This is a genomic window from Streptomyces abyssomicinicus, assembly GCF_008974245.1.
Lineage (GTDB): Bacteria > Actinomycetota > Actinomycetes > Streptomycetales > Streptomycetaceae > Streptomyces > Streptomyces abyssomicinicus.
On record NZ_BBZI01000008.1, the window covers coordinates 307,475 to 420,740 of the forward strand.

Here is a 113,266-nt window from a genome sequence, read left to right on the forward strand (position 1 = left end):
GGTTCGTAGGCGTAACCAGCGTACGCCGCCTGAATTCGCTGTCCGTCCCGAGGCCGGGGTTTCGGACGTGGGGTGGCTCTCACTCACCCCGCCCTCCTACAAGGTTCGGGCGGTGGCCGCGAATTCCCTCTCCAGCCCCCGCAGGAGGGCGGTGTTGCACGCGAAGGCGCGGCGGCACTCCTCCACCACCCGCCGCCTTCCGGGGCCGTCCACGGGGACGGCGTCGAGCCGGGCGCGGTAGTCGCGCTTGAAGGCCGCGGGGTTCGGTATCGCGTCGAAGACGTAGAAGCGGACGCCGTCGCCCTTGGGTGCGAAGCCCCAGTTCTTCTCGGCGGCGCCGCGGATGACCTGGCCGCCGGAGAGGTCGCCGAGGTAGCGGGTGTAGTGGTGGGCGACGTAGCCGGCCGGCCACTCCCGCGCGCACGCGGTGACACGGGCGGCGTACTCCTCGGCGGCGGGCAGCGGCGTCAGGCCCGCCCGCCAGCCGGGGCCGCGCAGCCGGGCCAGGTCGCGCTCCAGGGCCGGCAGGCGCATCAGCTCGGGGCGGACGAACGGCCCGGCGACCGGATCGTCCCGCAGCGCGTGGGCCGGCTCCTCCAGCGCCGTGTACACGAACCAGAGCTGCTCGGTGTAGCGGGCGTAGGCCTCGACGCCGAGACCACCGCCCAGCATCGATGTCAGGAAGCCGCTGTTCTCCGCCTCCGTGTGCTGCGCGCGGGTGGCGGTGCGCAGGAGTTCCGAGAACGGCCGGTCGGTGGTCGTGTCCATGATCCCCAGTGTGCGGGATCGGACCGCGGCGTGCAGGACGGCACCGCGGCGTGCGGGGTCAGACCGCGGCGGCCGTCTCCGTCTCGCGGGGGCGCGGCTCGGCGCCCTCCAGCACCTCGCGCAGGTGCTTCTCGATCACCGGGAGCACGTCGGCGATGGTGATGTCGCGGCCCAGCTCCGCGGCGAGCGAGGTGACGCCGGCGTCGCGGATGCCGCAGGGGATGATCCGGTCGAACCAGGTGGTGTCCGGGTCGATGTTCATCGCGAACCCGTGCATGGTGACGCCCTTGGAGACGCGGACACCGATCTGGGCGAGCTTGCGGTCCTCCCGGCGCTGGCCGGCGTTGGACGGCGCGTACTCCGGACCGTTGAGCCGCGGGTCGAACTCCTCGTCCGTCATCCGCGGGTCCAGGTCGAGCGAGAGACCACCCAGGGACGGCCGCTGCTCCACCGGGTCGCCCAGCACCCAGACGCCGCTGCGCCCCTCGATCCGGGTGGTCTCCAGCCCGAACTCCGCGCAGGTGCGGATCATGGCCTCCTCCAGGCGCCGGACGTGGGCCACCACGTCGACCGGGCGCGGGAGCTTCTGGATGGGGTAGCCGACGAGCTGGCCCGGGCCGTGCCAGGTGATCTTGCCGCCGCGGTCGACATCGACGACCGGGGTGCCGTCCAGCGGGCGCTCGCTGTCCGCGGTGCGCCGGCCGGCCGTGTAGACCGGGGGGTGCTCCAGGAGCAGCACGGTGTCCGGGATCTCGTCGGCGAACCGGGCCGCGTGCACCCGGCGCTGTTCCTCCCACGCCTGGAGGTACTCGACGGCCTCCACGCCGAACCCCATGCGTACGAACCGCACCTCACCCACGGAAACCTCCAGGTGTACTCCGGACGGGGCCGCGGCGGACGGCCCCCGGCCACTGTAAGCGGTCCGGCCGGACGGGTCGGCGGGCGTCCTGCCGGACGGGGGCCGCGGGCCGGGCCGCGTCCGGCCACGGGCCGGGAATGCCCGGTATGTGCGCAGTCGGCACGAGGGGCGCCGAAGCGTCACTTCCGGATAGGAAACTCACCCGTTCGGATGAACGAAAAGTGAAGTGTGCGATGAGCTGCCTACTCTCCGCTACATTCACGCCGTTCACTGGCCATAACGGCTGCTCATAGGCAATCCGGGCGCCCTCGGGGTTCGCCACGGAAGGCAGGAGACCCCACCGCAGATGACGGAACGACCCGCGCAGCGCACTCCCAACCGCCAGCTCGCCGCGCTCATCGCAGAGGCGGGATTCTCCAACGCGGGACTGGCCCGGCGCGTGGACCAGCTGGGACTCGAGCACGGACTCGACCTGCGGTACGACAAAACGTCCGTCACCCGCTGGCTCCGCGGCCAGCAGCCCCGGGGGACCACGCCGGCCCTCATCGCCGAGGTGTTCACCCGCCGCCTGGGGCGTCGGCTGACCGCCCAGGACCTCGGTCTGGACGCCTGCGCCCCGGTGTACGCGGGGCTGGAGTTCGCGGCCTCCCCCGAGGAGGCCGTGGACATCGTCAGCGGCCTGTGGCGCAAGGACTCCGGCAGCCATGCCGAGCTGCGCAAGATCGCCTTCACCCCGGCCGGGCTGGTGGTGCCCAGCCGCGACTGGCTGATCGGCCGCCCCGACGAGCGGGTGGGACGGGGCGAGCCGCCCACGGGCGGGGTGCGGGTGCCGGCGCAGGGGCGGCCAGGACGCGAGCCCGCGCAGGCGCTCGCCGCGGTGCCGCGCCAGCGGGGCGGGCGGGGCGCGGAACGGGCGGCCGAGCGGAGCCCCGGCCAGCGGGTCACCGGCGGCGACGTCGCGGCGCTGCGGTCGGTGGGCGAGCTGTTCCGCTCCCTGGACCACGCCTACGGCGGCGGGCACGCCCGGCAGGCGCTGGTGCGCTACCTGGAGCACGAGGCGGAGCCGATGCTGCGGGGCGCCTACGGGGAGAAGCTGGGGCGGCGGCTGTTCGGCGCGGTGGCCGACCTGACGCGGCTGGCCGGGTGGACCTCGTACGACATCGGGGCGCACGGGCTGGCCCAGCGGTACTTCGTGCAGGCGCTGCGGCTCAGCCAGGCGGCGGGCGACCGGCTGTACGGGGCGTACGTGCTGGTCTCGATGAGCCGGCAGGCCGTGTACCTGGGCCACGGGCGCGAGGCGGTGCAGCTCGCGCGGGTGGCGCAGCAGGGTGTCGGGGGCTCGGCGCCGCAGGCCGTGCAGGCGCTGCTGCACGCGGTGGAGGCCCGGGCGCACGGCGTGCTGGGCGAGGTGCGGGCCTGCACGGCCGCGCTGGTGCGGGCGGAGCGGGCACTGGAGGCGGCGCGGCCGGGGGACGAGGCGCCGCCGTGGGCGCGGTTCTTCGACGAGGCCCAGCTGGCCGACGAGTTCGGCCACTGCCACCGCGACCTCCAGCAGTACCGCGCGGCCGCGCAGTACGCGGAGCGGTCCCTCCAGCTGCGGTCCCCGGGGTACGCGCGCAGCCGGCTGTTCTGCCGCCTGGTGCTGGCCTCCGCCCGGCTGGGCCTGGGCGAACTGGACCAGGCGTGCCAGCTGGGCGCGGAGGCGGCGGGGCAGGCGGCGGAGATGCGCTCGCTGCGGGCCCTGGAGTACGTGCGCGACTTCGAGCGGCGCCTCGAGCCGTACAAGGACGCGGCGCCGGTGCGCACCTACCGGGACCGGGTGGCCGCGCTGCTCTGACCACGGCGGCACACGTCACGCCGAGCGCGGCGGCGCGGACGGTGCGGAGCCGGGCCCCGCCGGACGGCGGACGGCGGGGCCCGGACGGCGGACGGCGGACGGCGCCGAACGCAGCCACGCGGGACGGCGGCGGCGCGGAACCGGCCCCACCGAACGGCGGACGGCACCGAACCCGGCCGTGCGGGACGGCGGGCGGCGCCGTGCACCGTTGTGCGGCGGGCGGCGCCCGCGCGGTGGCCCGTGCGTCCGGTCCCGTCGTGGGCGCCGCCCCCGGCGCAGGCCCGGCCGGCCCCCGCGCCTCCGCGCGCCGCGCGCCCGGCGCGCGCCCCGCATCGCGGCATCGCGCGTGACCTCGCGGCGGACCGTGCCCGCCCGTGCCTTACGCTGCCCCGACCAGATGGTTGGCCTATGAACACAAGAGGGCGGGGGCAACGCATGGCCCGGACGGACAGCACCGCGGCGTTCTTCACGGCGGACGGGGACACGCTGCTCCCCGAGCCGCACGCCAAGAGCTGGTGGTCCCCCGACGCCCTGCACGGCCGCCTCCTCGGCGGACTCCTCGCCCGCGCCCTGGAGCGCGAGCACCACGCGGAGGGCCTGCACTTCGCCCGCCTCACCGTCGACCTGTTCCGCACCTGCCCCTTCGCCCCCGTCCACGTGACCACCGAGCGGATCCGCGACGGCCGCCGCATCCGCGTGGCCGACGCCGTCGTCCACGGCGCGAACGGCGTCGTCGCCCGCGCGAGCGCCGTGCTGCTGCGCCGCGGTGAGCAGCCCGCGGGCGAGGTCCCGGCGACCGCGGACTGGGACGCCCCGCCGCCCGAGGAGATCGCGCCCGTGCGGCACGGCATGCCGTGGAACTTCTGGCAGTTCGACGGCGGCAACCGCCCCGTGACGAGCTGGCGCGACGTCGCCGTCCGCCGGGCGTGGCTGCGCGACGAGGCCGACCTGGTCGCCGGCGAGGCGCTCTCCCCGTTCGTCCGGGTGGCCCTGGCCGCCGACACCTCCAGCCCGATGTCGCACCGGTCGGACGACGACCTGGAGTTCATCAACGCCGACTACACGCTGACGCTGGCTCGTCTCCCGCTCAGCGACGCCATAGGGTTCCAGGCCACGGCGCACAGCAGCGAGGACGGCGTCGCGGTCGGCCACTGCACCCTGTACGACACGGCCGGCCCGATCGGTTACTCCATGACCACCGCTCTCGCCAACAGCCGCCGGAGCTGACGTCCCACCCTCGTCGTCCAAGGAGATCCCCGTGCCCAACCACGGTGACTGGCAACTCGGCGTCTACCTCGACGGTCTGACCGGCAAGGTGCCCGACCTCCCCATGTCCTACGCCGAGCTCGAGCGCCGCGCGGAGCGGCTGATGCCTCCGGAGCTGTGGTCGTACGTGGCGGGCGGGGCGGGCGACGAGCGGACCCAGGACGCCAACGTGTCGGCCTTCGACCGGTGGGGGCTGATGCCCCGCATGCTCGCCGGGGCCGCCGAACGCGACCTGTCCACCGAGCTGTTCGGCCGCCGGCTGCCGACGCCGCTGATGTTCGCCCCGGTCGGCGTGGTCGGCCTGTGCGACCTGGCGGAGGGCCGGGGCGACCTGGTCACCGCCCGCGCGGCCGCCGCGACCGGCGTGCCGATGATCGCCTCCACGCTCTCCCAGGACCCGATGGAGGACGTGGCGCGCGAACTCGGCGACACCCCGGGCTGGTTCCAGCTGTATCCGCCGAACGACCGCGAGCTGACGGAGAGTCTGGTCCGCCGGGCGGAGGCGGCCGGCTACTCGGCCATCGTCGTCACCCTGGACACCCTCACCCTGGGCTGGCGTCCCCGCGACCTGTCCATCGCCAGCTTCCCCCAGCTCAAGGGCCAGTGCCTGGCGAACTACTTCAGCGACCCGGTGTTCCGCTCCCGGCTGGCCGCCCCGCCGGAGGAGGACCCGGAGGCCGCCACCGGACACTGGGCGATGATCTTCGGCAACCAGCGTCTGACCTGGGACGACCTGGACTGGCTGCGTTCTCTCACCTCCCTCCCGGTGCTCCTCAAGGGCATCTGCTCCCCCGAGGACACCCGCCGCGCCGTGGACAGCGGCGTCGACGGCGTCTACTGCTCCAACCACGGCGGCCGCCAGGCCAACGGCGGCCTCCCCGCCCTGGACTGCCTGCCGGAGGTGGTCGACGCGGCCGGCGACGTCCCGGTCGTCTTCGACTCGGGCGTCCGCGGCGGCCCCGACGTGATCAAGGCCCTGGCCCTCGGCGCCCGCGCGGTGGCGATCGGCCGCCCGTACACCTACGGCCTCGCCGTCGGCGGCCGGGCCGGCGTCGAGCACGTCGTCCGCTGCCTCCTCGCCGAACTCGACCTCACCCTCGCCATCGACGGCTACGCCTCCACCGCCGCCCTCACCCGCGGCGACCTGCGCCCGGTGCGGTGAGACCGTGACCTGGGAGGACTACGGCGGCGCCCTGCGGCTCGCGGTGCACGAACCCCTCGAGCGGGTGGTGGGCCCGGACGCCGACCCCGAGGCATGGCTCGCCCTGGACGCCGGGGTCCGTGAGGCCTTCCGGGACGCCTCGTGGAACCCCGGCCACGCCCGGTGGCGGGCTCTGCGCGGTATGGAACTGCGGGACGGGCCGTACACCGCGTCGTCGCTGGCCGTGGCCCTGTGCCACGGGGACGGCAGGATCCGTGAGAGGGCGCTGCGGGAGGCCGAGGCGTTCCCCGAGGCCCTGCCGCTGGTGGTCGTCCGGTGCTCCGACTGGGTGGGACAGGTCCGGCTGCGGGCCCGCACCCTGCTGGGGCGCATGCTGACCGTCCGGAGGGCCGTGGCGCTCGCGCCGCTGACGCTGCGCCTGGGCCGCCGGTCCAGGGGCGGGTGCGCGGTCGGCCTCGTGCGCGACACGCTGCGGCCGGCGACGACCGGGGAGCTCGGTCCGCTGCTGCGGCACCGGAACCCGCGGGTGCGCCGGTTCGCCGTGGAACTGGCCGTGTCCGAGGGCCGGTTCACGCCGGTCGAGCTGGCCCGGGCGGCCGCCGGCGACGCCGACGTGGTCGTCCAGGACCTGTTCGCGGACGCGGCGCTCGCCGCCCTCCCCGAGGACGAGCCGGCCCGCACCGCCGCCCTGGAGCCGCTGCTGTCCGCGCGCAACTCCCGTGCCCGGTCCACTGGGGTCACCGCGCTCCGCAGGGCGGGCCGCCCCGACCTCGCCGAGGCCTACCTCTGCGACCGCTCCGCCGTGGTCCGCGCCTGCGCCCGCTGGGTGCTGCGGGAACACGGCGTCGACCCGCTCCCCCGTTACCGGGTGCTGTGCGCGGACCCCGCGGACCCGGCGCTCCGGCCCGGCGCCGTGCAGGGCCTCGCCGAGTGCGGCGGACGGGAGGACGCCCGGCTGCTGCGCCCGCTGCTGCGCCACCCGGCGGCCGCCGTCCGGGCCCGGGCGGTCGCCGGACTGCGCGTGCTGGACTCCGTCGACCGGGCGGAACTGCTGCCGCTGCTGGAGGACCCGGCGGCCGGCGTGGCACGGGAGGCCACGACGGCCCTCCTGCCGGACGCGGGGAGCCTGGACCCGGCCCCGCTGGTCCGGATGCTCGGCCCCGGCCGCCCCGCGCACCAGCGGCGGGCCGCCTTCCGGCTGCTCACCGCGCACGGCGGTCCGCCCGGGCTCCGGGCGGCGGTGGAACTGCTGGACGACCCCGACGAGCAGCTCTCGGCACGAGCACCGCAGGCCCTGTGCCTCTGGCGGCCCGACGGCACGCCCAAGGGTGATCCGGAGGTGACGGCCCTGCTCGAACGCGCCCGGGACCGGATACCCGGCTCCCGGCTGCGCTTCCTCACCTGGGCCACCGGCGCCGTCCTCGCCCCGCGCTGAGACGCCTCACGCCCCGGCCGCGACGGCGGCCGGGGCGTGACGTGCGTGCGGCGGGCACCGGTGCCTCCGCGTCGGTGCACCCGCCTCAGTGCGCCCGCACCTCAGCGCGTCTGGAGCAGGGCGCGGACCATCCGGCAGGTCGCCGGGGACGGCGGGTGGACGCCGATCAGCTGCGCGGCCATGTGGACGACCTCGTCCGGGGCCTGGCGCGCGGTGTGGAACCCCAGGTCGAGGAGGGCGATCGCCAGCCGCATCGCCTTCAGGCGGCGGTTGTGGTCGATGTACCACTCACGCGGTCGGCCCGCGGGCAGCGGACGCTTCTGGACGGGAACGTAGGGACGGTCGAGCGGGACGGGACGCTTGGCGGTGGACTGGGTGGAACGGGCCTTGGGCCGGGTGGAAGCGGCGGCGGGCACAGGCATCCTCCTGTCGCGGTCGGGTCGCCCGACGGGCCGGCGGACATCCCGCCGAACTCCCTCGAACATGCATCCCATTCTACCGTCTGGCACTGACAAAGTCCCTGGCCAACAAGGGTGTTGGGGCCTGTGGGGCGGATGCGGGAAACGAGTTCCGAACCCTGTCGGCGGCGTATCGTGACGCCATGGAGATCTGGATCAACCCGGCCTGTTCGAAGTGCCGCGGCGCGCTCTCTCTGCTCGACGCGGAGGGCGCGGACTACACCGTGCGCCGCTACCTGGAGGACGTCCCGTCGGAGGACGAGATCCGGGCCGTGCTGGACCGGCTCGGCCTGGAGCCGTGGGAGATCACCCGTACCCAGGAGGCCGCCGCCAAGGAGCTGGGGCTGAAGGAGTGGCCCAGGGACGCCGCTTCCCGCGACCGGTGGATCGCCGCGCTGGCCGCCCACCCCGAGCTGATCCAGCGCCCGATCATCACCGCCGACGACGGCACTGCCGTGGTCGGCCGGTCCGAGGAGGCGGTGCGCGAGGCGCTGGCGCGCGACGGGAAGTCCTGACGCCCCCGCCCGGGGCACGTCGAGGCGGCGGTCGGGGCCTCCGAGGGCCCCGGCGTGCGCCCCTGTCCCGCGCGGGCCCTACCCCTCGCCGGGCCGGTCAAGCCCATCGCATACGAGCCCGCCGCCCTTCAGCGGTGTCCCGGCTGACGGCTCTCCGCATCGTCCCGTGCGGAGTGGCCGGGTGGCCTCACACGCCCGTACGGAGGACCCGGAGGGCCGGTAACACGGGGTTCACACGAGGGCAACGGTCGGGAAATCGCCCCTTGACAGTCTGCGGGACATACCGGCGCACCGATGCCGCAGCGCCTCGCCCCGCGACGACCGTCCCGTACGGTCGAGACCATCCGAAGGATGTGGCCCCGTGACCTTCAAGGCTGAGTACATCTGGATCGACGGCACCGAGCCGACGGCCAAGCTCCGTTCCAAGACCAAGATCCTCTCCGACGACGCCAAGGGTGCCGAGCTGCCGATCTGGGGCTTCGACGGCTCCAGCACCAACCAGGCCGAGGGCCACGCCTCCGACTGCGTGCTGCAGCCGGTCTTCTCCTGCCCGGACCCGGTCCGCGGCGGCGACGACATCCTGGTCCTCTGCGAGGTCCTGAACATCGACCTCACCCCGCACGCCAGCAACACGCGGGCCGCGCTGGTCGAGGTCGCCGGGCGGTACGGGGCCCAGGAGCCGATCTTCGGCATCGAGCAGGAGTACACGTTCTTCAAGGACAACTACCCGCTGGGCTTCCCCCGCGGCGGCTTCCCGGCCCCGCAGGGCGGCTACTACTGCGGCGTCGGCGCGGACGAGATCTTCGGCCGGGACATCGTCGAGGCGCACCTGGAGAACTGCCTCAAGGCGGGCCTGGGCATCTCCGGCATCAACGCCGAGGTCATGCCGGGCCAGTGGGAGTTCCAGGTCGGCCCGCTCTCCCCGCTCGAGGTCTCGGACCAGCTGTGGATCGCCCGCTGGCTGCTCTACCGCACCGCCGAGGACTTCGGCGTGGCCGCCACCCTCGACCCCAAGCCGGTCAAGGGCGACTGGAACGGCGCCGGCGCGCACACCAACTTCTCCACCAAGGCGATGCGCGAGGGCTACGACGCCATCATCACCGCCTGCGAGTCGCTCGGTGAGGGCTCCAAGCCGCTCGACCACGTCAAGAACTACGGCGCGGGCATCGACGACCGCCTGACCGGTCTCCACGAGACCGCCCCGTGGGACAAGTACTCCTACGGCGTCTCCAACCGCGGCGCCTCGGTCCGCATCCCGTGGCAGGTCGAGAAGGACGGCAAGGGCTACATCGAGGACCGCCGCCCGAACGCCAACGTCGACCCGTACGTGGTGACCCGTCTGATCGTGGACACCTGCTGCGAGGCGCTGGAGAAGGCCGGCCAGGTCTGACCCGGCCGCGGGCCCTTGCCCGCCCCGCCGGCCCGACGTGAAGGGGGCGCCCGCCAACTGGTGGACGCCCCCTTCACGTTGGCCGCTTCTCTGCTTCAATGGAGCCATCAACGGCATTCGGAGGTGTGGCATGGCAGGTCGCTTCGACCTCGAGCCCTTCTGGCCGTCCCGTCAGCACCACGACTTCGACCGTGTGTGTCGCCGCGCGACCTGCGCGCCGGCCCGCTGACGTACCGCTTCCTCCGAGGCTCCCGAGCCTCGTCAGCCTTGCCGCCGCGCGTGATCCACGTCCCGTCCGACGTCCTTCCGCGCGAAAGAAGCTGATTGCCATGGCGACCACGCACGCCTCCGACCTGCACGTTCCCGCCCCGCGCCCCTACGAGCCCGCCGGGCACCGCCGGCTGAGGGCCGTGGGCTCCCCCGAGACGGCCCCCTCCCCCGTCGACCAGCTGCTGCCGCCGGGCGCCACCTGGCTGCCCGCTCCTCCGCAGGCGGTCCCCTCGCTGCCCGGTCAGCCGCCGATGGTGGGCTACCTCGTCCTGGTGCCCGCCGACCGGCAGCCGCCGTTCCTGCGCGAGGCGACCACCCGCCTCCAGCCGTCCGGTCCCGGCGCCGCGAGCGGCGAGGAGGCCGGGGACGACGGGCTGATCCGTGTGGACACCACGCGGCGGACCGCCGAGGTGGCCGGGGAACCGCTGGAGCTCACCTACCTGGAGTTCGAGCTGCTCGCCCACCTCGTCGCCCACCCGCACCGGGTGCACACCCGCGACCAGCTGGTGGCCACCGTCTGGGGCTACGGCCACGTCGGCGACGGCCGCACCGTCGACGTCCACGTCGCCCGGCTGCGCCGCAAGCTCGGCGATTACCGGCGGACCATCCAGACCGTCCGCCGGGTCGGCTACCGGTTCACGCCGCCCGTGAATTGAGGTCGACCGCGCCCGGGCCCCGTGACAGGCTGCCCCTCATGGACCAGCACTGGGAAGACCGGGTCACGGCCGCGTGGGCGACGCTGGGCGACCATCCGGAGACCGAGGAGGGCGCCGAGCGGTTCCGGGCGCGGATCGCCGCCCTCGCGGACGAACTCCCGGACGATCACCCGTTCGCACTGTTCGAGCGAGCGTGTGCCTGGGACTCGACCGGGCGTTCCGATCTCGCGGTGCCGCTCTACGAGCGGGCGCTGGAGGGCGGGCTCGACGGCTACAAGGGCCGCCGGGCCCGCATCCAGCTCGCCAGCTCGCTGCGCAACATCGGCCGGGCGGACCGCGGCCTGGAACTGCTGGAACCCGAACTCCACGCGCTCTCCGACGAGTTGGACGACGCCGTGCGGGCGACCACGGCACTCTGCCTGTCCTCGCTGGGGCGGGACCGCGAAGGGCTCTCCCTGGTGCTGGAGGCGCTGGCCGCCCATCTCCCGCGCTACCAAAGGTCGATGGGCAACTACGCCCGTTCGCTGCGCGACTCGTGAGGGGCAACTCTCCCACCAACGGGTGACCATCGCTCGATTCGCTCGTTCTGCTGAACGTGCAGCCACAGCATGTCGCCTCCCGTCCGCCCGCCCGCAAGGCCCGCCCGCACCGCCCCGGCGGGGGCCTCGACGTCGAGCAGGCCGAGGCCGCGCTCGTCGAGCACTATCCGCGGCTGGTCCGGCTCGCGTACCTGCTGCTGCCGGCCACCCTGGACCGCGGCCGGCGGGTGCTCACCGCGCACGCCGTCACCCAGCGCGCGCTGCCCAAGGGGAGGACGCCGTCCTCGGTGATCCCCGCCCAGGCGCGTGGCCAGGAGAGCGATCCGGGGTACACGGTGGTCCGCATGCGGATCGTGCGCGCCGCGATGGAGGCGGGCGCGAAGCGGCGGCTGCTGCCCCGCGCCGCGCAACTGCCGCCGCTGCTCCCCCAGGTGTGGGGGCTGCGGCTGTTCCCCCGCTCCGGCGGGGCGGGCGAACTGGCACTGGAGCAGCGGCTGTCGGCGCTCTCGCCGGCCGGCCGGGCGTCGTACGTGCTGCGCGGGCTGGAGCGGCTGCCGGACGACGAGGTCCGCGAGGTCCTGGAGTCGGCCGGCGTGGAGAACCCGTACACGGCGATGCGTGAGGCGGACAAGGTGCCGGTCCAGTACGCGCTGCTGGACTCCCCCGAGTTCGACCCGTGCGCGCTCCAGGCCCGGCCGACCGACCTGATGCGCCGCCGCCAGCACACCAAGGCGGCGCTGGCGGCGGCGGCCGCGGCCGCGGTCTGCGCGGCGCTGGTGATGACGCCGGGCAAGGGCTGGGGGCCGAACGGTCCCGCGGCCCCGCCGTACGCCAGCAATCCGGCCGCGCGGGCCGCCCTGGACCCGGGCGAGCTGACCCGGGCGGCCCCCACCGCCTGGGAGACCTCCGCCCGCCTGGACTTCTCGGTCTGGCCCGCCCGGGGCGCGCTGGCCGACGACGAGCGGCTGCTGCGCCGGGCGCTGGCGGTCTGGGCCCGCCCGGGGCGCACCGTACAGGTCTCCGCGACCACCGGCACACCCTCCGGCGGCCCGGCGGGCCCACCGCGGCTGCTCTACGCGGGAGAGGTCGACGGCGCCCGGGTGGTGCTCCTCCACGACGGCCTGCGGATCGTCCGGTACGCGGAGCCGGCCACCGGCAGCGGCACCGGCGCGGCCCTGGACCTCGCGCGGGTCGACGGCGCGCAGGACGTCATGGCGAGTGCGGTGGTGGTGGGCCGCTCCGACGGCAACGTCCGCTACCTGCTGGCCCCCTGGGTGACGGAGGCGGCCGGCCGGAACCTGCTGGGCGGCACGGGCGGGACCCGCCGGATGCTGCTGGACATCGGCCCCGACGGGGTCACCTCCCCGCTGGCCGGGCCGGTGCTTCAGCAGCCCGGCGCGTGCGACACGTGGAACGCACTGGAGCTCACCGGGCCGGGCGGGCGGCGGATGGTGACCGACCTGGGGGAGCTGGCCCCGGCGGCCCTGACGGTGGGGGCGCCGGGCGCCGCCCCGGCCGACTTCGGGCCGCGGTCGCGGCAGGCGTGGCGTCCGCTGGCCTGCTCGCTGGCGACGATGCGCGGTCAGGGCGTGCGGTCGGTGAACGCCTGGCGGTTCGCCGAGCAGCCGCTGCCGGACGGCACGGGGTCGGCGGCGTGGGTGTGCACGCGTTCCGAGACGTGGCGGGGCGAGGGCACCCAGGTGCTCGCCCAGTTCCGTCCGCCGGGCGTGGAGGCGGCCGCGGTGACCGCCAAGGGCGCGGACGTGACGGCCTGCGGGGCGCGTGACCCGCAGGTGGTGGCGGGCGTGCTGTGGAAGGCGGGCAGCGGGGCCTGGCACCTGCTGGCGGCGGGCGGTCCGCGGACGGCGTCGGTCACGGCGTCCGGCGGGGTGCGTGCGGAGGCCGAGGGCCGGTTCCTCAGCGCCCCCGCCGAGCAGGGGGCGCGGGCCGACCTCAGGGCGACGCTCTCCGACGGCCGGACGGTCACGGGGCTGGGCTGAGGCAGGGGCTGGGCTGCTGCCGGGCCCGGGCCGAGGCCGGGGCAGCTCTTCTGCCTCCCGTTCCACGCCGCCGCTAAGGTGTTCGTATGACTACCGGGGTACGCCGCAGAATGGGGGTCGAGGAGCGGCGGCAGCAGTTGATCGACGTCGCACTCGAACTGTTCAGTCATCGCTCGCCCGACGAGGTCTCCATCGACGAGATCGCCGCCGCCGCGGGTATTTCGCGCCCCCTGGTGTACCACTACTTCCCGGGCAAGCTGAGCCTCTACGAGGCGGCGCTGAAGCTGGCCTCGCAGGATCTGGCCGGCCGGTTCTCGGAGCCCCGGGAGGGCCCGCTGGGTTCCCGGCTGCTGCGGGTGATGCGCCGTTTCTTCGACTTCGTCGACGAGCACGGCCCGGGTTTCTCGGCGTTGATGCGCGGCGGCCCGGCGGTGGGGTCGTCGACCACCAACGCGCTGGTCGACGGGGTGCGGCAGGTGGCCTTCGAGCAGATGCTGAAGCATCTCGGGATGGAGCCGCCCATCTCGCCCCGGCTGGAGCTGCTGCTGCGTTCCTGGATCTCGCTCGCCGAGTCGACGGCGCTGCTGTGGCTGGCGGGCCGGGGGATCCCCCGGGCGGAGCTGGAGGTGCAGCTGGTGCACGACTTCGCCGCTCTCGCCGCGGTCGCCGCGACCACGGATCCCGCGCTGGCGGACCTGCTGCGCCGGGTGCTGGCCGAGGAGCCGGAGGACGGCCCGTTCATGGAGCTGATCGGCAGGCTCGTCGTACTGGCCCCCTGACGGCCCGGCCCCTCACCTGGCGGCCCGCCCTTCGAGGCGGTGAGGAATCCGTCAACGCTCCTGGGGAAGACGGCAGTTCGTACCCTGTCGGACCCTCCCAGAGATGAGTGTGACGCCATGTCCTCCTTCGACCGGCCGCAGCCGAAGAACGGTCTCGCCATCCCCGCCCTGGTCCTCGGCATCCTGGCGGTCGTCTTCTTCTGGACCGTGCTCGGCGGCATCCTGCTCGGGGTGCTCGCGCTGGTCTTCGGCATCCTGGGCATGCGCAGGGCCCGCCGCGACGGCGCCCCGCACGGGAAGTTGGCGATCGCCGGCGCGGTGCTGGGCGGCATCGGGCTGATCGCCTCCCTGGTGCTGGTGGCGGTCGGGGCGTCGGTCCTCAACTCGGACGAGTTCAAGAACCTCCAGGAGTGCGTCGAGCAGGCCGAGACGCAGGCGGAGATGGACCAGTGCGAGCGGGACTACGGCAGCGAGGTCAACGACTGACCCGCTCCCCCCGCGGCCACGAACGGCGACGCCCCCCGCGGTGTGCGGGGGGCGTCGCCGTCGCCGTGCGGGCGCCGCTCGTCAGGAGGCGGTGAACACCGCCACCGTGCGGCCGGGGACGCTGAACGTGCCGTCCGAGAAGGACGCGGACTTCACGACCGGGTCGAGGCCCGAGGCCTGCTCCGGGTGGAGCCGGTACGCGGCGTCGCCGAGGCCGCCGACGTGCTGCTCCTGCGCCTCGGGGGTGGCGTTGAAGACCACCACGAGGTCGCCGAGGCGCATGGTGATGACGCCGGGTGTCTCCTTCTCGCCGGAGAGCGGGAAGGACAGCTCCTGCTGCACCTTCTCCCCGCTGTCCAGGGAGAACGCCTTCTCCGTGGTGCGGATGCGCAGGAGGTCGCGGTAGGCGGCGGAAGCGCCCCGGATCTCCTCGCAGCCGACCGAGACCGTGGTCAGCAGGGGCTTGGCGTAGCCCCACTTGGGCTCGTTGTCGGCCGCCGGGGGCAGGCCGACGCCGAAGCCGTTGCCTGCCGCGCAGTTCCAGTGGATGGCGTTGAACCAGTCGCCGCTGTCGTAGGAGTTGCGGTCCAGCGACTTGGAGCGCAGCAGGTCGGTGCCCGCCTGGGAGAGCGCCGGTCCCTGGGAGAGGGCGGCGGTCGCCATGGCGAGGACCTGCATCCGGGCTCGGTCGCCGGCCAGGGTGCCGGCCGGCAGCTTGAAGGTGAGGGCGTCGAACAGGGACTCGTTGTCGTGCGCGTCGGCGTAGGCGAGGGCGTCGCCGGGGGCCTCGGCGTATCCGGCGGGCGAGCCGTTGTAGTCGACCTGGGCGCCGGTGACCTCCTTGCCGGAGGTGTCGGTGAAGCGGTACCCGGCGAGGTTGCCGGTGAGGCCGACCTTGATCAGGTCCTGGTAGTGGAGCAGCCGGGCCTTCTGCTCGGCCTCGCTGCCGTTGGCGGCGGAGGTGTTGGGGTCGGTGTAGAGGCCGGAGGCGAAGCCCTGGACGCCCGGGTCCTCGTCGAAGGGGCCGCCGCCGCGCACGGCGTCGCGGGCGCGGTCGGAGAAGGTGGCGATGCCGGTGCCGGCCATGTGCTTCTGGGTGGCCTGGACGAACCGGGCGTCGTCGGCGATCTCGCCGAAGTTCCAGCCCTCCCCGTACAGCAGGATGCTCTTGCCGTCGACGCCGTCCTTCCGCACGGTGAGGGAGTCGAGCGCCTCGCGGACGGCGACCATGTTGGCCTTGGGGTGGTGGCCCATCAGGTCGAAGCGGAAGCCGTCGACCTTGTACTCCTTGGCCCAGGTGACCACGGAGTCGACGACCAGCTTGCCCATCATGGCGTTCTCGGGCGCGGTGTTGGCGCAGCAGGTGGAGGTGGCGACGCTGCCGTCCTCGAGGAGCCGGTGGTAGTAGCCGGGCACGATCCGGTCGAGGACCGAGGTCTTCGCCTGGCCGGACGCGGCGGTGTGGTTGTACACGACGTCCATCACGACGCGCAGGCCGTTGTCGTTGAGCGACTTGACCATCTGCCGGAACTCGGCGGTGCGCTTCGTGCCGTCCGGGTCGGAGGCGTAGGAGCCCTCGGGGACGGTGTAGTGGTACGGGTCGTAGCCCCAGTTGTAGGCGTCCTTGGCCGCGGTGGCGGCGACGCATTCCTGCTGGCGGGGCGAGTCGGCGGGCAGCGACGCGAGGTCGCAGTCCGGGCTCGCCTGGTCCGCCTTGCGCTCGGGGATGGTGGCGATGTCGAAGGCGGGCAGCAGGTGCACGTAGGAGTTGCCGGCGTCGGCCAGCTCCTTCAGGTGCTTCGAGCCGTCGCTGCCGGTGTCGGCGAACGCCCGGTAGGTGCCGCGGTCGGCGGCCGGCACGGTGTCGTCGGCGACGGAGAAGTCGCGGATGTGCAGTTCCTGGATCTGCGCGTCGCGCAGCGGGACGGCCCGGGGCTTGTCGAGGCCGGTCCAGCCGGCGGGGGCGAGGGCGCGGTCGCCGAGGTCGACGGCCAGGCTGTGGGTGGAGTCGGCGGTCAGCGCGAGCGAGTAGGGGTCGGTGACCTTGTTGACGACGACCTTCTGCTCGGTGGGGGCGAAGACCTTCACCACGTACCGGTAGGGCTTGTTCTTCCAGGAGGCGGGCCCGGTGACCGACCAGACGCCGGTCGCGGAGTCGCGCCGCATGGGCACGGTGGCCGAGCCGATCTCCAGGTCGACGTCCTGCGCGGTGGGCGCCCACACGGAGAGGGTGGGGCGGTTGCGGTCGAAGACCGGCCCGAGGTCGGCCTGGGTGGCCTTCGGGTACAGGTCGTCGAGGACGCCCGCGGTCTGCACGCCGGTGGCGGCGAGGACCGCGCCGTTGGCGGCGTGCTGGGTGGCGACGACCTGGCCGCGCAGCGCCTCGCGGACGCGGTCGGCGTCGCGCGGGTCGACGGTCCAGGCGGTGCCCTTGGCGAGGTGCGGGAAGCGGGCCTTCTGCTCGTCGGTGAGCTTGCCCGGGTTCAGCCGCAGCCAGGTGGCGTCGCCGGTGAGCGCGCCGTCCTTCACCGTGAGGGAGCCGTCGCGGGAGGCGAGCAGCTGGGTGGAGGCGGCGGCCGGGGAGCCGTCCCAGACGACGGTGGTGCGGTCGGTCCAGACGGCCTTGGAGGTCGTCAGGTCGAGGGCGCCGGAGCTGCCCGCGGGCTGCGGGAGCAGGTACTTCTCCTGTCCGGCCAGCAGCCAGACCTCGTTGCCGTTGGCCTTGAGGTCGAGGGCCTGGTCGGTGGGGAGGTCCTTCTGGTCACCCTTGTGGAGGATGTAGCTGAGGCTGGTCGCGCCCTCGGCGAGGGGCACCTCGTAGACGGCGCCGAAGGAGTCGACCTCGCTGGGCTGCACGGGGCGGGCCCAGTCGGTCGGGTTGGCGGCGCCGGACCAGACGTGCAGGCCCCAGCCCTCGTAGTCGCCGTCGGCGCGGTGGTAGTGCAGGACCGCCTTTGCGGGATCGGGCTCGGGGTACTCGGCGGCGGGCTTCTCGGTGCGGACGTCCTCCTTGCCCTGCTCGATCCAGACCTCACCGGTGCGGGTGACGTCGACGCTGCGGTCGGCGGCGACGTCCTTGTCGCCGTCCTTGTCGATCACCAGGAAGCCGACGTCGGAGGCGCCGGGCTTGAGCTTGACCCAGGCGAAGGCGCCGTAGGCGTCGCGGCCGGAGAACGGGTGGCTCTTGGGCCACTCGGTGGCCTCGCCCTCGGCGATGTCGCCCCAGGCGTACAGGCCCCAGTCGTCGTAGTCGCCGTCGGCGCGCTTGTAGTGGACCAGCACGTGGTCGCGGGAGACGGCGACGGGGACCTCGGGGGCGGGCGGGGTGCCCGTGGTGGAGGCGGCGGTGTCGCTCGCGGTGCGGCCGGCGCGGTCGACGACGACGGCCTTGTAGCGCAGGGCGGTGCCGGCGGGGACGTCCTCACCGATGGTGTGGGTGACCCGGTAGGGGGCGTGGTCGGCGGAGCCGAGCACCTTCCAGGGGCCGTTGCCGACCTGGGCGGCGAACACGACGCGGTTGAGCTGTCCCCCGTCGACGTCGGCATTCACCGTGACGGTGCCGGTGGCTCCGGCCTCCGGGGCGGTGAGGGTGACGGAGGGCGCGGCGGCGGGCTTGGGCAGCGGGGCCTTGGCCTGGAACACGACGGCGGAGCCGGCCGGGACGGTGACCGTCACCTTGCGGTCGGCGTCGCTCCTCAGGGTGGCGTCGGTGCCGTGGATGCCGCGGAAGGAGGCGTCGGCGGACCCGGTGGCGAACGTCGCGGAGGTGGCCTCGTCGGCGTTGTTGAAGGCGACCAGGTACTCGACACCGGACTTCGCGTCGGTGCGGGAGAAGGCGTAGACGCCGGCCCCGTCGGCCGCGTGGCGCTCGGTCTGCACGCCGTCGGCGAGGGCCGGGTGGGCCTTGCGCAGCTTGGCGAGAGCACTGATCTGCCGGTAGAGCGGTGCTCCGGTGTCGAAGGCGTCCTCGGCGTGGGTGCGGTCGGTGCCGATCTGGTCGTCGTCGAGGTAGTCGGCGGTCTTCGAGGCGAACATGGTCTGGCGGGCGTCCTTGTCGCCGCCGGCGCCGGTGAAGCCCTGCTCGTCGCCGTAGTAGATCACCGGGTTGCCTCGGCCGAGGAACATCAGCTCGTTGGCGAGCTTCGCCCTGCTCAGCAGTTCGGCGTCGGAGGCACCGGAGTCGTCGGCCGCGAGGAAGTGGCCGATGCGCCCCATGTCGTGGTTGCCGAGGAAGGTGACCTGCTCGTAGGCGTTCGCCTTGTCGGTGGCGTACTTGTAGTCGTCGCCGTAGACCGAGGCGAGCTTCTTCGCGCTGCCGCCCTGCGAGGCGTACTGGCGCGCGGCCTCCTGGAAGGGGAAGTCGAGCGTGGCGTCGAGGCGGCCCTCGGTGACGTACGGGGCGGTCACGGAGGTGTCGCTGGAGTACACCTCGCCGAACATGAAGAAGTCGTCCCGGCCCCGCTTGGCGGCGTAGGCGTCGAGGGCGGTGGCCCACTGGGTCCAGAACTCCATGTTCACGTGCTTCACGGTGTCGATCCGGAAGCCGTCGATGCCGAAGTCCTTGACCCAGCGCTGGTAGATCTTCTCCATGCCGGAGACGACCTCGGGGCGCTCGGTCCACAGGTCGTCGAGGCCGGAGAAGTCGCCGTAGGTGGTGGACTCGCCGGCGTAGGTGGAGTCGCCGCGGTTGTGGTACATCGCCGGGTCGTTGAGCCAGGCGGGGACCTTGACGTTCTTCTTCGCCTCCGGCACCACGGGGGTGCGGGGGAAGGAGCCGGAGCCGACGGCGGGGAAGCGGTCGCCGCCCTCGGCGTGGTCGGCGTCGTCGAAGGGCTCGCCGTCCTTCGTCAGGTAGGGGAAGGCGCCCTTGGAGAGGTAGGAGTAGGACTTCTCCTGGTAGTCGACGACGTCGGCGGTGTGGTTGGTGATGACGTCGAAGAAGACCTTCATGCCCTTGGCGTGGGCGGCGTCGATCAGCTTCTCCAGGTCGGCGTTGGTGCCGAAGTGCGGGTCGACCTGGGTGAAGTCGGTGATCCAGTAGCCGTGGTAGCCGGCCGATGCCTGGTCGCCGGTGCCCTGGACGGGCTGGTTCTTGAAGATGGGCGCCATCCAGATGGCGGTGGTGCCCATGCCCTTGATGTAGTCGAGCTTCTTCGTGAGGCCCTTGAGGTCGCCGCCCTGGTAGAAGCCCTTGTCGGCGGGGTCGAAGCCGGTGGCCGTGCGGGAGCCGGTGAGGCCGCCGCGGTCGTTGGAGGTGTCACCGTTGGCGAAACGATCCGGCAGGACGAAGTAGAACTGCTCGCGGGTCAGGTCGTGGCGGGCCGGCTGGGCGGCGAGCTTCGCGTCCGACGGGGGCGCCGGGGGCTCGGCGGCCTGGGCGGCCAGCGGCGGCAGCAGGGTCGCGGCGAGCGCGGCGGCGGTGACCGCGGCGATCCGCGCCCCGCCTGCCGGGCCTCGGCCCGGCTTCCCTGCGCCGGTGAGCGGCGATGCCGCCCGGGTTCTCCTTGTACTCACCACGAAGGTCCTCCTTGACGTCCGGTGAGCTGCGATGCGGCGGCCGGCGGAGCGTGGGGGTGGCCGCGCGGGGGCTGGGTTCGCCCGTGGCCTGCCGCGAAGGGGCGGCAGGCCACGGGGAGACGTGCGGTTGTGCGGGGGGGTGGTGAAACCGGTGGGCCGCAGGGCGACGAGCGGGCGGTACGTCGACCTGCGGCCCACCGGTCGGTCGGGTCGGCCGGGCCAGCCGGTTCGGCCGAATCCGCCGGGCCAGCCGGGCCAGCCGGATCAGCCGGTTCGGCTGGATCGGCCGGACCAGCTGGTTTAACCGGACCAGCCGGTTTAGCCGGGTCGGCCTGTTCGGCCGGGCCAGCCGGTTTGGCCGAACCAGCCGGATCGGCCCGATCAGCCGGGCCAGCCGAATCAGCCGGATCAGCCGGATCAGCCGGTTTAACCGGACCAGCCGGTTTAGCCGGGTCGGCCTGTTCGGCCGGGCCAGCCGGTTTGGCCGAACCAGCCGGATCGGCCCGATCAGCCGGGCCAGCCGAATCAGCCGGACCAGCCGAATCAGCCGGGCCAGCCGAATCAGCCGGACCAGCCGGTTTGGCCGGATCGGCCGGATCGGCCGGATCGGCCGGATCAGCCGGATCAGCCGGATCAGCCGGGCCAGCCGGTTTGGCCGGACCGGCCGGATCAGCCGGATCAGCCGGGCCAGCCGGGTCGGCCGGGTCGGCCGGGGGTCAGGCGGTGGTCCACCAAGCGGTGGTGTCGGCCGGGATGCGGGCCTCGCCGTCGGTGACGGTGACCTCGCCGCTGGCCAGCAGCAGGCGGCCGGGCGCCGAGAACGGCACCGGCTCACCGGTGGTGTTGGCGACGCAGACGAACGCGCCGCGGCGGAACGCCAGCACGCCCTCGGGGGCGCGCAGCCACTGCACGTCCTCCCCCGCGCCGAGGTCCGGCGTCGCACGGCGCGCGGCGAGGGCGGAGCGGTACAGCTCCAGGGTGGAGCCGGCGACCCCGGTCTGCGCCTCGACGCTCAGCTCGCCCCAGCCCTCGGGCTGCGGGAGCCAGCTGCCGCCGTCGCCGAAGCCGTGGCTGGAGCCCTCGCGGGTCCACGGGATCGGCACCCGGCAGCCGTCGCGGAAGCCGTCCTGGCCCGCGCCGCGGAAGTAGGCGGGGTCCTGGCGCGCCTCGTCGGGCAGGTCGACGACGTCCGGCAGGCCGAGCTCCTCGCCCTGGTACAGGTAGGCGGAGCCGGGCAGCGCCAGCATCAGCAGGGTGGCGGCGCGGGCGCGGCGCAGGCCGAGCTCGCGGTCGCCGGCCTCGCGGATCTGGGTGCCCAGGCCGGCCGGGTTGCCGAAGCGGGTGGCGTGCCGGGTGACGTCGTGGTTGGAGAGCACCCAGGTGGCGGGCGCGCCCACCGGCTTCATCGCCTCCAGCGTGCGGTCGATGACCTCACGCAGCTCGGCCGCGTCCCAGTGGCTGCTCAGGTACTGGAAGTTGAACGCCTGGTGCAGCTCGTCGGGGCGCACGTAGTGGGCGGTGCGCTCGACGGTCGGGGTCCACGCCTCGGCGACGAACACCCGGTCCCGGCTGTACTCGTCGAGGATGAGCCGCCACTGGCGGTAGATGTCGTGGACGCCGTCCTGGTCGAAGAACGGGACCACGCCGTCGCCGAGCAGCTTGACCTGCTCGTTGCCGCCGATGTCGGGCAGGCCTGCGGCCTTGACCATGCCGTGCGCGACGTCGATCCGGAAGCCGTCGACGCCCATGTCCAGCCAGAAGCGCAGGATGGAGCGGAACTCGTCGTTGACCGCCGGGTGTTCCCAGTTGAAGTCGGGCTGCTCCGGGGCGAACAGGTGCAGGTACCACTCGCCGGCCGTGCCGTCGGGCTCGGTGACGCGGGTCCAGGCGGGGCCGCCGAAGATGGACTCCCAGTCGTTGGGCGGGAGTTCACCGTTCGCGCCCTTGCCGGGGCGGAAGTGGTAGCGGTCGCGCAGCGGCGAGCCGGGGCCCTCGGCGAGGGCCCGCTTGAACCACTCGTGCTGGTCGGAGGAGTGGTTGGGCACCAGGTCGACGATGATCCGCAGGCCCAGCTCGTGGGCGTCGCGGATGAGACCGTCGGCGTCCAGCAGGTTGCCGAACATCGGGTCGACGGCACGGTAGTCGGCCACGTCGTAGCCGGCGTCGGCCTGCGGGGAGGCGTAGAAGGGGCTCAGCCACACCGCGTCCACGCCCAGGTCGCGCAGGTAGGGCAGCCGGGCGCGGATGCCGGGCAGGTCGCCCATGCCGTCGCCGTCGCTGTCGGCGAAGCTGCGCGGGTAGACCTGGTAGATCACCGCGTCGCGCCACCAGTCGTGGCGGTCCGCGACGGCGGAGCGGACGGAGCTGTCGGAACGGGAGGCGGGGTCGGCGGTCTGGTGACTCATGACGTCCTTGCTGTGAGCCGAGTGGTCGCTGTCGTGGGGGGGTGGTGCCGGTGGCGCCGCGGGTCAGCCCTTGGTGCCGCCGGCGGTGAGGCCGGCGACCAGGTTCTTCTGGACCAGGTAGAAGAAGGCCGAGACCGGGATCGCCACCAGGACCGCGGTGGCGGCCATCAGGTGCCGCTGGGCGTCGTGCTCGCTGACGAAGCTCTGCAGGCCCACCGCGAAGGTGTACTTGGTGTCGTCGAGCATGAACGTCGAGGCGAAGGCGACCTCGCCGAACGCGGTGATGAAGTTGTAGAAGGCGGCGACCGCCAGGCCCGGCCGGGCCAGCGGCAGGATCAGCCGCACGAAGGTGCCGAACGGGCTCAGGCCGTCGACGCGGCCGGCCTCGTCGATCTCGAACGGGATCGTGTCGAAGTAGCCCTTGAGCAGCCACGCCGAGTAGGGGACGGCGGTGGAGCAGTAGACCAGGATCAGGCCGCCGTAGCTGTCGAGCAGCCCCAGGCTGGTGAGGATCTGGTACATCGGCACGATCAGCACGGCGATCGGGAACATCTGGGTGCACAGCAGCACCCACATCAGCTTCTTCTGCCCGGGGAAGCGCATCCGGGAGACGGCGTAGCCGGTGGTGGCCGCGATCAGCACGCCGAACACGGTGGTGCCCAGCGAGACGATCAGCGAGCTCTGCATCCAGTGGAAGAAGTTGGTCTCGGTGAGGACCTGGACGTAGTTGTCCAGGGTGGCCTTGCCGAAGATGCCGCCGGGACGCAGGTAGTCGTCCTTGTCCGGGCCGAGCGACAGCAGGAAGATCCAGGCGACCGGGGCGACCGCGACCAGGCTCGCGACGATCAGGACGGCGTGCGTGAAGACCCGGAACAGCGGGCGGGGCTCGCCGCGGCGGCGCACCGCCTTGGGCGCGGTCCGGGCGGGGGCCGCCTCGACGGGGGTCTCGAGGGTGTGGGTAGTCATGGCTCCTGCCTCAGGACTGCTGCTCGCCGCGGGCCAGCCAGCGGCGGTAGAAGGACGTGAAGACGACCAGGATCGCCAGCAGCAACATGCCGTAGGACGCCGACTGCGCGAAGTCCCGCGGCTGCTGGCCGAAGCCCAGGAAGTAGGCCCAGGTGACCAGGATCTGCGCGTCCGGCGCCTTGGTGCCGAACAGCAGGAAGATGACCGCGAACTGGTTGAACGTCCAGATGATGCCCAGCAGCACCACGGTGGAGCTCACCGAGCGCAGGCCGGGCAGGGTGACGTAGCGGAACCGCTGCCAGGGGGACGCGCCGTCGAGTTCGGCAGCCTCGTAGAGGTTGGCGTCGATCGACTGCAGGCCGCCGAGCAGCGAGACCATCATGAACGGCACACCGCACCAGGTGTTGACCATGATCGCCGCGAACCGCTGCCAGAAGCTGTCCTCCAGCCAGGCCGGCGTCGGCAGGTTCAGCAGTTCGAGGCCGGCGTTGATGACGCCCTCGTCGGCGAGCATGAAGCGCCAGCCGAAGACGGTGACGAAGGTCGGCACCGCCCACGGCAGGATCAGCATCAGCCGGTAGAAGGTGCGCCCGCGTATCTTCTGGTTGAGCAGCATCGCCAGGCCGAGGCCCAGCGTGTAGTGGAGCGTCACGCAGGCGGCGGTCCACACGATGGTCCAGATGAAGTGGGACCAGAACCGGTCGTACGCGGTCTCTCCGAAGAGGATGTCCGCGTAGTTGTCCAGCCCGACGAACTGGTAGGTGGCCTCGATCTCGTTGACGCCGATGGTGCGGGCGGAGTTCAGCGAGTTCGCGTCGGTCAGGGTGAGCCAGAAGCCGTAGGCCAGCGGGTACAGGACGAGCACGCCCAGCACCAGGACCACCGGCGCGATCATCGCGTAGGCGTACCAGTGCCGGCGCCATCCGTGGCGGATACGAGCGATCATGGATACGACACCTTCGAGGCCGGGATCCGGCCGTTCGTCGGGATGGAAGAGGGACGACAGGAGCGGGGGCGGCCGGCCGACCCGTGTCAGGTCGGGCCGACCGGCCGCCCCGGTCCGTGCTGCCGGACTACTTGCTGAACTCCGGCAGGAGCTTCGCCATTTCGGTCTCGATCGCGCTCAGACCCTCGTCCAGCGACTTCTTGCCGGTGGCGACGGCCGGCAGTTCGGCGTCGAGCTTGCCGAACAGCGAGCTGTACTCGGGCAGTTCGGGGCGCGGCTGGGCGGCCGGCAGGACGCCCTGGTAGCCGGCGATGCCCGGGTCGGCCTTGACCTCGTCGGTGTAGGCGTCGTCACGCGTGGGCAGCGTGGAGTTCTTCAGCGCCACGGTCTCCTGCGACTTCGCGGAGGTCATGAAGTTGACGAACTTCAGCGCGGCCTCCTGGTGCGCCTTGTCCGAACCGGCGTAGACCGACAGGTTGTGACCGCCGGTGGGGGCGCCGGCGGTGCCGCCGGAGCCGGCCGGAACCGTGGCGATGCCCAGGTTCTGCTTGTCCTGGAAGGCCGAACCCTTGTAGAAGTTCGTGATCTCCCACGGGCCCTGGATGATCGAGGCGACCTCACCGTTGACGAACGCGTCCTGGATGTGGGCGTACGCGTCGGCGGTGCCGTCGGCCTTGTGCAGGCCCTTGCCCTCGAACAGGCCCTGCCAGGCCTCGAAGCCCTTCTTGGCCTCGGCGGAGTTGACCGTGACCTTCTTGCCCGCCACGTCGACCGTGTCGGTGCCCTCGCCGAAGAGGAACGGCATGGCGTAGTAACCGGCGGTGGAGCCCCAGTAGCCGTCCTTGCCCGTCTTCTCCTTGACGGCCGCGGCGGCGTCCTTCAGCTCTTCCCAGGTGGCCGGGGCCTTGTCGATGCCCGCGTCCGCGAAGAGCTTCTTGTTGTAGACCAGCGCCAGGGTGTCCGTGACGATCGGGACACCGTAGGTCTTGCCCTCGAACTGCGCCTGCTTGATCAGGTTCGGCTGGAACTTGTCCTGGTCCGCGAGGGCCTCGGTGCCGTCCAGCGGCAGCAGGTAGCCCTTCTGCGCGAAGGCGGGGGTCCAGCCGACCTCGGCGCGCAGCACGTCCGGGGCACCGGAGGCACCGGCGGCCGTGTCGAACTTGTTCTGCGCCTGGTCGAAGGGCACGTTGACGTACTTGACCTTGATGCCCTTGTTGGCGGCCTCGAACTCCTTGACCAGGGCCTTGTAGGTCGGCGCCTCGTTGGTCGCGTTGGTGGTGTCCCACCACGTGATGGTGACGGTGCCGCCGTCAGCCTTCGAGTCGCCGTCCCCGCCGCAGGCCGTCGCCGTCAGAGCGAGGGACGCCGCCAGCGCGGTGGCCGCTATGCCACGCCGCATGAGTTCTCCTTGGAGGGTGAGTGCCCGGTGCACTGGCCGGCTGCGTCCTTGCAACCGGCGGGCGACCGGAAACGTAACAGCGCTGCAACCCGAGCGAAAGACCTTGCAGAAAAAAAGCTGCCGAACTGTGTCCTCACCGCCGCCAAGCCGACTCCGGGGCCGCCGATCTGGCCGAACACCACCCACCCGAACGCGCAGGAAAAGGGACAAACAGCACGCCGTGTGGCGTGAGTCGCACTTCCCGGACAGGACCTCGTACGCGTGTGCAAGACTTTGCAAGTTCTTGCGGGCTTGTATGTGACGGCCCATCATCGAGAGGCCACGAGGAGACGGGGAGCGGATGAGGCAGCAGCCCGCGTACAGGCCGCGCGCGCGGAGGCCGGTACAGTCGCCTCCCGTGACCGCACGGCTTGCCGACATCGCCGCGCAGGCGGGAGTGAGTGAAGCGACTGTCAGCCGGGTTCTCAACGGGAAGCCGGGAGTCGCCGCCGCCACCCGCCAGGCCGTGCTGGCCGCGCTCGACGTCCTCGGATACGAACGCCCCGTCCGGCTGCGCCAGCGCAGCGAGGGCCTGGTCGGGCTGATCACGCCCGAGCTGGAGAACCCGATCTTCCCGGCCCTGGCCCAGGTCATCGGCCAGGCGCTGACCCGGCAGGGCTACACCCCGGTGCTCGCCACCCAGACGCCGGGCGGCTCCACCGAGGACGAGCTCACGGAGATGCTCGTCGACCGCGGCGTCGACGGCATCATCTTCGTCTCCGGCCTGCACGCCGACACCTCCGCCGACATGGGCCGCTACGAGCGGCTGCGTGCGCAGGGCGTGCCGTTCGTGCTGGTCGACGGCTTCTCCCCGCGGGTCCGCGCGCCGTTCATCTCCCCCGACGACCGGGCGGCGATGTCCCTGGCGGTCACGCACCTCGCCTCGCTGGGCCACACCCGGATCGGGCTGGCCCTCGGCCCGCACCGGTTCGTGCCGGTGCTGCGCAAGGCCGAGGGCTTCGTGGCGGCGATGCGGGAACGGCTGGGCCTGTCCGAGGAGGAGGCCTCCTCGATGATCGAGCACTCGCTGTACACCCTGGAGGGCGGCCAGGCCGCCGCCACCGCCCTGATCGACCGCGGCTGCACGGCGGTGGTCTGCGCCAGCGACATGATGGCGCTGGGCGCGATACGCGCGGCCCGCGGGCTCGGGCTCCAGGTACCGGAGGACGTCTCCGTGGTCGGGTTCGACGACTCCACGCTGATCGCCTTCACCGATCCGCCGCTCACCACCGTGCGCAAGCCGGTGCCGGCCATGGGGCAGGCGGCGGTGCGCACGCTGCTGGAGGAGATCGCGGGCACGCCCGCGCCGCACAGCGAGTTCGTCTTCATGCCGGAGCTGGTGGTCCGCGGCTCCACCGCCTCCGCCCCACCGGCCGGCCCCACCACGTCGCCCTGACCACCGCCCGCCCCGTCTCCCCTTGCCGCCGCCTCCCACCGGGCGACCACGGGCCGATCCGGGCCCCACTGAACGCCCACGGGCCGATCAGGGCCGCCACCGGGCGACCAGACCCGATCAGGGCCGCCACCGGGTGACCGCGGGCGGCCGGCTCCCCGCCCACCTCCTGGGCTTCCTGGCCTTCGGCCCCCCTCCGAGCCGCTCCCGGTCACCGGCGCCGGCGGATCTCCCCACCCCGCGCCGTCCGGGCCTCAACCTGCATCGAGGGCCCGCGCGCACTTCTCAGGACCTCCCCGGGCCTTGCGGGCCCCGCCAACCGTCATGGCCACTCCGGACTCCCCGCCCGCCCGGGCCCAAGGCATCTCCGAGCCTTCCGGCGCCCGGGGTCCGGGCCGGCCGGAGCCTCCCCGCACCCCTCCCGCCCCCTCCCGCCCCCGGCCGCTCCCGGGCGGTTCCGGGCCGCTTCGGCTTCACCGGGCGTCTCCGGGCTCCAGGGGCGGTCCGGTCCTCTCCGGGCTCTCGGGCCCCCTCCGGGCGTCTCCAGGGCTCCCGGGTGCCTTGAAGGCTCCGGGGGCCTCCCGGGGCTTTCCGGGCCGCTGGGGGCCTCTCCGGGGGTTCCGCGGGCCTGCTCGAGGCTTCCTCAGGGTTTCCCTCAGGTGTCTCCCCGAGTTCCCCCGGGGTTTTCCCCGAACGAAATGCGACAGGGATCCATCCGGAGGATGATCGGTCGGGTAAGACGTTTCTGGCAGACTGACGTGCCATGGGTGAGGGACCGTGACCGCTTTGGAAGGCCGCCCGCGGCAGGCCGACTCCGGCACCGTCGCGGGCGCCGACGTACGACCGGGCAGGCTGCGCCGGCTGCGCACTCCGCGCCGGCCCCGGATCTGGTTCGAGATCCTGCTGATCGGCGCGAGTTACTGGACGTACTCCCTGATCCGCAACGCGGTTCCGGAGCAGCGGGCGGTGGCCCTGCGCAACGCCGACTGGCTGTGGGACGTGGAGAACCGGCTCGGCCTCGCCGTCGAAAAAACGGTCAACCACGCCGTGAACTCGGTCGAGTGGCTGATCGTCGGCATGAACTACTACTACGCGACCCTGCACTTCGTGGTCACGCTGGGCGTGCTGGTGTGGCTGTTCCGCAGCCGCCCCGCGCTCTACTCCGGTGCGCGCACGGTGCTGTTCGCGACGACGGCGGTCGCGCTGGTCGGCTACTACCTGTTCCCGCTGGCGCCACCACGGCTGATGAACGGCTCTGCCTTCATCGACACGGTGCTGGTGCACGGGACATGGGGGTCGATGGCCTCCGGCGACCTGAAGCACATGTCGAACCAGTACGCGGCGATGCCGTCGATGCACATCGGCTGGTCGGTCTGGTCCGGCCTCACGATCTACGCGCTGGCGCGGGTGCCGTGGGTGCGGGTGCTGGCGTTGCTGTATCCGGTGGCGACGCTGGTGGTCATCGTCGCGACCGCGAACCACTTCTGGCTCGACGCGGTGGGTGGCCTGATCTGCCTCGCCTTCGGCTGGACCGTCGCCCGCCTCTGGTACGGCCCCGCGGCCGTCCCCGGCCCCTTCCGGCGCGCCGCCGCGGCTCCACCCGCCCTGCCGCGGCCCTCGGGCGGCGGGCCGGTGCCCTCCGCCCCGCACGGCCCGGCCATGCCCGCGCCCGCCCGGTCCGAGGAGGCACCCGCGCCCGCCCGGTCCGAGGACGCGCCGGAGCCATCCGTCCCCCGAGAGCCGGCCCTCCCCCGCAACCCCCACCCTTGAAGGAGCCGCGCCCGACGGATCGCGCGGGCGCGGCCCTCCCGCCGCCGTTCCACCAGGACGGCAGGCCGTTCCACGACGACGGGCCGGGACGTCACGACCCGTCGTCGTAGAACAGCCGCTCCACGACCGCCCGCGCCCGCCGCGTCGTACGCCGGTACGCGTCGATCATGTCGCCCGCCCGCCCGGGGCCGAACCCGAGGTAGCGGCCGACGGCCGCCAGCTCCCGCACGTCCGTGGGGAACGTGTCCCCCGCCCGGCCCCGCACCAGCATCACCGCGTTGCGGACCCGGGTCGCCAGGATCCACGCCTCGTCCAGCACCTGGGCGTCGTCCGCGGACATCAGCCCCGCGTCGCGTGCCGCCCGCAGTGCCTCCCGGGTCCGCGTGGTCCGCAGGGAGGGGACGTCCGCACCGTGCCGCAGCTGCGTCAGCTGGACCGTCCACTCGACGTCCGTGAGGCCGCCGCGCCCCAGCTTGGTGTGGAGCGTCGGGTCCGCGCCGCGCGGCAGCCGCTCCGACTCCATCCGGGCCTTGAGCCGCCGCACCTCCCGCACCGCGTCGTCGCCGAGCCCGCCCGCCGGATACCGCAAGGGGTCGATCAGCTCGAGGAACCGCCGCCCCAGCTCCGCGTCCCCGGCGACCGGGTCCGCCCGCAGCAACGCGTGCGACTCCCAGGCCAGCGACCACCGCCGGTAGTACGCCTCGTACGAGGCGAGCGTGCGCACCAGCGGCCCGGTGCGCCCCTCCGGCCGCAGGTCCGCGTCGACGATCAGCGGCGGGTCGGTGCTCGGCAGCTGCAGCAGCCGCCGCATCTCGGCGACCACCGCGTTGGCCGCCTTCGCCGCCTCCGCCTCGTCGACGCCCTCCCGCGGTTCGTGGACGAAGAGCACGTCCGCGTCGGAGCCGTAGCCCAGCTCGTGCCCGCCGAAGCGGCCCATGCCGATGACCGCGAACCGGGTGGGCAGCTCGTCGCCCCACCGCTCGCGCACCACCGCCCGCAGCGTGCCGGCCAGGGTCGCGGCGGTGAGATCGGAGACGGCCGTCCCGACCCGGTCGACCAGCGCGCCCCGGTCGGCCTCGGCCGGCTGGGCCTCGGTGCCGTAGGAGCGCACGATGTCCGCCGCCGCGGTCCGGAACAGTTCGCGCCGCCGCACCCCGCGGGCCACGTACACGCCCTGCTCGGCGGTGCCCGCGCGGCTCACCGCGGCCAGGATCTCCTGCTCCAGCCGCTCCCGGGACCGCGGCTCCAGGCCCCCGCCGACGCCGCGTCCGCCCTCCCCCTCGCCGTCGCCGAGCAGTGCGACCGCCTCGGGCGCGCGCAGCAGCAGGTCGGGGGCGAAGCGTCCGGCGGACAGCACCCGGGCCAGGTTCTCCGCCGCCGCGCCCTCGTCGCGCAGCAGCCGCAGGTACCAGGGGGTGGTGCCGAGCGCGTCGGACACCTTGCGGAAGTTGAGCAGTCCGGCGTCCGGGTCGGCGGAGTCGGCGAACCAGCCGAGCAGCACCGGCAGCAGGGTGCGCTGGATGGACGCCTTGCGGGAGACGCCGGCCGACAGCGCCTCCAGGTGGCGCAGCGCGGCGGCCGGGTCGGCGTAGCCGAGCGCGACCATCCGCTCGCGCGCCGCCTCCGGCCGCAGCCGGGCCTCGCCGGGGGCGAGCTGGGCCACGGCGTTGAGCAGCGGGCGGTAGAAGAGCTTCTCGTGCAGCCGCCGCACCACCGAGGAGTGCTTGCGCCACTCCTTGCGCAGCTCGGTGACGGGTTCGGCGCGCAGTCCCAGTGAGCGGCCGAGGCGGCGCAGGTCGTCCTCGCCCTCGGGCATCAGGTGGGTGCGGCGCAGCCGGTACAGCTGGATGCGGTGCTCGGTCTCGCGCAGGAAGCGGTAGGCGGCGTCCAGGCCGGCGGCGTCCTCGCGGCCGACGTAGCCGCCGGTGGCGAGCGCCTTGAGCGCGTCGAGGGTGGTGCCGCTGCGCAGCGAGGTGTCGGCGCGGCCGTGCACGAGCTGGAGGAGCTGCACCGCGAACTCGACGTCCCGCAGCCCGCCCGGCCCCAGCTTCAGTTCCCGTTCCAGCTCGGCCGCCGGGATGCCGGCGACCACCCGCCGCCGCATCTGCTGCACGTCGGCGACGAAGTTCTCCCGCTCGGCGGCCTGCCACACCATCGGCTGGAGCGCCGCCAGGTAGTCCGCGCCCAGTTCCTCGTCGCCGGCGACCGGGCGGGCCTTGAGCAGCGCCTGGAACTCCCAGGTCTTGGCCCACCGCTGGTAGTAGGCGATGTGGCTGTTGAGGGTCCGTACCAGGGGGCCGTTGCGTCCCTCGGGCCGCAGGTTGGCGTCGACGGGCCAGATCGACCCCTCCACGGTCGTCTCGGAGCAGATCCGCATCAGGTGCGAGGCGAGCCGGGTGGCCGCCTGAAGGGCCTCCCGCTCGTCGGCGTCCCGGGCGGGCTCCGCCACGAAGATCACGTCGACGTCGGAGACGTAGTTCAGCTCGTGGCCTCCGCACTTGCCCATCGCGATCACGGCGAGGCGGCACAGTGCGGCGTCCTCGGGCGCGGCCGCCCCGGCCAGGGAGAGCGCGGCGCGCAGCGTGGCGGTGGCCAGGTCGGCGAGCTCTCCCGCGGTCTCGGCGACGTCGATCGTGCCGCACACGTCGCGGGCCGCGATCGACATCAGGCAGCGCCGGTAGGCCACCCGCAGCGTCACCGGGTCGTGGGCCCCGGCCAGTTGCTCCTCGAACTCCGGCACGCCCTGGTGCAGGTCGCGCGGCTCGTAGCTGACGAGCGCCTGCCAGTCGTGCGGGTGCCGTGCCAGGTGGTCGCCGAGCGCCTCGGACGCGCCGAGCACGCCCAGCAGCCGGTCCCGCAGCGGCTTGGCGGCGAGCAGGGTGTCCAGCAGCCGGGCCCGGCCGGTGCGGTCCGGCTGCGCCTCCAGCAGGCGGGTCAGGCCGCGCAGCGCGAGGTCCGGGTCGGCGGTGGCGCCGAGGGCCTCCAGCAGCAGCGGGTCGCCGCGGACCTCGCTCAGTGCGGGGCTCTCCAGCAGTTTCCCGGCGGCCGAGGGGTCCGTGAACCCGTGCCGCAGCAGCAGGGTGAAGGTGCTGCTCCGCCGCCCCGGAGTCGCCATCCGCGCCGCCCTCTCCTCCGTCGTGACCGTCCGTGGCCGAGCCTAGCCCCCGCCCACCCGCCCGGAGCCGTCCGCTGGCGCGGTCGGCGCGGGTGGGCTTCGGTGAAGCCATGACGAACATGGAGATGACGCTCGAGGTGATCCCGGTGCCCGTCTCGGACGTGGACCGGGCCAAGCAGTTCTACGCGGAGAAGGTCGGCTTCCACGTCGACTTCGACGGCGAGGTGGCCCCCGGCCTGCGCATCGTGCAGCTCACGCCGCCCGGTTCCGGCTGCTCCATCGCCCTGGCCGAGGGCATGGAGATCCCCACCGGCGTCCTGCGTCCCGGCACCTACCACGGCCTCCAGCTCTGCGTCCCGGACATCGGCCGCGCGTACGAGGAGCTGACCGCCCGCGGCCTCGACGTCAGCGAACCGGTCGCCTACGTCGAGGGGCAGGACGGCGCGACGTTCATGTACTTCAGCGACCCGGACGGCAACGGCTGGGCGGTCCAGGAGTACCGCCGCCGCGCCACGGAACCGCTGCACCGGGTGCTGGCCGAGCAGGCGGCGAAGCGGCAGGGGTAGCGCGGGGCGCGGAGCGGGGTCGCGGAGCGGGCGCGGGGGCCGCCGCGCGGGGGCGCGGCTCGGTCGGGGGCTCGGTCGCGGGGCTCGGTCGCGGGGCCGTCGCGGGCCTCGGCCTCAGTACCTGCCGGCGACCACGGTCACACGGTGCCCGCCCAGCACCCGCGCGAACTCCTCGACGAAGCCGCCGTCCAGCGGGGGCCAGTCCCGGAACGTGAAGCCCAGGCAGGCGAAGGCGAAGTAGTCGCCGTCCCAGGCCCAGGCGGTCAGGTCGGCGTCCCGGCCGCAGTGCGGGCAGGCGAGGGCGGCCCGGCCGGTGTCGTGCCACGTGTCGATGGCCTCCTCGACGAGCTCCCACGCCACCTGCTCCGTGTACCGGCCGATCCCGTCCAGCACCAGGTGACCGGCGCAGTGCGGACAGACGGCGTACGACGGGTCGCGCCGGGGGCCGCCGTCGAAGACGGCCCGCAGGGGCATGATCTCCAGCGTGCCCCCGGGCTCCAGGTCCGCCGGGCCGACCGCCAGGTACCAGCGCTCCCCCGGCGGGTGGCCCGGGCCGTCCCGGACGATTCCCTCCGCGACCAGCCACTTCAGGCCCCGGTCCGCGAGTTCGGCGGCGTCCTCCAGCGTGGCGTCATGGTCGGCGACTGTCTCGTAGCGGTACCCCATGACGGCCGACAGTAGAGGCCCGCACCGACTCCGGGTGCCGGCACTGACTCCGGGTGCCCGCCCCCTTGCGGTGACCTATCGTTTTTCGATAAGTTCCCATCGTTCCTCGATTGACTGAAAGGGAGGGGCGATGGGAAAGCTGGCCGTGCTCGCCCTGCGGGCCGTCATCGCCGCACTGCTCGCGGGATCGCTGTTCATCCAGGCCGTGATGCTGCCGTTGATCTTCATGGACATGCAGCGCGAGGCCGACGAGGTCGCGCAGCTGCGGGTGCCGTTCGTCGTGATCGTGTTCCTGGGGGTCGTCGCCGCCCAGGTGGTGCTGGTGTCCGTCTGGCGACTGGTGACGATGGCGCGACGCGGGACGGTGTTCTCGCACGCCGCGTTCCGCTACGTCGACCTGATCACCGGCGGTTTCGCCACGGCGGCCGTGCTGATCTGGATCCTCGGCGTGTTCCTGGCCTCGCTGAACTCCGGAGGGCCGGAGGAGGACCAGGTCGCGCCGGGCATCGTGCTGCTGGTGGGCGGGGCCGGGCTGGCCGTGTTCGGCGTCGCGCTGGTCGTCCTGGTCCTGCGGACGCTGCTCACCCAGGCCGTGGACCGTGACGTCGAGGCGTCGCGGATGCGGGCCGAGCTGGACGAGGTGATCTGATGCCGATCGTCGTCGACGTCGACGTGATGCTGGCCCGCCGGAAGATGTCCGTGGGCGAGCTCGCGGACCGCGTCGGGATCACGCCCGCCAACCTGGCGGTCTTGAAGAACGGCCGCGCCAAGGCGGTGCGCTTCACCACGCTCGCCGCGCTCTGCGAGGTGCTGCGGTGCCAGCCGGGCGACCTGCTGCGCTGGGAGCCCGAGGACCCCGCCGGGCCGGCGGAGCCCGCGGAGCCCGACACCGCCGGCACGCCCCGCGACGGCGCGGACCGGGCCCGCGCGGACCGGGCCTAGCGGGGAGGGGGTTCCCGCGCGGCCCTGGCGGAGCGGCCCCTGCGGCATCCCGGCGGAGTCCGGGACGGAAGGGTGGCCGGCCGGGCTGGTTCGGCGCGAAACGGGGAACACGGTGGAGCACGCCGGGTCACCGCTCCCCGTTTCCCCGTTCGGGCCCCTCACCTGGAGGACCGCCATGGCCGCCGAACCCGTCCAACCCGTCGAGTCCCACCTCGACGCCCGCTACAGCGATCCGGACGCCATCCCTCCCGAGTGGCCCGAGGCGCAGCGCCTGCTGGCCGCGGCCGAGCTCTTCTGGATCTCCACCGTCCGCCCCGACGGCCGTCCGCACGTCACCCCGCTGCCGGCCGTCTGGGCCGAGGACGCCCTCCACTTCTGCACCGGCCCCGACGAGCGCAAGGCCCGCAACCTCGCCGCCAACCCGCACGTCACCCTCACCACCGGCACCAACCTGTGGGACACCGGGTACGACCTGGTCGTCGAGGGCGAGGCGGTACGGGTCGAGGACGACGCCCGGCTGCGCGACCTCGCCGCAGCGTGGGAACGCAAGTACGGCGACTTCTGGCGCTTCGAGGTCCGCGACGGCCACTTCCACCACGGGCCCGGCTCCGCCGTCGTCTTCGCCGTCGCGCCCCGCACCGTCTTCGGCTTCGGCAAGGGCCGCCCGTTCAGCCAGACCCGCTGGCGGTTCGCCTGAGTCCCCGACGGGTGGACCACGCACCGAGGGGCCGCTCGACGACCACGCCGCCGACGCCACGGGAGCCGCTCAAGGCACACCGGCGGCCGCCCCTCCCCGCCGAACCGGCTGGAGGCGCCGGGCAGGCGGTTCGAGGTGTGGGGCGCCGGTCCGGGTAACGCTTCGCCGCCCGGGCCGCGGGGCCGCGTTCCGAGGCGATGTGCCGCGAGTACGTGCTCGGGCCGGGCAACGTCCCTACCCGCGGCTCGCTCGATGAGGTCGGCAGCGATGTCGTCACCGATCCGGCTGCCCGGCGGCAGACCGAGGTCGACGTGGCCGTCGTCGCGGGCGGCCACGGCGGCGCGCGGCAGGCGGCCGCCCTGCGGGGAGAGGCCAAGTGGGGCACGGTCATGGTCGTGCCCCACCTCGACAGGCCGCGCCGGGCGAGAGAGGTGCTGGGCTCCCGTGGCATGGACCCCACCGGGTGCGCCCTCGCCTGCTTCAGCGGCACCGGCCGCAGCGACGCACTCCGGGCGGAGGCGGCCGGCCGGCCAGGTGCTCCTGCTCGGGCTCGACGACCCGTCCGAGCGAGGTCGTCCGGCCCGACGAGTCGTGCGGCTGAAGCGGGCACCTGACGGCGTCGGGAACCGTCCCCGCCCGGTTCCCGACGCCCGGGTCACCGTCCGGCTCCGTGCTGCGGGGGCCCTCCGCATTCGTGCCGCGCCGTGCCGTGCCGTGCCGTGCCGTGCCCCGGGGGCGTACCACGTCCGTGTCGGATTCCCGCCGGACGGCGCCCGCGCCCGCTGATTGTCTGAGCGGCATGACCACTGCGACCAAGTCCGCGCACTTCCGCTCCCTCCACACCCCCGCCCGCCCCCTCGCCCTCGCGAACGCCTGGGACGTCGCCACCGCCCGCGTGGTCGAAGCCGCGGGGGCTCCCGCGGTAGCCACCACCAGCGCGGGGACGGCTTGGTCGCTCGGCGCCCCGGACGGGGACCGCGTCTCCCGGGACCTGGTCCTGGGCGTCCTCGCCCGCGTCGCCGCCGCGGTCACCGTCCCGGTCACCGCCGACATCGAGGGCGGCTACGGACGGACCCCCGCCGAGGTCGCGGACACCGTCGCCCGCGTGCTCGACGCCGGGGTGGTGGGCGTCAACATCGAGGACGGGGCCCGCCCGCCGCGGGTCCTCGCCGACCGGGTGGTCGCCGCCCGCGGCGCGGCGGGGAGGGCGGGCATCGACCTGTTCGTCAACGCCCGCGTCGACACCTACCTGCTCGGCCTCGGCGATCCCGCGACCCGCCTGCGGGACACGCTGGCCCGGGCGCGCGGCTACGTCGACGCCGGAGCCGACGGCATTTTCGTCCCGGGCCTCACCGATCCGGGCGTGATCAAGGAGCTGGCCGCGGGCCTGACGGTCCCCCTCAACGTCATGGCGGGACCGGGCATGCCCCGAGTGCACGAGCTGGGCGCCCTTGGGGTGGCCCGGGTCAGCCTCGGCTCGGGCGTGGCCCAGGCCGCCCACGCCGCCGTGCGGCGGGCGGCCCGGGAACTGCACCGCACCGGCGGCTACGACTCCCTCCGGCCGGCCCTCGACCACGGCGAGCTCGACGGCCTCTTCACGTGACCGGCCGACGCCCGCGCCCGGCCGCTCCGCCCCGCCCTGCCCTGCCCCGGCCTGCCGCGGGCACGGCGTGCGGTTAGGGTGAGGCGGTGATCAGCGACGTGGATCTGGCGCACCTGCGCCGTTGCGTGGAACTGGCGGCCCAGGCCCTGGAGGCGGGCGACGAACCCTTCGGGTCCGTGCTCGTCGCGGGCAACGGGACCGTCCTGGGCGAGGACCACAACCATGTCGCCTCCGGCGACCACACCCAGCACCCGGAATTCGCCCTGGCCCGCTGGGCCGCCCGGCACCTGACTCCCCAGGAGCGGAGGGCGGCCACCGTCTACACCTCCGGCGAGCACTGCCCGATGTGCGCCGCCGCCCACGGCTGGGTGGGCCTAGGCCGCATCGTCTACGTGGCCTCCGGCGCCCAACTGGTGGGCTGGCTCACCGAGTGGGGCGTACCCGCCGCTCCGGTCGCCGCCCTGCCGGTCACCGCGGTCGTGCCCGACGCGGTGGTGGAGGGACCCGTGCCCGAGCTGGTCGACGACGTGCGCGCCCTGCACCACCGCCTGCACCACCCGGCCGACGGAACGGGGCCACGGCAGCGGCAGCGCTAGCCGTGTCACCCGCGCCCCGCTGTCACCGCCGGTGAGGTCAGGCGGGATCGTCCTCGGGCTCCCAGCGCAGCAGGTCGCCCGGCTGGCACCGCAGCACCTCGCAGAGCGCGGCGAGGGTGGTGAAGCGCACCGCCTTGGCGCGGCCGTTCTTCAAGACCGCCAGGTTGGCGGGCGTGATCCCGACGCGGTCCGCGAGCTCACCCACGGACATCTTCCGGCGGGCCAGCATCACGTCGACGTCGACGACGATCGGCATCAGATCACCTCGTCCAGCTCGGCCCGCATCCGCGACGCCTCGACGTCACGGTCCACGGCCTGGGCGAGCAGCGTCCGCATCACGAGCACGAGGAGCGCGACCCCCAGGATGGCCACGCCGATCCCGCCCATGATGACGGTGACGCCCGGGTCCTCCCGCTGTCCCGGCGCGTTGAGGGCCGTGACCACGAACCACATGAGGGCGGCCGCCACGATCGCGCCGATCACACAGTCCACGTACCGGAAGGCGGCGTGTGAGAACACGGTCCCGCGGCGCACCATCGTCACCAGCCGCCACACGCAGACCCCGGCGACCTGCACGGAGACCATGCCGAGGATGGTGATCAGGCGCAGCGGGGTCAGCGGGAGCGACCCGTCCTCCGGATCGGTGGCCAACGCCCACACCATCCCCGCCTGTATGAACACGGTGCCTGCGAGCACCACCACGAGCACGGCGCGCAGCGCATGCACGGTCAGCTTCCCCACGACCCATCCTTCCATTGACTTGCGATGGAAATCTATTGAATTTCGATAGGTTACGCAAGGGTCCGCGGAAGCTGACCGGCCCCAGGCCGATGAGATCGCCCCTGATGCCGGACATGACATCGGGCATGACGGGCCCGGCCCGTGACGGAGGCCCCGTGTGGTGATCCTCCGGATCGCGGACGGCCGGACGCGGACGGCCGACGAGGACAGCCGACGAGGTCCCGGCGGGCGTCGGACTGCGGGTGACCGCCCACGCCGGCACGGCGGCGCCGGAGACGGTCCCGCACCGCGTGCTACGGCTCGTGCCCCGCGGAGGGGGTGGCCGGCTCGTCGATCAGGTGGTCACCTCGACGAGACGGGGACGACCCCCGCCGTCGAGGTGTCCGGTCACCTCGGCGGCGGGGGTCGTCCGCTCGTTCAGAGCTTGTCGGTGAGGTCGGGCCCCAGTCCGTCGATCAGGTCGGGCTCCGCGATGCCGTGACCGTCGGCCTGCCCGAAGTAGGTGGGGTCACCCGGTTGAGCCGGCGCCCCCAGCAGCGCTTCCAGGTCACGCAGTGCCGCGGCGAGGCGCGGAGCGTTCCGGTCGCGGAGTGCGGGGTGCGGGACACCCTTGAAGTCGCAGTACCCCCAGATGTCGTGGAACACCGCGACCTCCGCGGCCAGGTTGCGCTCGTCGGAGTACACGGTCAGCTCGACGAGGCCGGGTTCGGAGCGCGCCTCACCCTCGGCGTCCAGCCAGGTTCCCGACCCGGAGACGACGAAGTATCCCGGCACCGCCTCGGGGAAGGCGGCCGGCTGGGCCTGCCGCACCTTCCGCGCCAGTTCGGTCCCGTCGAGTTCGCCCCGCAGGGAGATGTTCGCCCCCAGGCCGATACCCCCGCGGCCGAAGACGGTCCATCCCCAGGCGAGACGGTCCGGGTCCAGCAGCCGGTGCTCGCGCAGCACGGCGGTCATCCGTGCCGCGACCAACAGCGCCGATTCCAGACCCGGTTGGGCGAAGTCGTTCAACTCCCATTCCCAGGAGGCACTTTCCTCGGGCGCGCGCATCAAGATTGCCATGCGATGTCCTATGGATAGATCTGGCCGTTGGGAGGAACAGTGATCGAGCCGTCCCGGAAACGGACCTCGAAGGTAGCACCGGTCTTTCCGGCGTAGAACTCGAGGTCGGCGAGGGTCTTCTCGGTGAGCGCGCCGATGTTGTCCTGCACGTCCAGGATGGCCACCTTGGGGCCGGAGATCTCACCGGCCAGCTGCTTGCTCGCGATCTTACGGGCGGCCGAGGAGATGCCGTGCTCGTTCTGCACGTCCTTGAGCTGGCACCCGTACGTCACGTCGTCCGGCGCCTTGATCTCGCCGTCCCGCTTCACCAGGACGTCGAGGTCCAGGTTGCTGCCCGGGTTCTTGTACTCGAACGCCACGCCGTCGGCGCCGTGCTTCTTGAGTTCCGTCGCGAACTCCAGCGCCTGGTGGACGGCGGGCATCATCCCCTTCTGCTTCACCTGCTTCAACAGGTCCAGGTAGCCAGGCGAGTACTCGAACGTCCCGCGGGCGATGTGCTCGGCGACGCCCGCGCCGTAGTCCCCCTTGCGCAACTGGGTGAGCAGACGCTGCTGGTCCTGCGGCGACATCTTCAGCCGGTCGAGGTTCGCCGTGACCGCGGCCTCCTGGTCCGGGCGCATCGGGCCCGTGGTCGGGCTCGCGGTCCGGTCGGCCACGGTGACCCTTTCCGGGTCCAGGACCGGCTTGTCCCCACCGGGACCGTCGGGACCGTCGGGTCCGTCAGGTCCGTCGCCGCCGGGGCCGTCACCACCGGGACCGTCACCGGAGCCGCCCGGGCCGTCACCGGTACCGCCGGGACCATCGCCTCCGCCGCCCGGACCGTCGCCGCCCGTGCCGCCCGGGCCGTCACCGGTACCGCCCGGGCCGTCACCGGTACCGCCGGGGCCATCGCCCCTGCCGCCCGGACCGTCGCCCGTACCGCCGGGCCGGTCACCGCCACCGGTGCCGGTGCCACCGGGTTCGTTCGTCCGGCCTCCCGGGGGTTCGTGGCTCGCCGACGGCCCGGGGCCGTGTTCGCGCGCGCCTCCGCCCGGCAGGTTGTCGCCCGCGCTTCCGCCCGGAAGGTTGTCCCCGACGTTCCCGCCGGGGAGCCCCTCCCCGCCGACGCGCACGGGCGGCACCTCCGCACCCACCCGCACCGGCGGCACCTCGGCCCCGGCCCGAACGGGCGGCACGACGTCGTCGCCGGTGCGGCCGACGTCACCCAGGACGTCGGCGGGGTCGCTGCCGAGGCGGACGGTTTGGCCTCCGCTGTCGGCGGCGGCGTGGGCGGCGTTGTCGGCGGTGTGGGCGCCCGCGCCGACCAGGGCGGGTTCCCGCACCGGTGTGGGTGTGCGGGGGGTGTCCGCACCGGCGGGCGGGTCGAGGTCGGTGCCGCCCGGCTCGCGCGGGGCGTCCTCGGCCCGCTGCACCACGTTGCCGGCGTCGTCGAGGATGTTGCCCTCGGGATCCAGGTACTGCGCCGGGGCACCCGGCTCCGTCGGCAGCTTCGTCGTCCCCTCGGGCAGCGGCACGGTCTGCTCCGGCAGCCTGACGCTGCCGTCGGGCAGCCGCGTCGCCCCGTCCGGCAGCGTCGCACCCTCGGGAAAGTCGAACGTCCCGTCGGGCAGCTTCACCGAACCGGGCGGCAACTCGAACGCGTTCGCCGGCAGCGGCGGAATCTCGATGTTGCCGACACCCTTCAACGCGGCCGCGATGTCACCGATCTTCGACAACCCCGCACCCGCACCCTTGGCGATGTAGGTCATCGGATCGATCGCCCTGCCCGCCGCACCCAGCACCTTCGCGACCGCACCCGCCTTGCCCGCACCCGAGACCGCACCACCCGCGCCACCGGTGAACACGGTCGTCAGCACGTTGAACGTCACCGCGCCCGCCGCACGGGCAGGGTTCTTGCCCCACTCGTCCCACGCCACCAGCGCCTTGCCGGTCTCCTTCATCGCCGTACGCGAATCACGGATCCACGACGGCAGCTTGTCGTCCGGCAACGTCCAGAACAAGGTCCCGGCGATCGGCACCGCCGAGATCACCAGCCCCGTCGCCAGCTGCGCGAGACCCTTCCACGCCTGCTTCATCGCCTCCCAGCCACCGAAGCCGACCAGCGTGCCCAAACCCTTGATGGTGCCCCACACACCGTCGACGATCAGCCCGTCCCACACGAACGACTTCACCCAGTGGCCGACCTCGTACCAGTGATGCTTCTCCTCCACCGGGTCACCCCAGGGAAGCTTCGCGTTCTTCATGTCACCGGCGTCGAACCCGTACTGGTCCTTACGATCCGACCCGTCACCCGCCACCATCTGCGTCCCGCCCCACAAGGCGGTGATCTTGTTGTGACAGGCCCGCTCCGCCGCCCAGAACGCCGCCACCGTCGCGGTGATGTCATCCCGGATCCGGTTGTGCTCCTCGACCTTGTCCCCGTCGTACTCCCACTCGTCGTCGTCCTCAACCGACGCCACGAACGTGGTCGCCTCGGCCTTCAACTGCCTCAGCCGCTCCACCAACGGACGAACCTCGGTCGCATACGACGACAACGCCGACGAAACCGTCTCCAGACCATCGGCGAACGTATCCGCCCGGTCCTTCGCCACCTGCGTCGTGGCGAACAGCTTCTCCGCCTCCGGCGCCTTGTAATACGCCGCCAAACCCTGGAACTGACTGTGGACCTTCGCCCCCACCGACCGCACATTCCCCGCGTCGGTCCTCAACGCACCGTAATCCGTCTCCAACTGCGCCAGATTCCCGGTGAACTGAGGTATCTGCCCCGGCTGAATCACGCCTTCCCCACCCCCGGCATATCCAGCTTCGGCGCCAGCAACGCCTTACGCTGCGCCTCCGCCGCCATCTCCAGATCACCGTTCAGATAGGCCGTCGTCGCCTCCACCGCACCCGTCAGCGACTTCCCCGCCCGCGCCACGACGAACTGCAACTCCTTGGCAGCCTTCTCCGCGTACTGCGACAAGGCCAACGCGACCAGACCACCCGCCTGCTCACCCCCGCCACCACCCTCGGCGGAAATCGTCCCGGCACTGGTCGCCGCCGACTGCAGATGCTCACCGAACGACTTCGCGTACCCCTCCATCGACGACGCCGTCTCACCCGTCGTCTTCAGAACGTGCGAGATCCCCTGTGGCGTCAGATCCCAGTTCGGCACCGAAAACCCCCGTACTGCCTACGACCTGCCTACTACCAACTGCTCACTACCGACGGCCTACTGCGCACTGCCTGCCGACCGAACGCGGCCCCGAGCCCGTCACCCGATGTTGTCGACCGCGGCCTTGGCGCGCTGGATCGTCGACTGCGCCGTGCCGTCGTTCTGCTCCAGCGTCGACTTGAGCAGCGCGATGATGTTCCGCACCTCCTGCGAGGCGTTGATCCACCGCTGCTCCTTGCCGTGGTACTCGTCGGCCACACCGTCGGCGACGAAGTCCGCCATCGCCGCCTTCACCTGCTGCTCACGCTGCGTGAGCAGACCCTCCAGCCGGCCCACCACCGCCTGGATGTTGGCCTGCGCGTCCGACGACGCGCCCGAATCGTAGGACCGGCGATCAGCGCCCGCACCCGCCATCACACATCACTCCCCGAAAGACGAACCCGACAGAAAGAACCCGCCGCACCAGGAAGCCGCACCACCGGCCCCCGCCACCCCCGCCCGCACATCAACGAAAGCGCGCCGCATCGAAGTTCGCGGCCGACATCTGCTGCCGCGCGTTGTCACCCTGCTCCTGGTCACCCGACGCGAACGCCGAATCCATCCCCGCCTGACCACCCAGAATCGCGCCCAGCGAACCGTTCAGATCCGCCGCGATCTGATCCGCCTGCGCCTTGAACTGGTCGAACATCACCCGGCCCGAACCGTTGAACTTCCCCTCCAACGGCTGCACCGCCACCACCAACTGACGCACCAACGCACCGAGATCATCACTCGAACCACGCGAATCACGCTGCAGCGTCGACAGCGTCTGCGCACCCATGTCGAACTTCATGAAATCTCCCCCGGTCGGATCACCGCCAAGACCGCTCCACGCCTACCGTGGCAGCCCCGCTCATCCGCATCGCCCGGCAGCGGGTCGTGCATCCACAGTCGACATTAATCACTGACGCAGCACAACTCGACCCAGTTCCAGTCACTTTGGCCGTTCAGGCGACCGCGTGTGCGGCGGTACGCGCCCCGTGCGGCAGCTGGGTCGGACGGGGCCGCGTCGACCGGGAGACGTCTGGGAGCATCCCGCCATGTACTTCGACGACGCCGCCGCCCTGACCCGTACCTGCGCGGAACGGCTGGGTGGCACGACCGGTGGGCAGTTCGCCGCCATGGCCCGCCGCGGCTTCCGGTTGCTCCGTGCGACGGCCGAGGCTCCGGCGGCCACCGGCCGGTGCCGGCTCGGCGGACCCGCCCTCCTCGAGCCGAGGACAACGTGGCCGGAATCAAACGGTGTTCCGCTGTCCCTGCACGCCGTTCTGGACACCGACGCCCTCGCCGCATGGCTGGGCGACGAGCTGCCCCTGCGCCCTGGCCTGCTCAACTTCTTCCACCTCGACCCGGACGTGCCGTACGAGGAGTACCGCCTGCTGGACGTGTACGCACCCACCGTGTGCCGCGTCATCGCCGCCGACCCGGAACGGGCAGCGGAAAGGACGGCACCCGCGCCCGCGAGGTCGTACCCGGCGACACCCGTCCACGCGGCGGAGGTCACCATGCTCCCGGACTGCTGGGACGTCCAGGACGACGATCTGGCGTTCGACAGCGAGCAGCACTGGGGAGCGGCCTCACTCATCCTCGACCGGATGCAGGACCTCGACGGCAACACCGCGGGCAGTCACTGCGCCTTCGGCTGGCCGGACACCTCGCACACGCTCCAGGTCTCCTCCCGGGACGCCGACGGCCCCGCCGTCCACCTGCTCCAGCTCGCCGAGGACCCGGAACTCGGCTGGGGATGGGGAGACGCCGGAACCCTCTACTTCACGATCCCTCGCGCGGCCCTGTCAGCCGGCGACTTCGGCCGGGCGACGGCACAGACCCTCTGCTGCTGAGCCCCTGGACACGGAACGTACCTCCGCCGGCACCCACCGGGCCGACAGCGCCGGCCCTTAATCGGGGACACCCGGCATGCCCCACCGAGCGGCTCGGTCGCCGACTTCGGCGTTCGGACATGCCTGGCGCCATGCCGCGAGGGCCGGCGCGCGACCCGGGCGCCCGAAGAGGAGTCGCCCCTTGTGCACCCGCAGGCGGAGCGCCGCCTGGTCGAGCACGTTGTCATGGATGACGAGGACGCGGGTGACGCGCCGGGGATCGTGCTCGCTGATCCGTCCGCCGACGCGGCGGAGACGGATTCTGGCGGTGCCCTCGTCCTCACCCGCAACGATGCGTGCCTCGACCAGTCGCCCCCGGTCCCACGCCCAGTACACGATCTCCGCGATCAGGTAGAGGGCACCCGCGTAGAGGGCCCATACGGCGTGCGAGTCCACCAACAACAGCAGCGCGAGGAAGCCGAGGACACCGGCCGTCACGCCAAGACGCCACAGCCGCGGAACCATCTGCATGCCTTTGTCGCGCGCGTCCCAGAGCAGGTCCTCGCCGGCAGCCATGCCGCCATCATGAGCCTTGCGCCTCACCGTGAAAACCCCGCAGCGTGCCTCAGGAGCGGAGGCGGCCGCGGGAACTCCGCCCCCGGTAGCGCCGCGCGGTCAGCCGCAGCGAGGCGTCGGCCGGGACGGGCGGTGACACGAGCGGTTGGGGCCCTGCCACGGACGAGGAAGATGCCCCATGGCCCCGTCCGGCAGCGATGTCACCGTGGGTCCGCGTCCCACCGCCTCTGCACGACGATCAGTGAGAGCGGCCCGTGCTCCCCCAGCGTCTCGGCGACGAGGTCGCTGCGTTCCATGCGGGAGAGCGCCTCGCCGAAGTTCTGCGGGAGGGGCTCGATACCCAGCGCGCGGCGCTCGGCGTCGGAGAGGGCCCAGACGTCGTCCTCGGCGCCCGGCGGGAGTTCGTAGCCCTGCTCGATGCCGCGCAGGCCGGCGGCGAGGAGGACGGCGTACGTGAGGTACGGGTTGGCGCCGGAGTCGATGGAGCGGACCTCGACACGGGCGGAGCCGGTCTTGCCGGGCTTGTACATCGGGACGCGGACCAGCGCGGAGCGGTTGTTGTGGCCCCCCGGTGCCGGCTCGGCGGACCCGCCCTCCTCGACCCAGGCACAACTTGGCCGGATCTTGATCCGGACCTGTCATACGAGGAATACCGCCTGCTGGACGTGTGCGCACCCACCGTGTGCCGCGTCATCGCCGCCGACCCGGAACAGGCGACGGAGAGGGCGGCACCCGCACCCGCGAGGTCGTACCCGGCGACACCCGTCCACGCGGCGGAGGTCACCATGCTCCCGGACTGCTGGGACGTCCAGGACGACGATCTGGCGTTCGACAGCGAGCAGCACTGGGGAGCGGCCTCACTCATCCTCGACCGGATGCAGGACCTCGACGGCAACACCGCGGGCAGTCACTGCGCCTTCGGCTGGCCGGACACCTCACACACGCTCCAGGTCTCCTCCCGGGACGCCGACGGCCCCGCCGTCCACCTGCTCCAGCTCGCCGAGGACCCGGAACTCGGCTGGGGATGGGGAGACGCCGGAACCCTCTACTTCACGATCCCTCGCGCGGCCCTGTCAGCCGGCGACTTCGGCCGGGCGACGGCACAGACCCTCTGCTGCTGATCCCTCTGGACGCGGACGTACCTCCGCCGGCGCCCACCGGCCGGCACCGCCAGGTCCTAATCGGGGACGCCCGGCATGCCCCACCGGGCGGCTCGGTCACCGACTTCGGCGTTCGGACACGCCTGGCGCCATGCCGCGAGGGCCGGCGCGCGACCGGGGCGTCCTGCGGACACCGGCCAGAGAGAAACGGCGTCGCTTCCCCAGCGAGCGGCGGCCTCCACGGCTACGCCGACCGATGCCGTTCCGGACCCTCCCGCAGATGGATATGGGTCGGGGTGACGTCACCCGGCCCAGAACACCAGCGGTAGGGAAGAGGGTAGACGACAACTGGGCGCGACATACGCAATCTTCACGTATCACCGGAAAGTCCGCCTGCGTCCTCAGCTGCCGCGCCATCATGCAGAGTGAGCGCACCCGTTCGGAGGGCGCACTGAACTGAAGGAACCACCTGCCATGGCTGACCCCGGCCCTAAGGACCCCTTCGAGGCACTGCACGCTCATCTCAAGCGTGCACACTCGCTTCTGCGCATCGCGCGCGAGATCATGCTCGAGACCCAGAAGATCCTGCGGATGGCGCGTGAGACGCTGATCGTGCTGCGCCAACCCTGGTCCCCCGGGGCTCGATAGGAACCTCACGCTCCTCCCTCCGCCACAAGGGCTCGCACCGAAGCGGCGGCTCCACCAAAGAGGCGAGACCGCTGAGAGTGCCGGTTCCGCGGTGCCGGCGACGGGGGTTGCGCACATCACCCTGCCGACCCCCTCACCGCGGCCGATGCCATGAGCAGCCGCTGAGCGAGGAGCAACGAGAGTGGCCCGGCCGGGAGGAGGTAGCGGCCCTCATCGGCTGCGGCGATCGCCTCGTCCAGGGGCCACCAGGACAGCTTGAAGTCGCTCTCCGTCTCGGTGAGGCTTTGGGTGCCCAGGGTGAGCTCCTCGGCGAGGTACAGCGAGATGCGGGCAGGGCTGCCCAGGGTGATGGCGTAGGTGCCGAGGTGCCGCCAGGAACCTGCGGTGACACCGGCCTCCTCATGGAGCTCGCGGCAGGCGCACTCCTCCGCTGTCTCCCCGGTCTCCTGGCGGCCGCCGGGGAGAAAGATGAACTCGCCGCCGTAATCGGACGAGAACGAGCGACGCCCCGCCAGGGAGCGGAGGGCGAGGCGTCATTCCGCGGCAAGCCTGGGGCCGGATGGGAGGCGGCCCGGGGGGAGAGCCGCCTCCCCAGCTCCCCTCGTCAGCTACACATGGTCGGCACTCGCCTGCGGCGCACCGCCCGCCCTCTAGCAGCCTTAGCACCGCCGCCTGAGGCATGCGTGGGCGCGCGTCGGCGCAGCGCGGCCGGGCGGGTCGAAGGCAGGAGCGCAGGGCGACGCGGAGCCGGGATTGATGGGGGTAGGGAAAGTCTGACCCCGCTGACGACCTGCTTCTCGCGCTGGTGAGGCGCAGTGACCGCTTCCCACGCCGTGAGTCGTGAGCTGGGTGTCATACCCGTGCCTGCCCGCGCCTACAAATCCGACCAGGTATGCGGCTCCTGGTAGACGTGAAACCCGCGGAAGAACCAGTCCGCCAGGTCCGTCAACCGCTCTATGCACGCAGCGTAGTAGTCCTCGGGCTCCGGGCGAGGGAAGTTGGGGTGCCCCGTCCACACGGGGACCTCCGTGGCGACCGCGTAGTACCCCTCTGCCAGCCATCGGGGAAGCTCCTCGGCTTCTTGCAGTCGTTCACAGACGGCGCGCATGGCCTTCTCCAGGCGGGAGAAGGCGTCCCGGTCCCAGAACAAATCGCACCGGAGCTGCAGCAGGAAGCTTCCCGGCTCGCTGTCGAATTCGTGCCGCAGAGTTTTCAGGGCCTGGTCCATGGTGGGCATGCTGCCAGGCTCACCACCCGGGAGACGCGGGAGGAGTGGCCGCACTCCGCTCGCGAGCCGGGGTTCACCTTGAGGGGCGGTGGTCGATCGACCACCGCCCCTCAACGCTGTGCCACGTCGAAACGCGCGCGACCTGCCCTTACAGCACCGGCAGGTGCTTGCGCAGCTCGAAGGCCGTGACCTCGGAGCGGTACTCGATCCACTCCTGGCGCTTGTTGCGGAGGAAGAAGTCGAAGACGTGCTCCCCCAGCGTCTCGGCGACGAGGTCGCTGCGTTCCATGAGGGAGAGCGCCTCGCCGAGGTTCTGCGGGAGGGGCTCGATACCCAGCGCGCGGCGCTCGGCGTCGGAGAGGGCCCAGACGTCGTCCTCGGCGCCCGGCGGGAGCTCGTAGCCCTGCTCGATGCCGCGCAGGCCGGCGGCGAGGAGGACGGCGTACGTGAGGTACGGGTTGGCGCCGGAGTCGATGGAGCGGACCTCGACGCGGGCGGAGCCGGTCTTGCCGGGCTTGTACATCGGGACGCGGACCAGGGCCGAGCGGTTGTTGTGGCCCCAGCAGATGTAGGAGGGGGCCTCCCCGCCCGCGCCGGCGGTGCGCTCGGAGCCGCCCCAGATGCGCTTGTAGGAGTTGACCCACTGGTTGGTGACCGCGGAGATCTCGGCGGCGTGGCGGAGCAGGCCGGCGATGAAGGAGCGGCCGACCTTGGAGAGCTGGTACTCCGCGCCCGACTCGTAGAAGGCGTTGCGGTCGCCCTCGAAGAGGGAGAGGTGGGTGTGCATGCCGGAGCCGGGGTATTCCGAGAACGGCTTGGGCATGAAGGTGGCCTGGATGCCCTGCTCGAGCGCGACCTGCTTCATGATCAGGCGGAACGTCATGATGTTGTCCGCCGTGGAGAGCGCGTCGGCGTAGCGGAGGTCGATCTCCTGCTGGCCGGGGCCGCCCTCGTGGTGGGAGAACTCGACGGAGATGCCCATCGACTCCAGCATGGTGATCGCCTGGCGGCGGAAGTCCATGCCGACGTTCTGCGGGGTGTGGTCGAAGTAGCCGGAGTAGTCGGCCGGGGTGGGCGCGGTGCCGTCGGTCGGCTTGTTCTTCAGGAGGAAGAACTCGATCTCGGGGTGGGTGTAGAAGGTGAACCCCTGGTCGGACGCCTTGGCCAGGGCCCTCTTGAGCACGTAGCGCGGGTCCGCGAAGGACGGGGAGCCGTCCGGCATCAGGATGTCGCAGAACATCCGCGCCGTGCCCGGGGCCTCGGCGCGCCACGGGATGACCTGGAAGGTCGACGGGTCCGGCTTGGCGATCATGTCGGACTCGTACACCCGGGCGAAGCCCTCGATGGCGGAGCCGTCGAAGCCGATGCCCTCGTCGAAGGCCTGCTCCAGTTCGGCCGGGGCCACGGCGACGGACTTCAGGAAGCCCAGTACGTCCGTGAACCACAGACGTACGAACCGGATGTCGCGCTCCTCGAGCGTGCGGAGCACGAACTCCTGCTGCTTGTCCATTGTGTGCTTCCCCATCTTCTTGATCCGTCCGCCAGGCCCATACCACCACACCCGGGTTTCGCGTGCGTTGCGGGCGGTCGGCGCGCCGGCGTCCGCCTCCGCTCCAGCCTGTCATCTTGCCTGTGGGCTCGCCATACCCGGCCCCCGCCCCCCTCCGGGGATGGGGATCACGGATTCCTCACACACCCTCACGCTTAATTTGCATCTCAGATGCAAGTTTTACTAACGTTCCGGATGCCAGATCGAGGCATCCAGGAGGCTTCCATGCTGTCCGAGCAGTCCGCCGCCACCGTGCGGGCCACCCTTCCCGTCGTCGGCGCGGCGATCAACGAAATCACCGAGCGTTTCTACCGGGGCATGTTCACGGCCCGCCCCGAGCTGCTGCGCGACCTCTTCAACCGGGGGAACCAGGCCTCCAAGGCCCAGCAGCAGGCGCTGGCGGGATCCATCGCCGCGTTCGCCACCCACCTGGTGGACCGGCCCGACGAGCGGCCGGACGCCATGCTCTCCCGGATAGCCCACAAGCACGCCTCGCTGGGCATCCGGCCCGACCAGTACGACATCGTCCACGAACACCTGTTCGCGGCCATCGTGGAGGTGCTCGGCGAGGCCGTCACGCCCGAGGTGGCGGCGGCCTGGGACGAGGTGTACTGGCTGATGGGCAACGCCCTGATCGCCATCGAGAAGCGGCTCTACGAGGAGCAGGGCGGGCACGAGTGGCGTGAGTGGGAGGTCGTCGAGCGGGTCGAGGAGACCGCCGACGTCGCCACGTTCCGGATCCGCCCGGTCGACGACCGCCCGGTGCCGGGGTTCAAGCCCGGCCAGTACGTGTCGGTGCAGGGGGAGCTGGCGGACGGGGCACACCAGATCCGGCAGTACAGCCTGTCCGCCGCGCCCGGGGCCGGGCTGCGGCAGATCACCGTCAAGCGGGTCGCCGAGGAGGGCGGCGCGCCGGCGGGCGAGGTCTCCGACCTGCTGTTCGGCCAGGTGCACGCGGGCGACGTGCTGCGGGTGTCGGCACCGTTCGGCGACCTGGTGCTCGACGACGCGGACGCGCCGCTGCTGCTCGCCTCGGCGGGCATCGGGGTCACCCCGGTCGCGGCGATGCTGGGCCACCTCGCGGAGTCCGGGCACAAGGGCAAGGTGACGGTCGTCCACGCCGACCGCTCCCCCGCGACGCACGCGCTGCGGGCGGACCAGGAGGCGGCGGTGGCGAAGCTGGCGGACGTCGAGGAGCACCTCTGGTACGAGACGGACTCCCCGCTCACCGCGCACACCGGCCTGGTGGACCTCACCGGGGTCGAGGTGGCTCCGGGGACCCACGCCTACCTGTGCGGGCCCCTGGCGTTCATGCGGGCGGTGCGGGGACAGCTGCTCGGCAAGGGCGTGCCGGCGGCGAACATCCACTACGAGGTGTTCGGCCCCGACCTCTGGCTCGGCCAGGACTGAGCCGTCGGCGGGACGGACGGACGAGGGGCCGGCTCCGGCCCCCCGCGCGGCCCGCATCGCAGAAGGGCCCCCGCCGTCGGCGGGGGCCCTTCGCTGTCGCCGGGATGCGCTGTCGCCGGGATGCGGGAGCTGTAGCGGCTCCGGGCTGCGCGCGGCCTCGAGGGTGCGCGTGGCCTTGGGAGTTCACGCGGTCGCGGGGCCTTTCGCGGTGATGCCGCTCAGATCCGCGGCGGGGGCGGCCCCAGTGTCAGCAGCAGCGGACCCGTCGGGGTGGTGACCATGTCGGAGACGGTCAGCGGGTCGAGGGAGGCGTAGAAGGCCTCCTGCGCCTGACGGAGGGCGCCGCGCAGGCGGCAGGCGGGGAGGACGGGGCAGGGGGTCGCGCTCGCGCCGCCCTCGCAGTCGACGACCTCGCCCTCGCCCTCGAAGGCGCGGACCACCGCGCCGACGGAGGCCGAACGGCCCGCCGCGGTGAGGGAAAGTCCACCGCCCCTCCCCCGCCGGGCGTCGACCAGGCCCATGCGCTGGAGCTCGGCGACCACCTTGGTGGTGTGGGTGTACGGGACGGCGATGGCCTCGGCGACCTCGCGGGTGGTCGGTGTGGCGTCCTCCGCGACCATGGCGAGGCGCATGAGGACGCGCAGGGCCAGGTCGGTGGATCGGAGGAGTCGCATACGCCAAAGGTAACCCGCCGGTCAGGTCGTACATTCCGCTCGCTCGTCCCACCCGGCCGGGACGGTTCACCCCGCCCCGGGCAGGGCGGCCGGCCCCGCACGGGAGGCACGACTCACCGCACGGGCAGAGCGGCCCACCACCCACGCGGCGCGGCACCGCCGCCCGGCCGGGGCGCAGTCACCCCGCGGCCCGGGCGGCGCACCCCGCGCGGGCGGCGCGGCGTCACTCCGCGCGGGCGGGCGCGCTCTCCGGGGCGGGCAGGTGGGTGGCCACCACGCGGCCGGTCCGGTGCTCGCGGCGGTCGGCGAGCAGGGACAGGCCCGCGACACCGATGCCGAGGACGGCGAGGACCGCGCCGACCGGGGCGGGCGAGGTCACGCCGAGGCCCGCGGTGAGGGCGAGGCCGCCGACCCAGGCGCCGCCCGCGTTGGCGAGGTTGAAGGCGGCCTGGTTGGCGGAGGAGGCCAGCGAGGGGGCGGAGGCCGCCCGGGTCATCACCATCAGCTGCAGCGGCGCGCCCAGCGTGAAGCCGGCGACGCCCAGCATCAGCACGGCCACCGCGCCGCCCGCCTTGGTCTCCATCAGCACCGGGTACAGCAGCAGCGTGACGGTCATGGTGCTGAGACCGGCCAGGATGGTGCCGCGCGGCGAGCGGTCCGCCAGGCGGCCGCCGAGCAGGTTGCCGATGGTGGCGCCCACGCCGAACAGGGACAGCACCAGCGTGACGGACGCCTCCGCGTACCCGGCGGCGTCGGTCAGCATCGGGGTGATGTAGCTGAAGGCGGAGAACAGGGCGCCGCCGCCCACGATGGTGGTGGCGAGGACCAGCCAGACCGACACCGAGTTCAGCGCCGCCATCTCGCCGCGCAGGCCCACCGGGGGCGCCGACCCGGCGGTGCGCTTCTCGCGGGGCACCAGCAGGGCCAGGGCGGCGACCGCGGCGACGCCGATCAGGCAGACCGCGCCAAAGGTGGCCCGCCAGCCCAGGTTCTGCCCGAGCAGGGTGCCGACCGGGACGCCGACGATGTTGGCGACGGTCAGACCGGTGAGCATCATGGCCACCGACCGCGCCCGCTTCTCCGGGGCGACGAGCGTGGTGGCGACGACCGAGCCGACGCCGAAGAAGGCGCCGTGCGGCAGGCCGCTGAGGAAGCGGGCGGCGAGCAGCCAGGTGTGGTCGGGGGCGAGCGCCGACAGGCCGTTGCCGAGGATGAACAGCCCCATCAGCCAGAGCAGCACCCGGCGGCGCTCCATCCGGGCGGTGACGGCGGCGAGCAGGGGCGCGCCGACGACGACGCCGAGCGCGTAGGCGGATATCAGGTGGCCCGCGGACGGGATCGAGACGCCCAGGTCGGCGGCGACCTGCGGTAGCAGGCCCATCATCACGAACTCGGTGGTGCCGATTCCGAAGGCGCCTACAGCTAGGGCGAGCAGGGCCAGTGGCATGGGGCGTGTGCCTTTCAGCATGGGGTGGTCACGGCCGGAGGGGTCCTGCCCAGCGAGTATGTTCCACTCCGCAACAAAACCCTGGCCGTCAGTATTTCAGAGGGCAGGTGCTCTCGTTCCCGGCGAACCGGTGAATATCTGATGTCGGCGTCAGCCTACGGACATGCTCGCGGCGAGCGGCAGGTGGTCGCTGCCGGTCGCGGGGAGCGTCCAGGAACTGACCGGCTCGACGCCGCGGACCATGATCTGGTCGATCCGCGCCATCGGGAACGAGGCCGGCCAGCTGAAGCCGAAGCCGCTGCCCGCCGCGCCCTGGGTGGAGCGCATCTGCGACGTCACCGCGCGCAGTGCCCGGTCGTTCATGGTGCCGTTGAGGTCGCCGAGCAGGACGACCCTCTTCAGCGGCTCCTTGGCGATGGCCTCGCCGAGGGCGTCGGCGCTGCGGTCGCGCTCCCGGGCGGTGAACCCGGCGTCCAGCCGGACGCGGACCGAGGGCAGGTGGGCGACGTAGGCCTTCACGTCGCCGAAGGGCGCCTCGACGGTGGCACGCATGGCGCGGGTCCAGCCGAGTCCGATGTCCACCGGTTCCACGTCGCGCAGCGGGTAGCGGCTCCACAGGCCGACGGTGCCCTGCACCGAGTGGTAGCGGTAGGCGGGGGCCAGCGCCTTCTCGTACACCGGGACCGCCGACTCGGTCAGCTCCTCCAGCGCCACCACGTCCGCCCCCGAGGCGGCCACGTCACGGGCGGTGCCGGCCGGGTCGGCGTTGCCCGCGTTGACGTTGTGGGTGACGACGGTCAGGTCGCCGTCGGCCGTCGGGTCGGTCTTGTCGGACAGCAGCCCGCCGAAGAGTCCGGCCCAGACGACGGCGGGCAGCAGCCCGGCGATCACGGCGGTGGCGGAGCGGCGCAGCAGCGCCCCCAGCAGGAGCAACGGGATCAGCAGGCCGAGCCAGGGCAGGAACGTCTCGGCAAGGCTGCCGAGGTTGCCCACCACGTTGGGCACGTGCGCGTGCAGCCGCATGACCAGGGCGAGCAGCACGGAGCAGGCGGCCAGCACCAGGCCACGGCGCCACACGCCGGGCCCGGCGAGGCTGTCGCCGACGAAGCGGCAGACCCGGCGGTGGGCCCAGCCCCGGAACCGGCGTGGCCTCCGGGGCCCCTCGCCCCCGTCGTCCGTCTCCGTCGCGAACGCCTGCTGCGTCATCCGCCGCCTCACCACCTGCCGTGCACACCGTCCGTACCCGCGGGTCGTACACGCTGTACTCGTCGTACGCCGTGTCTACGACCCTAGGCCATGTCCGGTTCCGGTCCCGCCGGGCGCTCGGGAGCATCTCCCGTCACGCGGCGCCTTACAAGGGGTGGGACGACCAACCGGAGGGAACGGGTTCCACGGAGCGGGACGCGAAACCACCGTCCGTGACCCAAACCGCACATCCCGCCTCCCCCTCTTCTCCTCCAGCGGGTCAGGTGCAACCATGGAAACGGTCCGGGGACGCCGTGAGGGCGCCTCGAGATGACGAATGAAGGAGCCGTTCCATGACGCAGCTTCAGGCTGCCCAGAAGAGCCCCGACGGCGGTGGGAAGTCCCTCTACGGCGGGAAGAGCAACCGCCGGGTGACCGTCCGCGACATCGCCCTGGCCAAGGAGCGCGGAGAGCGCTGGCCGATGCTGACCGCCTACGACGCGATGACGGCGTCCGTGTTCGACGAGGCCGGGATCCCGGTCCTGCTGGTCGGCGACTCGGCCGGCAACTGCCACCTCGGCTACGACACCACCGTGCCGGTCTCCATGGACCAGATGGTCATGCTGACCGCGGCCGTGGTGCGCGGCACGAGCCGGTCGCTGGTGGTGGCCGACCTGCCGTTCGGGTCGTACCAGGAAGGCCCCGTGCAGGCCCTCCGCTCGGCGATGCGGCTGGTCAAGGAGGCCGGCGCCACGGCCGTCAAGCTCGAGGGCGGCGAACGGTCGCACGAGCAGATCAAGCTGCTGGTGGACTCCGGCATCCCGGTGGTGGCCCACATCGGCCTCACCCCGCAGTCGGTCAACACCATGGGCTACCGGGTGCAGGGCCGCGGCGAGGAGGCCGCGCAGCAGCTGCTGCGGGACGCGAAGGCCGTGCAGGACGCGGGCGCGTTCGCGGTGGTGCTGGAGCTGGTGCCGCGCGAGCTGGCCGCCGAAGTCACCCGCACGCTGCACATCCCGACGGTCGGCATCGGCGCCGGGCCCGAGTGCGACGCGCAGGTGCTGGTGTGGACCGACATGATGGGCCTCACGCCCGGGCGGGTCCCGAAGTTCGTCAAGAAGTACGCGGACGTGCGCCAGGTGATGGGCGACGCGGCGAAGGCGTACGCCGAGGAGGTCGTGGGCGGGACGTTCCCGCTGGAGGAGCACTCCGTGCACTGACCTGCGCCCCGAGAACCACTGTGAGGACAGCCCGCCGATCCCCCCGTCGGCGGGCTGTCGTGCTCCGCGGCCTCCGCGCGGCCTCCGCGGTCCCGCCCGCCTCGCCCGCTTCGCCCGCTTCGCCCGCCTCGCCCGGCCGGGCCGCGTGGGCCGCCTGTCGGACGTCCGTGGGACGCCTGTCGGACGGCTGTCGGAAAAATGTCGGCGCGGTGTCGGTGGAGCCTGACAGCGTGGGGTCCATGACACGCGACGACGACAAGACGCCCGCCCCCGCGGTCTCCGTCCGGGGGCTCACCAAGCGGTACGGGAAGACCCGCGCCCTGGACGGGGTGGACCTGGACGTCCGGGAGGGCACGGTACTGGGAGTGCTGGGCCCGAACGGCGCCGGCAAGACCACCCTGGTCCGCATACTCTCCACCCTGATCGTGCCCGACGAGGGGCGGGCGACCGTCTCCGGCATCGACGTGCTGCGCCAGCCGCGCCGGGTGCGCCGGGTGATCGGCCTGACCGGCCAGTACGCCTCGGTGGACGAGAAGCTCTCGGGCCGGGAGAACCTGTACCTGATCGGCCGTCTCCTGGACCTGCCGCGCAAGGCCGCGCAGACCCGCGCCGACGAGCTGCTGGAGCGGTTCTCGCTCACCGACGCCGCCCGCCGCCCCGCCGCCACCTACTCCGGCGGCATGCGCCGCCGCCTGGACCTGGCGGCGTCGATGATCGGCCGCCCCCAGGTGCTCTTCCTGGACGAGCCGACCACCGGACTGGACCCGCGCACCCGCAACGAGGTGTGGGACGAGGTGAAGCGGATGGTCGGCGAGGGCGTGACCGTGCTGCTCACCACCCAGTACATGGAGGAGGCCGAGCAGCTCGCGGGCGAGCTGGCGGTGATGGACCGCGGCCGGGTGGTCGCGGGCGGCGGCATCGACGAGCTGAAGGCGAAGGTCGGAGGCCGCTCGCTGCGGATCCGGCCCGCCGACCGGGCGGACCTGGAGCCGCTGGCCGCCGCGCTGGACGCGCTGGGCGTCACCGGCCTGGCCTCGGTCGCTGTCGACGCCGAGAGCGGCTCGGTGCGCGTGCCGGTGCTCAGCGACGAGCAGCTCACCGCGGTGCTCGGGGCGGCCGCCGCGGGCGGGATCACCCTCGCCTCGGTCGTCACCGAACTGCCCAGCCTGGACGAGGTGTTCCTCTCCCTCACCGGACACAAGGCGTCCGACACGTCCGACGCCGACGCCGACACCGACACCGCCACCGCCACCGACGGCGACTCCGCCGCGAAGCTCGAGGAGGCCGCCGCATGAGCGCCACCACTGTCACCGCCCCCGCCGCCGCGCCGGTGCGCGAGGCGGCCGACGACCGCATCGGCCTGCGCGGCCACCTCAGGCACACCGGCGCGCTGATGCGCCGGAACCTGCTGTGGATCCGCCAGGACCCGGAGTCCATGTTCGACGCCGTCCTGATGCCGATCGTCTTCACCCTGCTGTTCGTCTACGTCTTCGGCGGCTCCATCGGCATGGCGCTGGGCGGCGGCCGGGACGAGTACGTGCAGTACCTGGTCCCCGGCATGCTCGCCATGATGGCGCTGTCGATGTCGATGTCGGTGGGCACCGGTTTCAACCAGGACATCCAGAAGGGCGTCATGGACCGCTTCCGCTCGCTGCCCATCGGGCGCGGGTCGGTGCTGTTCGCCAAGATCGCCGTTGAGCAGCTGCGGGTGCTGCTGTCGACCGTGATCCTGCTGGTGGTCTCCCTGCTGGTCGGCTTCCACATCGAGAACGCGCTCGGGCTGCTGGCCGCGGTGGGGCTGTCGATGCTCTTCGGGTCCTCCCTGATGTGGGTGTTCCTCGCCATAGGCGTCACCGCGAAGAGCGCCCAGTCGGTGCAGGGGCTGGGCTTCCTGGTGATGATGCCGCTCCAGTTCGGCTCGTCGCTCTTCGCCCCGACGTCCTCGATGCCGGGCTGGCTCCAGGCCTTCGCCGACTGGAACCCGCTCTCCGCCCTCGCGGACGCATCGCGCGGGCTGATGACCGGCGGCCCGGTCGCCCGTGACCTGTGGGTCACCCTGGGGTGGACGGCGCTGCTGACGGCGATCATGGCGCCGTACGCCGTCCGGAAGTTCACCACGCGGAACTGAGCGGTGGCCCCGGCGAACGCTCAGACGAGGGCCGCGGCCTCCTCCACGGGGAGGCCGCGGCCCTCCGCGTACGCGGCCTCGTACGCCGCGTCGCCCAGCGCCGCGCGCAGGGCCTTCTCCGCGTGGTCGCGCAGGCGGCGCTCGGCGACGCCGCTGAGATGGTCCTGCCCGAGGGCGGCGACGGCCGCGCCGAGGCAGCGGGCGCCGTCGCGGGCGCGCCGTCCGCCGTCCGCGGCGGCCAGGGCCACCGAAGCCACCGTCAGCAGGAAGGTGCGGATGTGCGGCGCGATGGTGCGGGCCAGCGCGTCGCCCGCGCCGACCAGTGCCTCGCGGATGCGTTCCAGGGCCTCGGCGGACCTGCCGTCGTCCATCGCGTCCAGCAGCGCCTCGGATCCGGTGATGAAGGAGTCGAAAACGATGAACGCGGCCGCCGGGAACTCCTCGCGGATCTGCCGCAGGTAGCCGCGGGCCTCCGGGATCCGCCCGGTGACACCGAGCCAGCTCGCCAGCACGATCCGGGCGGCCGGGCCGGCCTCCTGGTCGCCGAGGGGCCCGGCGGCGATCACCTCGCGCAGCAGCAGCTCGCCGCGCTCGGGGCGGTCGGTCTCCAGCAGGACCGCGCCGAGGCGGGAGCGGAGCACGTCCCGCTGGGCGTGGGCGCCGAGCAGTTCCACCTGTTCCACGGCCTGCCGGTAGTCGTCGGCGGCCTGTTCGAACCGGCCGTGGCGCTCGTTTGCGGCGCCCCGCGCGCACAGCCCCTCGGCGATGCTCCACACGTCGCCCAGGCGCCGGCAGATCGCCAGCGACCGGTCCGCGTCGGCGACCGCGTCACCTTCCCAGTCGGGCCGGTTGGCGATCAGGTTGGCCCGCATCTGGAGGGCGAGCGCGTGCTCCCACGCGTGGTCGGGGCGGTCGGCGGTGGTGCGCACGGCGGCGTCCACGATCTCCCGGAGCCGGTCGACCTGCCCGGTCAGCAGCACCGCGAAGAACCACAGGGTGCCGGGGTTGCGGCACACCTGCGGCATGCCGGGCCGGTACGCCCCGGCGATGGCGCGCAGCTTCTCCTGCGCCGCGGGGTTCTGCCAGGCCTGCAACTCCCCCTGCATGTCCATGCACGCCAGGTGGACCAGGTGCACGCCCCGCCGGGCCTCCTCGAGCAGGTCGCCGGTGAGCGGCGGGGGCCGGTCGGTGCAGCGCTCCCACAGCGCGACGACCGCGGGCGCGCCGGGGGCGAAGGGGTCGGGGCCGAGCTCCAGCACCGCGCTGCTCCAGTGGCGGGCCTCGCCGCGCAGGCCGCGGATCTGCCAGAACCAGGCCAGGGAGAGCACCAGGCACAGGGCCTCCTGCTCGTCGCGTTCGGCGACGGCCGTGCGCAGGGCGGTGCGGAGGTTCTCGTACTCGGTCTCCAGCTTTCCGACGGCGTCGAGTTGGCGGTGTCCGCGCAGCAACGGGTCGGTGGTCCGGGCGAGTTCACGGTAGTGCGCCAGGTGGGCGCGGAGCGTGGCGTCGTGCTCGCCGGTCTCCAGGAGGCGCTCGCGGGCGTACTCGGCGACGGTCTCCAGGAGGCGGTAGCGCATCTGACCGTCCCCCGAGGGGGCCGCCGCGACGACGAGGGACTTGTCGACCAGGGAACCCAGCGCCTCCAGGGCCTCCGGGCCGCAGACGGCCTCCGCCGCCGCCAGGTCGCAGCCGCCGGCGAAGACGGACAGGCGGCGCAGCACGGCCCGTTCGGCGTCGTCCAGCAGGTCCCAGGACCAGTCGACCACGGCGCGCAGGGTCTGCTGGCGGGGCAGGGCGGTGCGGCTGCCGGAGGTGAGGAGGCGGAACCGGTCGTCGAGCCGGTCGGCCATCTGGCGGGGGGTGAGCATTCGCAGGCGGGCGGCGGCCAGTTCGATGGCCAGCGGGAGGCCGTCGAGGCGGCGGCAGATCTCCGCGCACGCCTCCGCCGTGTCCGCGTCGGCGTCCACCCGGAAGCCGGGGCGGGCGGCCGCGCCGCGGTCGGCGAGCAGGCGCATCGCGTGCGGCTGCGGCAGCGGGTCGACCGGGCGCACCAACTCGCCCGGTACGCCGAGGGGTTCGCGGCTGGTGGCGAGCACGGTGAGGTTGGGGCAGTGGGCCAGCAGTTCGTCGGCGAGGTGGGCGGCGGCGTCGATGACGTGCTCGCAGTTGTCGAGGACGAGCAGCATCCGGCGGCGGGCGCAGTGCTCGGTGAGGCGGCGCAACGGGTCGTCCTTGCGGTCCGAGGCGGCGCGTATCTCCTCGGCGCCGGCGCCGTAGAGCACGGTCTCGCGGGCGCCGACGGCGGTGAGCACGGCCTCGGGGACGGCGGCGGGGTCGTCGACGGGGGCGAGTTCGGCCAGCCAGACGCCGTCGGTGGCGAGGCCGGTGGCGGCGGTGCGGGCGGCCTCCTGGGAGAGCCGGGTCTTCCCGGCGCCGCCGGGGCCGAGCAGGGTGACCAGCCGGGCGCCCACCAGGTCCTGGTGGAGCGCGGCGACGTCGGCGTCGCGGCCGACGAAGGAGGTGAGAGGGGTGCGGAGGTTGCCGGGCGGAGGGCCCGGCGCGTCGTCACCACCGGGCCCGGTGGTGCCCGCCCCGTCCGGTCCGCCCCTCGCCGCGGCGGGGTGCCACCCGTTGCCGCCGGGTGCGTGCGCGGGGGTCTGCCCGGCGTCACCGGGGCCCGCGGGAGCGTGCTGCCCGGCATCACCGTGGGCGGGGGCAGGGGTCTGCTGCCCGCCGCCGCCGTGGCCCGGGGTCGGATGCGGACCGGCACCACCGTCGACAGGGGCGGAAGCCTGACCGGGGCCGCCCTGAACGACACCCCCATGGCCCGGGTACCGCCCGTCACCGCCACGCGAGGCGGCAGGGGTCTGCCCGGCACCGCCGTGGCCCGGAGCCGGGCGGGGTCCGGCACCGCCGTGGAACGGGGTCGGTGGCCGGCCGGTGCCGCTGTGGGCGGGGGTGGAGCCCGGCCCTGCCGTCCCGTCCGGGGCGGTGGTGGCGCGCGGGTCCGCGAGGTCGCCCGGGCCCCGGTGGTCCGGCCCAGGGGCATGGCCCGGTCCGGCGTCCTCCGGACGGGCGGTGGGACCGGGCCCGAGGCCAGGTGGAGCCCCGGAGGCGGAGGCGTGCCTGGGATCAGTCGCGGGCCCGGAGGCGGGCGCAGACCCAGGAGCAGGGGCGGGCCCGGAGGCGGGCACGGGCCCGGGGACGGAGGCAGGGGCGGAGTCAGGCGCGGGTCCGGAAGCGGGCGCGGGCCCCGGGGCGGGCGCGGGCCCCGCGGGCGCGGGCCCGGCGACAGGGGCAGGCCCAGCCCCCGCGGCAGGGGTGGGCCCGGGGGTGGGCGTGGTTTCCGCGGCGGGCGGGGACGGGTCGTCGGGGCGGGTGCGCAGGAGGTCCGTGTACACGGCGCGCAGGGCCGGGCCCGGACCGGTGCCGAGCGTGTCGGCGAGGTGGCGGCGGAGGGCGTCGTACGCGGCCAGGGCCTCCGCGGGGCGGCCGGTGGCGGCGAGGGCACGCAGGCGCAGGGCCTGGAGCGGCTCGTCGAGGGGGTGGGCCTCGCACAGCGCGGCGAGGTCGGGCAGGGCGGTGGCCGCCTCGCCGAGGGAGAGGGCGGCGGTCAGGCGGGCCCGGCGGGCCTCCAGTCGGCGGGCCTCCCAGCGCGGGGCCTCGGCGCCGGGGTCGGGCAGGTCGGCGAGGGCGGGGCCGCGCCAGAGGGCGAGGGCCTCGTCGAGGGCCTCCGCGGCCTTGGCCGGGTCGCCGTCGGCGAGGGCCCGCAGCCCGTCCACGGTGAGCCGGTCGAAGCGGTGCAGGTCGACGTCGTCGGGGCCGGCGGCCAGCCGGTAGCCGCCCTGCGCGGAGGTCACCGCCTCCGCGCCGAGGGCGCGTCGCAGTCGGCCGACCAGGGCCTGGAGCGCGCCGGGGGCGTCGGCGGGCGGCTCGCCCGCCCACACCTCGTCGACCAGCACGGCCGACGGGACGACACGGCCGGGCCGTAGCGCGAGCAGGGTCAGCAGTGCGCGCAGGCGCGCCCCGCCGACCGGTACGGGCGTGCCGTCGGGGCGGGTGGCCTGGGTGGTGCCGAGGACTCGGTAGCGCACCCCGCCATTGTCCCCCGCGCCCGCGAGGGACGGGATCAGCGGGTCGCCGAGTGGCCGCGCTCCGCCTTGGTGCGCTTGTAGTAGTACCAGCACATGTTCGAGGAGAGTCCGGCCAGCAGCACCCAGACGACGCCGAGCCACCAGGTGCCCTCGACGAAGGAGACGACGGCGGCGACCACGGACAGGACACACACGACGAGGGCGTAGAGGGCGAGGCGGGGCATGGTGGTCGCTCCTGAGCGGCGTGGGCTTCTTGTGCCCTCCAGTGTCCCCCATGCCCCGGTCCGGCCCGCGTCGCCTCCCCGTCCCGCCCGCGCCGGATGTCAGACGTCGGTGAGCCGCAGGCCGGCGTGGGCCTTGTAGCGGCGGTTGACCGAGATCAGGTTGGCGACCAGCGACTCCACCTGGTGGGCGTTGCGCAGCCGCCCGGCGAAGATGCCCCGCATGCCGGGGATGCGGCCGGCGAGCGCCTGGACGATCTCGACGTCGGCGCGGTCCTCGCCGAGCACCATCACGTCGGTCTCGATCTCGTCGATCTCCGGGTCCTTCAGCAGGACGGCGGAGAGGTGGTGGAAGGCGGCGGCGACCCGGGAGTCCGGCAGCAAGGCGGCGGCCTGCTGGGCGGCGCTGCCCTCCTCCACCTGGAGCGCGTAGGCGCCCTGCTTGTCGAAGCCGAGCGGGTTGACGCAGTCGACGACGAGCTTGCCGGCGAGCTCCTCGCGCAGCGACTCGAGCGTCCTGGCGTGGCCCTCCCACGGCACGGCGACGATCACGATGTCGCTGCGGCGGGCGCACTCGGCGTTGTCGGCGCCCTCGACGCCGGCGCCCAGCTCCTCGGCGACGGCCCGGGCGCGCTCGGCGGCGCGCGAGCCGATGATCACCTTCTGGCCGGCCCGGGCGAGGCGGTAGGCGAGGCCCTGGCCCTGGTCGCCGGTGCCGCCGAGGACGCCGACGGTCATCCCGGAGACGTCGGGGAGGTCCCAGGGGTCCTTGGCCGGAGCCTTCCTGGGAGCGTTCTGCGCACTGTCTGTAGTGGTCATGAGCCTGACTTTACGTGCGGTGGGCGGTGGCACCGCGGTGGCATAGCTCACGTCACCCCGCACCACGCCGGGCCGTCACTTCGGGGGAACCGGTGGCGTACCCGGCGCTCGGAGGCACGGGGTGCGGCACCATGCGCCCCATGGATGCCGTACGGGTGGCGCTGCTGCGCGAGGTCCTGGCCGGGACCGAATGGCTGGACTCGACGCGCCGGTTCGCGGGGGTGCTCCGCGGGTCGGTGGTGTCGCACGGCGGAGGGCTGCTGCTGGTGGGAACGCCCGCCTACGAGCCGTGGCACCTGGCGGCGCATCTGGTGGACGAGGCGGCCTGGTCGGGGACGCCGGAGCTCTCCCCCACGCTGGTGCGGCACGCCGCGCGGGCCTCGGACCCGGCCCACCTGGCGGTCGGGCTGGGGCGGCTGGAGGCGGCCCGGCGCGGTGAGACGCTGCTGGTGGTGGCGCCGGACGCGACGGGCCCGGAGCTGCTGGAGCGGGTGCGTGACGCCCGTCGCGCCGGGGCGACGGTGCTGGCGCTCGCCGGGCCCCGCGCCGACGGCGGCCAGGGCCCGGCGGGCCCCGAGGGCCACGCCGACCTGGCGGCGATGGCGCACGAGCTGCTGGGCCCGCTGGACGCCGCCCCGGAGGCGGGCGTGGACCTGGACACCGTGCAGCACCTGGTCAGCGCGGCCGCCGGGGAGAACTCGGCGTCCACGCCGCGCGGGCGGCGCAGGTTCCGGGACCGGCTGTCCCGCCTCGCCGACCAGCTGACGGCGCCGCCGCCTCCGCGCTGGTGACGCCCGGTCCCGGCCCGCGCCACCGCGGGGCGGGACCGGCCGCGCCGTGCCACGCCGCCGCGGCTACTCCTCGTCGCCGCGCGCCCGGGAGTCGTGCCACTTGGGGTCGTTCTCCCACTCCAGGTTGCGTTCGCGGGCGGTCTCCATGGCCTGCTCGGCCTCACCGCGGGTGGTGTAGGGGCCGAAGCGGTCCTTCGCGGGGCACTCGGGCCCCTCCTCGACCTTCTTGTGCTGGAGGCAGTAGTACCACTCGCCCGGCTTGCCGGCCGTGCGCTTCTTGAACAGTGCCATGCTGTGTCTCCTTCTCCTCCGCCAGCTTCCGCCGCCGCCGAACGCGGGCCTGATGCCGTATGCCCCGCTGGTTAGACTCGCAGGCATGTCTGCCCAGTCGCTGCTCGTACCAGGGGAGCTTTCTCCCACCCGATCCGTGCCCGGAAACATCAGGCGGCCCGAGTACGTCGGCAAGCCCGCCCCGACGCCGTACACCGGTCCCGAGGTGCAGACTCCGGAGATCGTCGAGGCGATGCGGGTGGCCGGCCGGATCGCCGCGCAGGCGATGGAGGAGGCCGCCAAGCACATCGCCCCGGGTGTCACCACCGACGAACTGGACCGGGTGGCCCACGAGTTCATGTGCGACCACGGCGCCTACCCCTCGACGCTCGGCTACCGCGGCTTCCCCAAGTCGCTGTGCACCTCCGTCAACGAGGTGATCTGCCACGGCATCCCCGACTCGACGGTGCTGCGCGACGGCGACATCGTCAACCTCGACGTCACCGCGTACATCGGCGGGGTGCACGGCGACAACAACGCCACCTACCTCGTGGGCGACGTCGACGAGGAGTCACGCCTGCTCGTGGAGCGCACCCGGGAGGCGCTGAACCGTGCGATCAAGGCGGTGCGGCCGGGCCGGCAGATCAACGTGATCGGCCGGGTCATCGAGTCCTACGCCAAGCGGTTCGGCTACGGCGTGGTCCGCGACTTCACCGGGCACGGCATCAGCACCTCCTTCCACTCCGGTCTGGTGATCCCGCACTACGACAGCCCGTACGCGACGGCGGTGATGCAGCCGGGCATGACGTTCACCATCGAGCCGATGCTGACGCTGGGCACGTACGAGTACGAGATCTGGGACGACAACTGGACGGTCGTCACCAAGGACCGCCTGCGCACGGCCCAGTTCGAGCACACCCTGGTCGTCACCGGCACGGGCGCCGAGATCCTCACCCTGCCGTAGCACCGCGCCGGCGTGAGCACCGCGCCGGCGTGGGCACCGCACCACCGCCGCACCGCACCGGCGTGGGCCCCACGGCGGTGGGGCGCACGCCGGTGCGGTGCCCGGGCCGCCGCGGCCGACGCGTCACGGCGCGCGGACCACGGCCAGATCCGCCAGGCCCGAGTAGGTCAGCACCGGCTCGAGCAGCGGCGGGGCGACGATCTCCAGCCGCTCGGCGTGGCGGAACAGCACGCTGAGCCCGGCGCTGTCCAGGTACTCCACCGCGGTGAGGTCGAGCACGACCGTCGCGGCGGTGTCCTGGAGCGCCTCCAGCGCCCGGGCCAGCACCTGGACGTTGGCGAGGTCGATCTCGCCGGTGACGGTCAGCAGCGGCGCGCCGCCCGGTCCGGTGCCGGGGGTCACGGTCAGCGGCGTCATCCTTCGATCCTCGTCAGCATCCGAACCGTGGTCCCCGCCTCGCCCGGCGTGACGGCGACCTCCTGCATCATGGCGTGCATCAGCGCGATCCCCCGGCCCCGGTGCCGGCTGTCCTCCGCGCGGGGCGGCTTCCACCGCCCGCTGTCCTCGACGGTGAGGCGGATCTCGTCCGCGCCCGCCGCCACGCAGAGCCGGACCGGGCCGCCGGGGTGGTCCCGGTGGCCGTGCTCCACCGCGTTGGCGCAGGCCTCGCCCGCGGCGACCAGCACCCTCTGGGCCAGTCCGGGCGGCAGGTCGCACCGCCGCAGCCATCCGCGCAACGTCCCGCGGGTGACGGCCAGTTGGGAGGACTCGGCGGGGAAGGTCAGCTCCAGCGGCCCGGGGTGCCGGTACAGCAGCAGGGCCACGTCGTCGTCGTAGCCGTCCTCGGGGGCCAGCCGCTCCATCACCCGCGCGGCGAGTGCGTCGGCGGACAGGTTCCGCCCGGCCTGGAGCGCTTCCCCGGCCAGGGTGATGCCCTCGTTCAGCGGCCGGCGGCGCCGCTCGACCAGGCCGTCGGTGTAGAGCAGCAGGGTCGACCGCGGGGGCACCACGCACTCGGCCTCGGGGCGCTCGGCGCCGGGCCTGACGGCCAGGGGCAGTCCGCGGCCCTGGTCGAGCAGCGTGACCCTGCCGTCGGGCCCGGTCAGGATGCCCGGCGGGTGTCCGGCGCCGGCGTACACCAGCCGCCCGGTCACCGGGTCGAGCACCCCGCAGAACAGCGTGGTGCACAGCGCGCCGGGGACGCCCGCGGCGAAGTGGTCGAGCGCGGCCAGCGTCCGGGCGGGTCCCGCCTCCTGGAGCAGCAGCGCGCGGCAGGCGCTGCGCAGCTGGCCCATCACCGCGGCGGCGTCCAGGCCGCGGCCCACGCAGTCGCCGACGACGATGCCGATGCGGCCGTCGGGCAGGGGCACCGTGTCGTACCAGTCGCCGCCGACCTCCAGGGGCGGGACGGCCGGCTCGTAGCGGACGGCGAAGCCCTGGGGCAGCCGCGCCGGGCCGAGGATGGCGCGTTGCAGGGCGAGCGCGGTGCGCCGGTGCTGGTCCGCCTGGTGGGCGCGGGTCAGGCCCTGGGCGAGGCGGCCGGCGAGCAGGGAGAGCAGCACCTGGTCCTCGGGGGTGAACGGCCGCCGCCCGCCGAGGTCGACGCGGAGCACCAGCGGCCCCTCGGGGTGTTCCAGGACGACGTGGGCGCGGCCGCCGTCGGCGAGCGGGGTGAGCGCCGGCCGGTCGCGCAGGCGGACGAGTTCCGCGCGGTCCTCCTCGGGAAGCCGCTGCCACCGGTCCGCGGCGCCCTCGCCGGTGGCGGCGAGGCAGGGCTCGGGCCGGTCGCCGAAGGTGACGGCGAGGACCTGGTCGGCACGCCACACCTGCCGCAGTTCGTCCAGCGCGCCGGCCAGCGCGTCGTCGGGGCCGGCGGCCTGGCTGAGCCTGAGGGCGAGGGCGGCCAGGGCGCTGTCCCGCTGGACGGCGTAGTGCTCGGCGGTGACGTCGCGGAAGGTGCCGACGACGACCCGGCGGCCGGTGTCCGGGTCGCGGGCCTCGTTGCAGCTGACCGAGATCCACATCCGCTGTCCGTCGGCCCGGTCGACGGGCAGCGTGCAGCGTCCGGCCCGGCCGGAGAGCGCCTCGCGGAAGGCGAGCTTCCAGCGGTCGTGCGCCTCGCGGCCGGTCTCCTCCCAGGGCCCGTGCGGGCCGGGCACGTCCTGCGGCCCGTAGCCGAGGATCTCGGTGTACGCGGCGTTGACCTCGAGGACGGTGCCGGTCTCGTCGCAGACGAAGAACGCCTCCTGCAGCGCGTCGACCAGCGCCGCGCGCCAGCGGGCGTGCCGGCCCCGCATCCGGGCCAGTTCCACGTTGGCCCGGACCCTGGCCAGCAGCTCGGCGGCGGCGAACGGCTTGACCAGGTAGTCGTCGGCGCCGGCCTCCAGCCCTTCGATGGACGCCTCCTGCCCGGCGCGGGCGGAGAGCAGCAGCACCGGCACGGCGGCGGTCCGGCTGTCGGCGCGCAGCGCGGCGAGCATGGCCAGGCCGTCCATGCGGGGCATCATCACGTCGCCGACGATCAGGTCGGGCTGCTCGGCGCGGACCGCCTCCAGCGCCTCGACGCCGTCCCCGACGGCCCGGACCCGGTAGCCGGCGCCGGTGAGCAGGCGGGTGAGGTAGCCCCGCATGTCGGCGTTGTCGTCGGCGACCAGCACCCGGGCGCCCGGGGTCCCCCGCGCGGGCGGGGCGGCCGGTGCGGGCAGGACGCCCCCGTCCGCGCCGGCCGCGCCGCCCTCCGTCCCCGGCACGGCCGGCGGCCCGAGCACCTCCTGCACGTAGGGGCGGGCGTCCGCGGTCACCGGTGCGTGCGGGGCGGCGGCGACGAGGGAGTCGGCGGGCAGGTGGGCGGTGCCGAAGCGCAGCCGGACGGTGAAGACGGTGCCGCGGCCCTCGGTGCTGTCGGCGGTGATGGTGCCGCCGTGCAGGGAGACGAGTTCCCTGACCAGGGCCAGGCCGATGCCGCTGCCCTCGTGCGAGCGGGCGCGGCTGGTGCGGATGCGGTGGAAGCGGTTGAAGAGCCGCGGTATCTCGGCCTCGGGGATTCCGACGCCGGTGTCGGCGAAGGTCACGACGGCGTGGTCGCCGTCGCGCCGTACCGCCACCCGGACGGTGCCCTCGAAGGTGAACTTCAGGGCGTTGCCGAGCAGGTTGAGGACGACCTTCTCCCACAGGGAGCGGTCCAGGTGCACCGGCTCGCCCAGCGGCGGGCAGTCCACCTCGAGCGTGAGCCCGGCCCGTTCGGCGGCGGAGCGGAAGACTCCGGCCAGGTCGGCGGTGGCCGCGCAGAGGTCGACGGGAGCGAAGGACGCCCTCAGCCGGCCGGCCTCGATCTGCGAGAAGTCCAGCAGGGTGTTGACCAGCCTGCCCATCCGCAGTCCGTTGCGGTGGGCGACCTCCACCTCCTCGCGCACCAGCGGGTCGGCGTCCGCCAGCCGTCCGCGCAGTTCCTCCAGCGGCCCCATGATCAGGGTCAGCGGGGTGCGGAACTCGTGGCTGACGTTGGAGAAGAAGACGGTCTTGGCCCGGTCCAGCTCGGCGAGTTCCTCGGCCCGGCGCTGCTGGGCCCGGTAGCTGCGCGCGCTGGCGATGCCCGCGGCGACATGGCCGGCGGCCAGTTCCAGGAAGGACCGGTACCCCGCGTCCAGCGGCCGGTAGCGGTTGAGCGCCGCGACCAGGAACCCGTACGGCGCGCCGCCCTGCCGGAGCAGCGGCACCAGCAGCGCTCCGGTGGGCGGCTCCTGCCAGCTTCCGGAGGGCAGCGGCTCGGCGCCCTCCGGCTGCCCGGACGGCAGGGCCAGGTCCACGACGACGGGGCCGTCGCCGGGGCCGGTGGCGGGCCAGGGGGCTGTGGCGCCGGGCGGAAGGAACCGGGGGGCGGCGGGGTGGCCGGGGGCGATGCCGCTGGCTCCGGCCAGGCGGGCGCCGCCGCCGCGCGCGCCTTCTCCGGGGCCGCCGTCGGAGCCGGTGGCGGCGCCGGCGCCGACGGCGGAGACGCCGACGCCGTCGGCATCTCCGGCGCGGTCGTCGAACAGGTAGGTGAGGGTGAACGGGAGGTCCTGCGGGTTGCGGCCGAGCTGGTGGGCGGCGAAGTCCAGCATCTGCTGCTCGGTGCGCACCACGCTGGGGTCCGAGCCGAGGTCCCGCAGCGTGGCCATCCGCCGCTCGCCGATCACCCGCTCGGTCTCCTCGGTGACCACGCAGAGCATGCCGACGACGGCGCCGCCGTCGTCGCGCAGCGGGCTGTAGGAGAAGGTGTGGTAGGTCTCCTCCGGGTAACCGGAGCGTTGCAGGAACAGCTGGAGGCCTTGGTCCCAGGTGGCCCGTCCGGTCGACAGGACCGTGTCGATGCGGGGGCCGATCTCGTGCCAGATCTCCGCCCACACCTCACGGGCGGGCCGGCCGAGGGCCCAGGGGTACTTCCGGCCCAGGGTGTCACGCCGGTAGGCGTCGTTGCAGAAGAACGTCAGGTCGGGGCCCCAGGCCATCCACATCGAGAACCGGGAGGAGAGCAGGATGCTCACCGCCGTGCGCAGGCTCTGCGGCCAGCCCGACGGCGGCCCCAGCGGGGTCGCCGTCCAGTCGACCGCGGCAAGGTCGCGCCCCACCTCGGGATCGGCTGAGAACACGTCGGATCCGGCCGGCTCCGGACCGCCGGCGGGGAGGGAACGTGCCATGGAGACCCTTTCGTCCGTACCGAGCACCCGCGTGACACGGACGGCCCTGCGGCCTCCGGGACTTCACGGGAACCCCACACACATTCCACAGGCTTCGTAGGATAAGCCGAACCCACGGGTTCTTCTGGGCCGATCACCTCCGCGGGCGCCCGGACGGCAGCCGCCGAGGACCAGAAGGACCGCCGGGCCGCCCACTCCTGCCGTCCGCCCCATCCGCACCCCCACCAGGAGACCCGGTGACCAAGACCGACCCCGTCCTGACCGTCGACCGGCACACGCACCCCTCGGGCGCGACCGTGCTGCTGGTCACCGGTGAGCTCGATCACCACACCGCCGGCGCCCTGATGGGTGCGCTGGACGAGCTGCACCTCGCCCGGACGGACGGCCTGGTCATCGACCTCTCCGCGCTCTCCTACTGCGACTCCACCGGCATCACCGTTCTGGTGACCGCCCACCATCGCGCCGAGCAGGCGCGATGTCCGCTCGCCCTGGCCGGCCTCGGGTCCGACCTGCGGCAGATGTTCCACACCGTGGGACTGGACCAGATCTTCACGTTTCACGACGATCTCGACCGGGCCGTGGACGCGCTGCGAAATTGAGCCGTCCGGCCCCGTTTGACACCTCGGGAACGGGGCATCGGGGCTGTCTGCACTTCGTTATCCTGCCGGGGGGCAGGCGCCGTGGCGGCGCTACGAGACGAACCGGGATCCGGAGAAGGACGGACAAGAATGGCCATGACCTCCATGTCCGCCGTTCCCGCGCCGCTCTCGCCCGGACCCTGCGGTCACGCCAGTGTCGTGTACTCCGACGACCGGGAGTGGGCCGGCCATCTGGTGCCCTTCGTCCGCGCCGGTCTGGAGCGCGGCGAGCAGGTCCAGTACTTCGCCGACACCACCGACCCGGACCGCGTGATGGGTGCCCTCGCCTCCGCCGGCCTCGACCCGGCCCGGGCGGCCGCCGAGGGGCGGCTGGTGGTCACCACGGCGGCCCGGACCTACCTGTCCGGCCCCGCCTTCGACCCCGACATGATGATGGGCCTGTGGCACCAGGCCATGGACACCGCGCTCGCGGAGGGACACCGCGGGCTGCGGGCGATCGGCGAGGTGACCTGGGGGGCGCGGGACATTCCCGGGGCCGACCGGCTGCTGGAGTACGAGCTCCGCCTCCACCACGAGGTCTTCGAGCCGCTCCCGCTCACGGCGTGGTGCTTCTACGACAGCCGCCGGATGCCGGCGGACCGGCTCGCCGTCCTGGTCGGCGCGCACCTGACCCACCTCGGCGGCCCGGTCGCCGACCCGCCGTTGCGCCTCGCGCCCCTGCCGGGGCGCACCGGTCTGCGGCTGGCGGGCTCCGCCGGGTACGACACGCGGCACGCGGTGCGGGCCGCGGCGGCGGTGGTGTCCGGCTCGCCCGGCGGGGACGTGGAGCTGGACCTGTCGGCCCTGCGGCACCTGGACGTGTCCTCGCTGGCGGCCCTCGCCGAGGCCGCCCGCCGCCGCGGCCAGGGGCGTCTGCGTCTGCTCCGCCCTCCCGAACCCCTTCGACGGCTCCTCGGACTGTTCCCCGAACTGGGGGCCTGTGTGGAGATCGCCGGCACATGACGACACACAGCCGAACGACCACGTACTTCCGGCAGCCGCCCGGACGGGGACCCGGCTCCGGGCTCTTCCACCCCGCGCTCTTCTACCGCTCCGACCAGGAGTACCTGGACGCCGTGGGCCGTTTCCTGCGCGTGGCCGTCCGCGGCCGCGGGGACCACGCGCTGGTCGCCGTCCCCGGGCGGCGGCTGGAGCCGCTGCGCGGACTCTTCGAGGGCGTCCGGGGCGGCGAGGGCGACGACCCGGCCGGACGGATCACCTGGGTCGACATGGAGGAGGCGGGCCGCAACCCCGGCCGCATCCTCTCGCTGTTCCGGGAGTTCGCCGACCGGCACGAGAACTCCGAGTCCCGCCCGGCCATCGTGGGCGAGCCGCTCTGGGTGGGCCGCGGCACCGCCGAGACCCGGGAGGCGCTGCGGCACGAGGCGCTGGTGAACCTGGCCTTCGCGGGCCGCCGGGTCAGCGTCCTGTGCCCGTACGACACGGCGCTGCCCGAGCACGTGCTGACGCAGGCCCGTCGCATCCACCCGGTGGTGACCGAGGACGGCAGGCGGCGGATCAGCCACGAGTACGCCGACCCGCTCGACGTGTGCGGTTCCTTCGACACTCCGCTGCCGGAGCCGTCCGACCCGCTGGTGATCGCTTTCGGCGAGCACGAGCTGGCGCTGGCGCGCGGCACCGCGGAGGACTGGGCGTCCAGCTGCGGGCTGTCTCCCGCCCGACGCACGGACTGGCTGCTGGCCATCGGCGAGGCCACCGGGAACTCGGTGCGGCACGGCGGCGGGCAGGGCACGCTGCGGATGTGGCGGACCGGGGACTCCCTGATCGCCGAGATACGCGACGGCGGGCGGCTGACCGACCCGCTGGTGGGCCGCCGCCGCCCCGACCCCCGGTCGCCGCACGGCGGGCGGGGGGTGTGGATCATGCACCAGCTCTGCGACCTGGTCGAGATCCGCGCGGAGGCCGGTTCGCTGGTGCTGCGGCTGCACATGACGCTGGACTGAGCGGCAGCCCACGCCGGTACGCCGACGCGGAGCGCGGCCGCCGGGAGGGTGCCCCGAGCGCAACGCGCGGTCCGGGCGGCGCGGCCGCGGGTTGCGCGGTCCCGAGTGGCGCACGGTCCCGGGCGGCGCGATCCCGAGTGGCGCACGGTCCCGGGCGGGCGACGCGGTCACGGGCGGCGCGCGGTCCCGGACGGCGCAGTCCCAGCCGCGCGCGGTCGCGGGCGGCGCGGTCCCAGCCGACGGCGGTCGCGGCTGACGAGCGGTCGTGAGCGGCGGTCAGGAGCAGCGGTCGTGGTCGGCGGTCCCGGCCGGTGGCGGTCCTGGCCGGCGGGGGTCCCGGCCGGCGGTCCGGTGTCCTTCGGCGGCGGCGCCCGAGCGGGGGCGGTCCTCCAGGAGCGGCCGTCACTCCTCGAAGAGCGGTTGCTGCTCCCCCTCGTCCTGCCGCCTGACGCGGCGGTTGCGGCTGCCGACCACGGCCGCGGTGGCCGCGCCCACCGCGGCGAAGACGGCCGGCACCATCCAGTCCTTGTTGAAGGCATGTCCGAACAGATTGTCGAGCGAGATCCGCCCGGGGCCCGTCACGGCGAGGCTGGCGGCGGTCAGCCCCAGCGAGGCCGCGTACTCGTAGCCGCCACCCTGTGCGAAGAACCCCTGCGGCGCGTGCACCGCCGCGGCGCCCGCCATCGCGCCGGCCGCCGCCGCGCCGGCCGCGGGTGTGGCCAGCCCGAGCGCCAGCAGCAGTCCACCGCCCGCCTCGGAGGCGCCCGCCATGGTGGCGCTGGCCCTCCCGGGCGAGTAGCCGATGGACTCCATCCACTGTCCGGTGCCCTCCAGCCCGTGGCCGCCGAACCAGCCGAAGAGCTTCTGCGTCCCGTGCGCCACGAGCACGCCGCCGGTGCCCGCCCGAAGCAGCAGCAGACCGAGATCACGCCGGTCGAAACACGTCACGTCGACTCCCTGAACCGATGACCGGTACCAACCGCCACCGAGTCCCCACGTTTCGGCCGTTCCATCCGCGCACGCGAGTGATCTGCGGGTGCGCGGGGAGGTTACCCAGCCGTCATCTGCATGTCGTGTCCTCAACAACCGGGGGTCGTCCTGTCCCGTTCGAATGCCTTCCGCATCCCGTCCTCGCCCCCGTCCCGGAAGGCCACCATGGCAGCGCCTGACCGCACGAACTCGCACTCGTCCGAACTCCGCTCGGCGGCACGCGCGTTGGGGCGCCGAAGATTCCTGACCACCACCGGCGCGGCGGCCGCGCTGGCGTTCGCGGTCAACCTTCCCGGCGCGGGGGCCGCCGCCGCCGACGAACTCGAGCCCGCCCGGCTGACGGAGGACCCGTTCACCCTCGGCGTGGCGTCCGGCGACCCGCTGCCCGACTCGGTGGCGCTGTGGACCCGGCTCGCCCCGAGGCCGCTGGAGCTCGACGGCGGGCTGCCGGACCGGCGGATCTCCGTGCGCTGGGAGATCGCCCACGACGAGCGGTTCCGCCGGATCGCCCGGCGCGGATACGCCTGGGCCCACCCGGAGTTCGACCACTCCGTCCACGTCGACGTGCGGAACCTGCGGCCGGGCACCGTCTACCACTACCGCTTCCGCGCAGGTGACTGGATCAGCCCGGCCGGCCGCACCCGCACCGCCCCGCGGACCGGATCCCGGGTGGACGCCCTGAAGTTCGGCCTGGTCTCCTGCCAGCGGTACGACCAGGGCCACTGGACCGCCTACCGGCACCTGGCCGGCGAGGACCTGGACGCGGTCTTCCACCTCGGCGACTACCTGTACGAGTACGCGGTCAACGCGCAGGCGGGCGGCCGGGGTTACACGGACCGGGTGATCCCGGCCCACTTCAACCACGAGACGGTGACGCTGGAGGACTACCGCCTGCGGTACGCCCTCTACAAGTCCGACCCAGACCTGATCGCCGCCCATCTCGCCCACCCGTTCGTGGTGACCTGGGACGACCACGAGACGGAGAACAACTACGCGGGCGACACCCCGGAGAACACCGTTCCGCCGGAGGAGTTCCTGCTGCGCCGGGCCGCCGCGTACCGCGCGTACTGGGAGAACATGCCGCTGCGCGCCGCGCAGCGTCCCGAGGGCGCGGACCTGCGGCTGTACCGCCGCATGCACTGGGGCGACCTCGCACAGTTCGACGTCCTGGACACCCGCCAGTACCGCACCGACCAGGCCAACGGGGACGGCTGGAAGACGCCCACCGCCGCGTCCGAGGCCGAGTCGATGACGCTGACCGGGGCGGAGCAGGAGCGGTGGCTGACGGACGGGTGGCGGCGGTCCTCCGCGCTCTGGAACGTGGTGCCGCAGCAGGTGACCTTCAGCCGCCGCAACAACCCGGCGGCGGGCGACACCACCCTCTCCATGGACTCCTGGGACGGCTACCCCGCCTCGCGGCGACGGGTGCTGGAGGGATGGAAGGCGTCCGGCCAGGAGAACCTGATGGTCCTCACCGGTGACGTCCACGTGCACTACGGCCTGGACATCAAGGAGGACTTCGACGACCCGTCCTCGCGGACGCTGGGCACGGAGGTCGTCACCTCGTCGGTCTCCTCCGGCGGGAACGGGGCGGAGCGGCCGGCCAACTGGGCGGGGTACCTGGAGCGCAACCCCCACCTGCGGTTCTACAACGGGCTGCGGGGTTACACGACGGTCGAGCTGGGGCGGCGGGAGGCCCGCACGGAGTTCAAGACCGTCGACCGGGTCACCGTCCCCGGCGCCCCCCTCACCGTCGCCGGCGCCTTCGTGACCGAATCCGGCAACCCGGGCCTGACACCGGCCTGAGCCCTGCCCGGACCGGTCCGGGCCCCTGCCTTGACCGGCCTGGACCCTGCCTGGACCGGTCCAGGGCCGGCCTGAGCCGGTCCGGGGCCCGGCCTCGGTCCGGGCTGGGTCTGGGCCGGTCTGGTCAGAGCCGGTCACGGCCGGTAAGCGCCGGCCGAGCTGGGCCGGGTCAGGGCCGGCCGGGCCTCGCCTGGGCCAGTCAGGGCTGGCCGGGCTGTGCCGAATCAAGGCCCGGGCCGCGGCGCCTCACGGCCCGCACGGGCCTGAGCCGGTCCGGGGCGGGCCTCGGCCGGGCTGGATCTGGGCCGGTCTGGTCAGAGCCGGTCACGGCCGGTAAGCACCGACTGGGCCGAGTCAGGGCCGGCCGGTCAGGGCAAGCCGGGCTGTGCCGAGTCAAGGCCCGGGCCGCGGCGCCTCACGGTTCGCACGCCTCCAGGCACCGGTCGCCCCCGTCTTCGCGGGCGACCGGCCGTCGGAGGCGCCGCCAACCGGGCGGGCCGCGCCGCGGGCGTCACTCGCCGGGAGAGCGGACCGGCCCGGCTCGGCCCTGGCCTGGCCCCCCGCCTGGGGCCGGTATCGGCCCGGCCCCGGCCGGGCCGCTCAGGGCGGGGCCGGTCAGGGCGGGGCCGGTCAGGGCGGGGCCGGTCAGGGCGGGGCCGGTCAGGGCCAAGTCACGGCCGGGGCCGGCCTGGCCCGACCGGGGCCGCGGCGGGCCGGGCCCGACCGCGGCCGGTATCGGCCCGGCCCCGGCCGGGCCGCTCAGGGCGGGGCCGGTCAGGGCGGGGCCGGTCAGGGCGGGGCCGGTCAGGGCGGGGCCGGTCAGGGCGGGGCCGGTCAGGGCCAAGTCACGGCCGGGGCCGGCCTGGCCCGACCGGGGCCGCGGCGGGCCGGGCCCGACCGGCTTCGGCCGACCGGGGCCGCGGCGCCTCACGGCCCGCACGCCTCCAGGCACCCGTCGCCCATGTCTTCGCGGGGGCGGCCGGCCGCCGAGGGGGCGGGACGGCGCGGGCCGCGCCGCGGGGGCGGAGCGGGGCGGGCCGCGCCGCGGGGCGTCACTCGCCGGGGTAGCGGACCCCGACCTGCGCGCGGATCGCGTCGAGCGTCCGCATGACCCCCAGCGTCGCGTCCAGCGGCACGAGCGCGGACTCCGTCTCCCCCGCCCGGATCGCCCGCATCACCTCCAGCGCCTCGTGCCGGAAGCTGCTGCGCAGGCCGTCGCCCGGGGCCAGCGCGAACTCCTCCGGTTCCCGGCCCTCACGGTGCAGGACGAACCGGTCCGCGTGGAAGAAGCCGTCCGGCACGTCGATCCGGCCGCGGGCGCCGGTGATCGAGGCCGTGATCCCCGTCGCCCCGACGATGGAGCAGTGCACCAGACCGAGAGCACCGCTCTCCCAACCGAGCACCGCTCCGGTCTGGAGGTCGATGCCCTCCGGGGAGAGCACCGACTGCGCGGTCACCCGCTCCGGCTCGCCCAGCAGCATCTGCGCGAAGGCGATCGGGTACACCCCGAGGTCCAGCAGCGCCCCACCGCCCTGCTCCGGGTCCCGCAGCCGGTGCGCCACCGGGAAGGGACCGGCCAGCCCGAAGTCGGCCTGCACCGTCCGCACCTCGCCGATCGCGCCGTCGTCCACCAGCTGCCTCATCCGGCGGACCAGCGGGTTGCACGCGGTCCACATGCCCTCCATCAGGAAGCGCTTCCGGTCCCGCGCCAGCGCGACCAGTTCCTCCGCCTCCCGCAGGTTCAGCGTGAAGGGCTTCTCGCAGAGCACGTTCCGCCCGGCCTCCAGGCACAGCCCGGCGGCGGCCCGGTGGGCCGTGTGCGGGGTGGCCACGTACACCACGTCGATGTCCTCGTCGGCGGCGAGCGAGGCCCAGTCGCCGTAGGCCCGCGCTATGCCGAACCGCTCGGCGAAGGCGTCGGCCGACGCCTGGGACCGCGAGCCGACCGCCACCAGCTCGGCATCCGGGATGTCGACGAGGTCCCCCGCGAACGCGGCCGCGATACCGCCCGTGGCCAGAATTCCCCACCGCACCGTCTCAGCCATCGCGGCCGCTCCTCACTCCGTGGCCCGCCCGGCCCCGGTCACCGACGTGACCAGGCGCGGCGTTCCGACATCAGCCCTGGCGCAGAGCATAGATCGCCCCCCGGGCCGCCCGGCGGGGGACGCCGGAGACGTCTCAAGGAGCGGGCACCCACGCCGAGGACGGCGACGGTCCCCGGCGGACCCGGGCACAGGCCGAGGGTCCGCCTGCCCGGCCGCCCGCGGAGCCGGAAGCGGACACGGAACGGACCCCGGAAGGGCCTCCGGACCGACTCCGGGCGCGAGCCGGGCGGGCAGGCGGGCGGGCAGGCGGGCGGCACGGACGCCCCCGGACCGGAGCCGTGGCGGGCTCGGGGCGGGCTCGGGGCGGGCTCGGACCGAAGCCGTGGCGGGCTCGGGGCGGCGTCGGGGCGGGCTCCGGGCGGCGTCGAGGGTGGACGCATCGCCGGCCGGGACGGGCGGGGCCCGGACGCTGCGACAATCGGGGGGTGAACATCGCGCTGTCCCCCGCCGAGACCCTCCGGACCGCACTCGCGGCGCTGCTCGACGGACTCCCGCCCCGCCAGGCCACCCAGGCCGTCGACCGGCTGATCGCCAACTACCGCGGCGAGACCCCGACCGACGCCCCGATCCTCCGCGACCGCGCCGACGTCGCGGCGTACGCGGCCTACCGGATGCCGGCCACCTTCGAGGCGGTCCGCTCGGCGCTGGCGGCGTTCGCCGAGGCCGTCCCGGGCTGGACGCCCGCCTCCCACGTGGACGTCGGCGGCGGCACCGGCGCGGCCACCTGGGCGGTCACCGCCGCCTGGGACGGCGTGCGGCCGGTCACGGTGCTGGACTGGGCGGAGCCCGCGCTGGCCCTCGGCAAGGAGCTGGCCGCCGCCCACCCGGCGCTCGCCGACGCGCGCTGGCAGCGCTCACGTATCGGAGCGGCGCTCCAGATCGAGAGCACCGATCTCGTGACGGTCTCCTACGTCCTCGGCGAGCTCACCGAGCAGGACCGCGCCCATGTCGTGGACGCCGCCGCCGGCGCCGCCCGCTCGGTCGTGGTGGTCGAACCCGGCACCCCCGACGGCTACGCCCGGGTGATCGCCGCCCGGGACCGTCTGATCGCCGCGGGCTTCCGGGTCGCCGCGCCCTGCCCGCACAGCGCGGCCTGCCCGATCGTGCCGGGCGAGGACTGGTGCCACTTCTCCGCCCGGGTCAGCCGCTCCTCCCTGCACCGCCGGGTGAAGGCCGGTTCGCTGTCCTACGAGGACGAGAAGTTCAGCTACGTCGCCGCCACCAGGCTGCCGGTGACGGATGTCTCCCCCGCCCCGGCGCGGGTGGTGCGCCGCCCGCAGATCCGCAAGGGGCAGGTGCTGCTGGACCTCTGCGAGGCCGAGGAGCAGCTGCGCCGCCACACGGTCACCAAGCGCCACGGCGACCTCTACAAGGCCGCGCGGGACGCCGACTGGGGGGACTCGTGGCCGCCCGCGGAGCCCGGCAATTACCATGAAATCAGGCAATGACCTCCGATCCGCTCGCCAGGTGTCTTTTGGCCGGCCGGCCCAGGAGGAACGTGACGGTGCGACCATGGGGCATGCTGTCCGCACCATCGGCGAGGCGAGGGGATAGATGAGCGCGACGTTCGGCGGCCGTCCCGGCCGGCAGAGCAGGATCTCCCAGTGGCTGCGCGGACGCCGTCCGCAGGAGGCCACGGGCGCGGAGGACCGCGAGGCCCTGCTGCTGGCCGCCGCCGCCGCGGGGCTGCCGCTCGCGCCGGCGGCCCACCCGGTCGGCTACCGGTGTTCGTGCGAGCGCGTGGGCTGTCCCACCCCGGCCCGGCACCCGGTCTCCTTCGCTTGGCAGACCCAGTCGACCACCGACGCCGCGCAGGTCGGGCGCTGGGCGAGCGGCGACCCGGAGGCCAACTTCATCACCGCCACCGGCATGCTCCACGACGTGCTCGACGTCCCGCTGGAGGCGGGCCGGGCGGCGCTGGGGCGGCTGCTGGAGCAGGACGTCGAGGTCGGCCCGGTCGCCGAGAGCGACGACGGCCGGATGTTCTTCTTCACGCAGACCCGTGGCACGCCCGAGGACGAGGACGAGTGGTGGCCCTGCGAGCTGGACTCCCACCCCGAGACGACGGAGGAGCATCCGGGGCTGCGCTGGCACTGCCGCGGCTCCTACGTCCTGGTGCCGCCCGCCCGCCTGCCCGGTGACGACGGCCGGTCGGTCCGGTGGCTGCGCGGCCCGGAGCACGCGCTGCCGGAGCCCCTCATCCTCCTCGAGACCCTCACCGACGCCTGCGAGAAGTACGCCGGCGAGGAACCGGCCGGCGCGGTCTGGCCCCTCCAGCGCTGACCCCACCGGCCGCGCACCCGGCGATTGCGGCAACGGCACCCATCCGGAACAGCACCCGTCCGGCCCGGCCCTCTCCGCGCAGGCACTCGCCGGTCCCGGCCCTCTCCGCGCAGGCACTCGCCGGTCCCGGCCCTCTCCGCGCAGGTCCGGCCCCTGCCCGCCCCCGCCGTCCGGCCCGAGCCGTCCGGCTACTCCCCGCGCGCCGCGACGAGCCCCGGGACCCGGCTCAGGAAGACGACCTTCCCGGTGCGCGGAACCCGCACCGCCTGCTGCGAGACGTACTCCATGGTCAGCGTCTGCTCGATCTCGCCGGTGGTCAGCGCCCGCACGTCCGCGTTCTGCACGGGTATCTCGGTGCCCGGCGCCGCCGTCAGCTTCTCGAAGTGCTTCGTCGCGAAGAACACCAGCGCCCCGCCGTCGGCGGTGCGCAGCCCCAGCGGCGCGTAGTCGCCCCGGGACAGCGGCTCGTCCTGGAACTGCCGCACGAGACCGGGCCGCTTCTCGTTCTTCTTCCGCTGCTCGCGCACCACGCTGGTGTGCGGCCCCTCGGCGAAGGCGTCACCGCCCTGGCCCAGGTACGCGGTGTACTCCTTGCTCAGCGCGGACGGGGAGACCGCCAGCGGGGCGCCGCCCAGGGCCGGCTCGGCGTGGCCGTCCTCGTCCTTGCGGAACTCCGGCACGTCGTCGGGGTCGAGCAGCGTCAGGTAGGCCGCCTGCCAGGGCTCCTTCTTGTGCTCCTTGACGAACACCACCATCCACCGGGCGTCGCCGCCCTTGTTGGCCGCCGCGTCCGCGAGGAACCAGCGCGGCCAGCCGGCCTTGGCGGGGATGGTGTACCGGGCGTCGGTCAGCTGCAGCGGCTCGTGCCGGGAGTTGCCCTCGGGGTGGTTGGCGTTGCGTGCCTTCAGCCGCGCGCCGTCCATGTCGCCGAACGCGCCGGTGACCAGGTCCTCGTCGAGGCTCCGGTCGTACGCCTTGTCCGCCGCGTTGTAGGCGTCGGTGAACTCCCGCAGCGCGCCCCGGGCCTCTTCGGGGGTGGCGGTCGGCAGGATCTCCCGCTCTCCGTGCACCACGACGCATCCGCTCAGGGCCAGGGACATCGCGGCCGCCGCGGCCGGCAGGACACGACGCCCCAACGTGCTCTTCAACTCGGCTTCTCCTTCCGGCTTACGCAGCGGCACCCTACCCGGGCCGGGCGGTCGGCGCGGGCGGTACCGGGGGATGCTTGAATGCCCGACGTGACTCCTTACGACGTGCTCCGGGTCTTCTGCGACGCGCGGCGCGGCTACGGCAACGAACTGGCCGTGGTCCGTGACGGCTCCAAGATCCCCGGCGAGACCGAGCGGCAGGCGCTGGCCGCCGAGATCGGCTTCAGCGAGACGGTGTTCGTCGACGACCCGGAGCGCGGTGTGATCGACATCTACACGCCGACCCTGCGGCTGCCGTTCGCCGGGCACCCCTGCGTCGGCACCGCCTGGCTGCTGGACGTGCCCTCACTGGTCACCGCGGCGGGCGAGGTGGGGGTGCGGCTGGACGGCGAGTTCGCCTGGATCGAGGCCCGCGCCGAGTGGGCGCCGGCGCGGGTGCTGCGCCAGTACTCCTCCGCCGTGGAGGTGGACGCCCTGGCGGTGCCCCCGAAGGGCGAGTGGATCTACGCCTGGGCCTGGGAGGACGAGGCCGCCGGGCGGGTCCGCGCCCGCGCCTTCCCCGGCCGGGACGACGGCATCGACGAGGACGAGGCGACCGGCGCCGCGGCGCTGCTCCTCACCGCGCAGCTGGGCCGCGCGCTGAACATCACCCAGGGCACCGGCTCCCAGATCCTGACCGCGCCGCAGCCGCACGGCTGGGTGGAGATCGGCGGCCGCGTCGTCCTGGAGCGCTGACCCGTGCGCGAGGGCGTGAACCAGCACAAGGGCGAGGAGCCGCACGAGAGCGAGGACCCGTACGCGGAGCCGGGCACGGACGCCGACGTGACGGCGGACGGCATGTGGGCGTCGGTCGAGGCGCTGTGGGACTGGCTGGACCGGAGCAACACGCGCCCGCCCGAGCAGGAGCTGCTGCTGCGCATGCTGAAGCTGTCCGAGGAGGTCGGCGAGGTGGCGCAGGCGGTGATCGGCACACTGGGCCAGAACCCGCGCAAGGGCGTCACCCACGACTGGGACGACGTCCGGGCGGAGCTGTGCGACGTGGCGCTGACGGCGCTGATCGCGCTGCGGTCCCTCACCCCGGACGCGCCCGAGGTGTTCCGCGGCCACCTGGCCGGTGTCCGCCGGCGGACCACGGACCTCGGGGCCGGGAAGCCGCGTCCGCGCGAGGGCGGCTGACGCAACCCGGCCCCGGGCCGGACGCCGTCAGGGCGCGGTGAACACCAGCGCCGTGTTGTGCCCGCCGAAGCCCACCGAGTTGGAGAGCACCGACCGCAGGGCGGCGCAGCGGGGCTCGCCCGCCACCACGTCCAGGTCGATCTCCGGGTCCTGCCGGCGCAGGTTGGCGGTGGGCGGGACGACCCGCTGGTGCAGGGAGAGCACGCTGAACGCCGCCTCCATCGCTGAACCGCCGGCGATGGCGTGCCCGAAGACGCCCTTGTTGGCGGTGACCGGCGGCGGTGTGCCGAACACCGCGCGCAGCGCCAGGTGTTCGGCGATGTCGTTGAGGGTGGTCGAGGTCCCGTGCGCGTTGACGTGGTCGATGTCGGCGGGAGTCAGTCCCGCGTCGGCGATCGCGGCGCGCATCGCGCGGACCGCTCCCGCGCCCCCGGGTTCCGGGGCGACGCAGTGGTGGGCGTCGCCGGAGAGCGCCTGTCCGGCGAGGCGGGCGTAGACGCGGGCGCGGCGGGCACGGGCGTGCTCCTCGCGTTCCAGGACGAGCACCCCGGCCCCCTCGGAGAGGACGAAGCCGTCCCGGTCGGCGTCGAACGGGCGGGAGGCGGCGGCCGGGTCGTCGCAGCGGGTGGACAGGGCGCCCATCCGCCAGAAGGCGGCCGACCCCCAGGTGTTGCGGGCCGACTCGGCACCGCCCACGACCACGATGTCGCAGGCGCCGGAGTCCAGCAGCAGCTTGGCCATGGCGATGCCGGAGGCGCCGGAGGTGCAGTTGGTGCTGGTGGTGAGGAGGGGGCCGCGTGCGCCGAGGTCGATGGAGACCTCGCCGGCCGCCATGCCCGGCTGGCTCCGCGCCACCAGGCTGGGCGTCATCGCGCCGAAGCGGCCCTCCATCAGCTTGGTGTACTCCCCCGGGTGCGCCATGGCGCTGCCGCCGACGCCGATGACCACGCCGACCCGGTCGCCGTCCCACTCCTCCGGGTACAGGCCGGCGTCGTCGACGGCCTCCCGGGCGGCGATGACGGCGAACTGGATGAACCGGTCGGTGCGCCAGCGCAGTCCGCGGCCGAGCCGGGCGGCGATCGCGTCGTCGTCGATCCGGCAGGAGAAGTCGACGGGCATGCCCTCGAGTTCGGGGTCGCGGGCCGCGGTGGGGACGCCGCTGAGCAGCCGTTCCCAGGCCGCCTTGACCCCGATACCGCCCGGGGCGACGATCCCCAGGCCGGTGACCGCGATCGACGGCTTCACCTGGCGGCCCCCGCGGTCTCGCCCTGCGTCTCGGCGGCGGCCTCGGCGATGATCCGGAATCCGTCGGCCAGGGTGGTGTCGCCACCGAGCCCGGGCAGCGTCGGCGGCAGGACGATGCCGTCCTCGTCCTCGAGGATCGCGAGGATCTCGGCCATGGCCAGCGAGTCGATCTCCAGTTCCCTGAAGGTGGCGTCGGGGCGCACCGCCTCGGGGGCGATCTCGAAGTGGTCGCGCAGCAGCGCCTCGAGCCGTGCGACAAGCGGCTGGTCCGTCAACTGTCTCTCCTCACAGGGGTGTGCCGAAGTACGGCCGTGCGGTGCGGGGCTGCCGCGTGGTGTGGGTGGAGGGTGGTGCCTCCCCGGCCGTCACGCCGGGGCGCCCACCGCCCGCCAAACAGGTGGGATCCGGGCCCGGACACGGCGGATCGTCCGGCGGCCGCGCCCGGCTTCGGCACCGTAGGCACATCGCATCGGCAGACAATCGGTGACACGCACCCCGCGTCGCCGGGATTCACCAAGGCGGCGGTGCTTCCGTCGCCGTCGGCGGAGGTCGTGGTCCCCGGCGGACGCGGGGGCGGGTCGGGAGGTGGTGACGGCGGTGGAGAAGGTCGGCGGGAAGTCGGGCGGTCCCCGGGTGTGGCGGAGCCGGCGGCGGGGCGCCCGGGATCCGGTGCGCCACCGGGCCCGGCTGGTGGTGGCGGGCGCCCTGCTGGCGCTGGTCTGCGCGGCGTTGCTGGTGCCGCAGGCGCTGGCGTCGCTGGACACCGGTGGTGCGGCGGCCACCGGGACCGAGGCGGGGCGGGCGGTGGAGCGGGCGGAGCGGCTGGGGGTGGCGGCACCCGATCTGGTGCTGGTGGTGACCGGGCGTGAGCCGCCGGCGGTGGCCGCCGGTTCGCGGGCGGTGGCGGGCGCCCTGGCCGGTGACCCGGCGGTGCGGCGGGCGTGGACCGCCGGGGACTCCCCCGCGGACCCGGCGCGCTCCCCGGACGGGACGCTGCAACTGGTGCCGGTGCGGCTGGCGGGTGACGCCGCGGACCGCAAGGAGGCCGCGCCCGGTGTGCTGGACGCGGCGCGCGCGGCCGCGCCGGAGGGGGTGCGGGTGGAGGCGAGCGGCCCGGTCTGGGCCGGCCGGGAGCTGGCCCTGGCCTCCGCGGCGGGCCTGGCGCGGGCCGAGCTCATCGCGGCTCCGGCGGTGTTCGCGGTCCTGGTCTTCGCCTACGGCTCGGTGGTGTCGGCGTTGCTGCCGGTCGGGGTGGCGGTGCTCACGGTGGTCTGCTCGATCCCGGTGATCGGGCTGCTGGCGCGGTTCTTCGAGGTCTCCTCCTTCGCGGTGAACGCGGCCGCCGCCGTCGGTTTCGGTCTGGCGGTCGACTACACGCTGTTCCTGCTGGCGCGGGTGAAGGAGCACACCGGGCGCGGTGAGGACCTGGAGTCGGCGCTGGCCGCGGCCCGCCGGTCCAGCGGCCGGTCGATCGTGTTCTCGGCGGCGGCGGTGGCCTGCTGCATGGCGTGCGCGCTGGTGGTGCCGGTGCCGCTGCTGCGGGCGCTGGCGCTCGCGGGGGCGACGGCGACGGTGCTGGCGGCGGTGGTGGCGCTGACCGTGCTGCCGTCGTGTCTGCGGCTGCTGGGCGACCGGGTGGACCGCCTCGATCCGCTGGGGCGGTGGCGGCGGGCGCGCACCGGCGACGACAGCCGGTTCTGGCGCCGCAGTTCGCTGGCGGTGACCGCGCGGCCGTGGCTGGCGGGTTCGCTGGCGACGCTGGTGCTGGTGGTGCTGGCGGCTCCGGTCGTCGGGGCCCGGTTCGGCCTGTCCGACGAGCGGGCGCTGCCCGCCTCCGCGCAGGCGGCCCGCACGCAGGCGCGGGTGGACGCGGAGCTGGCGGTGCCGCCGGAGCGGATGCTGACGGTGGTGCTCACCGGAGTGGACCGGCCCGGCGCGATGGGGCCCTACCTGGACCGGCTGCGCGGTGTCGACGACGTGCTCTGGGTGCGTCCGGCCACGACCGGGCGGGGCGAGCGCGCGGGCGGGGTGGTGCTGGCGGCGGCGCTGGACGCGGCGCCGGACTCCGACCGGGCCCGCGAGGCGCTGGACGCGGTGCGGGCGGTGCCGGCGCCGGGCGAGGTGGCGGTGGGCGGCCGGGCCGCGGAGATCGCCGACACCAACGCGGCGGTCCGTGAGGCGCTGCCGCGCTGCCTGCTGCTGCTGGCGGCCGCGCTGATGCTGCTGCTCGGGTACTTCACGCGGAGCTGGGTCGCCCCGTTGAAGGCGCTGGCGGTGGCGGTGCTGAGTCTGGGCGCGAGCATCGGGGCGGTGGTGTGGATGTTCCAGGAGGGCCGGATGCGGTGGCTGGTGGGCGGCTTCACGGTCACCGGCACCCTGGACGCCTCGCTGCTGCTGTTCACGCTGTTCGTGGCGCTGGCCCTGTCGGTCGACTACGAGGTGTTCCTGCTGGGCCGGATCCGCGAGGAGTTCGACCGGTGCGGGGACAACCGGCGTTCCATCGTGGACGGCATCGCCCGTACGGCGCGGCTGCTGACGTCGGCGGCGGCGGCCGTGGCGATCTCGACGGCGGCGATGGCGTCGGCCCAGGTCACGACGTTGAAGCTGATCGGGGTGGGGATCGCGCTGGCGGCCGTGGTGGACGCGGTGCTGGTGCGGGGGGTGCTGGTGCCGGCGGTCATGACGGTCCTCGGCCCCGCCAACTGGTGGCGCCCGGGCCGCTCCCCGCGCCCGGGGGCGCCGGCCGCGCCGCCGGAGCGGGAGCCGGTGGCCCCGGCTCAGGCGGCGTCGAGGTAGGCGAGGACGGCGAGCACCCGGCGGTTGTCGTCGTCGGACACCTCCAGCCCCAGCTTGGCGAAGATGTTGGCGGTGTGTTTGGCGACGGCCCGCTCGGTGACGGTCAGCCGGCCGGCGATGGCGGTGTTGGAGCGGCCCTGGGCCATCAGCTCCAGCACCTCCCGTTCGCGCGGGGTCAGCCGGGAGACGGGCCGGTCGGCGGCCGAACCGCGTTGCAGGAGCTGGGAGATGACCTGGGGGTCCATGGCGGTGCCGCCGGCGGCGACCCGGCGGACCGCCTCGGTGAACTGCCCGGCGTCCAGCACCCGGTCCTTCAGCAGGTAGCCGACGCCGCCGGTGCCGTCAGCGAGCAGTTCGCGGGCGTAGAGCTGCTCGACGTGCTGGGAGAGCACCAGTACCGGCAGTCCGGGCCTGCGTCGCCGGGCCCGCAGCGCGCACTGGAGCCCTTCGTCGGTGAAGGAGGGCGGGAGCCGGACGTCGACCACCGCGACGTCCGGTTCCAGCTCCCGCAACGCCTGTTCCAGCGACGGCCCGTTGTCGACGGCCGCGGCGATCTCGAAGCCGTGTGCCTCCAGCAGCCGGACCAGGCCGTCCCTCAGCAGGAAGAGGTCTTCGGCGAGGACAACGCGCACGGAATCTCCAGAGTGACCACGGTGGGGCCGCCGGTCGGGCTGCTGACGGCCAGGACGCCGTCGAATGCTCCCAGCCTCCGCTCGACGCCCGCCAGTCCGGTACCGGCCGCCGGGTCGGCTCCGCCGCGGCCGTCGTCGGTGACGGTCAGGCGGAGCATGCCGTCGCGGTGGCCGAGCTCCAGCCAGATCCGGCGCGCCTCGGCGTGCTTGACCACGTTGGTCAGCATCTCGCTGAGCGCGAAGTAGACGGCGGACTCCACGGCGGGCTCCGGCCGGCCCGGCAGGTCGACGTCGGCCTCCACCGGCACCGGGGTGCGCAGGGCGAGCGCCCGCGCCGCGTCGCCGAGGCCCCGTTCGGCGAGCACCGGCGGGTGGATGCCGCGTACCAGGTCGCGCAGTTCGGCCAGTGCCTCGGCGGACTCGGCGCGGGCCTGCGCCAGCAGCTGCCGGGCCTGCTCCGGGTCCCGGTCGAGCAGGGCCTCGACGGTGCCGAGGCTCATCCCCATCGCGACCAGCCGGGCCTGCGCCCCGTCGTGCAGGTCGCGCTCGATGCGGCGCAGTTCGGCGGCGGAGGTGTCCACTGCGTCGTGCCGGGTCCGGGCGAGTTCCTCCACGCGGTGCTCCAGCACGGCCCGGCCGGAGGGCGCGAGCACGGCCCGGGTGAGGGTGAAGTGGGCTTTCAGCAGAGGGTCGTTGAGGCGGAAGGCGAGGTGCAGCACGATCAGTCCGAGGACGCCGGCGACGAGCGCGTCGCCCTGCCCGCTGACGGGGAGGAACCAGTACCAGTAGTCGGCGCCGTCCGCGACGGCCTTCCAGAGCCCGGCCGCCAGGGCCAGGCCCTCCACCGCCTTGGCCAGCAGCACGGCGGGCAGCATCGCGACGAAGTATCCGGCGGTCATGTCCACCGGCAGCCACCGCAGGTCCCGGCGGACCGCCGGGTCCTGCAGCAGGTGCAGCGCCCGGGGCAGCCCGGTGGCGGACGGCTGGGCGGGGCGGGGCCGGTAGGCGGCCGGGATCCGCACGCCGTACCAGCGCTGCGCGAGACGCCGCCGCAGGTCGGCGTGGGACCGGACGGCGGTGAGCAGGGGCGGCAGCAGGACGACGCCGACGCCGAGGGGGACCAGGGCGGCGGCCAGCACGACGAACACCAGCAGGAAGGTGGACCCGACGAGCGAGAACACCCCGAGGCCGAGGCCGCGCGCGGCGGCGACCATTGCCTTCTTCGCGGACATGTGCGCAACTCCCCGTTGTACGACGGCGTTTCCGTCCGGCAGCGCCTCGACGGGCCGGCTTCCCGGCACCTCGACGCTACGCACGTCCGACGCCCGTCGCACGGGGCGGGGCCCCCGGGGAAGGGTGGTGCCAGGTACACCCACCGCCCCTCCGCGACATCACCCGCACGCGGGGCCCCGGGCACACGGACGGTTTCCCCGGGCCGTCCGGACGGCCCGGGGAAACCGGCGTGTCAGGCACCCGTCACCGTGCCCGTCATCGTGCCCGTCATCGTGCCGCCAGCAGCTCTCCCTGCCGCTCCAGCACGTAGCGTGCCACCGTCCTGCCCAGGGCGATCCCCGCCTCGTCGGCGCTGCGCGTGTGGATGCCGGACCAGACCCGGGCGTCCACGTTCTCCGCCGACAGCTGCCGCCAGGTCGTGTAGGTGCGGGTCACACCCGGCGCGGTGGGGCTGGTCAGCTCGAAGGGCGCGGTCCGCGCCCCGCTGAGCGCGGTCAGCACCCCTTCGGCCGAGCCGGAGTAGGTGCCGTGCCCGCTCGGGTAGTCCGGGTGGGCGGGCGTGACGTGCAGCGGCGTCCACGCGGTGTCGGGCTCGATCGCGCCGGTGCGGATCGCCGTCACGGGGCGCCAGCGGGTGTGGGCGTACTTGCTGTCCGAGGTGGCGATCTGGGTGTCGACCGATGCCACGTGGAAGAGCGCCACCAACCGGGCCTGGCCGGCCAGGGACTCGGAGGAGCGGGTGAGCGCCACCCGCAGCGGCTCCGTGTAGAGGGTGAACGACGACCCGTACCAGAACTGCGCGGTCCCGGTCTGCTCCACGCTGCGGACCGTGCTGTCCGCGGCACCGTACGCGCGCACCTCGGCCAGGTCGGCGGCGTACCGGCCGGAGTCCAGGGCGGGCGGCGGCGGCAGCCGGAACTGGCTCTGTGAACGCAGCGCGAACGGCTCGGCGACGCGGTTGCCGTACTGGGTGGCCGGGGCGAGGGCGGGCGGCGTCGGCTGCCACACGCCGGGGCCCGCGGCCGGCACCGGGTAGGGCGCGTTGACCGAGGCCGGGTCCAGCCCGTCGCCGGCCCGTTCGGCCAGCAGCAGCGACGCCTGCCGCTCACCGGCGGCCGCGCCGCGGTCCTCGGCCCGGCCGTCGGGTATCTCCGCGAGCGTCCGCGCGTACGCCGCGTCGAGCTGCTCGGCCTGGGCGGGCACCAGCTCGGTCAGCGCCCGGTGGACGGCCGAGGCGAGCGCGGCCCGCCGGTACTGCCCGCGGTCCAGGCCGCCCGGTACGTCGCGGGTGGCGCGGGCGGCGGCCAGCCAGCCGATGGCCCAGGTCCGGCTGTTGGTGACCTGGGTGGAGGCCGGTGCGGCGGCCACCGTGCGGGCGGTGACGTCGAACCACTCGACGGCGGTGGTGTCGGCGGTGCGGGCGCCGGCCGCGGCGGCCTGCGGGGCGGCGAGGCCGCCGGTCAGGACGGCCGCGGCGACGGCGGCCAGGGCGGTGCGGGATCTGCGGGCCCCTCGGACGGGGCGCGCGCTCCTGTCGGTGTGCGTGCTCTCGGCGGCGTGCGCGGTCTCGGCGGCGCGGGTGTTCCCGCCCGTGCGGAAGCTCATGACGGGACGTGCTCCTTCTGCCGTGCGGTGGTGGAGGTGGACGGGGGCGCTCATGCGGGGATCTCCTCGGCCGACCGGTCGTGCGCGGGGGTGTCCCCGGTGCCGGACCGGCGGCCCGGCCCGTCGCCGGACGCGGTGGGCGCGGCCTCGTGGTTCGGCCCGTGGCCGGGTCCGCCGTCGGCGCCGCCGTCCGTCTCCGCGCCGGGTTCGGTGAGGTCCACGCCCAGGTGGCCGAGGAGACGGTCACGGAGCTCGGCGTGGCCCGGAGCGCCGGCGCGGCGCGGGGCGGGCAGGTCGACCGGCAGGTCGGCGGCGATCCGGCCTCGGTCCAGCACCACCACCCGGTCGGCGAGCGCGATCGCCTCGTCGACGTCGTGGGTGACCAGCAGGACGGCGGGCCGGTGCCGGGCGCACAGGGTGCGCAGCAGCGCGTGCATCCGGATCCGGGTCAGCGCGTCCAGCGCCCCGAACGGCTCGTCCGCCAGCAGCAGCCGGGGTTCGCGCACCAGCGAGCGGGCCAGCGAGACGCGCTGCTGCTCGCCGCCGGACAGCTCCACGGGCCAGGCCCGCTCCCGTCCGGCGAGGCCGACCTCGGCGAGGGCGGCACGGCCGCGTTCCTCGGCGTCCGGGGCGCGGAGTCCGAGGACGACGTTGTCCAGCAGCCGCTTCCAGGGCAGCAGCCGGGCGTCCTGGAAGACCACCGAGACGTCCTCGGGGGCGGTCAGCCCGCCCTCGCCGTCCACGTCGTGGTCGAGCCGGGCCAGGGCCCGCAGCAGCGTGCTCTTGCCGGAACCGCTGCGGCCCAGCAGGGCGACGAACTCGCCGTCCCGCACGGTCAGTTCGAGTCCGTCCAGGACACGGCGTCCGGCGAACGAGCGGACCAGTCCGTCGATTTGGACTGCGGCCGGGTTCAGCCGGCCAGGGTGCGACGCCATGACAGCGCCCTCCTCTCGACGAGCCGCACCAGGCCGTCGGAGACCAGCCCCAGGAGGCCGTACACGACCAGGCCGACGAGGATCACGTCGGTCTGTCCGTACGTCCGGGCGAGCTCCATCATGTAGCCGATGCCGCTGGTGGCGTTGACCTGTTCGACGACGGCCAGCGCCAGCCACGCCGCCGTCACCGCGAAGCGCATGCCGAGCAGGAAGCCCGGCAGGGCGCCCGGGAGCACGACCTGGCGGATGAAGGCGGCCCGGGTGAGCCGCACCGTCTCGGCGAGCTCGGCGTAGCGGTTGTCGATGGCGCGCAGGCCGTTGTGGGTGTGGATGTAGACCGGCACGAAGACGCCGAGCGCGATGGTGACCACCTTCATGGTCTCGCCGATGCCGAACCAGAGGATCAGCAGCGGGATCAGCGCCAGGGAGGGGATGGCCCGCTTGATCTGCACCGGGCCGTCCACCACCGCCTCGCCGCCCCGGCTCAGGCCCGACACCAGGGCGAGCAGCAGCCCGGCCGCGACGCCGAACAGCAGACCGAGCACGGCCCGCTGGGCGGACGTGAACAGGTGTTCCTGGAGGCGGCCCTCGGCGATGAGGTCGGAGGCCGTCGCGGCCACCGTCCACGGCGCGGGCAGCGCCCGGGGGTCGATCAGCCCGGCGGCGGCGCCGGCCACCCAGAGCGCGAACAGCAGGGTCGGTCCCACCGCCCAGCCGTAGGGCACCGGACGGCCCGGCCCCAGCCGCCGGCCCGCCGCACGCCGCGGCCGGGCCTTCGTGGCGTTCCCGGCTCCTGCCGCGGCCGCGGACGGGACCGCCCGCCGGGTGGGTGCGTCGACGCTCATGACGCGCCCCCGTCCTTCGCGGCGACCGCCTGGGACCCGACCTTCTCGAAGCGGCGGTCGAAGAGGATCTTCACGTCGAACCGTTCACGCTTCTGCTCCTTGGCGAGCAGGTCGACGGTCTTCTGCTGGCGTTCGATCGCCCCGGACCAGTCGGCCGGGATCACGGGGGTGCCCGCCCGCCGCACCAGGTACTCGCCGTCCTCCTCGCTGAGGCCCTGGTCCTTCACGTACCAGCCGTCGACCCACTCCTCGGGGTGCTGGTCGATCCAGATCTGGGCCCGCGCCCAGAACTTCACGAGTTCCCGGACGGCGGCGGCCTTCTCCGGGTCGGCCACCGAGTCGGTGAGCGCCCACAGGTGCGCGGGGTCGTCGCGCAGGCCGTGCTTGAGGGTGGTGGCGCCCTGGCCGCCGTAGTTCTTCAGGTAGCGCTTGATGTTCACGTCCGCGATGGGCGCGGCGTCCACCTGATGGTTGCCGAGTGCGGTCGGGTAGACGTCGCCGGTGCTGGCCAGCTCCACCAGTTCGACGTCCTCCTGGGTGAGGCCGGCCTTGTCGAGGATGCGCAGGACCAGCGCGCCCTGGGCCTGGCCCGGGCTGTAGGCGATCTTCTTGCCGCGCAGGTCCTCCAGGGACCGGATGTCGGCCCCGGGGGCGATCCCCAGTTCGTAGATCGGGTTGGCGTAGGGGTCCTCGCGGAACGCGGCGGCCACCAGCTTGGTGTCCAGCCCGGTCCAGTGCGCGTTGATGGACGGGATGTCCGCGGCGGAGCAGACGTCGAGCGCACCCGCGCGGAAGGCCTCCGAGCACTGCGGGCCGCCGCTGATGTTGGCCCACTCGACCTTGAACGGCAGCTTGTCGATCTGGCCGGAGAGCTGCAGCGCCACCTTGAGCGAGGGGTACCCGACGGTCAGCTCGGTGTCCGGGGACACCTTCGCGGGGATCTTCCGGCTCGCCAGGTCCTCGCTGCTCGCGGTGGTCTGCGCGTCGAGGGCGCAGGACCCGAGCAGCAGCGGCAGCGCCAGGGCGGCGGCGAGCAGCGCGGGCCGGCGGCGGCGCCCGGGCGGCGTGCCCGGTATGGGGGGCCGGGGCGCTCGGGGGCGGGGGGTGCGGGAACGGAAACGGATCTTCATCGAAGGCAGCCTTTGGAGAGAAGCGGCGGCAGCGCACAGGCGCGCCCAGCACACGCCGTGTCGGCGTCACACGGGCCTTGGACACATGGCTCCACAGCACATGCGCGCTCGGCACATGGGCGTTCAGCACACGGGCGTTCAGCACACGGGCATTCGGCACACGGGTGTTCGGCGACGGGCACGGGTGTCCGCGGAGCGGAGGAAGCGGAGGAAGCGGAGGAAGCGGAGCGAGGAGAGCGGCGGGGCCGGGCCGGGAGATCACACGGCGCGGGTCCGGCGGACGGACCGTCCGGACCTTCGGGGCCGCGCGACGGGCGACGAGCGACGGGGGTCGGCGCGTGCCCGGTGGGCTCAGCGACAGACGGAGGTGGCGACGCGCATCAGGTCGACGGCGCGCCTCTTGGTGAACCGCAGGGATTTCCGCATGCCGACGACCCTAGGGAGGCCCCGCGAAGCCGTTCAAGGCTTCCCGTCGTGCCGTAGCGCGACCGCCATGCCGCCTTCGTCTTCCGGCAACAAGCGGCGCGCGCGGGGCGCGCGTCAGCCTGGCAACGTCGGGTTCACCTCTCCGACACTCCGTCAGAATCCCATTACGGCACGGAGGTTCGTAACATGCCCCGATGAACATGACTGCATTCGACGAAGCCGAGCGGCGTATCTGGGACGGCCGCGCCGCCGCCTACGCGCGCAGCTTCGCGGACCTGTGCGCCCACACCGTCCCCGCGCTGCTGGATTCCGCGAAGGTCGGCCCGGGCGCGCGCGTGCTGGACGTCGGCACGGGAACGGGGTCGGTGGCGGCGGCGGCCTGCCGGGCGAGGGCGATCGTGAGCGCCGTCGACGCCGAGCCGGACATGGCCCTGTGGGCCGCCGAGGCCGTGCCGGAGGCCGACGTCCGGGTCGCCGCGCTGCCCGAACTGCCTTACGTGGACGGAACGTTCGACGCCGTGCTGGCCAACTTCGTGCTGAACCACGTGGGCCGCCCGCGGGCTGCCGCCGAGGAGCTGCGCCGGGTCACCGGGGACGGCGGGCGGATCGCCGTCAGCCTGTGGGGCGACGAGCGGGGCGCCGGCCAGAGCCTGGCCCGCCAGGCCGTGGCGGCGGCCGGTCTCGACCTGCCTCCGGCGCTTCCCCCGATCGCTCCGGAGGACGGCGTCCCGCTCACCGAGGAGGGCGTCGCCGCGCTCCTGACCGGCGCCGGCTTCACCGGCGTGGTCTGCGGGACGGTGCGCTTCGAGCACCGTGCCGACCCCGAGCGGTGGTGGGCGGGCACGGCCGGCGGCGTCGGACCGACCGGCGCCCTGGTGGCCGCCCAGCCGCAGGACGTGATCGACGCGGTCCGCAAGGAGTTCGACGCCCTGGTCCAGCCGCTCCTCGGCGACGACGGGCTGCTCACCCTCCCGCACGTCGCCCTGCTGGCCTCCGGCTCGGCCTGACCCGGCCGCCGCACCGCGCCACCGGACCGCCCCGGCCCGGTGGGGCGGTCCGACGGAGCCCGTTCCGTCCCTCTCCGGGGGCGGCCGCGGCGTCCGCGCGGCGCAGGCGACGGCGCATGACCGCCGGGGCGGAGGGTACGAGCCCTCCGGACGGTGCGGGCGTCGCCGGGGGCGACACGAGTGCGAGGGGTGCCGGAAGTGATCCGAAAGCTGCAGGCGGTCGCGTTGGACTGCGCCGACCCGGTACGGCTGGCCGAGTTCTACGCGGCCCTGCTCGGTGGCCGGGTCGTCGCGGACGACGAGGACACCGACTGGGTCGAGGTGCGCGGGTTCGAGGGGATCCCGCTGGCCTGCCAGCGGGTGGAGGGCTACCGGCCGCCCGAGTGGCCCGGCCAGGAGCGCCCGCAGCAGCTCCACCTGGACTTCGACGTGGACGACCTCGACGGTGAGGAGGAGCGGGCGCTCGCCCTCGGCGCGACCGTGCTGGAGCGGACCGACCAGCTCCGCCCGGGAGCGAACTGGCGGGTCTACGCCGACCCGGCCGGCCATCCCTTCTGTCTCTGCGCCCACTGAGCCACCACCTCCTCCGCCTCTGACTCCGGCCCTCGGCTACGTCCGTGAGCAGGCACTTTGCATGCCGGTGCCGGTAGGGTCCGCACCTCGTGGTGGGCGACTCCGCGGCGGGGAGCGTCCGATCCCCCGTGGTGGTTGCCGGAGGGCGGCACGCCGGCCGGCACGGCGACGCCGTGGGGCATCGGCCACCAGGACCGGCTCCGCGCCCATGGAGCCGGGACTGCTGCGGGCCTCCCGCGGCAAGGAGGACGGCACCGACGTGGCCGCCTCGCTCCGCCGAGCGCGACGCCATCGTCGCGCGGGCCTGATGCGCCCCTGTGCCCGGGTGCTGGGCGATTCCCTGCACGAGGTGATCCTCGGACTCCTCGTCCAGGCGTGGAAGCCGGACGCCCAGGCCTGAGACCCACCGGCCGGAGACCCACCGGTCTTCGGAGCACGCGCCCCGGCCCGTCCCCGCCTTCCGTCCGCCGACGCCGCCCGACGCCACCCGCCGCCCGGGCGGCTCGCTCGTTCCCCCGCCCGGCACCCCCGCCACGTCCGTCCGCGGTCCCTCGATGCACGCGAAAACCGCTGGAGCGGGGCCGTCCTCCACAACTACCGTGCTACCGCACCGAGTCGCCCAGGCAAGGACGTTCCGTTGTACACCGTGTGAGACCTCCCGAGCGCTGAATCGTCGCGCGTCGCGCCGCCTGCGCGCCGCGCCCCTTTTTGCTGCGGATTTCTCACTGGAACCGGTGTACTGCTGTGCTCGAGAACTGGGTGGTCACGCCCACCTGCCTTCCCACCGTCCTCCGCCGTTGCCACACCTGCGCGTCCGGGCGCTTCCGGGCGAACGGCAAGTTCCGTGTCAACGCGAACCACAAACTCATCGACGTCTGGCTCCTCGCCCTCTGCGCCGCATGCGGGGCGACCGCGAAGCTCACGGTCGTCGAACGGGCGCACGTGCGCTCCGTGCGGCCCGGGCTGCTGGACCGGCTGCACGCCAACGACGCCGTGCTGGCCGCCGAACTGCTCCAGGACCCGGTCCTGCGGCGGCGCAACCGCATCGCCCTCGACTGGGACGGCGCCTGGCGCCTCGACACCGGGGGAACGGACCATCCGGGCCACGAGGCGATCGACGTCTCCGTCCGCTTCGCGGCGCCCGTCCCCGTCCGGCCGGTACGGCTGATCGCCGAGGGTTGCGGCCTGTCGCGGGCCGGGGTGGAGCGGCTGGTCGCCGACGGGAGCCTCGTCTCGGCGGTCCGGCTGAGCGGCAGACTCTCCGGCGACTTCACCTTCACGCTCAAGCGCTGAACCCGCGCCACGAGGGGGCCTGTCCGGCGGAACCCGCCGGACAGGCCCCTCCCGGCCTTCCGCTCCCCCCGGCGGCGGCCACGCGGCTGCCGCCCCCGCCGATCACCCGCGCACGGCAGCGGGCATACAGGCGTGAACGCAACCCGTTCGGCACGCCGGTGCTCCCGGGCGGCTCCGGCCCCCGGTGGTTGACTGGCCGCATGCCCTTCGTGCGTTATGGCGTGCTGTCGGGAACCCTGCACCGCCACCACCGCGACCGGCCCGACAGTCAGGGCCGCTGGTTCCACGTCAACCTGGAGGTGGACGCCCCCGCCGGGCGCCACCACTGCGCCGTGGACGTCGACAGCCACGCGTCCGCCGTGGGCGTCCGCTGGAAGACCTTCACCCTGCCCGCCGTGGCACTGGGCCCGGCAGCCGCCCTCGCCGCCTCCCCCGGCTACCACGAACTCCCCCGCACGCCGGACTCCGGCGCCCTGGACCTCCTGCGCCACCCGGAGCTGGCCGACCGCTCCGGCGTCCTCTTCACACGGCGCCCGCCCTCCTGGCTCCAGGACCTCCTCGAGCTCGTCGACTCCCGGCCCTGGCACGCGGGCTCCAACGTGGAGGCCGCCCTCGCCCTGGAGTCGATCCTCGTTCCGGGGCAGCACGTCCTGGTCTTCGGCGAGCCCTTCGACGACGACCCCGAAGGCGACCTCGGCATGCACAACGTCCACCAGAACCAGGGAGACCCGGCGGGCTCGCAGTGGTGGGTGGAGAACGGCACCTGGCAGGACGGCGCCACGCTCACCCGGCGCCCCAACGGCGCGTACGACCTGTTCCTCAACAAGTTCTCCAGCCAGTCCGACCGCACGGACGCCGCGGGCCACCCGGTGGCGTGACCCCGGGCGGGTCGTTGCTCTCCGGCAACTGGCGATACTGCGCACGGCAGTTGATGACCCGTCAGCGACCCGTCAGCACGTCTCCGTCAGCACGTCTCCGTCGGCACGTCCGTCAGCACATCCTGGAGCCTCGCCATGCCCGGTCCCACCCACGACGACGCCGCGCCGGCCATCGACACCAGCAGGCCGCATCCCGCGCGGATGTACTGACCGGCACCCCGAGCTGGGCGAGCCGGTACCCGGCCAGGAGGGCATCGTCAGCGGCAGCTACGTGGCGGTGGCCCGCGAGAACTGACGCGCCCCACCCCCGATGGGTCCGGCGCGGCGTGCGGGGGGCCGACGGAGTGGCGTGCCCGCTTTCCTCGGCCTGAGCACGAAGAACCGGGCACGCCGACGGACGGGCCCCCGTCGGTGTCAGCGCGTCACCGGCGGCCCTTCGGGCTGCGGGACCGCGCCGGGCTCCGCCCCCGCGTCCCTTGCATCCTCCGCGCCCCCCGCCGCTTGCCGCGGCTTCAGGATCCCCGCCGCGCAGGCCGCCGCCACACAGCACGCGACGGGGAGCAGCAGCGCCAGGTTGAGCGGCACGAAGTGGGTGAGCCAGCCGATGACGGCCGGGCCCGCGAGCATGCCGAGGTAGCCGAGGCCCGCGACCCGGGAGACGTTGGCCCCGGCGGAGCTGTGGTCGGCGTGGCCCGCCGCGCTGAAGAGCTGCGGGATGCAGCCGGACAGGCCGGCGCCGAAGACGGCCCAGCCGGCCAGCGCGAGGCCGGTCCAGGGCGACAGCGCGGCCACCAGCAGGCCGAGCGCGGCCACGGCGCCGCCGTAGCGGAGGACGGCGACGTCCCCGACGCGCGCGGCGACCCGGTCGGTGAGGAACCGGCCGATGGTCATGGTGGTGGCGAAGGCGCCGTAGGCGAGGGCCGCGGTGGGGGCGGAGGCGCCGAGCACGCTGCTCAGGTGCAGGACGCTCCAGTCGTTGGCGACGCCCTCGGCCAGCATCATCGCGAACGCGAGCACGGCCATGGCCCAGATCCGCGCGGGGGTGGCCGCCTTCCGCCGGCCGCCGGCTGCGGCCCCGCCGCCGTCCTCGGCCGCCGCCTTCACGGCGGGACGCGGTTCCGGTGCCAGCAACGCCGGGGCGGCCAGCCCGGTGACGACCAGCCCGACGACCGCGGCCGTGCCGAGCGTCTGGGCGGGGCTCCAGTCGGCGCCGAGGGCGCGGGCGCCGGCCAGCGCGGCGAGGACCCCGCCGAGGGAGAAGGTGGCGTGGAAGGCCGACATGACCGGCCGCCGCAGCGCGTGCTCCACCTGCACGGCGTGCGTGTTCATGCTGACGTCCAGGCAGCCGTTGCCCACGCCGAACACGAACAGGGCCGCGCCGAGCGTCCAGGTGCCGGTGGCCAGCCCCGGCAGGACCAGGGCCGCGCTGCACAGCGCGGCACTGGCGGGTACGACCACGCGCGACCCGAAGCGGTCGGCGAGCGGCCCGACCACGCGCATTCCCGCGAAGGCGCCCGCCGCCAGCAGCAGGAGCAGTCCGCCCAGCACGGCGTGACTGATGCCGGCCCGGCGCTCCACGTCGGGGATCTGTGTGATCCACATGCCCAGCAGGGTGCCGTTGAGGGTGAAGTAGGCGAAGGTGGCCAGCCGTGCGGCGCGTAGCTTCCGATCCATGGCGCGAACGTATCTCACATAGTTGATGTTTGAAAGATTGCCTTTCGCTCATCCGGGATGTTCAATGACCGGCGTGGGCAACACGGAGAGACTGCGGCGGATCACCGACGCCGTGCGTCGCGCGGGCAACCTCGGGATCGCCGAACTGGCCGCGCTGACCGGGGCGTCGGAGATGACGGTCCGCCGCGATCTGGAGGTCCTCGCCGAGCAGGGCGTCCTCGAGCGGTACCGCGGCGGGGCGCGGAGCCTGCTGCTGCGCGGCGACGAGCCCCCGTTCGCCCTGCGGGCGCAGGAAGGGCTGGAGGCGAAGCGGCGGATCGCCGCCGAGGTGGCGGGGCTGATCGCCGACGGCGAGTCGGTCGTCGTCGACAGCGGTACGACCTGCCTGGAGGTGGCCCGGGCGCTGCAGGGCAGGCGGGTGACGGTCATGCCGCTGTCCCTCCAGGCGGTCAACGCGCTGGCGGAGCCGTCCGCCCACGCGGCGTCCGGCCGGGCGACGACGCTGCTGGTCCCCGGCGGCCGCCCGCGCCCCGGCGAGGGGGCCCTGACCGGCCCGCTGACCCGGGCCTCGCTCGCGGCACTGCGGTTCGACACCGCGGTGATCGGCTGCTGCGGGCTCAACGCGGCGCAGGGGCTGACGGCGTACGACCTGGACGACGCCGACGTGAAGCGCACGGCGATCGCCTCCGCCCGCCGCGTCGTCGCCGCCGCCGAGGGCGCCAAGCTCCACCGCACCGCCCTGGCCTTCGTCGCCCCGGCCACCGCGCTGCACGCGGTGGTCACCGATGCGTCCGCCCCCGCCGCCGAGCGGGAGGCGCTCTCCGCGGCGGGCGTCACCGTCCGGACGGTGGAGCCGTAGCGGTGGCATGGCAGTAACCGCGCAAAACCCGCGCAAAACGGCCCTGACCCGGGAGAATCCCAGGTCAGGGCCGTGATGGCAGACGAGTCGGGCTGTACGCCGGGTTCTGTTCCCCCAGGTCCTCGCGGACCTCGGGGCGACGGCCATCCATCTACGACCGGCGTTGCCACCGGCCTCCAGCGGTCCACCCGCGGACTCGGGCGGGCAGCCCTCGATCGTCCGCGCAGGGCGCCCTCCTCGCGGAGGGAGCCCTTCTTGACCTTGCTCCAGGTGGGGTTTACCTAGCTGCCCAGGTCACCCTGGGCACTGGTGGTCTCTTACACCACCGTTTCACCCTTACCGAGGACCGAGATCCCCGGCGGTCTGCTTTCTGTGGCACTGTCCCGCGGGTCACCCCGGGTGGCCGTTAGCCACCACCCTGCCCTGTGGAGCCCGGACGTTCCTCGGGAGCGCCCTGAGGCACTCACGCGGCCGCCCGCCCGGCTCGTCTGCCGTGGGGACCATGCTACCGGGCGGGGCGCCCCGCTCCGACCGTGCGGGCGCGGGCGCGACGGTCAGAGGAAGGCGGCCGTGTCCAGGTCGAAGCAGAACGGTTCGGGCAGCGGCATGGGGTTGCCGAAGGGGCCCTTGCGGGCCTGCAGGTAGTCGTCGCCCTCAGGGTCGCTGAAGAGGGTCAGCGAGGAGGAGTCGCGGTCCACCAGCAGGTAGAAAGGGACGCCGCCACGGGCGTAACAGCGCCGCTTGGACTCCCGGTCGGCCACCGCGCGGGAGGAGGTCACCTCGACGACCATGGCCACACCCTCGCACGGCATCCAGGGCTCGGCTCCCCGGAACAGACGGAGAGAGGTCGGCGCGAAGGTCGCGTCCGGGATCGCGTGGTTCTTCGGGCAGGCCCCGCCGCTGTTGAGCTTCAGCCCCTTGCGCCCGGAGAACTGCATGGGCGTGCGCGAACGCGCCTTCACCTGCGTGAGGATCAGGTCGATGTAGTCCTCGTGATCCCCGTCGGGCGGTGGCGTCACGACGATCTCCCCCTCGATCAGCTCGGCCCGGAAGCCCTCCGGGGTGTCCAGGGCGAGGAAGCCTTCGAGCACGACGTCACTGTGCGTGAGCGGCTCGTGTGCCATGGCGGTCATGTCACGCCCTCCGTTCGGTCGCTCGCCAGAGTCGGACATGCGCTGATCACCGTCCAGGAGATCGAGGTGTCTTACCTCGATCGTGGCACAGAGCGGCAGCTCCGCACCACGGAACGCGGCGCGGGGCGCGCGTCGTAGGCTGGCCGGGTTCCGCGACACCGAAGGAGTCCCCCGTGCTCGTCCTGCTGCCCCCTTCCGAAGGCAAGGCGCCGTCCGGTGACGGCGCGCCGGTGCGGCTGGAGTCGTTGTCGCTGCCGGCGCTGGGCGCTGCCCGGCGGGCGGTGCTGGAGGAGCTGGTCGAGCTGTGCTCCGGGGACGAGGAGAAGGCCCGGGAGGTGCTCGGGCTGAGCGAGGGGCTGCGCGGGGAGGTCGGCAAGAACGCCGGGCTGCTGACGGCGGGGGCCCGGCCGGCCGGCGAGATCTACACGGGCGTGCTGTACGACGCGCTGGGGCTCGGCACGCTGGACGCGGCGGCCCGGCGGGGCGCCGCGCGGCAGCTGCTGGTCTTCTCCGGGCTGTGGGGCGCGGTCGGGGTGGCCGACGCGATCCCCTCGTACCGGTGCTCGATGGGCGTGAAGCTGCCGGGCGCGGGCGCGCTGGCCGCGCACTGGCGGGCGCCGATGGCCGCGGCGATGCCTGAGGCCGCCGGGGACGGCCTGGTGCTGGACCTGCGGTCGTCGGCGTACGCCGCCGCGTGGAAGCCGAAGGGCGAGGTCGCGGGCCGGACGGCCACCGTGCGGGTGCTGCACGCGCAGCTGGTGGACGGCGTGGAGAAGCGTTCCGTGGTGAGCCACTTCAACAAGGCGACCAAGGGCCGGATCGTCCGCGCCCTGCTTTCGGACGGCGCGGACCCGCGGGGTCCGGCGGAGCTGGTGGAGGCGCTGCGGGACCTGGGGCACACGGTGGAGGCCGAGCCCCCGGCGAAGGCCGGCAGGCCGTGGGCGCTGGACGTGGTCGTCCGGGAGATCCACTAGACCCGGGAGCTCCACCAGGTCCGGAAGATCCGCCGGGTCCAGGGGATCCGGCAGATCCGGCAGCTTCGCCGGGTCCGGGGGATCCGCCGGTCCGTCACCGGCCGGACGTCCGATGGGAGAGGATGCCGGAGCCAGAGAGTTCCGTCCTGACAGGGGGCATCCGATGCCGCACATCACCGTCGACCACTCCGGGTCGCTGACCGCGTCCTTCGACCGTCCGGGCTTCGCCCGCGCACTGCACCCGCTGGTCGCGGAGATCGCCAAGACCTCCGCCGCCGGCTGCAAGACCCGCTTCCGCCGCGTCGACGAGACGTTCGTGGCCGACGGGGCCCCCGAGCACGCGGTGATACACGTCGACGTCGCGCTCAAGCCGGGCCGCACCGGGGCGGTCAAGGCGGAGCTGACCGAGGCCGTGCTCGCACTGCTGCTCAAGCACGTGGCGCCCACGCCCGGCGTGACGGTGCACGCCAGCGTGGACCTGCGCGAGCTCGACGACGCGTACGCCAAGCACATCGTGGAGTAGGGCACCCTGGCGTGGGCCACGCCACCCGGCGCCGGCGCCTACCGCAGGTGTGAGGTGTCGTTGAAGAGGCGGAGGCTGGCGTTGCCGTCGGCGTAGTGCGCCACGGCGGAGATCGACGCCGCCGAGAGCTCCATGCGGAACAGCGACTCCGGCGGGGCACCCAGGGCCAGGCGGACCAGGGTCTTGATGGGCGTCACATGCGTGACGAGGAGGACCGTGCGGCCCGCGTGGGCGGCGATCAGGCGGTCACGGGCCTCCTCGACGCGGACGGCGGTCGCCTCGAAGCTCTCGCCGCCGCCGGTGGGGCGGGCGGCGGGAGAGGCCAGCCAGGCGTTGAGGTCCTCGGGGTGGCGGTCCATGACCTCGGCGAAGGTCAGGCCCTCCCAGGCACCGAAGTCGGTCTCGCGCAGCCCTTCGTCGACGGTGACGTCGAGGCCGAGGCGGTCCGCGACCACGGCGGCGGTCTCCCGGGTGCGGGCCAGCGGGGAGCTGATGATCGCCTGCACGGTGCCCCTGGCGGCGAGCAGTCCGGCGGCACGCCGGGCCTGCTCCAGGCCCGCCTCGGAGAGCGACGGGTTCGTGCCGCCACTGCCGGAGAAACGCTTCTGCGGGGTCAGCGGGGTCTCGCCGTGGCGGAGCAGCACGAAGGTGGCGGGGGCGCCCAGGTCGGGGGCCGACCAGCCCTGGCCGCGGGCCGGTTCGGCAGGACGCGCGGCGGCGGCTGCCGCGGCGGCGGCTACCGCAGGGGCGGTCCCGGCGGCGCCCGCCTCGGCGCCGGTCGCCTCCGCGGGCGTGGCGGGCCGGACGGCCGTGTTGGCAGCCGCGCGCAGGTCGGCGAGGTGCTTCTCGGTGGGGGCCGGACGGCCGGACGGCATCCACGCCTCGCCGCGCGCGCCGGCGTCCATGGCCTCGTTGGCGAGCCGGTCGGCGTGCTTGTTCTCCTTGCGCGGGATCCACTCGTAGGTGACCCGCTCGGGCGGCAGCAGCTCGCGCGCCCGCTCGGCGAGCGGGGCGAGGCCGGGGTGCTTGATCTTCCAGCGGCCGGACATCTGCTCGACGACCAGCTTGGAGTCCATCCGGACCCGGACCGCCACCTCCTCGCCCGCCGCCAGTTCCCCGGCGGCGAGCTCGCGCACGGCGCGCAGCCCGGCGAGCAGACCGCTGTACTCGGCCACGTTGTTGGTGGTGACGCCCAGGTACTCCGCGGCCTCGGCGAGCACCTCGCCGGTCGCCGCGTCGGCCACCACCGCGCCGTAGCCGGCGGGTCCGGGGTTGCCCCTGGACCCGCCGTCGGCCTCGATCACGAACTCCCGCACGAGCGCCGCCCCCTTGCCGTTCTCCGGCCTAGAGGCCCGACTCGGAGGTGCGGACCAGGATGCGGCGGCAGTTCTCGCACCGCACCACCGTGTCCGGGGCCGCGGCGCGGACCTCGTTGACCTCGGTGATGTTGAGCTCCAGCTGGCAGCCCTCGCAGCGGCGCTGGTAGAGGCGCGCGGCGCCGACCCCGCCCTGCTGCTCGCGCAGCTTCTCGTACAGCTTGAGCAGGTCGGCCGGCACGGAGGCGGAGACGACCTGGCGCTCCTTGGTCACGGAGCCGCTCTCGCCGTCGAGTTCGCCGAAGGCGGCGTCACGGCGGGCCGTGGCGTCGTCGAGCTTCGCCTGGACGGCGGCGACGCGCTCGTCGAGTTCCGCGACGCGGGCCTGGGCGGACTCGCGGCGCTCCATCACCTCGAGGACGACGTCCTCCAGGTCGCCCTGGCGCTTGGCCAGCGAGGTGATCTCGCGCTGGAGGTTCTCCAGGTCCTTCGGGGAGGACACGGCGCCGGAGTCGAGACGCTGCTGGTCGCGGGCGGCGCGCTTGCGGACCTGGTCGACGTCCTGCTCGGCCTTGGTCTGCTCGCGGGCGCAGTCGCTCTCCTCGGTCTGCGCGGCCACCAGCAGGTCACGCAGCTGCGAGAGGTCCTTGGTCAGCGACTCGATCTCGGCGTGCTCGGGCAGCGAGCGCCGCTTGTGGGCCAGCTGCTGGAGGCGGATGTCCAGGGCCTGGACGTCGAGGAGACGGATCTGGTCGGCGGGCGCGGCGTTCAGTTGGGGGCTCCAGGAAGGGTGAGGTCAGTGGGTGGGGTGGGCGGACGCCGCGTGGGCGGTCCAGGGGTCGGTGACCGTCGCGGACACGTGGACCCGCAGGTCCCAGCCGTGGCGCTCGGAGATCTCGTCGAGCTGGGCGGCGGCCAGCTGGCACCAGGGCCACTCGGTCGCCCAGTGCGCCGCGTCGAGCAGCGCGAGGGGGCTGTGGGCACGGGCCTCGCTCACCGGGTGGTGGCGCAGGTCCGCGGTGAGGAAGGCGTCGACGCCCGCGGCGCGGACGTCGTCGAAGAGGCTGTCCCCCGAGCCGCCGCTGACGGCGACGGTGCGGATCCGCGCCTCGGGGTCGCCGGCCACCCGGACGCCCTGCGCGGTGGCGGGCAGGCTCTCGGCGGCGCGGGCGGCGAACTCCCGCAGCGTGAGGGGGACTTCGAGTTCACAGACCCGGCCGAGGCCACGTCGGCCGGCCGGGTCGTCGCGGTCCGGCACCAGGGGCCGCAGCACGCGCAGACCGAGGGCGCCGGCCAGGGCGTCGGAGACGCCGGGGTCGGCCTTGTCGGCGTTGGTGTGCGCCACGTGGAGGGCGATGTCGTTCTTGATCAGGTCGTGCACCACACGGCCCTTGAAGGTGGACGCCGCGACGGTCGTCGTCCCGCGCAGGTAGAGCGGGTGGTGGGTGACCAGCAGTCCGGCGCCGAGCTTCACGGCCTCGTCGACGATCTCCTGGACCGGGTCGACCGCGAAGAGCACGCGGGTGACCTCCTGGTCCGGGTCGCCCACGACGGTGCCGACGGCGTCCCAGGACTCGGCGCGCTCGGCGGGCCAGAGGTTCTCCAGGGCGGCGATGACTTCAGACAGACGGGGCACGGGGGCAAGGCTACCTGGCCGCCGGTGGCCACGGACCCACCGGCGGTGGAGCAGCACAAGGGCGCGCGGCGGGACGGAGGAACGACGGGACGGCCACACGTACGGGTGAAGCGGGGGCAGGGGGCTCATCCGGCCGCGCGTACGAACCTAGGTTTCGTCACTGGAGGTGACCCGAGGATGACAGCCTGTGCCTCCCCCAGGCTTTCCACTGCGGTCGAGCCGGGGGCTTCGGGGGACGACGACGTGACCAGAACCGACGTGACCAGTACGGATGTGGGCGCCCAGGGGGCGCAGGAACGCGGGACGGCCGGGCCTCCGGCGGTCCCGGCCGCGGCGCCGCCCTACGTGCTGGCGGTCGCCCCCGCCGCACCGGGGGCGGCGAGCCCCGGCGCGGTTCCCCCGCCCGAGGGCGCACGGGGGGTGCGGACGGCTCCGCCCCCGGCGGCCGGGGCCCCGGCCGCGCCGGGACCGGAGCGGGGCCCGCGGGCGACCACGCCCACGCCGGCCGCACCGCCTGCCGCACCGCCCGCCGCACCGCCCGCCGCACCGCCGGACGGCGTCCGCGGGGCCGGGCCGGCCGCGGCGGTGCGCCCGGCCGGGGCCGCTCCGCCGCCGCGGACCTCCCCTGTGTCCGCGCCCCGTGCCGCACGGCCCGCGGACGCCGCCGGAGGGGACCGGCCCGTGCCCACGCCCCGCGCCGTGCGCGGCATGCGCCCCGTGGTCCTGAGGAACGCGGAGGCCGCCGCGCGCCCCGCCGTGCCGGCGGGCCCCGCGGGGGAAACGTCTCCGCGCGCCGCGTCCCGGTGGGTCCGCGAGGCGACGCCGCCGCGGCCCGCCGCCCCGTACGCGCCGCCGCCCCCGCCGGACTGCGTCCTCACCCGGGACGGCACCTACGCGGCGCGGCTGACGCTCGCCGCGGACGGCGAGTCCTGGCTGCCCGAGCGGTGGGCCCTCGGCGGGCCGGAGCCGTACGTGGTGCCGCTGCCCGGGAACCAGCCGGAGGAGCCGGACGCCGAGGTCCAGCCGATGGGCGACGGCCGGGTGCTGATCCACCGCAGGGCGGGCACGCGGCACGTGTTCTCCCTGCTCTACCCAACCGGCCCGGGCACCGGTGAGCTGGCCGCCGGCTCGGTGGAGTGCCCGGACGGCGAGACGCTGCGGCTGCTCCCGCCCGCGCCCGGCGGCCGGCGCGCCTTCGCGGTGGCGGTGAGCCCCGGCGGGTCCACGGCGGTGTGGCTGGTGGCGGGCGGCCCGTGCGGCCCGGAGCACCTGGGCGAGGTCCGGGGCCGCTGCTCCGGCGGCGTCTGGCTGGACCGCGAGGGCCGGATGCTCGCCCTGGACCGTGAGGCGGGCGGCCGCACCAAGACCGTGGTGGTGGACCTGGAGCGCGGCTGCGAGGTGTCGCCGCTGCTGCAGATCTCGGCGGAGAGCGACGACCGCCTGCTGATGGCCGATCCGGACAGCGGGCTGTTGCTGATCCGCTCGGACGCGCCGTCCCCGGGCCTGCACCGGCTCGGCTGGGGTGTGCTGGGGTCGTCGCTGCCGGTGCGGTTCCCGGAGGGACTGCGTCCCGCGGAGTGCGTGATGACGCCCTTCGCGATCCAGCCGGGCCAGGTGCTGACGCCGGAGGCGTGCGCGGTGGCGTTGCGGGTGGACGGCGTGGGCGGCAGCTGGATCGGGCTGTGGCGGCCCTCGGACCGCCGGGTGTGGCACGTGGCCGCGCCGACCGGGTGGCTGACGGGAGCCGGGGGGTGGACCAGGGAGGGCGTGCTGCGGCTGCCGTACGCGACGCGGGAGGAGCCGTGCGGCCTGGCGTCGGTGGAGGGGCCGCCGGCGGAGGTACCCGCCGGGGCCCCGCCGGCCGGGCCCGCCCCGGTCCGTCCGGTCCCGCTCCAGCAGTCCCCCCTCGCGGTGGGCGCCGCGGGCTGACTCCTTCCGGCCCGTCCCGGCGCTGCGCTGCCCTACCCTGCGGACCGTGAACCGGCGGAAGAGGAAGAGACTCGCCCGTGCCCTGGTCGAGGCGGCGGGCGGGGAGCAGGAGGCGCGGGTCGCCGCGCTGCTGCGCGCCGGGGCCGACCCGGACGGGCGGGACGCCGAGGGCACGACGGCGCTGTACGCGGCGTCGGTGCAGGGCGCCGCCGCGGTGGCGGGGCGGCTGCTGGAGGCGGGAGCCGTGCCCGACCTGGAGAGCGCCGGGTGGGGCGCGGAGGGCACCCCGTTGTGCGCCGCCGCCTGCTGGGGCCACGACGACACGGTCCGGGTGCTGCTGGCCCACGGCGCCGATCCCGCACTGCGCGAGGACGGTGGCTCCGGGCTCACGCCGCTGGAGTGGGCGGAGCGCGGCCCGTACCCGCGAACCGTCCGGCTGCTGCGCGAGGCGAGCCCCGCGCGGCCGTGATCTCACCCGTCCGGCGGACACGCTCACCCGTCCGGCGGACCACCGCCGCCCCTACGCTGAGCCCGTGAACGAGATGCCGCCGGACCACCGGCCCGCCCGGTCGGTCCGTCTCCTGCTCGCCGAGGACACCCGCACCGCACGCGGCGGACTGCCGATGCTGCTGGAGATGGAGCCGGACCTGAAGGTGGTGGTGCGGGCCTCGTCCGGCGACCAGGTGGTGCACGCGGTCCTCACCCACCGTCCCGACGTGGCGCTGCTCGACATCGACCTCCCCGGCCGCGGCGGGCTGGACCTGGCCGCCGAGCTGACCGCGCAGGCCCCCGACTGCCGGGTGGTGATCCTGGCGACGGCGGGCCGCCCCGAGTACCTGCGCCGCGCGCTGGCCGCGGGCGCGGCGGGGTTCCTCATCAAGGACGGCCCGGTCGGCGAACTGGCCTCGGCCGTCCGCCGGGTGCTCACCGGCGAGACGGTGGTCGACCCGGCGCTGGCCGCCGCCCTGCGCCGGGACCAGGGCTGACCGGGGCGGACGGCTCCCTCTCCGCCGCCCCGGGCGATCACCGGCGCGGCCCGTACGGCAGCATGGGCGCGCATCACCGCGGTACCGCGGACCACCTTCACGGTGGCCCACCGCGCGCCCTCGTGCCCGCGCGCGCCGCCCGGCACCGCACCGGCACGCACCACCCCCGAGGAGGCCCCATGTCCGCGTCCGCCGAACCCGCGCCCGAGGTCCTGGCGGCGTTCGAGGCCGCCAAGGGCTTCATGCCCGTGGACGAGGGCCTCGCCCTGTACGAGGCCGCCGCCCAGGCGGCCCGCCTGGGCCTGCCGCTGCTGGAGGTGGGCACCTACTGCGGGCGTTCCACGATCCTGCTGGCGGACGCCGCCCGCCGTGCCGGGGTCGTCGCGCTCACCGTGGACCACCACCGGGGCAGCGAGGAGCAGCAGCCCGGCTGGGACTACCACGACCCGCAGACGGTGGACCCTGAGATCGGGCTGATGGACACCCTGCCGGCCTTCCGCCGCACCCTGCACCGGGCCGGGCTGGAGGAGCACGTGGTGGCGATGGTCGGCCGTTCGCCGCAGGTGGCGGCGGTGTGGGGGGCGCCGCTGGGCCTGGTCTTCGTGGACGGCGGGCACACCGACGAGCACGCGAACGCCGACTACGAGGGCTGGGCGCCGCACGTGGCCGAGGGCGGACTGCTGGTGATCCACGACGTCTTCCCGGTGAAGCTCGACGAGTTCACCGGCCAGGCCCCGTACCGCGTGTACCTGAGGGCGCTGGCGTCGGGGGCGTTCACCGAGGTCTCGGCGACCGGCACGCTGCGGGTTCTGCGGCGGACCGGGCCGGGGGTCTGAGACCCGGCCGGGCTCGCCCCGTTAGGCTCGCCCCGTGTCGTACGCAGGTCCGGAATTCGATCCCCGTCCGTCGCCGCCCTCCCGGCGCGGCCGCCGCGCGCTGCTCGCCGCCCTGGTGGTGGCGCTGGCCGCCGCCGGGGTGGCCGTCCAGCGGGTGGTGAGCGGTGACGGGGACGGTTCGCGGGCCGCCGCCTCCGCGTCGCCCGACTCCCCGGCCACGCCCGGCGGTTCCCCGGAAGCGCCCTCGAAGTCCCCCTCCACGTCCGGCACTTCCTCCCCGTCCGCCGCGTCCACGGCCAAGCCCCCTGCGCGGTCGGGGCCGTTGAAGGGCAAGGTCGTGGTGATCGACCCGGGTCACAACACCGGGAACGCGGCGCACACCGCCGAGATCAACCGCACCGTGCGGATCGGCAACGGCGCCAAGGAGTGCGACACCACCGGCACCGCCACCAACGCCGGTTACGCGGAGGCCAGGTTCACCCTGGACGTGTCGCGGAGGCTGCGCGCCCTGCTCGAACAGCAGGGTGCCACCGTGAAGTTGACCCAGGACGGTGACCGCCCGTGGGGTCCCTGCATCGACGAGCGGGCGCGGATCGGCAACGAGGCGGAGGCGGACGCGGTGGTCTCGGTGCACGCCGACGGCTCCGCGGCGGGCGCCCGCGGCTTCCACGTGATCCTGCCCGGCCCGGTCACCGGCGGCGGCGCCGACACCCGGGGCATCGTCGCGCCCTCCCGCGAGCTGGGAGAACGCATCGCGGGCAACTTCGTGCGGGCCACCGGCAGCGCGCCCTCCGACTATGTGGGCGACGGCACCGGTCTGGTCACGCGGAAGGATCTGGGCGGTCTCAATCTGTCGAAGGTCCCCAAAGTGTTCATCGAGTGCGGCAACATGCGGAACAGCAAGGACGCGGCGCTGCTGACCAGCGGCGCGTGGCGTCAGAAGGCCGCGCAGGGCATTTCCGGCGGAATCGTGGGTTTCCTGCGCGGGTGAGCGTCGGACGTGCGTGGACCGGCCCACCGGGTGCCCGCGGTGACGGTGCGGACGATAGGGTCCATCCCGCGGCAGAGCCCGGCACGACACGACGACACGAGACGACGAAGGACTTGTAGTGAACATCCGCTCCCTCACTCGGGGCGACGGCGTGGTGATCGGAGCAGCGCTGTTGCTGTTCATCGCGTCGTTCCTCGACATCGCCGACCTCGGGACCAACGACTACGGCTTCGAGTCCCCCTCCGCCTGGGGACACCTGCCCCTCGCCCTGGGCGTCTTCCTGGGCGGCGTGATCGGCGCGGCGTTGATCGTCGTCAACCGGTGCCTGCCCCAGCCCCGCAAGGTGGCCGGCCACGACCTCGGCACCGTCGGCGTGGCCTTCACGGTCTTCGCGTTCTGGTACCTGCTGTGGCAGCTGCTGGACTCCGAGGGCAGCGCCGGCGCGGGCCTGATCCTCGGGTTCATCGCCGCGCTGCTGCTGGCCGGCGCCGCGGTCGCCGGGAGCCTGGTGCCCGCGCTGCAGGCGCCCCTGATCAACGCCACGCCGCGTCCGGCGGCGCCGCAGCCGTACGGCGCGCAGCCGCCGAACGGGTACGGCTACCCGGGGGCGCAGCAGCAGCCGCAGCCCTACGGCGGTCAGCCGCAGCAGGGCGGCACGCCCGCCCCCGCGCAGCAGCAGGCGGGGCCGGAGTTCTCGCCGTTCTGGTTCGCCGTGCCGACGCCGCGGGCGCTGTACGCGGAGGACGGTTCGCCGACGCAGATCGCCGAGCTGGCGCCGGGCGTCTGGTACCTGGCGGTCGACCAGCGGGGTCCGGGTCTGGTCGCGCAGACCCAGGACGGGCGTCGTGGTCTGCTGCAGGACGCCTCGGGCATCCAGCGGGGCTGACGGCTCGCGTCCCTCGTGACCAGGGCCCCCGCCGTCCGGCGGGGGCCTTCGTCGTGCCGCGCGCCGTGCCGTTACGGCGCGCCCTGCAGCTCTCCGGCGGAGGGCACCTTGTCGGTGACCTCGGCGCCGGCGGACTTCCCGGCGTCCTTGACGTCGTTGATGATGCTGTCGAAGTTGCCGACGATCTCGTCGGTGTTGTCGCCGCTGCGGAGCTGCTTGGGCAGGTCCTTCATCTTCTCGATGCCCTCTTCGAGCGGGGCGACGGCCTTCGCCAGGGTGGGGTCGCCCTTGGCGTTGTCGATCGCCGCCTTGAGGCGGTTGTACGCGAAGACGCCGGCGAGGCCGGCCTTGACCAGGGAGATGCGGCGGCCGTCGGCGCCCTTCTTGAAGCTCCCGGCGCGGAACGGCTTGACGATCCACTGGTAGGTGGCGCCCGCGGCGAGGCCGGCGTTCACGACGAAGCGGGTCTTGGCGAACTTCTGTTTCTCGGCGGAGGTGGTGGGGGTGGGCTCGGCTCGTGTCCGCCCCACCTGGGACGCCTCGGCCCTCATCTGCGCCATCGCCTCGGCTTCCAGGGCCTGCGCGCTCGCCCGCGGGTTGACCCGGGTGTCCGCCTGCGGCGAGGAGGTGGTGGGCTCGCTGCTGCCGCAGCCGGTCGCGCCGGCGACGAGGGCGCAGCAGAGGGTCACGGCGAGTGCGAGACGGCGTAGCGAAACGGGCATGGGTCTGCCTCCGGGGGAGTTGGGCGGTCCTCTCCCCGCAGCGTCACCCACCCCTTGGCCCCGGGCGACCGCTGTACCCCCGTCCGGGTACGCCCCCACCACCGTCCCCCCGCGTGCACCCGGCGCCCGCCCGAACGCGGCGCGCGAATCACCCCCTCCCGTGCTCCGACCAGCCCCGCCGCCGCGCGGTCCCCTGCCCCCACCCGTTCCGACCGCGGGCAACCGTGCCGCCGGGACGGTGCGCCGGCCGTGCCCCTTCCGTCTGCGGGCGCCGCGCCACCGTGCGGCCCCCCGACCCGACCCGTCCCCGCCTGCGGGCAGTCGTGCCGCTGGGGCGGCACGGGTGGGCGCAGGCCTCGCGTACGCACGTGACGGCTCGCTCCGCGGAACGTAAGCCCCTTGGGAAGGGGGCGGGTCGGGGGATGAACAGTGCTGTCCGCCGAGGTCCGGCTTGGGCGCGCCGCAGTGAGGTCACGTGCGTAAGGTGCAGCCTGCTTGGGCCTGGTGGAGCGGACCGCTTGCCGCGAGGGCGCCGCCCTGCGCCCGCCCTCCCCCAAGCTCTCGGCTTCGCTCGAGCAGGGGGGACCCCCATCGCCCCCTGGGCGGCCCAGCCGCCCGCAGAGGGGTCGGGCAAGCGCCCGCAAGGGGTCGGGCAGGCGCGCCCGCAGGGGGCGTGGAGGCGCGCGCAGGACGGTGGGGCAGGCGTGCGCAGGACGGTCAGGCGGGCTTCCGCGGGGGTGGGGTCAGGCTGCTTCGGGGGTGGGGTCGCAGCAGTCGGGGGCGAGGCCCCGGGGGAGGCGGTCGCCGCCGAAGACGGCGCAGGTCGCCTCGTGCCCCCCGAGCGCGGCGACAGCCAGCAGCAACGACCCCGCCGTCCAGCTCGTCAGCTCCGCCGGCCAGATCGCGCCGTCGTCGAAGACCAGCCCCGTCCAGTACAGCCCGGACTCCTCGTCCCGCAGGTGCTGCACGGCCTGGAGGATCTCCAGCGCGCGGTCGGACTCCCCCGCCGCCCACAGCGCGAGCGCGAGTTCGCAGGACTCGCCCCCGGTGACCCACGGGTTGGGGACGACGCACCGCACGCCCTTCCCGGGCACCACGAACTCGTCCCACCGGGAGGCGATCCGCTCCCGCGCCTCGGCGCCCTCCATGGCCCCGCCCAGGACGGGGTAGTACCAGTCCATGGAGTACCGGCTCTTGTCGAGGAACCGCTCGGGGTGCAGCCGGATGGCGTGCCGCAGCGCGCCCGCCGCCAGCTCCCAGTCGGGCTGCGGCTCCTCCAGCTGCTCGGCGACCGCGAGCGCGCACCGCAGCGCGTGGTGGATGGAGGAGCTGCCGGTCAGCAGCGCGTCGTCCACCGCCGTGCCGTCGTCCTCGCGCTTCCAGCCGATCTGCCCGCCCGGCTGCTGGAGCCGCAGCACGAACTCGACGGCCGCGTACACGACCGGCCACATGCGGTCGAGGAAGGTGTCGTCGCCGGTGGACAGGTAGTGGTGCCAGACGCCGACCGCGACGTAGGCGACGAAGTTGGACTCGCGGGAGCGGTCGGTGACCTCGTCGTGGGCGCCGTCGGCGTAGGCGGCGTACCAGGAGCCGTCCTCGTTCTGGTGGCGGGCCAGCCACAGGTAGGCGCGTTCGGCGGCCTCGTGCTCGCCGGCCGCGTCGAGGGCCATCGCGGCCTCGGTGTGGTCCCACGGGTCGAGGTGGTGGCCGCGGAACCACGGGATGGCGCCGTCGTCGCGCTGCACGGCGAGCAGGCCGCGCACGGTGGCGGCGGCCTGCTCGGGGGTGAGCACCCCGGGAAGGACGAGGTGCTCGGTACGCGGGGTGGTCACTTCGGGTCCGTCCCGAAGGCTCCGGAGGTCTCGGGGTCCTCGGCGGATCCGGCGGTCCCGGCGGCGACGGCAGCCCCGGCGGCGACGGCCGGCAGGTGCGGCTTGGTCGCGTAGGCCACGAAGCTCTTGCCCATGACGGGGTTGAGGGCGCGCTCGGCGACCCGGGTGGCCAGCGGCTTCTTCATGATGTCCCAGACCAGCAGCTTGTGGTATGCCCGCACCGGCAGCGCCTTGTCGTTGTCCACGCCGAAGGCGCACTTCAGCCACCAGTAGGGCGAGTGCAGCGCGTGCGCGTGGTGGGAGCCGTAGGGGCGCAGGCCGGCCTCACGCATCTTGGCGAGCAGCTCGTGCGCCCTGTAGATACGGATGTGGCCGCCCTCGACCTCGTGGTAGGCGTCGGAGAGCGCCCAGCAGACCTTCTCCGGCCCGTAGCGCGGCACGGTGACGGCGATCCGCCCGCCCGGCTTGAGGACGCGGACCATCTCGGCGAGGACGCCCTTGTCGTCGGGGATGTGCTCCATCACCTCGGAGATGATGACGACGTCGAACGAGGCGTCCGGGAACGGCAGGTTGAGCGCGTCTCCCTCCATGGCGGTGGCGGTGGCGCCGGCCGGGGCCTCACCGGCCTCCTTCATGGCGGCGAACCACTTGGCGACCTCGCGGATCTCCTCGCCGTTGCGGTCCAGGGCGACGACCTGGGCGCCGCGCTTGTAGCACTCGAAGGCGTGCCGGCCGCCGCCGCACCCGAGGTCCAGGACACGGTCGCCCGGGGCGAGCGGGAACCGGGAGAAGTCGACGGTCAGCACGGGGTCCTGCTTTCGCGGTTGTGGCCGGTGGTGGGGGTGGGAGCGGCGGACCGGTCACGGCCCGGCCGCCGGCGTTCGACGGCCTCGCGGTAGTGGGCGACGGTGCCCTCGGCGGCGCGCTTCCAGGTGAAGCGTTCCAGGACGCGGGCGCGGCCGGCGGTGCCGAGGCGGGCGCGCAGCTCCGGGTCGTCGAGGAGGCGGCCGAGGGCGGCGGCGAGCGCTCCGGCGTCACCGGGCGGCACGGCCAGGCAGGTCTCGCCGTCGGTGCCGGCGACCTCGGGGATGGCGCCGCCGGTGGTGGCGACCAGCGGGGTGCCGGTGGCCATGGCCTCGGCGGCGGGCAGCGAGAAGCCCTCGTAGAGCGAGGGCACGCAGGCGACCTCGGCGGAGCGGACCAGGTCGACGAGCTCGGCGTCGGTGATGCCCTTGACGAACTCGACGGCGCCCTCGAGGCCGTAGCGCTCGATGGCCTGGGCGACGGGACCGTCCTCGGCGCGCCGGCCGACGACGACCAGGTGGGCGTCGGGCTGTTCGGTGCGCAGCTTGGCGAGCGCCTCGACGAGGAAGACCAGGCCCTTCAGGGGCACGTCGGCGCTGGAGGT

The 113,266-nt window shown here is 74.1% G+C and carries 101 protein-coding genes, 1 other RNA gene and 2 pseudogenes (1 of these 104 only partly in view); 51 read left to right on the forward strand and 53 right to left on the reverse strand.

The genetic code is table 11. The features are described 5' to 3' along the window. Positions 1 to 96 precede the first annotated feature (96 nt). Together GBN72_RS18320 and lipB are read right to left on the reverse strand one after the other, a co-directional pair. The gene (locus GBN72_RS18320; protein WP_151772930.1) at positions 97 to 768 is read right to left on the reverse strand and encodes a biliverdin-producing heme oxygenase; all 672 of its coding nucleotides are present in this window, start codon (positions 766 to 768) and stop codon (positions 97 to 99) included. A 58-nt stretch (positions 769 to 826) separates the two neighbouring features. After that, positions 827 to 1,627 (reverse strand): lipoyl(octanoyl) transferase LipB, encoded by an 801-nt coding sequence (gene lipB / locus GBN72_RS18325; RefSeq protein ID WP_151772931.1) that lies wholly within the window; start codon positions 1,625 to 1,627, stop codon positions 827 to 829. Between the two features lie 346 nt (positions 1,628 to 1,973). Here lipB and GBN72_RS18330 point away from each other — a divergent pair, with 346 nt between their 5' ends. From GBN72_RS18330 to GBN72_RS35895, 4 genes are all read left to right on the forward strand, one after another. After that, complete coding sequence (locus GBN72_RS18330) at positions 1,974 to 3,464, forward strand: NsdA family TPR-like regulatory protein (RefSeq protein WP_151772932.1); 1,491 nt, start codon at positions 1,974 to 1,976, stop codon at positions 3,462 to 3,464. Between the two features lie 408 nt (positions 3,465 to 3,872). Further along, positions 3,873 to 4,691 carry an acyl-CoA thioesterase domain-containing protein gene (locus GBN72_RS18335; RefSeq protein WP_218042062.1) on the forward strand — a complete coding sequence of 273 codons (819 nt, stop codon included), beginning with the start codon at positions 3,873 to 3,875 and terminating at the stop codon, positions 4,689 to 4,691. A gap of 25 nt (positions 4,692 to 4,716) precedes the next feature. Further along, the gene (locus GBN72_RS18340) at positions 4,717 to 5,892 is read left to right on the forward strand and encodes a lactate 2-monooxygenase (RefSeq protein WP_439959785.1); all 1,176 of its coding nucleotides are present in this window, start codon (positions 4,717 to 4,719) and stop codon (positions 5,890 to 5,892) included. Between the two features lie 4 nt (positions 5,893 to 5,896). Next, a complete protein-coding gene (locus GBN72_RS35895) occupies positions 5,897 to 7,327 on the forward strand; it encodes a hypothetical protein (RefSeq protein ID WP_174887158.1) in 1,431 nt (476 codons plus the stop codon). 101 nt (positions 7,328 to 7,428) lie between these two features. Here GBN72_RS35895 and GBN72_RS18350 read toward each other — a convergent pair whose 3' ends face one another. Further along, positions 7,429 to 7,743, reverse strand: a complete 315-nt coding sequence (locus GBN72_RS18350) for a hypothetical protein (RefSeq protein WP_151772934.1) — start codon at positions 7,741 to 7,743, stop codon at positions 7,429 to 7,431. Positions 7,744 to 7,928: 185 nt separating this feature from the next. Between GBN72_RS18350 and GBN72_RS18355 the strand changes: the two genes are divergently transcribed. The 7 genes from GBN72_RS18355 to GBN72_RS18390 all read left to right on the forward strand — a co-directional run bounded on the left by GBN72_RS18355 (position 7,929) and on the right by GBN72_RS18390 (position 14,420). Further along, a complete protein-coding gene (locus GBN72_RS18355; RefSeq protein ID WP_151772935.1) occupies positions 7,929 to 8,300 on the forward strand; it encodes an arsenate reductase family protein in 372 nt (123 codons plus the stop codon). 361 nt (positions 8,301 to 8,661) lie between these two features. Next, entirely contained in the window at positions 8,662 to 9,690 is a 1,029-nt protein-coding gene (gene glnII / locus GBN72_RS18360; protein WP_151772936.1) for a glutamine synthetase, read from the forward strand. A 329-nt stretch (positions 9,691 to 10,019) separates the two neighbouring features. Next, positions 10,020 to 10,616, forward strand: coding sequence for a winged helix-turn-helix domain-containing protein (locus GBN72_RS18370; protein ID WP_151772938.1), 597 nt, complete (start codon positions 10,020 to 10,022; stop codon positions 10,614 to 10,616). A 38-nt stretch (positions 10,617 to 10,654) separates the two neighbouring features. Then, positions 10,655 to 11,155 (forward strand): tetratricopeptide repeat protein, encoded by a 501-nt coding sequence (locus tag GBN72_RS18375; RefSeq protein WP_151772939.1) that lies wholly within the window; start codon positions 10,655 to 10,657, stop codon positions 11,153 to 11,155. Positions 11,156 to 11,211: 56 nt separating this feature from the next. Then, positions 11,212 to 13,155, forward strand: a complete 1,944-nt coding sequence (locus GBN72_RS18380; protein WP_439959779.1) for a hypothetical protein — start codon at positions 11,212 to 11,214, stop codon at positions 13,153 to 13,155. A gap of 86 nt (positions 13,156 to 13,241) precedes the next feature. Next, positions 13,242 to 13,934, forward strand: a complete 693-nt coding sequence (locus tag GBN72_RS18385) for a TetR/AcrR family transcriptional regulator (RefSeq protein WP_151772941.1) — start codon at positions 13,242 to 13,244, stop codon at positions 13,932 to 13,934. Positions 13,935 to 14,051: 117 nt separating this feature from the next. Continuing rightward, positions 14,052 to 14,420: a DUF4190 domain-containing protein gene (locus tag GBN72_RS18390; protein WP_151772942.1), complete on the forward strand. Its 369-nt coding sequence runs from the start codon at positions 14,052 to 14,054 to the stop codon at positions 14,418 to 14,420. Between the two features lie 81 nt (positions 14,421 to 14,501). On the opposite strand, the gene pulA is transcribed toward GBN72_RS18390, so the two are convergent. The 5 genes from pulA to GBN72_RS18420 all read right to left on the reverse strand — a co-directional run bounded on the left by pulA (position 14,502) and on the right by GBN72_RS18420 (position 25,653). Then, positions 14,502 to 19,853, reverse strand: a complete 5,352-nt coding sequence (gene pulA, locus GBN72_RS18395) for a pullulanase-type alpha-1,6-glucosidase (protein WP_246212668.1) — start codon at positions 19,851 to 19,853, stop codon at positions 14,502 to 14,504. An 800-nt stretch (positions 19,854 to 20,653) separates the two neighbouring features. Beyond that, positions 20,654 to 22,342: a glycoside hydrolase family 13 protein gene (locus tag GBN72_RS18405; RefSeq protein WP_151772944.1), complete on the reverse strand. Its 1,689-nt coding sequence runs from the start codon at positions 22,340 to 22,342 to the stop codon at positions 20,654 to 20,656. 63 nt (positions 22,343 to 22,405) lie between these two features. Further along, positions 22,406 to 23,308 (reverse strand): sugar ABC transporter permease, encoded by a 903-nt coding sequence (locus GBN72_RS18410; protein WP_151772945.1) that lies wholly within the window; start codon positions 23,306 to 23,308, stop codon positions 22,406 to 22,408. 10 nt (positions 23,309 to 23,318) lie between these two features. After that, positions 23,319 to 24,254, reverse strand: coding sequence for a carbohydrate ABC transporter permease (locus tag GBN72_RS18415; protein ID WP_151772946.1), 936 nt, complete (start codon positions 24,252 to 24,254; stop codon positions 23,319 to 23,321). Positions 24,255 to 24,381: 127 nt separating this feature from the next. Continuing rightward, on the reverse strand, positions 24,382 to 25,653 hold the full coding sequence (locus tag GBN72_RS18420; RefSeq protein WP_151772947.1) for an extracellular solute-binding protein: 1,272 nt from the start codon (positions 25,651 to 25,653) through the stop codon (positions 24,382 to 24,384). Positions 25,654 to 26,050: 397 nt separating this feature from the next. Between GBN72_RS18420 and GBN72_RS18425 the strand changes: the two genes are divergently transcribed. Further along, positions 26,051 to 27,088 (forward strand): LacI family DNA-binding transcriptional regulator, encoded by a 1,038-nt coding sequence (locus GBN72_RS18425; RefSeq protein ID WP_151772948.1) that lies wholly within the window; start codon positions 26,051 to 26,053, stop codon positions 27,086 to 27,088. A gap of 774 nt (positions 27,089 to 27,862) precedes the next feature. Then, complete coding sequence (locus GBN72_RS18430) at positions 27,863 to 28,855, forward strand: phosphatase PAP2 family protein (RefSeq protein WP_151772949.1); 993 nt, start codon at positions 27,863 to 27,865, stop codon at positions 28,853 to 28,855. 91 nt (positions 28,856 to 28,946) lie between these two features. Here the strand turns inward: GBN72_RS18430 and GBN72_RS18435 are convergent, their stop codons facing one another. Continuing rightward, on the reverse strand, positions 28,947 to 31,970 hold the full coding sequence (locus GBN72_RS18435) for a bifunctional [glutamine synthetase] adenylyltransferase/[glutamine synthetase]-adenylyl-L-tyrosine phosphorylase (protein ID WP_151772950.1): 3,024 nt from the start codon (positions 31,968 to 31,970) through the stop codon (positions 28,947 to 28,949). A gap of 119 nt (positions 31,971 to 32,089) precedes the next feature. Between GBN72_RS18435 and GBN72_RS18440 the strand changes: the two genes are divergently transcribed. After that, on the forward strand, positions 32,090 to 32,536 hold the full coding sequence (locus tag GBN72_RS18440; protein ID WP_151773302.1) for a VOC family protein: 447 nt from the start codon (positions 32,090 to 32,092) through the stop codon (positions 32,534 to 32,536). Positions 32,537 to 32,650: 114 nt separating this feature from the next. Here GBN72_RS18440 and GBN72_RS18445 read toward each other — a convergent pair whose 3' ends face one another. Beyond that, on the reverse strand, positions 32,651 to 33,202 hold the full coding sequence (locus GBN72_RS18445) for a hypothetical protein (protein WP_151772951.1): 552 nt from the start codon (positions 33,200 to 33,202) through the stop codon (positions 32,651 to 32,653). 130 nt (positions 33,203 to 33,332) lie between these two features. Here GBN72_RS18445 and GBN72_RS18450 point away from each other — a divergent pair, with 130 nt between their 5' ends. The 5 genes from GBN72_RS18450 (at position 33,333) to GBN72_RS18470 (ending at position 37,040) form a co-directional block, all read left to right on the forward strand. Next, positions 33,333 to 33,851: a DUF2975 domain-containing protein gene (locus GBN72_RS18450; RefSeq protein ID WP_151772952.1), complete on the forward strand. Its 519-nt coding sequence runs from the start codon at positions 33,333 to 33,335 to the stop codon at positions 33,849 to 33,851. Next, the gene (locus GBN72_RS18455) at positions 33,851 to 34,144 is read left to right on the forward strand and encodes a helix-turn-helix domain-containing protein (RefSeq protein ID WP_170315363.1); all 294 of its coding nucleotides are present in this window, start codon (positions 33,851 to 33,853) and stop codon (positions 34,142 to 34,144) included. The genes GBN72_RS18450 and GBN72_RS18455 overlap by 1 nt, the downstream gene beginning before the upstream one ends. Positions 34,145 to 34,319: 175 nt before the next feature. Continuing rightward, entirely contained in the window at positions 34,320 to 34,841 is a 522-nt protein-coding gene (locus GBN72_RS18460; protein WP_151772953.1) for a pyridoxamine 5'-phosphate oxidase family protein, read from the forward strand. A 799-nt stretch (positions 34,842 to 35,640) separates the two neighbouring features. Then, the gene (locus GBN72_RS18465) at positions 35,641 to 36,444 is read left to right on the forward strand and encodes an isocitrate lyase/PEP mutase family protein (RefSeq protein WP_151772954.1); all 804 of its coding nucleotides are present in this window, start codon (positions 35,641 to 35,643) and stop codon (positions 36,442 to 36,444) included. 86 nt (positions 36,445 to 36,530) lie between these two features. Next, positions 36,531 to 37,040, forward strand: a complete 510-nt coding sequence (locus GBN72_RS18470; RefSeq protein ID WP_151772955.1) for a nucleoside deaminase — start codon at positions 36,531 to 36,533, stop codon at positions 37,038 to 37,040. A gap of 37 nt (positions 37,041 to 37,077) precedes the next feature. Here the strand turns inward: GBN72_RS18470 and GBN72_RS18475 are convergent, their stop codons facing one another. The 7 genes from GBN72_RS18475 to GBN72_RS18505 all read right to left on the reverse strand — a co-directional run bounded on the left by GBN72_RS18475 (position 37,078) and on the right by GBN72_RS18505 (position 42,826). Further along, positions 37,078 to 37,296 carry a helix-turn-helix domain-containing protein gene (locus GBN72_RS18475; RefSeq protein ID WP_151772956.1) on the reverse strand — a complete coding sequence of 73 codons (219 nt, stop codon included), beginning with the start codon at positions 37,294 to 37,296 and terminating at the stop codon, positions 37,078 to 37,080. Next, positions 37,296 to 37,781, reverse strand: coding sequence for a DUF2975 domain-containing protein (locus GBN72_RS18480; RefSeq protein WP_151772957.1), 486 nt, complete (start codon positions 37,779 to 37,781; stop codon positions 37,296 to 37,298). Before GBN72_RS18480 ends, GBN72_RS18475 begins: the two co-directional genes overlap by 1 nt. Positions 37,782 to 38,198: 417 nt before the next feature. Then, positions 38,199 to 38,840, reverse strand: a complete 642-nt coding sequence (locus tag GBN72_RS18485; protein WP_246212625.1) for a hypothetical protein — start codon at positions 38,838 to 38,840, stop codon at positions 38,199 to 38,201. An 8-nt stretch (positions 38,841 to 38,848) separates the two neighbouring features. Continuing rightward, on the reverse strand, positions 38,849 to 41,617 hold the full coding sequence (locus GBN72_RS18490) for a hypothetical protein (protein WP_151772958.1): 2,769 nt from the start codon (positions 41,615 to 41,617) through the stop codon (positions 38,849 to 38,851). Further along, complete coding sequence (locus tag GBN72_RS18495) at positions 41,614 to 41,994, reverse strand: DUF6507 family protein (RefSeq protein ID WP_151772959.1); 381 nt, start codon at positions 41,992 to 41,994, stop codon at positions 41,614 to 41,616. The genes GBN72_RS18490 and GBN72_RS18495 overlap by 4 nt, the downstream gene beginning before the upstream one ends. Before the next feature lie 99 nt (positions 41,995 to 42,093). Next, positions 42,094 to 42,408, reverse strand: coding sequence for a pore-forming ESAT-6 family protein (locus tag GBN72_RS18500; RefSeq protein WP_151769928.1), 315 nt, complete (start codon positions 42,406 to 42,408; stop codon positions 42,094 to 42,096). A 91-nt stretch (positions 42,409 to 42,499) separates the two neighbouring features. Next, positions 42,500 to 42,826, reverse strand: coding sequence for a hypothetical protein (locus GBN72_RS18505; RefSeq protein WP_151769929.1), 327 nt, complete (start codon positions 42,824 to 42,826; stop codon positions 42,500 to 42,502). A gap of 247 nt (positions 42,827 to 43,073) precedes the next feature. Between GBN72_RS18505 and GBN72_RS18510 the strand changes: the two genes are divergently transcribed. Then, positions 43,074 to 43,874 carry a DUF1963 domain-containing protein gene (locus GBN72_RS18510; RefSeq protein WP_151772960.1) on the forward strand — a complete coding sequence of 267 codons (801 nt, stop codon included), beginning with the start codon at positions 43,074 to 43,076 and terminating at the stop codon, positions 43,872 to 43,874. 57 nt (positions 43,875 to 43,931) lie between these two features. Here the strand turns inward: GBN72_RS18510 and GBN72_RS18515 are convergent, their stop codons facing one another. Further along, positions 43,932 to 44,429, reverse strand: a complete 498-nt coding sequence (locus GBN72_RS18515) for a hypothetical protein (RefSeq protein ID WP_151772961.1) — start codon at positions 44,427 to 44,429, stop codon at positions 43,932 to 43,934. A 254-nt stretch (positions 44,430 to 44,683) separates the two neighbouring features. Continuing rightward, a pseudogene (locus GBN72_RS18520) lies at positions 44,684 to 44,995 on the reverse strand (glutamine synthetase); the annotation flags it as partial. 99 nt (positions 44,996 to 45,094) lie between these two features. Between GBN72_RS18520 and GBN72_RS18525 the strand changes: the two are divergent. Further along, a complete protein-coding gene (locus GBN72_RS18525) occupies positions 45,095 to 45,550 on the forward strand; it encodes a DUF1963 domain-containing protein (protein WP_246212626.1) in 456 nt (151 codons plus the stop codon). 453 nt (positions 45,551 to 46,003) lie between these two features. Then, entirely contained in the window at positions 46,004 to 46,177 is a 174-nt protein-coding gene (locus GBN72_RS34160) for a hypothetical protein (protein WP_164540719.1), read from the forward strand. A gap of 116 nt (positions 46,178 to 46,293) precedes the next feature. Here GBN72_RS34160 and GBN72_RS18530 read toward each other — a convergent pair whose 3' ends face one another. From GBN72_RS18530 to glnA2, 3 genes are all read right to left on the reverse strand, one after another. After that, positions 46,294 to 46,692, reverse strand: a complete 399-nt coding sequence (locus tag GBN72_RS18530; RefSeq protein ID WP_151773304.1) for an NUDIX hydrolase — start codon at positions 46,690 to 46,692, stop codon at positions 46,294 to 46,296. 359 nt (positions 46,693 to 47,051) lie between these two features. Next, the gene (locus GBN72_RS18535) at positions 47,052 to 47,405 is read right to left on the reverse strand and encodes a hypothetical protein (RefSeq protein WP_151772963.1); all 354 of its coding nucleotides are present in this window, start codon (positions 47,403 to 47,405) and stop codon (positions 47,052 to 47,054) included. Between the two features lie 148 nt (positions 47,406 to 47,553). After that, the gene (gene glnA2, locus GBN72_RS18540) at positions 47,554 to 48,915 is read right to left on the reverse strand and encodes a gamma-glutamylpolyamine synthetase GlnA2 (protein WP_151773305.1); all 1,362 of its coding nucleotides are present in this window, start codon (positions 48,913 to 48,915) and stop codon (positions 47,554 to 47,556) included. Between the two features lie 264 nt (positions 48,916 to 49,179). Here glnA2 and GBN72_RS18545 point away from each other — a divergent pair, with 264 nt between their 5' ends. Further along, complete coding sequence (locus tag GBN72_RS18545) at positions 49,180 to 50,364, forward strand: globin domain-containing protein (protein WP_151772964.1); 1,185 nt, start codon at positions 49,180 to 49,182, stop codon at positions 50,362 to 50,364. A 218-nt stretch (positions 50,365 to 50,582) separates the two neighbouring features. Here the strand turns inward: GBN72_RS18545 and GBN72_RS18550 are convergent, their stop codons facing one another. The 3 genes from GBN72_RS18550 to GBN72_RS18560 form a co-directional block, all read right to left on the reverse strand. Continuing rightward, positions 50,583 to 51,038 carry an RrF2 family transcriptional regulator gene (locus GBN72_RS18550; protein ID WP_151772965.1) on the reverse strand — a complete coding sequence of 152 codons (456 nt, stop codon included), beginning with the start codon at positions 51,036 to 51,038 and terminating at the stop codon, positions 50,583 to 50,585. A 223-nt stretch (positions 51,039 to 51,261) separates the two neighbouring features. Then, positions 51,262 to 52,485, reverse strand: coding sequence for an MFS transporter (locus GBN72_RS18555; RefSeq protein ID WP_151772966.1), 1,224 nt, complete (start codon positions 52,483 to 52,485; stop codon positions 51,262 to 51,264). Between the two features lie 150 nt (positions 52,486 to 52,635). Beyond that, positions 52,636 to 53,691, reverse strand: a complete 1,056-nt coding sequence (locus GBN72_RS18560) for an endonuclease/exonuclease/phosphatase family protein (protein ID WP_151772967.1) — start codon at positions 53,689 to 53,691, stop codon at positions 52,636 to 52,638. Between the two features lie 332 nt (positions 53,692 to 54,023). Between GBN72_RS18560 and panB the strand changes: the two genes are divergently transcribed. From panB to GBN72_RS18575, 3 genes are all read left to right on the forward strand, one after another. Continuing rightward, positions 54,024 to 54,890 (forward strand): 3-methyl-2-oxobutanoate hydroxymethyltransferase, encoded by an 867-nt coding sequence (panB, locus tag GBN72_RS18565; RefSeq protein ID WP_151772968.1) that lies wholly within the window; start codon positions 54,024 to 54,026, stop codon positions 54,888 to 54,890. Positions 54,891 to 55,129: 239 nt separating this feature from the next. Then, positions 55,130 to 56,185, forward strand: coding sequence for an ATP-binding cassette domain-containing protein (locus GBN72_RS18570; RefSeq protein WP_151772969.1), 1,056 nt, complete (start codon positions 55,130 to 55,132; stop codon positions 56,183 to 56,185). Then, complete coding sequence (locus GBN72_RS18575) at positions 56,182 to 57,018, forward strand: ABC transporter permease (RefSeq protein WP_151772970.1); 837 nt, start codon at positions 56,182 to 56,184, stop codon at positions 57,016 to 57,018. The genes GBN72_RS18570 and GBN72_RS18575 overlap by 4 nt, the downstream gene beginning before the upstream one ends. 20 nt (positions 57,019 to 57,038) lie before the next feature. On the opposite strand, the gene GBN72_RS18580 is transcribed toward GBN72_RS18575, so the two are convergent. The 3 genes from GBN72_RS18580 to npdG all read right to left on the reverse strand — a co-directional run bounded on the left by GBN72_RS18580 (position 57,039) and on the right by npdG (position 62,152). Then, positions 57,039 to 61,112 carry an AfsR/SARP family transcriptional regulator gene (locus GBN72_RS18580; RefSeq protein WP_151772971.1) on the reverse strand — a complete coding sequence of 1,358 codons (4,074 nt, stop codon included), beginning with the start codon at positions 61,110 to 61,112 and terminating at the stop codon, positions 57,039 to 57,041. 35 nt (positions 61,113 to 61,147) lie between these two features. Further along, positions 61,148 to 61,336, reverse strand: a complete 189-nt coding sequence (locus tag GBN72_RS18585) for a hypothetical protein (protein WP_151772972.1) — start codon at positions 61,334 to 61,336, stop codon at positions 61,148 to 61,150. A gap of 99 nt (positions 61,337 to 61,435) precedes the next feature. Then, the gene (npdG, locus tag GBN72_RS18590; RefSeq protein ID WP_151772973.1) at positions 61,436 to 62,152 is read right to left on the reverse strand and encodes an NADPH-dependent F420 reductase; all 717 of its coding nucleotides are present in this window, start codon (positions 62,150 to 62,152) and stop codon (positions 61,436 to 61,438) included. Positions 62,153 to 62,292: 140 nt separating this feature from the next. On the opposite strand from npdG, the gene GBN72_RS18595 reads away from it, so the two are divergent. Further along, positions 62,293 to 62,943, forward strand: coding sequence for a hypothetical protein (locus GBN72_RS18595; protein ID WP_151772974.1), 651 nt, complete (start codon positions 62,293 to 62,295; stop codon positions 62,941 to 62,943). A 63-nt stretch (positions 62,944 to 63,006) separates the two neighbouring features. Here GBN72_RS18595 and GBN72_RS18600 read toward each other — a convergent pair whose 3' ends face one another. After that, positions 63,007 to 63,234 (reverse strand): hypothetical protein, encoded by a 228-nt coding sequence (locus GBN72_RS18600; protein ID WP_151772975.1) that lies wholly within the window; start codon positions 63,232 to 63,234, stop codon positions 63,007 to 63,009. 85 nt (positions 63,235 to 63,319) lie between these two features. Here GBN72_RS18600 and map point away from each other — a divergent pair, with 85 nt between their 5' ends. Continuing rightward, entirely contained in the window at positions 63,320 to 64,177 is an 858-nt protein-coding gene (gene map / locus GBN72_RS18605) for a type I methionyl aminopeptidase (protein WP_151772976.1), read from the forward strand. Between the two features lie 123 nt (positions 64,178 to 64,300). On the opposite strand, the gene GBN72_RS18610 is transcribed toward map, so the two are convergent. Further along, positions 64,301 to 64,594 (reverse strand): STAS domain-containing protein, encoded by a 294-nt coding sequence (locus GBN72_RS18610; RefSeq protein WP_151772977.1) that lies wholly within the window; start codon positions 64,592 to 64,594, stop codon positions 64,301 to 64,303. Further along, positions 64,591 to 68,853: a SpoIIE family protein phosphatase gene (locus GBN72_RS18615; protein WP_151772978.1), complete on the reverse strand. Its 4,263-nt coding sequence runs from the start codon at positions 68,851 to 68,853 to the stop codon at positions 64,591 to 64,593. The genes GBN72_RS18610 and GBN72_RS18615 overlap by 4 nt, the downstream gene beginning before the upstream one ends. Positions 68,854 to 69,089: 236 nt before the next feature. Here GBN72_RS18615 and GBN72_RS18620 point away from each other — a divergent pair, with 236 nt between their 5' ends. The 3 genes from GBN72_RS18620 (at position 69,090) to GBN72_RS18630 (ending at position 71,455) form a co-directional block, all read left to right on the forward strand. Further along, positions 69,090 to 69,452, forward strand: coding sequence for an STAS domain-containing protein (locus tag GBN72_RS18620; protein WP_151772979.1), 363 nt, complete (start codon positions 69,090 to 69,092; stop codon positions 69,450 to 69,452). A gap of 129 nt (positions 69,453 to 69,581) precedes the next feature. Continuing rightward, a complete protein-coding gene (locus GBN72_RS18625) occupies positions 69,582 to 70,454 on the forward strand; it encodes an MEDS domain-containing protein (protein WP_246212628.1) in 873 nt (290 codons plus the stop codon). Next, positions 70,451 to 71,455 (forward strand): sensor histidine kinase, encoded by a 1,005-nt coding sequence (locus tag GBN72_RS18630; protein WP_151772980.1) that lies wholly within the window; start codon positions 70,451 to 70,453, stop codon positions 71,453 to 71,455. Before GBN72_RS18625 ends, GBN72_RS18630 begins: the two co-directional genes overlap by 4 nt. A 402-nt stretch (positions 71,456 to 71,857) precedes the next feature. Here GBN72_RS18630 and GBN72_RS18635 read toward each other — a convergent pair whose 3' ends face one another. Continuing rightward, positions 71,858 to 72,403, reverse strand: coding sequence for a DoxX family protein (locus GBN72_RS18635; protein ID WP_151772981.1), 546 nt, complete (start codon positions 72,401 to 72,403; stop codon positions 71,858 to 71,860). A gap of 207 nt (positions 72,404 to 72,610) precedes the next feature. Between GBN72_RS18635 and GBN72_RS18640 the strand changes: the two genes are divergently transcribed. Then, the gene (locus tag GBN72_RS18640) at positions 72,611 to 74,251 is read left to right on the forward strand and encodes an alkaline phosphatase D family protein (RefSeq protein WP_151772982.1); all 1,641 of its coding nucleotides are present in this window, start codon (positions 72,611 to 72,613) and stop codon (positions 74,249 to 74,251) included. Positions 74,252 to 75,303: 1,052 nt separating this feature from the next. Here GBN72_RS18640 and GBN72_RS18650 read toward each other — a convergent pair. After that, positions 75,304 to 76,296, reverse strand: coding sequence for a Gfo/Idh/MocA family protein (locus tag GBN72_RS18650; RefSeq protein ID WP_174887159.1), 993 nt, complete (start codon positions 76,294 to 76,296; stop codon positions 75,304 to 75,306). A gap of 485 nt (positions 76,297 to 76,781) precedes the next feature. Here GBN72_RS18650 and GBN72_RS18655 point away from each other — a divergent pair, with 485 nt between their 5' ends. Together GBN72_RS18655 and GBN72_RS18660 are read left to right on the forward strand one after the other, a co-directional pair. Next, a complete protein-coding gene (locus GBN72_RS18655) occupies positions 76,782 to 77,804 on the forward strand; it encodes a small ribosomal subunit Rsm22 family protein (RefSeq protein WP_151772983.1) in 1,023 nt (340 codons plus the stop codon). 106 nt (positions 77,805 to 77,910) lie between these two features. Next, on the forward strand, positions 77,911 to 78,639 hold the full coding sequence (locus GBN72_RS18660) for a bifunctional DNA primase/polymerase (protein ID WP_151772984.1): 729 nt from the start codon (positions 77,911 to 77,913) through the stop codon (positions 78,637 to 78,639). 188 nt (positions 78,640 to 78,827) lie between these two features. Here the strand turns inward: GBN72_RS18660 and GBN72_RS18665 are convergent, their stop codons facing one another. After that, positions 78,828 to 79,787 carry an SCO2278 family lipoprotein gene (locus GBN72_RS18665; protein ID WP_501207494.1) on the reverse strand — a complete coding sequence of 320 codons (960 nt, stop codon included), beginning with the start codon at positions 79,785 to 79,787 and terminating at the stop codon, positions 78,828 to 78,830. Positions 79,788 to 79,877: 90 nt separating this feature from the next. Here GBN72_RS18665 and GBN72_RS18670 point away from each other — a divergent pair, with 90 nt between their 5' ends. After that, complete coding sequence (locus tag GBN72_RS18670) at positions 79,878 to 80,522, forward strand: PhzF family phenazine biosynthesis protein (protein ID WP_151772985.1); 645 nt, start codon at positions 79,878 to 79,880, stop codon at positions 80,520 to 80,522. Positions 80,523 to 80,525: 3 nt separating this feature from the next. After that, positions 80,526 to 80,963 carry a MazG-like family protein gene (locus GBN72_RS18675; protein WP_439959780.1) on the forward strand — a complete coding sequence of 146 codons (438 nt, stop codon included), beginning with the start codon at positions 80,526 to 80,528 and terminating at the stop codon, positions 80,961 to 80,963. A 27-nt stretch (positions 80,964 to 80,990) separates the two neighbouring features. Here GBN72_RS18675 and GBN72_RS18680 read toward each other — a convergent pair whose 3' ends face one another. Together GBN72_RS18680 and GBN72_RS18685 are read right to left on the reverse strand one after the other, a co-directional pair. Then, positions 80,991 to 82,208, reverse strand: a complete 1,218-nt coding sequence (locus tag GBN72_RS18680) for a beta-ketoacyl-[acyl-carrier-protein] synthase family protein (RefSeq protein ID WP_151772986.1) — start codon at positions 82,206 to 82,208, stop codon at positions 80,991 to 80,993. Continuing rightward, a complete protein-coding gene (locus GBN72_RS18685) occupies positions 82,205 to 82,483 on the reverse strand; it encodes an acyl carrier protein (protein WP_151772987.1) in 279 nt (92 codons plus the stop codon). The genes GBN72_RS18680 and GBN72_RS18685 overlap by 4 nt, the downstream gene beginning before the upstream one ends. 322 nt (positions 82,484 to 82,805) lie before the next feature. On the opposite strand from GBN72_RS18685, the gene GBN72_RS35900 reads away from it, so the two are divergent. Beyond that, positions 82,806 to 85,004, forward strand: a complete 2,199-nt coding sequence (locus GBN72_RS35900) for an MMPL family transporter (protein ID WP_164540721.1) — start codon at positions 82,806 to 82,808, stop codon at positions 85,002 to 85,004. Here the strand turns inward: GBN72_RS35900 and GBN72_RS18695 are convergent. The 7 genes from GBN72_RS18695 to GBN72_RS36070 form a co-directional block, all read right to left on the reverse strand. Next, positions 84,986 to 85,636 carry a LuxR C-terminal-related transcriptional regulator gene (locus GBN72_RS18695; protein ID WP_151772989.1) on the reverse strand — a complete coding sequence of 217 codons (651 nt, stop codon included), beginning with the start codon at positions 85,634 to 85,636 and terminating at the stop codon, positions 84,986 to 84,988. The genes GBN72_RS35900 and GBN72_RS18695 overlap by 19 nt on opposite strands. Further along, entirely contained in the window at positions 85,600 to 86,868 is a 1,269-nt protein-coding gene (locus GBN72_RS18700; protein WP_151772990.1) for a sensor histidine kinase, read from the reverse strand. The genes GBN72_RS18695 and GBN72_RS18700 overlap by 37 nt, the downstream gene beginning before the upstream one ends. A gap of 268 nt (positions 86,869 to 87,136) precedes the next feature. Beyond that, the gene (locus GBN72_RS18705) at positions 87,137 to 88,474 is read right to left on the reverse strand and encodes a vanadium-dependent haloperoxidase (protein WP_151772991.1); all 1,338 of its coding nucleotides are present in this window, start codon (positions 88,472 to 88,474) and stop codon (positions 87,137 to 87,139) included. 50 nt (positions 88,475 to 88,524) lie between these two features. Next, positions 88,525 to 89,409 (reverse strand): ABC transporter ATP-binding protein, encoded by an 885-nt coding sequence (locus tag GBN72_RS18710; protein ID WP_151772992.1) that lies wholly within the window; start codon positions 89,407 to 89,409, stop codon positions 88,525 to 88,527. Continuing rightward, entirely contained in the window at positions 89,385 to 90,254 is an 870-nt protein-coding gene (locus GBN72_RS18715) for an ABC transporter permease (RefSeq protein WP_151772993.1), read from the reverse strand. The genes GBN72_RS18710 and GBN72_RS18715 overlap by 25 nt, the downstream gene beginning before the upstream one ends. Then, entirely contained in the window at positions 90,251 to 91,384 is a 1,134-nt protein-coding gene (locus GBN72_RS18720) for an ABC transporter substrate-binding protein (RefSeq protein WP_151772994.1), read from the reverse strand. The genes GBN72_RS18715 and GBN72_RS18720 overlap by 4 nt, the downstream gene beginning before the upstream one ends. 351 nt (positions 91,385 to 91,735) lie before the next feature. Continuing rightward, the gene (locus GBN72_RS36070; RefSeq protein ID WP_369695895.1) at positions 91,736 to 91,810 is read right to left on the reverse strand and encodes a putative leader peptide; all 75 of its coding nucleotides are present in this window, start codon (positions 91,808 to 91,810) and stop codon (positions 91,736 to 91,738) included. 200 nt (positions 91,811 to 92,010) lie between these two features. On the opposite strand from GBN72_RS36070, the gene GBN72_RS18725 reads away from it, so the two are divergent. From GBN72_RS18725 to GBN72_RS18745, 5 genes are all read left to right on the forward strand, one after another. Then, positions 92,011 to 92,817: a class I SAM-dependent methyltransferase gene (locus tag GBN72_RS18725; RefSeq protein ID WP_151773310.1), complete on the forward strand. Its 807-nt coding sequence runs from the start codon at positions 92,011 to 92,013 to the stop codon at positions 92,815 to 92,817. Between the two features lie 198 nt (positions 92,818 to 93,015). Further along, positions 93,016 to 93,390 (forward strand): VOC family protein, encoded by a 375-nt coding sequence (locus tag GBN72_RS18730; RefSeq protein ID WP_151772995.1) that lies wholly within the window; start codon positions 93,016 to 93,018, stop codon positions 93,388 to 93,390. Between the two features lie 208 nt (positions 93,391 to 93,598). After that, positions 93,599 to 93,790 (forward strand): hypothetical protein, encoded by a 192-nt coding sequence (locus GBN72_RS18735; RefSeq protein WP_151772996.1) that lies wholly within the window; start codon positions 93,599 to 93,601, stop codon positions 93,788 to 93,790. Between the two features lie 344 nt (positions 93,791 to 94,134). Continuing rightward, a complete protein-coding gene (locus GBN72_RS18740) occupies positions 94,135 to 94,683 on the forward strand; it encodes a DUF1062 domain-containing protein (protein WP_151772997.1) in 549 nt (182 codons plus the stop codon). 200 nt (positions 94,684 to 94,883) lie between these two features. Beyond that, positions 94,884 to 95,561 (forward strand): DUF2278 family protein, encoded by a 678-nt coding sequence (locus GBN72_RS18745; protein ID WP_151772998.1) that lies wholly within the window; start codon positions 94,884 to 94,886, stop codon positions 95,559 to 95,561. A 414-nt stretch (positions 95,562 to 95,975) separates the two neighbouring features. On the opposite strand, the gene GBN72_RS18750 is transcribed toward GBN72_RS18745, so the two are convergent. Next, positions 95,976 to 97,235, reverse strand: a complete 1,260-nt coding sequence (locus GBN72_RS18750; RefSeq protein WP_151772999.1) for an MFS transporter — start codon at positions 97,233 to 97,235, stop codon at positions 95,976 to 95,978. 73 nt (positions 97,236 to 97,308) lie between these two features. On the opposite strand from GBN72_RS18750, the gene GBN72_RS18755 reads away from it, so the two are divergent. Further along, on the forward strand, positions 97,309 to 98,094 hold the full coding sequence (locus GBN72_RS18755; protein ID WP_151773000.1) for a DeoR/GlpR family DNA-binding transcription regulator: 786 nt from the start codon (positions 97,309 to 97,311) through the stop codon (positions 98,092 to 98,094). Between the two features lie 79 nt (positions 98,095 to 98,173). Here the strand turns inward: GBN72_RS18755 and rnpB are convergent. Beyond that, positions 98,174 to 98,581: RNase P RNA component class A (gene rnpB, locus GBN72_RS18760), an RNA gene on the reverse strand. Positions 98,582 to 98,648: 67 nt separating this feature from the next. Then, positions 98,649 to 99,218 carry a Uma2 family endonuclease gene (locus GBN72_RS18765; protein ID WP_151773311.1) on the reverse strand — a complete coding sequence of 190 codons (570 nt, stop codon included), beginning with the start codon at positions 99,216 to 99,218 and terminating at the stop codon, positions 98,649 to 98,651. Between the two features lie 182 nt (positions 99,219 to 99,400). On the opposite strand from GBN72_RS18765, the gene yaaA reads away from it, so the two are divergent. Together yaaA and GBN72_RS18780 are read left to right on the forward strand one after the other, a co-directional pair. Next, positions 99,401 to 100,201 (forward strand): peroxide stress protein YaaA, encoded by an 801-nt coding sequence (yaaA, locus tag GBN72_RS18770; RefSeq protein WP_151773001.1) that lies wholly within the window; start codon positions 99,401 to 99,403, stop codon positions 100,199 to 100,201. A 163-nt stretch (positions 100,202 to 100,364) separates the two neighbouring features. Further along, entirely contained in the window at positions 100,365 to 100,724 is a 360-nt protein-coding gene (locus GBN72_RS18780) for a 5-carboxymethyl-2-hydroxymuconate Delta-isomerase (RefSeq protein WP_151773002.1), read from the forward strand. Between the two features lie 38 nt (positions 100,725 to 100,762). Here the strand turns inward: GBN72_RS18780 and GBN72_RS18785 are convergent, their stop codons facing one another. From GBN72_RS18785 to GBN72_RS18795, 3 genes are read right to left on the reverse strand one after another with little or no spacing between them, the layout of a single operon-like run. Next, positions 100,763 to 102,040 (reverse strand): bifunctional RNase H/acid phosphatase, encoded by a 1,278-nt coding sequence (locus GBN72_RS18785; RefSeq protein WP_151773003.1) that lies wholly within the window; start codon positions 102,038 to 102,040, stop codon positions 100,763 to 100,765. Positions 102,041 to 102,068: 28 nt separating this feature from the next. Continuing rightward, positions 102,069 to 102,812 (reverse strand): zinc ribbon domain-containing protein, encoded by a 744-nt coding sequence (locus GBN72_RS18790; protein WP_151773004.1) that lies wholly within the window; start codon positions 102,810 to 102,812, stop codon positions 102,069 to 102,071. A 24-nt stretch (positions 102,813 to 102,836) separates the two neighbouring features. Then, positions 102,837 to 103,676: a Nif3-like dinuclear metal center hexameric protein gene (locus GBN72_RS18795; RefSeq protein WP_151773005.1), complete on the reverse strand. Its 840-nt coding sequence runs from the start codon at positions 103,674 to 103,676 to the stop codon at positions 102,837 to 102,839. A 681-nt stretch (positions 103,677 to 104,357) separates the two neighbouring features. Here GBN72_RS18795 and GBN72_RS18800 point away from each other — a divergent pair. The 6 genes and pseudogenes from GBN72_RS18800 to GBN72_RS18825 all read left to right on the forward strand — a co-directional run bounded on the left by GBN72_RS18800 (position 104,358) and on the right by GBN72_RS18825 (position 109,304). Further along, a complete protein-coding gene (locus tag GBN72_RS18800) occupies positions 104,358 to 105,605 on the forward strand; it encodes a hypothetical protein (RefSeq protein ID WP_246212632.1) in 1,248 nt (415 codons plus the stop codon). Between the two features lie 46 nt (positions 105,606 to 105,651). Further along, on the forward strand, positions 105,652 to 106,074 hold the full coding sequence (locus GBN72_RS18805; RefSeq protein ID WP_151773006.1) for an ankyrin repeat domain-containing protein: 423 nt from the start codon (positions 105,652 to 105,654) through the stop codon (positions 106,072 to 106,074). A 73-nt stretch (positions 106,075 to 106,147) separates the two neighbouring features. Further along, positions 106,148 to 106,570: pseudogene (locus GBN72_RS18810) on the forward strand (response regulator); the annotation flags it as partial. A gap of 200 nt (positions 106,571 to 106,770) precedes the next feature. Further along, complete coding sequence (locus tag GBN72_RS18815) at positions 106,771 to 107,427, forward strand: class I SAM-dependent methyltransferase (protein ID WP_151773007.1); 657 nt, start codon at positions 106,771 to 106,773, stop codon at positions 107,425 to 107,427. Between the two features lie 34 nt (positions 107,428 to 107,461). Further along, positions 107,462 to 108,418 (forward strand): N-acetylmuramoyl-L-alanine amidase, encoded by a 957-nt coding sequence (locus GBN72_RS18820; RefSeq protein ID WP_151773008.1) that lies wholly within the window; start codon positions 107,462 to 107,464, stop codon positions 108,416 to 108,418. A gap of 118 nt (positions 108,419 to 108,536) precedes the next feature. Further along, positions 108,537 to 109,304, forward strand: coding sequence for a DUF5336 domain-containing protein (locus GBN72_RS18825; protein ID WP_174887160.1), 768 nt, complete (start codon positions 108,537 to 108,539; stop codon positions 109,302 to 109,304). A gap of 71 nt (positions 109,305 to 109,375) precedes the next feature. On the opposite strand, the gene GBN72_RS18830 is transcribed toward GBN72_RS18825, so the two are convergent. From GBN72_RS18830 to GBN72_RS18845, 4 genes are all read right to left on the reverse strand, one after another. Further along, the gene (locus tag GBN72_RS18830) at positions 109,376 to 110,026 is read right to left on the reverse strand and encodes a hypothetical protein (protein ID WP_151773009.1); all 651 of its coding nucleotides are present in this window, start codon (positions 110,024 to 110,026) and stop codon (positions 109,376 to 109,378) included. A gap of 743 nt (positions 110,027 to 110,769) precedes the next feature. After that, positions 110,770 to 111,858, reverse strand: a complete 1,089-nt coding sequence (locus GBN72_RS18835) for a prenyltransferase/squalene oxidase repeat-containing protein (RefSeq protein ID WP_151773010.1) — start codon at positions 111,856 to 111,858, stop codon at positions 110,770 to 110,772. Then, a complete protein-coding gene (locus GBN72_RS18840; protein WP_246212633.1) occupies positions 111,855 to 112,664 on the reverse strand; it encodes a class I SAM-dependent methyltransferase in 810 nt (269 codons plus the stop codon). Before GBN72_RS18840 ends, GBN72_RS18835 begins: the two co-directional genes overlap by 4 nt. Continuing rightward, positions 112,658 to 113,266, reverse strand: the end of a protein-coding gene (locus GBN72_RS18845) for a glycosyltransferase family 4 protein (protein ID WP_151773314.1). The gene runs 732 nt beyond the window's last position; only the last 609 of its 1,341 coding nucleotides appear in the window; its start codon lies off the right edge, out of view — the gene reads right to left on this strand; it ends in the stop codon at positions 112,658 to 112,660. The genes GBN72_RS18840 and GBN72_RS18845 overlap by 7 nt, the downstream gene beginning before the upstream one ends.

Bases quoted from the DNA above. Each gene is read 5' to 3' on its own strand.
- GBN72_RS18320 (WP_151772930.1), bottom strand. From the start codon at position 768: ATGGACACGACCACCGACCGGCCGTTCTCGGAACTCCTGCGCACCGCC.
- GBN72_RS18330 (WP_151772932.1), top strand. From the start codon at position 1,974: ATGACGGAACGACCCGCGCAGCGCACTCCCAACCGCCAGCTCGCCGCG.
- GBN72_RS18335 (WP_218042062.1), top strand. From the start codon at position 3,873: ATGAACACAAGAGGGCGGGGGCAACGCATGGCCCGGACGGACAGCACC.
- GBN72_RS18355 (WP_151772935.1), top strand. From the start codon at position 7,929: ATGGAGATCTGGATCAACCCGGCCTGTTCGAAGTGCCGCGGCGCGCTC.
- GBN72_RS18370 (WP_151772938.1), top strand. From the start codon at position 10,020: ATGGCGACCACGCACGCCTCCGACCTGCACGTTCCCGCCCCGCGCCCC.
- GBN72_RS18375 (WP_151772939.1), top strand. From the start codon at position 10,655: ATGGACCAGCACTGGGAAGACCGGGTCACGGCCGCGTGGGCGACGCTG.
- GBN72_RS18385 (WP_151772941.1), top strand. From the start codon at position 13,242: ATGACTACCGGGGTACGCCGCAGAATGGGGGTCGAGGAGCGGCGGCAG.
- GBN72_RS18390 (WP_151772942.1), top strand. From the start codon at position 14,052: ATGTCCTCCTTCGACCGGCCGCAGCCGAAGAACGGTCTCGCCATCCCC.
- GBN72_RS18405 (WP_151772944.1), bottom strand. From the start codon at position 22,342: ATGAGTCACCAGACCGCCGACCCCGCCTCCCGTTCCGACAGCTCCGTC.
- GBN72_RS18410 (WP_151772945.1), bottom strand. From the start codon at position 23,308: ATGACTACCCACACCCTCGAGACCCCCGTCGAGGCGGCCCCCGCCCGG.
- GBN72_RS18415 (WP_151772946.1), bottom strand. From the start codon at position 24,254: ATGATCGCTCGTATCCGCCACGGATGGCGCCGGCACTGGTACGCCTAC.
- GBN72_RS18420 (WP_151772947.1), bottom strand. From the start codon at position 25,653: ATGCGGCGTGGCATAGCGGCCACCGCGCTGGCGGCGTCCCTCGCTCTG.
- GBN72_RS18435 (WP_151772950.1), bottom strand. From the start codon at position 31,970: ATGGCGACTCCGGGGCGGCGGAGCAGCACCTTCACCCTGCTGCTGCGG.
- GBN72_RS18440 (WP_151773302.1), top strand. From the start codon at position 32,090: ATGGAGATGACGCTCGAGGTGATCCCGGTGCCCGTCTCGGACGTGGAC.
- GBN72_RS18445 (WP_151772951.1), bottom strand. From the start codon at position 33,202: ATGGGGTACCGCTACGAGACAGTCGCCGACCATGACGCCACGCTGGAG.
- GBN72_RS18450 (WP_151772952.1), top strand. From the start codon at position 33,333: ATGGGAAAGCTGGCCGTGCTCGCCCTGCGGGCCGTCATCGCCGCACTG.
- GBN72_RS18455 (WP_170315363.1), top strand. From the start codon at position 33,851: ATGCCGATCGTCGTCGACGTCGACGTGATGCTGGCCCGCCGGAAGATG.
- GBN72_RS18460 (WP_151772953.1), top strand. From the start codon at position 34,320: ATGGCCGCCGAACCCGTCCAACCCGTCGAGTCCCACCTCGACGCCCGC.
- GBN72_RS18465 (WP_151772954.1), top strand. From the start codon at position 35,641: ATGACCACTGCGACCAAGTCCGCGCACTTCCGCTCCCTCCACACCCCC.
- GBN72_RS18475 (WP_151772956.1), bottom strand. From the start codon at position 37,296: ATGCCGATCGTCGTCGACGTCGACGTGATGCTGGCCCGCCGGAAGATG.
- GBN72_RS18485 (WP_246212625.1), bottom strand. From the start codon at position 38,840: ATGGCAATCTTGATGCGCGCGCCCGAGGAAAGTGCCTCCTGGGAATGG.
- GBN72_RS18500 (WP_151769928.1), bottom strand. From the start codon at position 42,408: ATGGCGGGTGCGGGCGCTGATCGCCGGTCCTACGATTCGGGCGCGTCG.
- GBN72_RS18505 (WP_151769929.1), bottom strand. From the start codon at position 42,826: ATGAAGTTCGACATGGGTGCGCAGACGCTGTCGACGCTGCAGCGTGAT.
- GBN72_RS18510 (WP_151772960.1), top strand. From the start codon at position 43,074: ATGTACTTCGACGACGCCGCCGCCCTGACCCGTACCTGCGCGGAACGG.
- GBN72_RS18515 (WP_151772961.1), bottom strand. From the start codon at position 44,429: ATGGCTGCCGGCGAGGACCTGCTCTGGGACGCGCGCGACAAAGGCATG.
- GBN72_RS34160 (WP_164540719.1), top strand. From the start codon at position 46,004: ATGGCTGACCCCGGCCCTAAGGACCCCTTCGAGGCACTGCACGCTCAT.
- GBN72_RS18535 (WP_151772963.1), bottom strand. From the start codon at position 47,405: ATGGACCAGGCCCTGAAAACTCTGCGGCACGAATTCGACAGCGAGCCG.
- glnA2 (WP_151773305.1), bottom strand. From the start codon at position 48,915: ATGGACAAGCAGCAGGAGTTCGTGCTCCGCACGCTCGAGGAGCGCGAC.
- GBN72_RS18545 (WP_151772964.1), top strand. From the start codon at position 49,180: ATGCTGTCCGAGCAGTCCGCCGCCACCGTGCGGGCCACCCTTCCCGTC.
- GBN72_RS18550 (WP_151772965.1), bottom strand. From the start codon at position 51,038: ATGCGACTCCTCCGATCCACCGACCTGGCCCTGCGCGTCCTCATGCGC.
- GBN72_RS18555 (WP_151772966.1), bottom strand. From the start codon at position 52,485: ATGCCACTGGCCCTGCTCGCCCTAGCTGTAGGCGCCTTCGGAATCGGC.
- GBN72_RS18560 (WP_151772967.1), bottom strand. From the start codon at position 53,691: ATGACGCAGCAGGCGTTCGCGACGGAGACGGACGACGGGGGCGAGGGG.
- panB (WP_151772968.1), top strand. From the start codon at position 54,024: ATGACGCAGCTTCAGGCTGCCCAGAAGAGCCCCGACGGCGGTGGGAAG.
- GBN72_RS18570 (WP_151772969.1), top strand. From the start codon at position 55,130: ATGACACGCGACGACGACAAGACGCCCGCCCCCGCGGTCTCCGTCCGG.
- GBN72_RS18575 (WP_151772970.1), top strand. From the start codon at position 56,182: ATGAGCGCCACCACTGTCACCGCCCCCGCCGCCGCGCCGGTGCGCGAG.
- GBN72_RS18585 (WP_151772972.1), bottom strand. From the start codon at position 61,336: ATGCCCCGCCTCGCCCTCTACGCCCTCGTCGTGTGTGTCCTGTCCGTG.
- npdG (WP_151772973.1), bottom strand. From the start codon at position 62,152: ATGACCACTACAGACAGTGCGCAGAACGCTCCCAGGAAGGCTCCGGCC.
- GBN72_RS18595 (WP_151772974.1), top strand. From the start codon at position 62,293: ATGGATGCCGTACGGGTGGCGCTGCTGCGCGAGGTCCTGGCCGGGACC.
- GBN72_RS18600 (WP_151772975.1), bottom strand. From the start codon at position 63,234: ATGGCACTGTTCAAGAAGCGCACGGCCGGCAAGCCGGGCGAGTGGTAC.
- map (WP_151772976.1), top strand. From the start codon at position 63,320: ATGTCTGCCCAGTCGCTGCTCGTACCAGGGGAGCTTTCTCCCACCCGA.
- GBN72_RS18610 (WP_151772977.1), bottom strand. From the start codon at position 64,594: ATGACGCCGCTGACCGTGACCCCCGGCACCGGACCGGGCGGCGCGCCG.
- GBN72_RS18615 (WP_151772978.1), bottom strand. From the start codon at position 68,853: ATGGCACGTTCCCTCCCCGCCGGCGGTCCGGAGCCGGCCGGATCCGAC.
- GBN72_RS18625 (WP_246212628.1), top strand. From the start codon at position 69,582: ATGGCCATGACCTCCATGTCCGCCGTTCCCGCGCCGCTCTCGCCCGGA.
- GBN72_RS18630 (WP_151772980.1), top strand. From the start codon at position 70,451: ATGACGACACACAGCCGAACGACCACGTACTTCCGGCAGCCGCCCGGA.
- GBN72_RS18640 (WP_151772982.1), top strand. From the start codon at position 72,611: ATGGCAGCGCCTGACCGCACGAACTCGCACTCGTCCGAACTCCGCTCG.
- GBN72_RS18650 (WP_174887159.1), bottom strand. From the start codon at position 76,296: ATGGCTGAGACGGTGCGGTGGGGAATTCTGGCCACGGGCGGTATCGCG.
- GBN72_RS18660 (WP_151772984.1), top strand. From the start codon at position 77,911: ATGAGCGCGACGTTCGGCGGCCGTCCCGGCCGGCAGAGCAGGATCTCC.
- GBN72_RS18700 (WP_151772990.1), bottom strand. From the start codon at position 86,868: ATGTCCGCGAAGAAGGCAATGGTCGCCGCCGCGCGCGGCCTCGGCCTC.
- GBN72_RS18705 (WP_151772991.1), bottom strand. From the start codon at position 88,474: ATGAGCTTCCGCACGGGCGGGAACACCCGCGCCGCCGAGACCGCGCAC.
- GBN72_RS18710 (WP_151772992.1), bottom strand. From the start codon at position 89,409: ATGGCGTCGCACCCTGGCCGGCTGAACCCGGCCGCAGTCCAAATCGAC.
- GBN72_RS18715 (WP_151772993.1), bottom strand. From the start codon at position 90,254: ATGAGCGTCGACGCACCCACCCGGCGGGCGGTCCCGTCCGCGGCCGCG.
- GBN72_RS18720 (WP_151772994.1), bottom strand. From the start codon at position 91,384: ATGAAGATCCGTTTCCGTTCCCGCACCCCCCGCCCCCGAGCGCCCCGG.
- GBN72_RS18725 (WP_151773310.1), top strand. From the start codon at position 92,011: ATGACTGCATTCGACGAAGCCGAGCGGCGTATCTGGGACGGCCGCGCC.
- GBN72_RS18735 (WP_151772996.1), top strand. From the start codon at position 93,599: ATGGAGCCGGGACTGCTGCGGGCCTCCCGCGGCAAGGAGGACGGCACC.
- GBN72_RS18745 (WP_151772998.1), top strand. From the start codon at position 94,884: ATGCCCTTCGTGCGTTATGGCGTGCTGTCGGGAACCCTGCACCGCCAC.
- GBN72_RS18750 (WP_151772999.1), bottom strand. From the start codon at position 97,235: ATGGATCGGAAGCTACGCGCCGCACGGCTGGCCACCTTCGCCTACTTC.
- GBN72_RS18765 (WP_151773311.1), bottom strand. From the start codon at position 99,218: ATGGCACACGAGCCGCTCACGCACAGTGACGTCGTGCTCGAAGGCTTC.
- GBN72_RS18780 (WP_151773002.1), top strand. From the start codon at position 100,365: ATGCCGCACATCACCGTCGACCACTCCGGGTCGCTGACCGCGTCCTTC.
- GBN72_RS18815 (WP_151773007.1), top strand. From the start codon at position 106,771: ATGTCCGCGTCCGCCGAACCCGCGCCCGAGGTCCTGGCGGCGTTCGAG.
- GBN72_RS18830 (WP_151773009.1), bottom strand. From the start codon at position 110,026: ATGCCCGTTTCGCTACGCCGTCTCGCACTCGCCGTGACCCTCTGCTGC.